Here is a 99513-nt window from a genome sequence, read left to right as displayed (position 1 = left end):
CAATTCGGACGCCTCCATGTGCAAGGTTTTTCGCGGGTAAGTCCCTGTTTTCCTTGCACTTGAATTCGACAAAAGAGGTCCTAAACCCTTGTGGCTGTCGGACTTTTGATTCGTTCAGCAAGCCCTAAATAGTTAATAATCGTTGATAAAATCACTTCTAGGTCTGGATTTGCAATCGGATCAATCATAGTTTCTGGCAGCTGAAGTAAATCATCATCGATTGCTTGAGGAGCTGAAATGTAATATGCCCCGTATGAATGTCCTATTACTCCACTCGCCCCAATTAGGTTAACGAATATGTAAAAGGGATCTTGCATGTTCAGCTGTTCATAATTCCTTATTTGATTAAGAATTGAATCTCTTAGTGAATTTTCAAAATGTGTAGTGCTAAAAAACTCTTTACGTGGCTCTTCATAGCTTTTACGATAATTAAACGACATATTTGACACTTGTTCTATAATAGCATTCCGAAATATTTGGGTATGCCCCCTATAACCATCGGTTCCTATAGATTGATAGTATAATCCATGGGCATTTATGCCCTGGTTATATCCTGATCCACCTAACACAGAAAGATTAATACTACTTCGCTGTTCGACTATAGGATAATTTGATTCAATATTAAAAGCAGAAGTCGGTAAGAAGTGAACTAGTACAAAGGGCGTCTCTTGTTTATATATGTTTAATGTTTTTTCTATACGTTGTACACGAAATCGATTGTATTGATCAAGAAAATGATCTCTAACATTCATCATTCTTCTAATATCAGATGTACCTGCAGGGACTTTAGCAGAGGCTGTACGTAACATAAACTTAAAATTCTTAACCATATGTGGCCCATTCCAGCTCCTTGGTACGCGTATATGGATAACGTGCCCTCCACCGGTCAAGGAAATATGTCTGTACAATATATTTGTAAGAGCTGGATCAGTATTAGTTTCTACCCATTGCTTATACTTTAAAATTTCTTGATCGGGGTTGATATCAATGCCGGTAACTTCAATCGGAGTTCCTTCCCTTTCCTTCACTCCAATAAATAGATCTCCTCCTTGTGTATTTGCAAATGCAGCCACCTCTTCAACTAGACTAATGTTATTTGAAATCGTTTCTTTAAATTCGAGCTGTATCCCTTCTGTAGTACCACTTTCAATTAATAATTTCAAATCGTCTTCGTTCACTTCATCGAAAGTTTTGTGAAAAGTTGACATTTTTTCTTTGCCCCTTCTGTTAAATTTTTTAATTTTGTCCCTCATGCTTCTTCTTGATCTGAGTTATTTCAAGGAATTCTTGAAGTTTTGCTGGGAAGATCTCCTCTCCAAAATGAGAGGTCTTTTTAAGTGTGTTCCAAATTCCAACACTGCTTTTGTCATTAGAGTCATAGCCTATAACTGACTCTAGTTTTGGAATGTTAAAATGTATTTTCGCAGGAGATGTTTCCGAAATTAATCTCCAATTTGTTGTTATCATTGAACGTTTGGTTTTAGCATTCATTGCTTCACCTTTGGAATTAAAAACAATGATTTCTTCTAATCCATCGTTATATAGATGGCTTTTTTGCAACTCATCGATTGATGTAAAGGTGAGTTTTGAGACAAAATCTTGTTCAAAGTCGAAATCATTAATCACAAAATAATCAATTCCAAAATGTTTGCAGAGCTTGATTAAAATTGAAGCAGTAATTTTACCATGATGTGGAACTATTGCGATATTATTAAAATTCAAATATGTAGCAGCATACTTATCATCAGCAGTGATATCCAATACATTTCTTCTGATAATTTCTTTATACGTCATCAGGTCGTTAGGACCTTCTACTAGTAGCACTTTTTTACTGAATATTATTTTATTAAGATTTGGCTCAATTAGCTTAATATAATTGTTGTAGTCTTTTATTTCAGAAAGTGCTTCTTCGTCTGAATCTTCAAAAATTTCTTTATCATGTTTGTTGTATTTTAGAACAGTTTGCTTGGTTATTTCATCAAATTCAAAACGAATCAAGCCTCGGGTATCAAAGATATCCAACATTTTATCAGAATGTGTTGTATAAATTACTTGATGTCCCTTTTCCGCTAATCCACAAAGGACGGTTTTGTAGAAATATTCTTGGTGATTTTCATGTAAAAAGCTCTCAGGTTCTTCAAATAAAAACAGGCACTTGTCGGTTCCGTTGCTCTCTGCTATTGCTTGAATTACTGCCATAACAAACATAGAAATGTAACCATCACCGAAATGGTCGATTGGCACCAGATTATCCATGTCTCCGTTAAGACCCACTTTAAACATCATCTCTAAAAATATATCTTCATAATCAGGTAATCCAAATTCAATGTGGCACTGATTCTGCCTTAAATTTGTTGAATAATTAATTTGTATTTTTCCAAGAAATTCATTTAATTTAGAGTCTGCAAGAACTTTATCAGTCGCGCTTTTTACTTCTCCTTTAAAAACATCTTTTTTTCCAACCATAATATTATCTGTATCCACTATGCTTCTGATATGCTTTGCTAGAAAAGAAGACAGGTTTCCCCAACTCGTTTTCTTTGTCGATATTTCTTTTTTTATTTCATGGAAGTTTATGTAGAATATTTTAAAATACTTTGCTGCACCGAAAGCGCTAGAGCTCCTGCTACTTTGATTGTAGTCATCATAGGAACTAATTTTTGTGCTCTCTATTTCATGGCCATCGAGTTTGATTTCTAAAAAATGATATCCAGTGAGATTTGCAGTCCCCCATTCAACTTTAGGCTCGCTACTACTGCTTACTTTAGTTACAATTTTAGGTATATTGCTAAATTTCCTTTTGTGAAAGTCGTTAATTGTAAAGGTGTCTTTAGTCACATACTTTTCTGTTATTCCGTACAAAATTGAATTTAGAAAATTCGTCTTACCTGCATTATTGTACCCGACTATTGCTACTGGTTTTTTAAAATCGCTATTAGGAAAATGAACTGTTACTGCTTGGCCAAATGACCTGTAATTTTGGACTTGTATGCCCTCTATACGAATATGGCTCATTGTATGCACCTCTAGTTATTTTGGTGAATGTACCAATCAATTTACGAAGAAACAAATTCAGGCAGTTATTATTGAACACCATTTTTTAAAATACCAATCCCAAATCTAAATTATCTCATTCATTTTATTAAACCCACATATTAGTCATTTCCGTAATCGGGTTCATAATCAGGCTCAATAGTAATTGTTTTCTCAAACGTATGATCTATGCCGGCGGCCGTTACCTCGTCTAAACTATTTAGTTTCAAATCGCAAACTCTACACTTTAATGACGTGATTTCATATTGATTATCCTGGTATGTTATCCACGGCTCTTCCTCGTCGATATACTCTGGTCCTTCAACTAAAATTTCTCCGTATATTACAGCGTGGCCGCCGCAAGAAGGGCATGTAGTGGTTTCCTGATCATCATCTGATAATACAGGGATCACTTTCAATACATCACGAGGAACAGGACCTTCGTATTTTATCCTCACTTCTGTACGATGTCTCTGAATTCGAGCTTCAATTATCGCCTTCAAACTGACGGACCGAGCTTGAATAATCTCTTCTGTCGCTCTTGCCTCTCTTGGTCCGAGCAGATCACGTAACGATTTGTTTTGAAACTCAAGAAGCATTTTACATACATCCCAAAACTTTGGCAACCAGTGGTCCATACTCATTCCTACGAAAGGAAGTGCTCCCGAGTGCAATTCCTCGTTTCTGTGATTTGCTAGAGTCATGCAAAATTTCTTTGTATCAGCATCAAAACGGGGGACATTTACTAAGTTTTGAAGGCGTTCAAATACTGTTTTTGCTGTAATTGTCTTAAAATCTGTACTCTGAGACTCGTTAATAGCAACCAAGAATCCGTGTGGAGTGTTGGGATCAACAATCAATGACGGGTGCTTATATGCTAATGCAGCCTTCCCTAAGAGTTCCAAAAAAAGAGATGCCCAGAGTTGAAACTCAGCGAAATCCCCTTCGTCACGTTTGTTAATTGCTTTTCCTATGTATAATTTAGATTTGTTCCATAAGGATTCGTAATCTATCATAATGGCCTCCGTATTTCTTATTGTACTGTAACTCTTTCTATAACCCGAACTGCTTTGGCGCTCGAATTAGCTACTCCTCGTCCATGCAAACAACGCCAATTATCTATGATCAATATATCGCCTTGAGACCAGTTTATTGTATCCAATGTAACTTTGGAGATCGATTCATTAAGCTCGTTTATTGTAACAGTTGATTCCTTATTCGTTGCGAGCATACAGCTTGTATCGAACCTGATCCAGTTCTTTCTGTGAGTATTGCTATATCCACGTAGGGTAGCCAAGAAACTATGCCGACTATTTATAATGGTGAATAAACATCTATCTAAACGCTCTTCAAGATCTTGAGAAAACTTAATTTTCTCAAGATCTATTAAAGTTGTTGACTGAACTTCACCCTCAATTTGCTTTGCATACAATAAAATATATCTTGCTGGAACTTTTTTATAAGCAGTATCAGTATGTAATGGAAAATGACCTGTCCCATATAATGCGCTCAATGAATTTGGTCTTGCCTTCTTCGTATCTACAGGAATTAGTGTATCAACTAGGGTACCAGTTGCCCTCGATGGAATTGGTTCACCCAAGGTGTTTGCTAGTTTTAGTAGATTATCATGTTTCAGTGACTTCTCTCCCCTTAAGAAAATCCATCCGGTATCACGCAATTTGTTTAAGTCAATATCCATACCATACGCTCCATATTTAGAAATTAGGAAACCTTAAGATGGCTTGAAATTAGCTGCTGTAGTTCGAGCTTATTCATAACTTCCCTACGAACAGATTATCCAAAACCAGTTTTGAATGGGCACACCAAATGGGGCTTGTTTTGATCATGGTCCTTAAGCCACCAATGGAACTCTAGTTCCTTTTCATTGTCACGAGGTAGTTTGATCAGAAAAAACGGGACGTTTTCGTAACGAAATGGAACATTATCAAACTCCAAACCAAGTGATTCCGTATTCTTAGCGATTTCTAACCAGCTGTAAAAATGATTGAGAGCAAAATGAGCAAATACTCTGTTGATAATCCAAATTGTTGCTGTCAGATGTTTATACTTCCAATAGGGCTTGCCGTATTCCCACTTGGTGATAATATCCCCTAATGCCGAGTCGTCTTGTTTCGAGATGAACTCCATTTCATATTTGCTTCGTTCTCTTGAAGGCCGATATTTATTGTCAACCTGTCGCGTATGTGTATGTCCTTCAATAAATTTTTTCCAATTTACATATGCAAACGCATAAGGGCATTTGGTATCAAACAGTTCTAACTTTCTAACACACGCGATATGATCCCGAAGGATTATAGCTCTCAAGTGTTTAGCAATCGCGTAGAAAGTGCTTCTATTGCTCTGATAAATGAGTTCGTTTATTTTTTCAATAAATCCGAGGTATCTCTCGTCGCTGCCGGACTCTCGAATGGATTCGAATTCTTTATAATAATTTCCATAAATCATGATTTTTGACGGCGACTTAACCACATAATGTTTTTCGGGTTGAATTGATTTATAACTTGGATCGACTGCCTGCAAAATAAAATTCATACCACCTTGTAAATTGCGAAACGAAATTTCACTGGACAAAATGATATCATTAAAATTGATCTTTTGTTTATAGTACATGGATATCCAATTCGTCACTTCGGTTGATTTGATTACGAGTTTGGATTCCCATAACTCTGAATAATTACAAGTACTGCTTAAATATTGATGGCCGCAGGAACATTGAAACGGTGCAGTTAACGTGTCATCACCGAGACGATACGGATAAGATTTATCGCATATTGGACAGCGATCCGACAACGGTTCTCCATGGATAGGACATTCATGAATTAACGAGAATTGGTTTAATATGCTGTGAAAGCCGTTCTTCATGCACGTAAAGCAGAATGTCAGCTGTTTGCGAAAAAAATCTTGATAAGGACGATGTCTCGGAACAAATGTCATCAGGTTCATAAACTCTTGATTTCTAGCTTTTACGTCTAATTTCAAGATGTTTGTAATACTTTCATTGTTTAATCGGGGCATATCAATGAGATTGCAATTCTGTTGACTGTAACTTATGGATCTTCTACTTAATACTTCCTCATTACCGAATTGGAACAGAATATCTTTCGCAGTAACGCAATTTGCGTACTTAAATTTTTCGAAAATTCCCCAAGGTGATTCGTACTCTGAGATCCAGTCCGGGTTCCAAGTGAATTGCCTCTGTATTACTTTATACTCAGGAAAAACACATTTAAGTTTTCTCATACCACTTCGTGGTATGTCTCGGCTTCAATGTAACCAGAGCTAGTAATCGAGGATTTCCATTGCTCATTGTTCAGCCAGTGAAGATCCTCCCCATTTGCTCCAAAATGACGAAGTGCATTTTCAACTGTTAGCGTTAAATATTGCATTGGTATTTCGGTTGCTCTTGTAAGTCCGTGTTCCTTGCGAAGATTCGTAAATATGCTAAATAGATCCTTTGCACAATTCTCAAGACGACATCCATGATGATCAAACCCATCTGGAAAAAAGTAACGGGTAAAGGACCATCCGCTATCTTCAGGATATTCTGAAATATTGTCGTAACCGGACAAACAAACTGCCATATCATCGGCATCGACTATTCCTTTAAAATTGTATTCGTGAACCATAAATCTTCCGATTATCTGAGCTTTCTTGGCTTGAATAAATGCGCTGCGTTGATGAATAAGTTCCTCCTGTCCAACCAAGATAACTGTCATGCTAATGCCGGCACTATCAAGTTCGTTGTAAATATCCATCAACCATCCATATTGAATTTCAAAAAGACGTTGAGCGTCATCGATGAACAAAATAATTCGTTTTTGAGCTGAGCGTTCAGCCTTTTCTACAAAGTATCGATATAGTCGGTCTCTTTTTAAATTGGCTTTTCCGTTAAAGGGCAAAGCGTGCCCCACATCATTCAATAGATCTTCAAAGAAGCTACTCTCACTCGGTTGTTTGTATTGTCGACATTTCATAGTAAATATCGGGAGATGATTACCGAATTCATTCGGAAGTTCGTATGAAAGATACGTAATGGCTCTTGATTTCCCGAGTCTCGGTCTGCCGTAAATCATCCCTCCGGGTGAACGATTTGTGATCCATTGGGCAACGGTATCATACATACGAATAATTTCGTTCGTCGGCAGCAGGTATCTTCCGGTCTCAATGGGGTGAGTACCTTGAGCCACATACGGTCTTGGCGGTGACAAGGCAGAACTTTTTTCGATGGGACTAGGTTGATTCACCATGGCTCTCCCTCCGCTAATAAGTAATGGTCTTAAACCGTTTTCGATCTAAATTCATACTCTTTTTAGTGGATGCTTCTATTAATGGAACAACATTTTCGCTCTGAGTATCATCAGGAAGAACCTCTTTGGAGACCAATTTTTCTTTCTCCTTTTTTTTACTTCGTTGAAGTGCGGCTAACCGATTACGATCCGATCGACTCGTTTTAGCCTGTTCTTGCAAATATCTGTGATAGCATTCAATTGGATCATCGTAATTGGTGAAATGTAGTATTTTCAACTTTCTTAATTTGTTTATCTGTTTTCTAACTTGAAGTGAATGCGGCGTAATACCCCATTTTCCATTGGCCGTAAGTGCGCCAAACTCACTGCCATCTGGCAAAAATACTCTAATTACTCGGAGATCGTCGATATTCACCAGTAGATCTAATTGGGTGCCAATAAGTTCAGGACTTCGTGATAATACTTCGTTACGATATTCAGTCCCCTCGTAATAAATAAAAGGGCGCTTTCCTTGGCTGATGTTTCCTTGAACAACTCTGTTTGCGGTGAGAGAAAGAAAAGCGATTTCCTGTCTTTTTTCCTCAGTCATAACTCGTGGAAGCAAACCTCTGTTTAAACGCTGTTCTAAACATTGCAGCGGTGTCAAAAGATTTATCCCTTCATGTTTCGTTCCGTTGTAGTTGGATATAAGTACATCTGTCAGTTCTTCTATGTGCTCAGCGGTAATCCGATATTTTACTGCTTTTTTCTCCGGATCTTGTCGTCGTGGATCTCTAGGGTTGCTGCCGGTTGTGTTTACTAGACGATGGAACCCATTTTCTTCTAACGTTTCGAAAAACCTTTCAATTATTCCTCTTCTCATTGGCAATGCCACAGAACCAGCATTAACCGAGCAGCCAATGGTTCGTTTAAGTCGATCTCTGACTTGATTCGCTAAATTAGATTTTCCATTATCCAGATGAAATTCATCCCACAAAGCCCATTCCATTTCTGGAAACAGCCTTGATGCAAAGCCGCCATTCGGATGATAAGTTAATCCTGGGATTGTTAATTGAAGCGTTTCCTTGGGCATGACAGCTTTTTTAATGCAATGCAGTACATCGCTAGCGGAATACTCCTTATTAAAGCTAAGATAGTGACCCAAGATGATTCTTGTCGCAACATCAATGATGCAGAGTAACCAAAGGCGATCCATTACTTCCACAATTTCGTCGCCTTCTGGCGTATGGAACACAATGGCAATTGAACAATCTATTCGATGTCCGTCAAATTGAACACGTTCTAAAGGTCTAACTGGTGAATGAGCATTCGGAGCGCCTATTCCTGTATGTCTTGCTTTTTGACTTGCACTCTCACCGTAGCGTTTAGCGGCTTCGCCAAAGTGCCATTGTTCAAGCATATCAACATAACGATATAACGATCGTTTTCCTAAATCTCCACTTATAAATGGATATTCGCTGGATGTGATACCTGCCTTAGTACAGGCTTCCAAGAGTTTAACATGAAGATCTTTTACACTAATTTTAGGCGATCGTACTTCTCGTTTTGTATTTCTACCCAAATACAAATTGTCAATGGTTTCTTTAACGGTAGGGTACTGCTTTAATAGTAATGTAAAAGCGCCTGTCATTTTGGAAAGCTCGTCCTGCGTTGATAGTATAGGTAGAGACTTGCGTTCATATTGTTTTAATCGTTTCCGGGGAATAAGTGCTCTATAACCCCAGATTCTACCTTGATCATCGTAAGAAAGGCATCTCTTCACAAATGCCAATATATCTTTCCTGTCAATGAGTGTATCGGCGCTAATTTCATGGAGTGGACGCTCATTCTTCATATACATGTCGATGGCCTTTTTTCTCGCAAAAAAAGTCTCTTTATCATTAGAATCCAATTTATCTTCATGAACAATCGGCCAGATTGATGTATCTAAATGTGCCGGATCAATTTTCTCATTCTCAATCCATTTTTTTTTAGGCATTGCTCCACACCTCTGTTTTTGAATCTAATGGTTTGTGAGTGATTGTAGAGTCAATCATTCCCCGATAAATCAGCTGATACACAGTTTCCCGTATCCGTTGACGACTAAGATCCGGAAGCGCTTGTTCTATTTCTTCTATCGTGGTTTTGGAGGTCTTGCCTAGAACTTTCATGATTTGATATTGGACTGTTTCCACAAGAACAGGGCGTTGTTGAATGTAAGGGATAATAGTTTTCATATTATTCAAATAAATCAAGTTGGATCGGATGTCTTTATCGGTTCGAATGAGATGATTGACCCCATTTTCTTGGCACCATTTTGCTTGAGCATTCGTTTGTTTATAAGATCTTGATGAAAATCTTTTGTCGTTAAGGTCAAGTTCAGAAGCATACTTCACTTCCAAGAAGCACTCCGTTCCGTTCATTCGCTGAATCCACATGTCAAAAATGGATTCTACTAATTCTCCTTGCCATTCGACTTGTATTCGCTTGGGTTGTTCACAAAAAGCAACAATGTCCGAATCAGCTTCAACGAGAATCCAATGATCGTATTCCAGATCGCTAAAAAACCTCACATCGCGGTTCATTTTGACGCTAAATGCTTCCCAATAATTATTACCGTATCGAGTGCTGCGCTTCATGGGGATTGGTGTGTACACGCTTTCACCTCATTTTTCATAAATCGTTCATTGCCGCCGCTGATCAGCGGTAAGAAAACTCCTTATTTGAGGGAAGTATTGTGACAAACTCTTAATTCAGGGGTGTATTTGTGTCATTTTCTCTTGACACAAATATACCCCCAATTCACAGATAAGTCCAGGAAATTCTGGAAGTGAATTGGGGGTTGTTTTGTGTCATTGGACACCAATCAAGCGGTTTATATTTTCTTATTTAACTTATCACTTCTAACTTTTTAAAGATTACAAACGAATGCTTGTATGGCTCCAATATTACTCATTAAAGTTTCAGTATCTTATATCAATTGATTGGTCTGAGAACCACTATGGCTATCCAGTCTACAGTTATGATTTTGTTCAAAATAAATCTTTTTTAAATGCTAATGTTAATCCTTCTATAGTAACCTGCTGCCTGCCTCAATGAGTCTTTATAGGATACACTTCAAAACATCATTACCCCTCTCACCTTTCATTGATGTAGATTACACAGTATTTTGTACATATGTCTATTAGTGGCTGAAGTCCTTTTGTTACACCTGCATTTTTATTTAGTGTCATACACCTCATAAGCTCTCTTCTGTAAGTTGTCATGATGACATTCAGTTGGTGATCAAAGACGACGATTGAGCAGCTGAATTCTTGAAAAACCTTCCAATTACCCATTGAAGGGTTGTTTGGCATGCACAGATATTAGTATAGCATCATCTCTCCCTGCCCCTATTTAAAAATGTTGACAAGATATTAGCAGGTTTAGTTAAGCAAAAGGCTGCCGGTCATCGCAATAAAAATAGCGCCTCCGATTGTCGGCGCTAAATAATAGAACTTCAGTTAAGGGAGGTATGCCGTCCACAAAAATAGAAATGTTCTTTCCTTCGGCAAAAAACGGGTGCGGTAGCTGATATTATTCCGTCCATATTTCCAGTTCGAATTACTTCGTCCAAGTCGATTTCCTTGGAGCTCTCAGAGAGTATTTAAATATTTATGAAGATTCTCGGAGAGCAAACTATACGCAACTACTTTCTTTTTATACTGCTTTACTACATCAATGTTTCTGTTATTAATGAACGCGTATAATTTAACATCGTTTTTACCCATTTTAGTATCTATCATTAATGGAATCCCCTTGTTCTCCGGATTTAAATATAATTGCTCGGTTCCAGGCCATATATAATGTTTTTTCATAAATACAGCTTCATTAAACAAATCAATAATTTGGATTTTTTCATCCCCTTCGAGATTCCTTCCCCCATAGGAAACAGCGACATTCGTCCCGTTAATTTTGGTATGTAATTGGAACTTGCTTAAAATCCAATTCACAGTACCGGTAGGAAGACATGTAGCTAGTATTTTGAATAAACTGAAGAGAATCGTTAACACGATGAAAAACCAGGTCAACTTCGTCATCACCTTTTCAAATGTAATGTATATATCAAGTTCATAGTTTTAATCATACTTCTACTTACTCTATTTTAAACCATCCAATCCAGACTATTTTGAACCACCCATTCGGGTTTTCGTGCCTCTTATTCCCTAAAGACCGATTGGATGTTTCTTTCATACTTTCGTTTATCTAAATAAATGAGCTCGAAAAAATCCGGGGATGATTTCCCGCGGATTTCTTCGAGCGGCTACTCGTTAAAACCAGATATGAAGCTTATAGCAGCTTATCCACCGGCTTACTTAATTAAATGTTTCCATTTCGATAACTCTTTTTTTTGCAAGATCACCAAAGTAAGCTGCCATCTTCATCAAACGAAAGAGCATGGGGGTCGCCAGTTAATTCGATGTGAGGCTCGTTCTTGAGCTCTTCATAAATGGCCTCGCTCACCCATAGCTCTTCGATATGCAGCGTGTTGCGTATGAGCATCATGCGAAGCTTCGCGGGATCAGTAACGCGCAGCATGTTCAAAGCACCATCCATCAAAGCACGATCATCGCTAAACGTCATGGGAATAGCCGCGCGAATAACAAACCCGCTAGTTGCGCAGTTTAGATACATCGCCGTTTTATCGATATCTTTCACTAAGGCTTCGGTAGTCAAATCTGCAAGACCTATACCGGTTGCATTCCCGTGAGAAGGCTCGGATAAACGCAGCACCCCTATATATATAAAATAAGGCTTCTCCGGCTCCGGTATCCCCTGAATGCGCAATCGTCCGATAATATTCGTATCCATCCCTGTACCGCTGAAGTTTTTCCCCATTTCTCCGATAATCAGCATGTCTGCTTGATCTACCGGAAGACGCGGCATCAAGCTCTTGGCCTGTTCCAAAAGAGCCTTCTCCCTCTCAAAAATGCGGTCATCGGGTAATCCTTCAATAATAGCGGTTTGCTCCTTCGCATTTTCTATGATCCCAATGCCGCCGATGACGGGTGCGTGCTTCAGTACACTGCCGCCGATCAATGGAATCATATCAGCCAAATGCCCCGCACCGAAGCTGTGGAACATATCCGCTCCTTTAGCCCGTCCCATCCCCACGGTCATCATTTTTAACAGACCGCTTTCGTAATCGCCATGGAAGGAGGTGTGCGGTTTGATCCGATTGACTACGACGATCCCGTCCGCATGGAACGCTTCTTTTGCACAATGTACCGGAACGCGGCGGCCGAAAGCTTCAAATTCATGAATGACTTCGACCTCACTGGAGCAGGAAACAGGACAGCCAAGCGCAGCCTCGGACATGCCCATGCTATTCAATATATCCCTTTGTCCTTCACTTTCCCCGCGTCCATGAGTGCCCATCGCCGAAAATACAAAGGGGTTGTATCCCCTAACCTGCAAAGCTTTTACAATGTTCCGCAAGATCTCTGTATAATTGGCAATCCCGCGACTTCCCGCCGTAATGGCGATCGACGCCCCAGGCTTTAAATTCCTGGAACGGCCACCTGTTAGCAGGTTGTCTACCGCTTGTTCGATATTCCATGCTATATCCTCTACTGCCGGAGTTTGTGAATGTACCTTGATCGGATAGATTGGAATAGAGCTCGCTTTAATAGACATGTCTTTATCCTCCCAAATGTCATTGTTCAATCCATCATCCGACTTGATAAGCCGATGCTACATTTCGAAATCATCCGCAAGGGCACCCTTTTTGTTTTTCATCCCTGCATAGATGCTGATTGCAAAAATAAGGATGGAGATGACTAACAATGTTCCGGAAATCGGTCTCGTAAAAAGTGCGAAGAAGCTGCCTTTATATATCGTTAGAGACTGCATCAAAGCGCCTTCCATGAGTTTCCCCAGCACAAACGTTAAGACAATCGGTGCCAGCGGAATATCCGCCTTCTTCAAAATGTAGCCGAGCAGTCCAAAAGCAAGCATAATACCAACGTCAAACATGTTATTATTTACACTGTAAGCCCCCACAACGGCTACCGCCAAAATAATCGGGAACAGCAATTTATAGGGAACCATCGTAATTTTGGCCCATAAGCCCGCCATCGGCAAATTCATGATCAACAGCATAAAGTTTCCGATAAACATACTGGCGATAACCGCCCATACGAAATCGGGGTTTTTCTGAAAGAGCTGGGGTCCCGGCGTCAAACCGTGCATAATAAAGGCGCCTAACAACACCGCAATGACGGGGGAGCTGGGAATGCCTAGCGTAAACAACGGAATTAAAGCTCCCCCGCAATAGGCGTTATTTGCAGTTTCCGGTCCGGCAACACCTTCTATAGCGCCCTTACCGAAACGGGACGGATCCTTCGCCAGCTTCTTTTCCATCGAATAGGACATGATCGACGGTATAACGGAATTCGTGCCCGGCAGCAGCCCGGTGACGAAGCCAAGGCCGGTTCCTCTGAAAATAGCGTTCATCGTAGGCTTCCATTCTTCGCGTCGCGGCAACAGTCCCTTGACCTTCGGCGGCTTCTCCGCTTTTAACTTGTTTTCCGCATTCAGCAAAATTTCGGATATTCCAAACAGCCCCATCGCCAAAGGAACAAAATCAATACCGTTCATTAATTCCATTTGCCCATAAGAGAACCGTACAACGCCCGTTACCGGATCCAAACCGATTAGAGCGAGATTTAAACCGATGAGTGCAGCGATGATACCGCGGACAAGCGATTTGCCCATCAAGCCTATCACCATGGTCATTCCTAGAACCATTAATGCAAAAAACTCCGGCGGACCGAATTTCAGCGCGAGTCTGGCAATCGGCGGTCCGATGAAGGCCAGCCCGATAATCGACAAGGTTCCGCCGATAAAAGAACCTATACCTGCAACCCCTAATGCGGTTCCCGCTCTTCCCTGCTGAGCCAAGGGATGTCCGTCAAGACATGTTACGACGGAGGCGGCTTCTCCAGGCGTATTGATCAATACCGACGTTATCGTTCCTCCGTACATTGCCCCGTAATAAATGCCGGAGAGCATAATGATAGCTGGTATGGGTTCCATCCCGAAGGTCAGAGGAAGAAGCACGGCGGTCCCCGTTGTAGGCCCTAATCCGGGCAATACCCCTACAATCATCCCAACGGTTACGCCGATTAAACAATACAGCAAATTACTCAAAGTGAAAGCCGTTACAAATCCGGACAGCAAGTATTCCATCTGTGTTTCTCCCCTCTATTATCCGATTGAAAGCTCAGGCAGCGGTACATGTAATAGGGATTGAAAGATGTAAAATATCGCCATCGTCACAACGATTGAAATCCCTAAAGCCCAATACCATTTGTATTCCGTGAAAAATAATATCAAGAGCATGATTATGCTCGCGATGATGTATCCGGTGAAAGGGACGAGGAGAAGGAAGATCACCAAAGCGGCAACGATGGAGGCGAATTTTTTGAACCCCGCCCCTTTTGGGAACATCTGCGATAGGGTCATGCCTGCTTTTCGAACGGAGTCAATCATATACAACATCGAAAAAACCATCAGCAAGCCGCTTAACCAGAGAGGAAATAGGCCGGGCCCAGGACCATAGCTGCCGTAATAATCATACGTTAACGATTGCCCAAAAATGGATCCGGAAAAAATCAGGATCATCAATCCGACCCAAACTCCTGCATTTCTCATACTCAACACATCCTTTATATACCGGATAACGGGTAAAGAGATTACCTGAAGGAACCGGCCGGCCGGATCGGCCGGCCAGCAGAGTCATTACCAGCCCATCAAGTCTTTTAGATCGATGACGCCCTTCTCATCCTTTTTCAACAGATCAGCATAATCCTGCCCGGCCTTATAATCTACTTGAAGTCCGCTTTCACCCTGCTTTTTGATTTGTTCCTCATTTTTGATGGCTTTCTCCAGGGCCGCGCTTAGAACTTTCAATTTCTCTGAATCCACCCCCTTAGGAGCGGCAATCCCCCGGGCGGACCCGGAAGTAATCCCTGCATAACCGCTCTCGATTACGGTCGGAATGTCAGGCAGGAATGGAGAGCGCTGTTCCCCCATGACAGCCACAATCTTAATTTCGCCGTTTTTGTGCAGCGTGGCCAATTCACCTACGTTGGCAAACAAGACATCGACGTGACCGCCCATAACCGCCGTTTGGCTCTCCGCAGCCCCGCCGTTATGTACCGCTGTGAATTTAGTGCCAAACGCCTTGTTAAATTTTAATGAAGCAAAATGGTCATCACTTCCTACGCCGGTGGATGTGGCTGTTAAGTCATTCGCTTTCGCATATTCAACCAATGACTTGATATCCGTAAAACGCTTTTCGTCTTTATTAATAGCAATAGCACCCGGGTCCGTTATATGATTGGCAATCGGGGTAAAGCTGTCCAAATTTTCTTTACGCTTCTGCTTCGGGTCCAAATATCCGGTCATCAGGTTAGGTGTGTTGATATACCCGATGGTATAACCGTCCGGCTTGGCATTGGCTAGCTCCGTCCAGCCGATCCAGCCGCCGCCGCCAGGCTTATTAATGACGTTGATCGGTACGCCAAGCTCTTTTTCCACATAAGGCATTAACATCCGTGCCCCCACGTCCGTCCCGCCTCCTGCCGCATAGGAAATAATAAGGTTGATTGGTTTCGCAGGGAATTTCTCCTTCGTTTCGGCAGCCGGCGTATTCGGTGCAGGCGATGAGCCAGGATGGGCTGCGGGCTTGCCTCCTCCTCCACAGGCTGTGAGCGCCAGCAAACCAACTAGAGAAACAAACAAAGCGGCTTTCGTTTTCATCTTGTAAACCTCCTAATATTTGATTAGCTTCATTATTTCAACCCGCTTAAACTACGGCACTCTTGTGATGCAGAACTGCTCATCATGGCCAAGAATCTCAGCCTTAACCATTTTACCGGATGCCACTTCAAGAATTTCCCGATAAATTTCTTCGCCCATCTCCTGCAGCGTTTTGTTATGCAGCAGCACTTCGCCGGCATTCACATCGATATTTTCTCTCATTTTTGCATACGTTTTCGGATTGCCGGTAATTTTGATCACCGGAACGCCCGGAAATCCTGTCGGTGTTCCTCTCCCCGTAGGAAAAAGGATCATCTGCGCTCCGGCGGCAGCCTGTCCTGTGGACACTTCTCCGTCTTGACCAGGCGAATCCATGAGCAGCAGACCTTTCGTCGTGGGCGTTTCAGCATACTTTATCGTCCCGCTGAACGCCGCATTACCGGATTTTTTCATGCTTCCGAGCGATTTCTCAACCACGCTGGACAAGCCGCCGTCATAATTGCCCGTTGAAATGAGGTGCGTCCGCTTCGCGTTGCTCGATTCACGCACTTGGCGTTCGAGCGTCGCTTCCGTTTTGGCAATGATGTCGTAAATCTCTTGAGCCACCTGCTTGTTTATCGCTCTTCGCGCCAATATATGTTCTGTGCCCAGCAGCTCGGTAATTTCCGCGAGTATAGATGACCCTCCCTTAGAAACCAACATGTCGGAGGCAATGCCAAGGGCAGGATTTGCGATTAAACCGGAAGTCATATCCGAGCCGCCGCAGTTTAGCCCAATCGTCAAATGACTGACGTCCGCTTCTTCCCTTTGCTGCCTGGAAGCGATTTGCTGCATTTCTTTAGCGTATTTCACCCCTTGTTGTATGGCCGCCAACGAATCTCCTTCCTTTTGAATCACTACCGTTTCCAGCATCTTTTGGGCAGGCGCAATGCCTTCCGCCAGCTCATAAGGCGAGAAGCGCTCACAACCTAAACCAACGACTACGACACCGGCAAAGTTCGGATTTTTTCCGATTTGGATTAAGGTTCTTGCCGTTACTTCCAAATCTTCGCCAACCTGACTGCACCCGACCGGATGTCGGAAGAAGACGCTTCCCGGCACTTGGGCAGCAATTCTTTCCGCTACTTTAGAGGAACAAAATACGGAAGGAATGACCGCGATCAGATTGCGAACCCCAACCGATCCATTCTTTCTCCAGTACCCCATAAACCTATCGTCCATGCTTCATCCCTCTTTCGCAGTACATATTGTGGTTGTGAATCCAGCCCCCTTTTTCGATCGCCGTTTTCATCTTCCCGATTTCTTCACCATATTTTAAAACGCTTTCATCATTTCCGATGGGCTGCATAGCTAACTTATGCCCAAACCCTATATCTTCTATCACCGTGATCGCCTCTATCTTTTCCCCTATTCTCACTTGACATAAATCGCCCTTCATTAAATCTGTTAATGCAACCGCGACATTATCTTTGGAATCGATGACTAGTGCTGGCTTTACATCTGAACCGTTGTTTAAGTCTTCCATGTTCACGTGTTCACTCCTATCTGATTATGATGGTCGGACCATCGGTTAAATGACAACCCATGGGCTTCGACCGATAGCCTCTTTTATAACTACTGCATTTATATTGCAATTCGCGGAAGTATATTCTATATAAATAGGAATGTTGTACTGACAGGAGTTATGATTGGATTGGATTAATGTGGACAATCGAAAGCAGATGCTTCACCTTTCGGATGAAGAATTGGAACGAAGGAAAGGATTGGAAACCGCCTGTGCCATGCCAAAAGCCCTGCCTTCATCACTAAAGGCAAGGCTTTACATTAAATTGTTGATTGTTGTGTCGGAGGGTTTTACAGGTGCATCACATAAGCAGGATCCCCTTCTTTATTTCGCTTTTAAATCCTTGACAGGATTGACTAAGGGTTCAAAGCCGTCAATATGACACTCTACCACATCCCCGTCCCGAATGACGACAGCGCCAGGAGTTCCCGTAGAAATGATGTCGCCGGGCAGCAGCTTCATGACCTTCGAGTGGAATGAAACAAGGTACCATGGCCGGAATGTCATGTTGGAGACGATATTTTTCCGATGGATGCCGCCATTGATTACAGTGGATACGTTCAAGTCAAGAACTTCATCCACTTCCTCCGGGGTTACAAGCTGCGGACCGAAGCTAAAGAAGGTATCAAAGCTTTTGGAGCGTGTCAGATATCTTGGGTTGACGGCCAAAATATCTTCCGCCGTCATATCGATAATCGTCGTGAAGCCGGCTATCACGCCGGGAGCCTCCTCTTCCGACACATCTTTGCATTCTTTACCGATAATAATCCCCAGTTCCGATTCTGCCGTTGTTCGATTGGATTGATGAGGGATCTCGATCGTATCATAAGGCCCAATAATTGTCGTATCCGGCTTCATAAAGCTGGCGGGCTCCGTGCTAGGAGCCTTCTCGTGAAGGTCTGCTGCATGCTCCACATAATTGAGACCGATCCCCCAGATTTTTCGCGGATGCCGATAAAGCGGGCCATATTCCACTTGATCCAAAGGGATCCGTTCACGGCTCATGGCTTCTAAGTCCTTGTCCCCTCCGCTTTGATACCACGATTTCATTTCCTCTAGCTGTCCTGATCGAATGATCTCAAACAGCTGCGTTGACCAATTTTTGTTGATTCTGTGATTCAGTGTCTCTACCAAAACTACACCGCTAGGATTTACGACAGCGGCAACCTCAGAACCGTTATACTTTATTGTAGCCAGACGCATGATGTACCCTCTCCTTTGTTATGTATTTCGTTATGGTTGAATACTTCTTGCGCTTTCCACTTGATTGACCACAAAACGCGGAGTGCCTTCCTCTTCTACACGCTTAATATTTTGGAATGCGAGATGAAGAACTTTATTTAAAGTATCTCTTGTTCCTGCACCGATATGGGGGCTGGCAATCACATTGTCTAAAGTTAACAGCGGATTCGCAGGATCGGTAGGCTCCGATTCCCAAGCATCGATACCGGCTCCGGCGATCCATCCCTCCTTCAAAGCTTGATACAGTTCCTCCTCTTTAACGATTCCTCCCCGAGCCATGTTAAGGAGGATGGATGACGGTTTCATCAAACGGAGCTCCTTAGTACCGATGAATCCCCTTGTTTCGGGAAGCAATGGAATATGCAAGCTAACAATGTCCGATTTTTGTAAGACCTCCTCCAAAGGATAGAAGGCTGCGCACAATTGATTTTCCACTTCCTCTGGAGCTCGATACTTGTCATAATAAATAATTTCGGTGCCGAACGCTTTTGAACGCTTCGCGGCTTCTCGCCCGATATTGCCGAAGCCGATAAAACCATGGGTTTTGCCCTCCATTTCATAGGATGAAGGCCGCAGCTCCCACATCAGCCATTGCCCGTTTTTCGTGGATTGGTTCACCTGTATTATTTTCCGGTACAATGCAAGCGCTAACAAAATGGTCAGTTCGGCAACGCCCGTCGCGTTACCGCCTGGTGTATTGCATACCGGGAGCTGATATCTCCTGGCCGCCTCCAAATCAATATTGTCCACTCCGATTCCCGTTTTCTGAATAAAGCGGGCTCTTGTGGCCTTAGTAAATATCGTCTCGTCGAGTTTTTTGGTTGCGACTAATAAATAATCGGCTGCCGCGAGCTTTTCCTCCCGCTCCTGCACATTCATCTCTTCCCAATACCATAAATCAAACCCTTCCGGTTTGTGTTCATTTAATAGCTGCTTAAATTCCTCAAACACCTTGTCAAAATAAATAATGTTCTTATTAGACATATAACCTCTCCTCAAATTAGTATAAAAGATAACAACGTACAACTAATAATATTTTAAGATGTTCAGATTAATATAATATGATTCTTCTGATTACAATATATTCAATTGCAATGAATTGATAACTTTTATGAAAAAAGATAACGTGAGATGGAGAGAATAAGCATGAATGCAATGCCGAGACCTAGCTTTGTCAACCATTGGTCATGGCGGTCAAACTAACGTTTCCTATTCGTTTAGCATCGGATCTTTTTGTGCGTGATCTAAAAAATCGAAATTACAGTTATTGATTTCCTCCATTCGGCTTGCTAGGTAGGTTTATTTTGATTTCTTTATTAACTTGATTTTCAGCCCAAGTCACACTCACCGATGAATGAGTAATGAATGAATCAAGCTCTGCTTCTGTCGTAAACGTGTACGTAAAGTAATATTCAAACGATTTATCTTTATCTAAAGTACCGTTAGTAACCCCGCCAAAACTTCTTGAATTCTTGTGTAATGTAGGCGCAGGTTCATTGAATCTAATTTTAATTGATTCTGCTGACTGGTTTCCTTTATTTACTGTCTCGACGAAAACTCGAACCATAATTGGCGTTTCTAATGGGTGAAGCGGTTTATCAATTTCGTTTATCATTTGTTTATCTTTTACGATATCATAATTAACCGTAGTCCATAAATTTACACCTTGACTAATTTTATCTTTGAAATCACTAAATAAATGATTATGGTCTTCGTTACTACAACCAGCTAAGAATAATAAGACAAAGACAATTACTACGCCCTTTTTCAATCGCCAACCTCCATTATGTAAAATATTAAAATATTACCCATATGCGCAAAGATACCATAGTTAATTACAAGTTTACCACATTAAGGTGATGTATTTAAATTCCAAATACAAGTAACTTTTTGTATTACAATAACAGTCGTAAATAATACTCATCTGAAAAGCTGAAGGTAGGCCGCCATGTCGTCAATTGTCCATTGAGGAACTAGAATGTCCCCTACGACAGCAGAACAAGTAAACCCCTCAAACCATCCCTGCTGAATTTCTTCCTTTGAGCTGATTCTATAACCCCTCTAACAAGGCAGAGCAAGTCTGGTGTGAGGTTTGCTATGCAGACCGTAAGGGGACCAACGGGGAGACGGCGAATCATTCCAGTATTGTGATTTTTTCGACTATTAAAAAACAAAATTTAATATTCCCTTTTTGAACAGAAAAAGCCGGCCATTTTGGCCGGCTTCTATGAAAAAACATTCATCCCGTATGGGGTTATAATCAAATTAAAACTTCGATATTTATGATACGGTTCAGCGTGCGACCTGTAACTCCAAGTGTTCACTTAGACCAAGCGTCCGCGCGGTTGAATTATGAATTTCTTGAATAAGTTCCGGATTTTTCACTAATGAAACGCCATAAGAAGGAATCATTTCCTTTATTTTCGGTTCCCACGTTTTCATATGCTGCGGGAAACATTTTTTTATTAACTCGAGCATAACGGAAACGGCGGTAGAAGCACCCGGAGACGCGCCGAGCAATGCTGCTATCGAACCATCAGCGGCGCTAACAACCTCCGTACCAAATTGAAGCGTACCTTTGCCCCCAGCTTCAGTATCCTTGATAACTTGTACACGTTGGCCCGCTACTATTAAATCCCAGTCCTCGCTTTTGGCGTTCGGGATAAACTCACGTAACTCTTCCATGCGCTTTTCTTTCGATAACATAACTTGCTGGATCAGGTATTTTGTCAAAGGCATGTTTTTTGCCCCTGCCGACAGCATCGTTACGAGATTATCCGGTTTTACGGAAGTAACCAAATCAAACATTGAACCGGTTTTTAAAAACTTTGGTGAAAAGCCGGCAAACGGTCCAAACAACAACGATTTTTTATTGTCGATAAATCGTGTGTCAAGATGCGGAACAGACATCGGAGGAGCGCCAACCTTAGCTTTGCCGTATACTTTGGCATGATGCTGCGCTACAACCTCCGGATTATTACACACCATAAATATTCCGCTTACCGGGAATCCTCCAATATGTTTTCCTTCAGGAATACCGGATTTTTGCAGTAAATGCAGGCTTCCTCCCCCGCCGCCGATAAAGACGAATTTGGCCGTATGGCGTTTGACAGTACCGCTGTCGAGGTTCCGCACTTTCAATTCCCATAAGCCGTCGCTAGTACGGCTAATATCAGTAACACTTTGTTTGTAGTTTATAGCGACATTTTTTCTGTCTAAATGCTCAAACAACATACGCGTTAAAGCGCCAAAGTTAACATCGGTGCCAGAGTCGATTTTTGTTGCCGCTATAGGTTCATTCAATGCGCGGTCTTGCATAATAAGCGGAATCCATTCCATCAGTTTTTCCGGATCATCGGAAAATTCCATCCCTTGGAATAGGGGATTAATGGACAGTGCTTCAAAACGTTTCTTTAAGAACGTTACATTTTGTTCCCCTTGTACTAAACTCAAATGAGGCAATGGCATGATAAAGTCCTGTGGATTACGTATCAGCTTGCTTTTTACAAGATAGGACCAAAACTGCATTGAATCCTGAAATTGTTCATTAATTTTAATAGCTTTACTAATATCTACAGATCCATCCGGTTTTTCAACCGTGTAGTTAAGCTCGCACAGTGCCGCATGCCCCGTACCCGCATTGTTCCATTCATTAGAGCTTTCCTCTCCTGCGTTTGGGAGCTTCTCAAATACTGTAATTTTCCAGTCCGGTACTAACTCTTTCAGAAGTGTCCCCAAAGTCGCACTCATGATTCCGGCACCAATTAAGATAACGTCTGTTTTAGTTTCTCCGTTGCTCATTTTAACCGTCCTTATACCTTAAGATTTGCAGAAAGATGTAGGCGCTCCTGATGAGGGCTATAACCCAGGACGCAGCCTAGTCACATGCCTTTTCTGTATCAATTTAAACCCTATATTAAAATATTTATATACTATTATATGATAGTTATAAGCTATACGACAAGAAGTGCAGCGAAGAAGTCTTGCCAGATATTTCTTATAGCTTATAAATCAGCTTTCACATTAGCCATTTTCGATCGTTGTACCTAAAGCTTGATATCCGTTTAAACTCACTTCCGGACAAATTCCGGACAGAACACATGAAAAAATGAGGCCATATACTCCCCCACCTCCACAAAAAAATGGACATTTCCGTCTTTATAAAAAGGATGTCCACACTTGATATATGAAAATACAGTAGAAACATAGACCAGTTAACAAAACTAATTTACTCATATTATATCGCATTTTGTACATATGTATATACCTCAATTAAAACCCTCTAAAGAGATTCATAAAAAAATCAATTTTTCACGTTCGAGAATTAATTCTTGGTATCATTGTCGACGGCCTGCTTCGAAGGTATTAAGCTCAAAGCACCTTTCATTCGATATCCGAAGCTCTCATGATCATCCCCCAGCTTATACGCTTAGGTGGATCAAGAAAGGAATTTGGCCCCTTCCCGTACGATATCCTCTATTGTGTATGCATCGAGGACGCTTTGGAATTGCTCCTCAGCCTTGGAAATTAACAAGGACAGGAATTGCTCCGACCCTGTTGACGGTACACTCCAAAACGGCGTAGCTTGCCCTTTGCCAAGCGCGCGATAAACCTCTCCGACCCGTATAGCGCCCGCAGGCTTGGCCAGACGATATCCTCCCTCGCGGCCACCGTAGGTCGACACGATATCCGATTTCGAAAGCCCGGCTAGAATTTTTCGTACATATGTAGGCTCGGCGCCCAACGCATTGGCGATATGTTGGCTTTTCATAAGCGTAGATGACTTGGATAACAGCACAAGCGCCCGAAGCGACACATGAAACCAGGTCGGGCCCAAATCCCCCGACTGAATCAACAGCTGCATAAGTTCCTCCCTTGATTGAATCCGAGTAAGTAAGTTTTATATAAATATATCACTAATTTGCAATTGACAGCTACCAAAGTCCATGCTACTTTTTAATTGTGATTATTTTTTCACAATAAAAACGGAAGCGCTATCAACATTCAGGGAGGTTAAATCAATGGACTTTTTAAGCAGAGTAACTCCGGAACTCAAACAGGTTTTGACACTACTCCCTGCACTCGACCTGCGCGACTTGGCGAGTGCACGACAATTTTTATCCGTTTTACCCCCCGCGGAGCTCCCGGAGCATATACGTGTGACAACACGTACGATACACGGCGGCGGTGCTCAAGATATGTTGATAAAAATATATGAACCAGCCAATCGAGATCAATCCCCATTGCCGGCATTATTATGGATTCATGGAGGCGGGTACGTGCTTGGACATCCCGATACAGATGATGCGTTATGCGCGAGCTTCGTACAGGCAGCCCAATGCGTCGTCGTCTCCGCCGATTATCGTCTTGCACCGGAGCACCCTTACCCTGCAGCGCTTGAAGATTGCTATTGTGCATTAGTATGGATGAAGGACACGCAGGAAGAGCTCAATATTGATGTATCCAGACTTGCGGTCGCCGGTGCCAGTGCAGGCGGCGGCTTAACCGCAGCGTTGTCATTGTTGGCCCGAGACCGTGGAGGTCCTGCCATCGCATTCCAGATGCCGCTGTATCCAATGATCGACGACCGGAATTTCACCGCTTCAACCCACGAAATTACGGATAAACAAGCCGTATGGAACCGCAGCAACAATCTGCTCGGTTGGGGCATGTATTTGGGAGATCATGCCAACGGCGTCATCTCTCCCTACGCGGCGCCTGCGCGTGCTGAGAACCTGGCCGGGCTCCCGTCGACTTACACATGCATCGGCCAGCTGGATACTTTCCGTGATGAAACGATCGACTATGTGGCGCGTTTAGCGCAAGCCGGCGTGCCGGTTGAATTCCATTTGTATCCGGGATGCTTCCATGGCTTCGAAGGCTTCGTTCCGAACGCGGAAATCAGCCAGCGCTGCAGAAATGGATATATTCAAGCGCTTGCCAGAGCATTAAATCCTAACCCGGTACATGTCTAACCTCATCTTGCAAAATATACTGAAACCCTGAGCATACGAAGTGAAACAAACATAGTATTTTCACATTCATCACAATTTTGTATTCTTTAGAGTGTTTTGACAAAGCCCCACGCTTACACTAATCTGCCTGCTCTCAAAGCAAATGGGAACTTTATCATTCATTTTCCACACTACGCTACAGTACCTGCTTACACAAATAAGAAAAAAGGGTTGCCCATTTATAATTGAAGGGCAGCCCCGCTTTCTGCGCATCTAAACTATCGCACCCTGTTCGTAGAGCTTCCTCCAATTTCTTTCATCCATTTCGTAAAAAGATATTAATTCCAGGCCCTCGCCCGTAGGAGTCAACCATATCCGCAACAGCGACATCAATGTTAGGTACATGCTCGGCTAGCCTATGGCACAAATACAAGTACCACTCCGTTCCATAAGTCAAATACACCCTGGTTTGGCACCCGTCATTTCTAAGCCGTCTCAACAATTCAGGTTTGGTCCCGTACAGCATTTCAGTCTCAACGAAGGAATGGTCCAAGTACCTCTTGAAATCGCTTCGCGTAAAATATTCTCGTCATGGGAAGCAATGGACACGGGATGCTTTACTTTGACACAATGCCTACCATCTCCAAGTAACGTTCGTCGAGCATATTCAAATGTGAATCATAACGATTTGCACTTCACGAAACGCTAGCTTAAATTACTCAGTAGAACGTTGGAGCAGCTGCCGCGGCAGGCTGCTCCACTCTTATTTACCCGTAAAGTGAAGTTTTTCTATGAAAAAATGAAGACATTTCCTCCTCCATGACCATAAGAAAAGGACATTTCCGTCATAGAAAACGGAATTTTTAAAGCCCACCCAAAATGCTAGGGAGCTTGACGTCATTTCAAGCTCATTTATACGTCAAGATGCGAAATTGAGTGGTATGATTCAAAAAGGTGAGTTTAATCGACGTACCCTCCTTCGGGTTATAACCCGTTATCGGGTAAATAGAGATATTGGTTTCCTTACCGCTCGATTTAGGACCACGATTCGAGGCAACGGATTGAAAGTGGGGGCTCGCCTTACGTACGATCCAATGGGCATACCAGACCTTATCGGGATGATTCGTTGCTTTTCTATTCCACTGGCAATGATTCTTGCTTGTCTTCTGCCAGAACAAATACCTTCCATTTTTTATATCCCACTGCTTGTTGGGGTTCCTGAAGCGAATTCCCACGCAGTCCCCCGGATAAACAGTGTTTGGCTTGCGCGTTGTTCCTGCAGCCGGTTGCGAGCACGGATTGCCTGGCGGAGGAACAGGTCTATCCAGCTTCTTGAATGGTGTTATGTTAATGCTTTCCAGCCGTGAGATCGGTATGAACAAATATTCAAGAAAAATAGAGTTCCTGTCATTGCGGTTGCGAATGTTCCAGTGTCTGATCAAGACGCCGGCCAACGACTTCAAATTCGATGTGTTTAAAGATCTAGAAACATGAACCCGGGTATTTCCTAATTTGGTTACTGCCCCTACCAATCTTCCATTATGAACACAGTGACACCTGCCTGAATAGGTCTGGCATTGGTCTGCTTTGCACTGACCCATGGGCGGTCTATACAAGATACCAATGCATGAGCCCTGACGAATAGTCGCCAATGATACTCCTCCTTAAACATAAGCTGTTAGTCACTACACTTTATGTAAATATATAGAGGATGGTTTGGGTGATTGTCCCATGACCCATATAAACCATGCTCACGACATAAATATTCCTAAATGAGCTCTCGGAACCAATGGCTGAATAGATTTCTTTTGAAGCGTTAAAACGATCTTCTAACACTTCAAAAAGGGCGAGACAGATTGCTGTGTCTTGTTTAAGGACGTGCTGTTCAAAACGAGCAAGCAGTTGGCCAAGTTTGCTCATCCCGATACTCACACTGGCGGATTTAATATCATGAGCGATCTGCTTCATTCGTTTATAATCGGCAGCCTCGATGGCTTCCTTCAGGAAGCGTATCTTATCGGGCGTATCTTGTTGATACATATCGATCAGCTCGCGATCCTGATCTTCCCATGGCGTAGCTACGATGTCCTCGATGGTTTTCCGGTTCAGCAAGCCGTTGTCGGATTCTCCTCCTTGATCTTTACCCACTGTTGCGGGAGTGGGCTTAGGAAGCCACTTACCCAAGGTTAACGGCATTACTTAACAGGTTGATCAGAATTTGTCCGAGCCGGATCGGATCACCGTAGTATTTCTGGGCGAGCTGCGGATCAATATAGCAAATCATCCTGTCATGCTGTGTGTCTGCTCGGCTTCTAAGCATCCCCATCACACGATCGACGGTTTCCTTCAGCCGAAACCGAACCCGGTTTAGCTTCATTTCATCAGCTTCTATTTTGGACAGATCAAGAATATCATTAATGACGTTAAGCAACAGATTACCAGAATCCATGATGACAGCTAACGATTTCTGCTGGGAATCGTTCAAGCTAGAGTGAGCCAGCAGCTCTGCAGTGGCGATAATTCCGTGCATCGGAGTTTGGATTTCATGGCTCATCGTAGCTAGGAATAAGCTTATAGTTTCGATCGGCACTCCGAAAGTGATAATTTACAAAGAAAAATCCCGCGGCAAGCGCGGGTTCAATGAGAGATTTACCACATTTAAAAATGTTCCGTTGTAATGTAAAATGATGGTTATGGGAGGGCTTACAATGGAACTAAGACATTTACGTTACTTTGTTACGGTTGCCGAAGAACTGCATTTTGGCCGGGCGGCATCCCGATTAAATATTGCACAACCGCCTCTTAGCCAACAAATCCGGCAATTGGAAGAGGAGTTGGGATTTCCATTGTTATTTCGTAGCAAGCAGCGGGTAGAGCTAACTGAAGCGGGGAAAATATTTTTGGAAGAGTGTCGGATCACATTGGCTCATATAGAAAAATCTATACATGCTGCCGAGCGTGCACATCAAGGAGCAACCGGCAGACTGGAAATCGGATTCGTGGGTTCGACTACCTATCAAATTGCCCCCATAGTGCAAAACTTTCGGGTGCACTTCCCTTCCGTCAATCTCATCCTGCATCAAATGAAAACAGCCAGCCAAACCCAAGCTTTGCATGATGGGCGTCTCCATCTTGCTATCGTACGAACGCCGGTTCGGAGCCCTTTTTTAACTTCCAAAGTCATATTAAAAGAGAAATTCATCGCGGCTCTTCCGGAAACACATCCATTGGCCAGCCGGTCAAGTTTACGGATGCATGATCTTGCGGATGAAAAATTTATTGTATCGGCGCGAAATAACGGTTCGATCTATCACGATGCTGTGATCAACCTTTGTTTTCAAGCAGGCTTTCAACCTCATATTACATTAGAAGCACCTGAAATCCTGACTATCGTTTCTTTTGTTTCGGAAGGAATGGGGGTTGCCTTGGTCCCCGCCTCTTTTCAGAGTCAGAAAAACATCGGGGTCGTTTATCGGGAGTTGGATCAAGTCCATGCCGTCTTGGAAATGTCTTTTGTATGGAGAAAGGATGAAAAATCGCAAGTGCTGCACCAATTTCTCAAGCTATTGGATTAGTCTCCCCATCCCCGAAAGCCTTCAGAAAAAAAATTCGGGGAGGAGATTAATGCTATATCTCAGTTGAAGGCAGAACCGTTTTTGCGATCTTTCCGTCCAGCTCTTCATAGTCACAATAACGGATAGTTTCATAAAGCTCTTTTCGGGTTTGCATATCATGCAGCGAATTGAATTGCGTTCCCGTTGTGCTAATTTCCGTAAAAACCCGTTCGTAGGCTTTAGCGGCCACTCTAAGCGAAGTAACGGGATAAATGACCATGTTAAACCCCCAAGCTTCAAATTGCTCTGCAGTAAAATAGGGTGTCTTACCGAATTCGGTCATGTTGGCCAGCAGCGGACCGTCCACCGAAGCCCGGAAACATCGGAATTCCTCTTCCGTTTCCAAAGCCTCCGGGAAAATGCCGTCCGCCCCGGCGGCGAGATATTGACGAGCCCGATCGATCGCTGCATCCATCCCCTCCACACCTTTTGCATCCGTGCGGGCAAGAACGAAAAGAGTCGGGCATATTTCTTTGATCGTCCGGATTTTTTGGACCATCTCCTGTGCGGATACCAGCTTCTTTCCATTCAGGTGGCCGCATTTTTTCGGCATTTCCTGATCCTCTATTTGAACCGCCGCTGCTTTGGCTTCCACCATTTCTTTCGCTGTTCGGGCCACGTTCAGCACTCCGCCGAAGCCCGTGTCGATATCCACTAGCAGTGGAACTCCGGCTGCGCGGACAAGTTCCCGGGCACGTTCAGCCACTTCATTGGAATAAATAATGCCCAAATCCGGCAGCCCCCGGCTTGCCGTATAAGCAGCTCCGGACAAATAAAGAGCTTTAAAACCGAACTGTTTGGCGATCCTAGCCGCCATTCCGTCGTGTGTACCTGGTATTTTTACGATCGGCCCCGAACTTACAAGTTTTCGGAACTCGCCGGCCAATGTTCTTTGATCCGGTTCTTCTTCAATAAGCCACGCCATAAGGACCTCCTGTCATATCACAAACAGATTCATAAACTGGTGAACCGGCATCTTTGCCAAACGTTCATAATCAAGCGACAGTTCCATGATTTCGGCTGTCCTTTTCCGCGGGAAACGGGTCAACAGATTCGCTTCAACCTTCTCCCAAACTTTCGGTAATCCCTCCGCGCGCCTTCTGCGATGTCCGATCGGATATTCGCATACGATCTTGTCCGTGTGAGTTCCATCCTTGAAATGGATTTGCACCGCGTTGGCGATGGAACGCTTTTCAGGATCAAGGTAGTCTTTACTGTACTTCTCATCCTCGATCACGACCATTTTATCTCTCAGTGCATCGATTCTCGGATCCGCCGCCGTTTCATCCTCATAATGCTCGGCCGTCAACGATCCGAACAATAAACCGATAGCGACCATATACTGCAGACAATGATCCCGATCCGCCGGATTGTTCAGCGGGCCTTTTTTGTCGATGATCCGAATCGCAGATTGATGGGTGGTCAGCGTTATTCGATCAATGTCGTTCATCCGTTCCTTCACCGATTCATGCAGAGCGAAGGCGCACTCCACGGCAGTCTGCGCGTGGAATTCGGCAGGAAACGATATTTTGAACAGCACATTTTCCATGACGAAAGAACCAAGCGGACGCGCGAGCACCAAGTCATTGCCGTTGAACAATACATCCTGGAATCCCCAATGCTTAGCCGAAAGCGCCGTCGCATAGCCCATTTCGTCGTTCAGTGCCATAAGAGCGTGACGTACGGCCCGGCTGGTCGCATCGCCGGCCGCCCAAGATTTGCGCGATCCGGTATTCGGGGCTTGGCGGTACGTTCTCAAGCTGCCGCCATCCAGCCACGCATTAGAAAGCGCATTCACAATCTGCTCTTTGGTTCCGCCCAACATACCCGCAGCAACGGCTGTCGACGCGATTTTGACGAACAGCACATGGTCCAGACCAACCCGGTTCAAGCTGTTCTCAAGCGCAAGCACTCCCTGAATTTCATGTGCTTTGATGGCGGCAGTCAGAATGTCCTTTACTGAAAGCGGCGCTTTGCCTTCCGATACCCTAATGCGGCTCAAGTAGTCCGCAACAGCAAGGATGCTGCCGAGATTGTCCGAAGGATGTCCCCATTCGGCTGCGAGCCACGTATCGTTATAATCCAGCCAACGGATCATACAGCCAATATTGAATGCTGCTTGAACGGGCTCGAGCTCAAAGCGGGTGCCAGGCACCCGAGCGCCGCCAGGCAAAAACGCACCTGGAACGATCGGGCCTAACAGCTTGACGCATTCGGGAAATCGAAGCGCGAGCAGCCCGGTGCCGATGGAGTCCAATAAAACATGCTGCGCAATACGGTAGGCTTCTTCGCTTTCAATCACGCCATTCAAAGCATAATCGGCAATGTCGATTAGCAGCTGATCCGGTTTCAAATTTGTTCTGGCAAAATATTCGACTGTGCTCATTTCGTTTCTCCTTTCTTTTTACGTTTTTTTTGAATTATGGCTCAGGATGTAAATTTCGCGGTCCGTTGTAGAGTACTCGCGGCCTGAAGAGCCGGTTATTTTCATGCTGCTCCATCACATGAGCGCAAATGCCTATGGTACGTGCGGCAAGAAAGACCGGAGTGAACAGATCGACGGGAATGCCGAGCAAATAATAAACCGGTGCGGCGTAATAATCCAGATTCGGATAAAGTCCTTTTTCCCGCTTCATAACCTCTTCCCCGATGACGCACATATCGTACAAATCCATCCGGTTATTCTCCTTGGCTATCACAGCCAGAGCTTCTTTCATAAGAACAGCCCGGGGATCGATCTTCTTCATGTAGACGCGGTGTCCGAAGCCCATGATCTTTTCTTTCTTTGTTAATTTGTCTAAAATCAGAGGTTCGATCGCTGCTTTTGTTTCAGCCTCTAGAAGCATCTTCATTACAGCTTCATTGGCCCCGCCGTGTAAAGTGCCTTTGAGTGAGGCGACCGCTCCGGTTAACGCTCCGTAAATATCGGATTGCGTGGAAGCAATGACTCTTGCGGCAAAGGTGGAGTTCGGCATTTCATGCTCACTGTAAACAATCAAAGACTGGTCAAAAATATGGCTCTCCAATTGTGAAGGCGCTTTACCAGTGATCATAAATAAGAAATTGCCGGTATACGACAACTCCTTTTGCGGCTCCACCAGCGCCTGCTTCGTCACGGCCCGATACCCGTTCGCTACAATTTGAGGAACTTTGGCCAGCAAACGAATCGCTTTTCGATAATTGGCCGCGTATGTCCTGTCTTCAAGTTCATCGTCGAAACTCGCGATGATGGAAATTCCCGTGCGCAGCACATCCATCAAATTCGCCTGCTTGGGAAGCAATTGCAGCATCGAAAGAACATCCCTGGGAATATCATATTCTGCCTTCAATTTCTCTTCCAACGAAGAGCGTTCGTCTGATGCCGGCAGATTACCGTCCAGCAATAGCCCGATGATATCCAAATAAGTTTTTCGTTTTGACAGGTCAATCAGGTCATAGCCTCGCAGTACGATTTCTTCATTCTCGACATCAAGATAAGATATGGCAGTCTCACTGGCAATCACGTTTTCGAGTCCGGGGTGATATGGGATAGTCATCGTATTCAAACTCCTTTCCGAATTAGGGTCCTAAAAAAATTGTATGGAATATTCCTCTGACCGTCCAATATCCAAATGGTTTCTGGTAATACGCCAAAAATATTATGGAATGGAAACATACAAAACATGAAGCAGCGGCACCTTATCACATGAATAGGATGTGACAAAGTACCGATTTAACACTTTATCGAACCACAACAAGCTGGATCGTAAAAAAAAGAGCCCGCGGCTCTTTTATTCGTTATAACGAACATCTAATCGTCCAAAATTCTTAAACCGACTGTCTTTCTTCCAAACAGCGAGGAGACCAAAGCGTCTTCAATTCTATGTAAAAAAGTCTGTCCGGTTCATCCGGAACAGACTTTTTGTAAGAAGAAATAACATTAAAAAAATTTTTTGGCGCTTTGATCCTCTTTAAGGATCTCAACCGCTTCTTTAAAACGCTGTGCATGCACGATTTCTCGTTCCCGTAAAAATTTAAGACCGTCATTCAAATCCGGATCGTCGCTTAAATCAATAATATGCTGGTAGGTGGCCCGTGCCTTCTCCTCTGCGGCAATATCTTCATATAAGTCGGCAATGGGATCGCCCTTTCCCGCAATATAAGCAGCTGTAAACGGCACTCCGGCCGCATTGTGGTAATACAAAGCGCTTCCGTGATTGACGTAGTGATCTTCCAGTCCCGCTTCCCGAATTTGATCCGGGGTAGCGTCTTTGGTGAGCTTGTAGACCATCGTGGCGATCATCTCCAAATGAGAGAACTCCTCCATCGAGATGTCTGTCAGGAGCCCGATCACTTTATCGGGAATGGTGTAACGCTGATTCATATATCGAAGCGCAGCCGCCAGCTCGCCGTCAGCACCCCCATATTGTTCTATCAAGTATTTAGCTAAACGAGGGTTGCATTGACTAACTTTAACCGGATACATCAGCTTTTTTTCATATACGAACATGAATAGCGCCTCCTTTGGAAGTTAACTATAACTGCCAAGGCCATGGCCCGGCATCCCAGCCTTTGGATTTGCCTTCTTTATAAGCTTCGTTCTTGCATAGGGAGCCGAATTCGGCCTCCACATTATTTTTGAGTTCCTCCCGCTTCATTGCGGTTTCGTTAAATTGCTTAAGCGCTTTATCATCATTGGGATGGGTATCCAGATAAAGCTTCAATTCGGTCATCACAAAGTCGATAGCCTGGAGATCCTCCAAAAGCTTCAGGGATTTAGCGGTCAATGTTGTCATTTCGATCCCCCCTTTTTCTTCATCGCCGATGGCGCCGGTGATTCATACGGTCCATAAAGCGCAGGCCATAAAGTTCCTTTGGCCAAAGCTTCTGCAGGCTCAAATTGCTCAAGCTCGAACTCTTGGAAACCCAAATACAGGTTCGGCGGTGTCTCATACGTTTTTTCTTCAATAGGTACACAAGGGTCTTGTTTACTGCTTGGCGGTTTATACGTCTTGCGATCCTTACTCATACTCTTCATCAGCCTCCTTCATTGGGTTACTTTTAAATACACTTAAATTAAAGAAATGAATCTTTAAGAATTCACACCTGTTTCTTAATTCCGATCTACCCCCATACCTAAAGCAACATAACAACAAAAAAACGTTCGGTTTTTTACCCGAACGTTTAGATCTATACATGGTCTTAAGTTTCCTGCGTTCTCGGATTATCTGCCGGAGCGGCATCAACAGCAAGCTGAAATGCATCAAGTATAGAAGCCGCTTCTTCCGGATCCTCAATACCTTCCAGGTATTGCTCCTCATCCTGTTGACCTATCACACGCATCAGAACGATAAGGTGCCTGTAGTACCGATACTTCCCCCGAAATGACTTAAATAGCTTCTGCATTCAAACACCTATTCATACAAACGATACACGGATTTTTCAGAATGGATGTACCGAATAGGAGGGCTCTAACTCGCCAAATATAACATGACAAGAAAGGAGACTAAATATGCAGATTGAAAAAACCGAGGTCTTCGATCCCGTAGTAACGGTTGGTGAGGATTAAATTAATTACGAATTAAATGAGAATTTACATGCCGCAAAATCCGGAAATTGAATCGCCTGATATCATTGAAATTGAACAAGGAACGCCCCATGCTTCCCTTAAAAAGGAAAAAAAGTACAAACTCCGATTGCTATACCGCTGCCGGAGTTTGTACCTTGTCTACAGCCTGCAGGGATAAGTGATGAAACGTAACTTCCGGCCTGCTGCCAACCCGTATATTTACCCCTGTCTGCCCCAATCCTTCACTGATATAAAACGGTTTGCCCCGATAATGCTGCAGCCCTTTGACCATATTCATGCGTACCAGGCGTCCCATTTTAACCAAATGGTAAGGCTTCGGCCAACAAATCTGCCCTCCATGAAAATGACCGGACAGCATATAATCAAAGTCGTATTTATCCATTGTTAATACAATATTGGGGTCATGCGTCAAAACCAACCGAAACCCTTCATCTACCTCTTGGTAGGCTTGAACTAAATCGCTTCTGTTCGTGCTGAAGTCATCGATTCCGATAATGTGGACGGGTCTGCCGTCTACGTACAGAAGATCATTTTCATTCTGCAAAATTTTGCATTCGTAATCTTCCAAAGCTTTCCGCAGCTTCGCGAAATTTTGATTTTTCAACACGTAATCATGATTACCGAAAACGGCATAAATTCCATACTTCGGTTTTATCTTGGATAAAACCTTTAAATATTCGGTCAGCTTTGGGATACTTTTAACTTTGTCCAAATAATCTCCGGTCAATGCAATCAGATCCGGCTGCTCTCCGGCTAGCAGATCCGTCAACCGGTCAGGAGATACCGAAATGTTCTCCATGTGCATGTCCGAAAGATGCAGAACTTTCAAAATGTCATGGCCAGAGACATTCAAGTTTTCCGGCAGACGGATATGAGTCATTTCCACCTTTGTCGTATTTATATGTGCTCTATATAATAAACGGATGATCACCGCTATGGTCATTAAGCCCAAAATGACATACCATACCATCATAAAACCCCCTTTTCTATATCTATCAGTATAGAAAATACGCCGGACAATGTCATCGGTAATTAATGGCCCTTTATTTCGGTTTAAGGAGACCAACACAAAAAAAAGCCTCTCCCCTTTGGGGAGGCCAATGAGAAAAAGGTTATGAAGAAAAGTCTATTCGGGAAATAGAATTGAAAAATAATTCTGATTTCCACAACTCAAGTATAACCTACTATATTTAGTATCGCAATGTTAAATTAAACCTATATATAGTCAATTCGGTTCCCGTAGTGTCCGCCAACATGATAAGAACCGCCATACAGACGGTTTGGGGACTAAGGTTCATCCATGTATTCTTCTTTGCTTGCAATTTCGATAATCCCATTTTTTAAATCATCAGCGGAATCGACTTGTGCAATACTCGGAATAGCGCAATGGTCTTTAGTCGACATGGTTTCATCAGACAAATCATGGTTAGTATTTTTCTTATTCGGCATAAGAGCCCTCCTTTGCTGAATCGAACACATTGCTTTGCGGAACGTTTGTGAGCTCCAGCTTTTGCTTCACCTGCTGCTCAACGTTCTCATACCACGCCTCGAACGAATCATCCAGCTGCTCTTCCCGATGATGATCCTCATTTACATCCGAATCGACTTCCGTTTGATTAACCGACAACCCATAGTCCTTTCGGGGATTCATTATGTCCTTCAGCTCCTCTAATTTTTGTAAAAGCATGTCCTTTGACATCAACAAATACGTTGGAGCATGCTTTTTCAAGTTTTTAAACGGCTGCCTCACCGATAGCAGGCAAATGGGCATCAAGCTCATCCACTTTAACCATCTATACCATGTACAGGATATTGGGAATGCTTCAAACCCTAAATTATCATAACCTCGATTTAACATTGTAATCCCGATGATCCCCTTGATATCTTGGAATTTAGGATGCTTTTTAACATACAGGGCAAGATCGGGTAACGATCTTTCAATAAATCGGTACAAAAACCTTGCCTTTTTGATATCAGTTTTTAAGGGAAGCATGTCTTTTAATAGAACAACATTATGTAAATGAATTTTTAGTAAGACATCGCCCTTTTGAATCATCGTTCCGTCAGTTAAAGTTAGCGCTCTTCCTTTGTAAAAAGTAAGCCTAACCCGAAATGCACTGTTTCTCTTATCCCCCCCGCCAATATATCTTAATCGGGTACATGCATAATATATGGGATCAATGATATCCCAAACCGTTAGGGCCATGGATTTTAGCCACATGTACTTTTCCCCTTTGAAAATGATGAATTGATGAAGTTATTTTTTCTTACCATGAGGAATTTCATCGATGGAAAATTCAGTTTACAGCTGCTGTATCGGAATCAAACAATGTAAGGATATAATCTTTCAAATCGACAAGACGCGGCGGTTCTTTCACGGGGAGCTCCGTTCCTGCCACGATCAGCGGAATCACGGAATCGTACTTGTGTAAGGAGCCATGACTGCCCCCGTTCAAATGCATCGGATAAAACCGGCTTTTGAATTCATATCGAGGTCTGGCATTGATTACAACCATGGGGATATCCTGTGAGAATAACGCCCCGTATAATCTGGACAATACATCCGGATAATCCCCGTACTCTATAACGCCCTGCTTATCCATTAGATCCAACACCATCCAATCTCCGGATATGCTCCATAAACAACCGTAACAATCTGTTATAGTCCCCCCTTTCTCATAATAAATTTCACGGCCTGATCCTCCTTCTCTGGCGCGAATCCCATTCCCCTCTTTCCAAGCAATGATATCAATCCTTGTTTCCACAGATAGCGTATGGATCATTTCCTCCTCTCTATCACGATGTAAAGGATAAACGTACGCCATCCGTTCATTATTTGCTACGATGACATCATGATCTTTCAATTTCTCACCGAGCTCCAATACTTTAAAGGGTTGCAGCAATTGATCCAAGTCAATATTAAATTCCCGTTCTTTGCCGATTCGGGTTTGTCCATGATCACTGATGATAATAAACACATTTCGTTTTAAGGCCTCCTCCCAGGAACCATAAGCATATAGCAATTCCTGAATTTTCCGATCAACACGGATGAGGGCCTCTTCCGCATGCGCGGGATTTTTCAAATGAACCTCATGATCGTTATCCGGCAAGTAAACCAGCATAAAATCCGGTTGGTTTTGTTCGTTTATCAACGACTTTACCGTCGCTATAGCATAACCATCATTAATTCCATATTTGTTTTTAGCTCTGTGCAGCTGAGGGGGGATTTTCTGATTCACACCGTTTTTGACGAATGCTCCCATGGTCAAAAAATCAGGGCCCGAAATTTCACCATGTACTTTACCTCGCGTTGCCAGGTCAATCAAGTAAGGGAGCTGCAGCTGATGTTTATTGGCACCCCTGTGAACAATCGCATTAATGGAGGCTGAGGTCAGTCCTCTATTGGCCAAATCTTCAAAAAGCGTCGTCACCTTCTTGCTAAGGTGCTCTTCATTTAATGAACGAAGCACATTTTTCACGCAGTTGGAAAGTCCCAGCTTCTGAATGCATTTCCATCCGTTAATATAATTGATAATAGCTTGTTTATCAGGGTCGTACCAAACAAGCCCCGGTACACGATGAAGATCAGGGTAAACTCCAGTGACAAGAGAGCTGTCTACGGAAGCGGTCATTGTAGGAAAAACAGTGACGCAATGGTTCCAATACCTTCCGCGATCCTTTAAAAATTGAAGCGCCGGTACCGTCTTATGCCGAATACAGTCCTCAAGGATATTCGGCATCAATGAATCAACAAGCAGAACAACCACTTTTTTCACGGAACATCTTACCCTTCATGTTTTTCTTATAACCATTAATCAGTATTTCTCATGAAATATGAAGTTATAAAAAATTATTTATCAATCCAGTTTAAAGATCTATAAGTAAACCGGCTGTTAGAGGCAAATGATCCGAAGCCATAGCATGCTTTCGGAAGACTTCTGCCCTTGTAATTTGAAAGTGCCTGCTTATAAAAATATAATCCAATTGGATGGCGGGTCGAATGGATGGGAAGGTATAACATGGGAATTCGGAGTGAAGCCTGCAAGCATCATGGAGAGCCGTGGTTATTTTTTTCCATGCTTTAGAGCCGGACCGCATATTCATATCTCCCATTAGAATAACCGGCTGTTTTTCATCCGTGACGGTTCTGACGACAAAGTCAACCTGCTGACGATGCGCGATGGGGTTAAGACTTAAATGAGTCACATACAGCTTTATAGGCTGTCCATTGATTTGCACAAAGGCTTCCAATAAAACGCGGGCTTCCCTTAAACCTGACCGAGCCTTTCCAAGGACATGCTTTTGTTGAGATATAACGGGATATCGGGACAATAAAGCATTGCCATAATGTCCGGTGTGAAGACTGCCTTTGGCTGATAATGTTAACGACGCAGCGAAGCTTGCATTCATATGCAGCCGGTCGGCTAGCCAGGATAGCTGATCCGTAAATCCGCTTCTCTTGGAATAACACCGATCCACCTCATTTAAACCGATAAGATCGGCCTCGCTTGCCTCAATCACTTCAGCAATTCGGTTCAGGTTTACCTTTCCATCCCTTCCTTTCCCATGATGCATATTGAACGTCATCACCTTTATCTCCATCAGTCGATCTCCCTCACGAATATAGATACAACCACGTATGTCAAAAGCCAATATGTAGAATCCTATTCTATGTATTATCCCCCGTTTTCATTTCACATATTGCTGCTGCACAAGGGAGGAAATAGTGGATGATGAAAATAATGGTTATGCCCTTTCTTTCTATTTCTTCGGGCCATCACCAGGTTGCCGAAGCTTTAATCGATCATATTCAAGGAGTAATGCCTTCTACCACCTGTAAGAAAGTGGATCTTCTTCGTTACAGCTATGGAATGGTGGAATCTGCCGTTTCACAAATTTATATACAATGGATTCATTCATTTCCAAACCTCTACGATTGGATATACAGAATGTCAGTATACCAACCGATACAGCAATCACGTCGTTATCGCAGCTACGAGTGGCTTTTTCAGTATTTTGCCGAGAAGCTCCTTCACGAAGAACAGCCTCATATCATCCTTTGCACCCATGCTTTACCGTCTTATATTCTTAATCGTTTGAAGGCTTTACACGGGATCTCTGTAACGGTTATTAATGTATATACCGATTTTTTCATTAATAATCTGTGGGGAAGCAGCGAAATTGATTACCATTTCGTTCCGGACGAATTCCTGAAACAATCCCTCTTACAAAAAGGTGTACCTAGTGAAAGAATTTTTGTAACGGGTATACCGATTCATCCGAAAATCACTGAAGCTAAAGAAAAAACGAAATCCTCTTCGCCATTGACCGTATTGATCTCCGGCGGCAGTCTTGGCGCAGGCCTCATTTCCTCTCTTGTTCGCCAAATTAAAAAAACAGGACATATTCATTACAAAGTATTATGCGGAAAAAATAAGCACTTACACAGAGAGCTGATGAATTTAAAGCATCCTCGTATCACTCCTCTACCCTATATAAAATCAAGAGAAGAAATGGATGAGCTGTATAATCACATGGATGCCATTATAACCAAACCGGGCGGTGTAACGATCAGCGAATGTCTGTTTAAAAGAATACCTATTTTTGTTTATCATGCGCTGCCGGGACAAGAGCAAATCAATCTGCAGCACTTAAAGCGGCAGGGGCTTGTTTTTCAAGCTGATCATTGGATGCGTAATGCGAATATGGAAGAACATTTATGGAGTATACTGAGCTCCCGGGAAACATGTGATGGATTGCGCCGAAATGTAGATCATTATTACGATGCTATAACGAATAAAAATATTTCTCTGCTATTGCAAAACTTATGCCAGCTTCATTAGGAAATTTAGCTGATCCATAACGATTAAAAAAAGACTCCACCCGCTTTTTATGAGGGTTGGAGTCTTTGCTGAAGTGTTAATTATCCCGTTATATTTCCTGTATTTTTTGCCGCAACGAAAACCGGTTGGCAAATCCGCGTGTGCCATAGACCGTATTGGCCGCCGTACAGGCCACAACGTGACCGCTTGTTTTTAACGGCTTACTGAACATTTCCCGGCCCGAACCTTTACGAAGATGTTCCAACGTAAAGCCCTTTTTCGATAATGCTTCGTCAAACTCTTTTTGTGCGGCCTGCTTGGCCTTAAAGAGCATCATTTGTACTCTGCTATATACATTTATGGCCCCATCCCCTGTCGTTTCAATCGGGAGGAAGATAGCATCGGGATATTTCTCGGTGATCAAGGATTGGACCCCGTCGGAAACTCCCGAGGACGGCATGCATCCGAATGGTTTAACAGACAGCGTCATGTTGACTTTTTTCTTCACCACGTTAAGGATCAACTTCCCTACTTCCATATGCCCCTCTCCGCCGCGCAAATGATTGTTGTAGTGGGTATGGGCAACCTGCGCAATCTCATCCATGTCGGGCAAATGATAATCATACAAGCCGATGGTTTTGGCATACATTTGAAACAACGCCCGGATGGTACGATCGGCCGCCCCCAGCATCAGCAGACGAAGGTAAGGATTCTTTCCTTTTAAGCCTTTTGGTCCTGAATCCGCTTGTTTCAGCTCCATTCGCTTCAAGGTATCATAGCGCCCTCCCCAAATGAGGTAAAGAATCCAGGCCGTAACCGATTGTACTTCGACTTCCGCCCCTTCATTCTCCAAAAACCGTTGCAACTGATAGTTGCCGTCTCCTTCTGTGGTCATGGCCCAAAATTCGCCGATGATGCTTACCTTGGGTTTCACCAGCGTTCGATCTACTTCAACGGACTGAAGTACCTTCCGGCATTTGATCAGCGCCGGCATCAGCATTTTCCTTCGGCTTAAGGCATCGTATAAATACTCCTTGCAGCGGGCCATTGCGATATCCGTCGAACCGGCTTGCACCTCATAGGGACGGATACGGTAAGACAAGGCGTTTAAAATGTCGCCCAGGAGAACAGCTTTTAAAAAGCTGACGAAAAACGAAGAGTCCAATTTAAGCGCGGACTCGCCTCCCGTAGCCTGCTTCAAGCCGTCTGTCTGCTGGAACAAAAGCACCCGGAATCCGTCAAATCCGGCATCCCGCAGAGCTTTCCGGTATACCGTCACATACGTTCCAAAGCGGCAGGGACCGCATGAGCCGCTGGTTACGAAAAGATAGTTCTTGATAATTTCTTCCTTTGATTTTCCTTCCACATCCCGAAGATGGTGCAGATATTTGATTAAATTGCCTACGGTGAAGTAAGTCGGGTTACACTGCCCCCGGTTGCCGAATTCTTTGCCGAATCGAAGCGATTCGGTATCGGGACAGTCCATATGCTGCACCCGGTATCCAAGCCCTTTGAGCGCTCCCTCTACCAGATAATCGTGGGCCATGGTAAGCCCTCCAAAAAGAAGTGTAGTGGAGGCCCTGTCTTTGGCTAAAAACTGACGGGGTACGGGATCAAACCATTGATGCTTTTGATCCTGATGCAAGCCTAATGCTTTTTCCTGTTCCAATCTAAACAAGTTTAGCTCGTCCTCAAGCGATCGTTCATTTGCGGTTTGTTCTTTGTTTTTGACAATAGACATTGGTATGTTTACTCCTTGTCTTAATTTAATTATTGAATTTATTATTTTTCTGTTTGTGAACAGTTGAGCCTATCACCCAACCTGCTCATTTTGCTGCCGTAATAATTCAGATCGTTTTTGTTCTAAGAGCTGCTGCAAATCCGTTTTCTTTTGGGCCAAATCCTGCAGCCGCTCTTCATGAAGCCCCAGACTATGGGCATACGTTTTGACCCGTATTTTAATCGAACCGCTTGGTTTATTGGCATCGATATCATGCAATGCCGAATAAGGGGTACCTGCGGTCGAAATAATCGAGTCAATCAGCCCATAAGTGGGAGCGTCATGTCCGCATTTGAAGCTGGACAGATCCAATACGGCCACATTAGGATGACGAGCGGCAAATTTAGCTGCCCAGACCTTCTGCACACTGTTGGAGCTAAAATTTTCAGGCCATACGTCCGTTACCTCAAGCGCATAATTCACTCGCCCGCTCTTCAGATCTTCACTGAAAAACCTGTTCAGCCAAGCCTCGTCTTTCGGGATGGATCGCATGGATAGAATGGGATAACCCAGAACCTGAAAATCCTCCAAAATACTGTGATTAAGGCCCGGATCCGAATGATAGGGACGTCCGATCATCAGTATGGCGATGCGGTTTTCCTGTTCCACCTGCTCAAGGATCGATCGTCCCCTTTGCTGCATTTCGGCATCAAAAAGCTCCATGGCCTTCCAACCCTGCTCCACAGCAAAGTCGCTTTCATCCTCCGTCATTTGAAGCAGGTCTCTCAATGCCTCATAGAGCTGCTTCTTCAGCAGATTATGCTCCGTGAAATTTACCGCCGGATCCAAATAAACAACTCCTTTGGTCTCAAAGAAGTTGATTTCCTTAGTAAAAGCCGCCTTGATGACATTGGGAGCACCTGCTACAATCGGGCAGCTGGTTGAATCCATCACATTTTGCAGGTGGGTCGGGACATGGGTAATGCATGGGAAGAAGATGTATTCGAGCGGTTTTCGCTCATGATGCTTAAACAATAAATTATGGATATGCGCCTGAGCCACCTTGGACGGATAACAAGGGTCAATGGAGCCGTACTTTCCTCCCTCCTGCCACATCTCTTCACTCGTATAGTCGCTAAAGACAATGTTGTTTTTTTCGATGCCCAGCGTCTCGAAATACGTGCGCCAAAAAGGAGCCGTAGACCATATATTAAGCACACGCGGAATGCCGATCCGAATGTTGTTCCGTCGCTCCAAAGCTTCCATAGGAGATCTTTCAAAGGCACGATGTTTAGGCGTTTTTCGGATCCCGCTCATCCCGAGCCAGCTGCGCTTTAACTGAACGTCTTCTATAAGCGTATCTCTATTTGGCATAGGTTCCGGATCATAGAAGTGCTGGTACATGCGCTGCGCTTCATACTCAACCAGATTGGGATAGTGCTTTTTGAGCTCCTGCCGATGCTTGGTCAGCTGGATAACAGCTTCCTTGTCTTCCACCGTTCCTTTTTCGCAGCTAAAACCGGAGATATAACGGGCCGTTTGTCCGTCTGCCGTTTGAGAGTCGATAAAGGTCCGGCTGCAGTGATTGGGACAAAAATTGCAGCGTGTGGATTCGTCATTACGGGTTACGTATTGCAGGTTAATGGCTGCGTCGAGCCCTAAAAATGTGGAATAGCCGCGTCGCTTGACCACCCGTAAGGTTTCCATGGCGGCGCCGATCGCGCCCGCTTCTCCCGGATGGGGATGAACGTAAACCTCGGCATCCGGCACCCGTTGTTTAATGTAATCGACCTGCGCCTTTACGGCTGCCAGGTTATATTGCGTTCCCCCCTGCAGGACAAACTTGCGTCCCAATTCAGCCATGCGGGGAATCTGTACCACATACTGCCATACGTTTTTCGGCAATACCAACGCGAGTCCGGCGAGCAATTCCTCCTTGGAATACCCCTCCTTCTGGAAATTCACCCGGTCCGCATCCAAAAATACCGCACAGCCATAGGAATATTTTGGAGTGAGGTCGGCCTTGAAGGCTGTTTCCGCATACTCCTGTATCGGAATGCCAAACTGATCCGCCATCGCTTGCAGCAGCATCCCGTTTCCGGCGGAGCATTGATTAGAAAGTCTGAAATTGCGGATATCTCCGTTTTTCAAAAAAAGTGCTTTGATATCCTGTCCGCCGATATCGCAGATGACATCGATATCGCCAAATTGGTGAACGGCACTCATCATATGCGCAACGGTCTCTACGACATTGACATCCGCCTTTAATGTTTTCTCCAAAACATCCGCTGCATACCCCGTGGAGCCAAAACCGATAATCTCTAACTGGGCACCCTGCTCTTTCACCTTATCACGGATTCTTTGCAGCATTTCCTTGGTATCCTCGATCGGATTGCCCTTGGAAAGCTGATATTCTTTAAGCAGGATCGTTCCGTTTTCATCCACCAAAACCGATTTGGAGGAAGTGGAGCCGCCATCAAGTCCGATCACCGCTCTGATGGTCTGTCCGGGTGTAAAGGCCGCAGGCGTAAATCGTGGAATACTGTAGCTGCGGCGAAACTCATCAAATTCATTTTCGCTTGCAACTAAAGGCGGACCTGTATTCTCTCCCAGCTTGGCTTTCCGGCCATGAGCAATAAATTCTTTTAGCCCCTCTAACCCCGTATAAGCACCCACACCCGCCGGCTCATGCATACCGTACATGACGGCACCATAAGCTGCATAGTACTGGGAATTATCAGGCACAAAAATTAGTTCAGTAAGGGGGATGTCTTTAGGGTAATCGTAGCCTCTTTCCTGCCAGGTCTGAGGGATACGCTGCCGCCAGCATTCCTGCAGGAAAGGCAAGTAGGTATTCGGACCGCCGAGCAAAAGAACACGGTGCCTTAGAGTGTTGCCCCGGGTCAGAACGGAAAGGTTCTGCATTACAATCGCATCTGCAAGGGAGCACATAATTTCAGCGGAGGGGATTCCGCTTTTCACCAGATTTACAATATCCGTTTCGGCAAATACACCGCACTTAGCGGCCACATGGTGCAGTTTACTGTCATCAAAGTGCAATTGGCCCACTTCTTCCATTGCCATTCCTACTTTAATCATGCACTTGTCAATGGTCGCCCCGGTGCCGGAGGCACACTTGTCATTCATAGAGGTTAGCGCCTGTTTGCTTCCTGTTTCCTCGTTTTCCTTAAAATAATGATTTTGGCATCTTGTCCGCCAAGCTCAATCACGCTTCCGACATCAGGGTGAAGGTGTTCCACCGCCATCGTAACAGCGTTCACTTCCTGGACAAACTTTGCTCCAATGTGCCCGGCAATGGGACCGCTGCCCGAGCCTGTCGTAAATACGCGAATGTTTTCTTGTTTCATGTCCGGAAATTCATTCCCAATAGCAACCAGCAATTCAAGAACCTTCTCAGCTTGCTTCGTATGGTGACGTTGATAATCCGACCAAAGGATTTCTTTACTTGTTGGATCCACTACGGTGGCTTTGACCGTCGTTGAACCGACATCAATACCAATAATTAATGACTCTTGGTTAGGAGACAACATAGATTAACTCCTTATCAGTATGTTTATTTTCATATCATGGAAAAAAAATAGGCATTCTATACTTATGTGCTTAAATTTTTTCAAGTAAGCCAGGCCACCATACGGAGTAAGGCGTTTATAATGAGATGATGCGAATTGCATACGTCTTAGGATGTAGCTTATGAATAAACAGGGAAATCACAGGGAATTTTATTTTGCTGCAAGGGATGAAATCAGCAGGCCAACGGCTAAGTTACGACTATTCACGATCTGTTGATTCAAAAAGAAAGGAGGGGATTCTTTTATGACTCAGGAGAGAAATGACTCTGCTAATGAAAATAATGCAAATATTGTAAAAAATGCTGTACAAACGGCAACAAACTATGTACAGAATGCATTAGAAAATGCAACTGAAGCTGCAGGCGGCTTGGTCAATCAAACCCAAAACGCGGCGCAGAATTTAGTAAATCAAGTTGTGAATAATAAAGACAACAAGAAACAGTAAACAGGAATTCCTCAAGCCATATGAATAGGTAAAGGGCTAGAGTCCCCCTAGCCCTTACTTCAATCTGTTCGTACAGCATATATAAAAGACGACTCCTTACTGGCTGCAGTTTATGATTTATCAGTTGTTTCATCGCAATTTAGAAAAGGTACTGGAACAAATAAAACCTGATCTAGTGATTTGCCTGCATCCATTCATCAGTTCTTCATTATCCCGATTAAAAAAAAACGGATATCCTGTTAGCTTGTGTACTGTTATCACTGATTTTCATGCACACCGGGTTTGGGCGCAGCCCGAAGTGGATCTCTATATGGTATCGGATGATGAGCTGCCCGGACAATTAGTCCATTTTGGAATTCCAAACCATCGGATTGCTGTTACGGGAATTCCAATTAAATCTAATTTCTGGATAAAAACCAGCAAGGTGGAAGCAAGGGCTAAATTAAATATGAAGAATATGCCCACTGTTATGATCATGGGAGGGGGGCTCGGATTAGGAGGGATCAAGGAGCTTGCTGAATCGTTAATAAAATGGAAAGATCACGTCCAAATCATCATTTGTACTGGATATAATCAATCGCTCAGGCATTCTCTAGAGCGCAATAAACACTTACAGCATCCCCATATCGTCATCATGGGCTTTGTTGATATCATTGATCAGCTACTGGATGCTGCGGACTTACTTATTACAAAACCTGGGGGATTAACTTGCTTCGAAGCATTGAGTAAAGGCATACCCATGCTTATATATCAACCGATTCCCGGTCAAGAGGAATACAACTGCAGCTACCTGGTTCAACGCAATTTAGCAATCAAAATCCATAACCGGCAAGAAGTAGATGTGTGGATCAAAAAATTGCTTTTTTATCCTGAAGAATTCGAAATTTTGCACGAAAATATCAAACAATTCCAACAAAAGATCAACCCGCTTGCCGGAGCACAAGCCGTATTATCCCTTCTCGCTCGACAATGAGGTCATAACTAACCAATACATCGGAGAGGCAATAAATGTATACAAGCACCAATGGAGGATTGTATTATACTCGCACGCGGGAGATGAAATTGTATTATCGGTTTTGGGAACCCGTACACCCTAAAGGACTGATGCTTTTCGTTCATGGAACGGGGGAACATTCCGGACAATATTCTAATATAGGTATGCAATGTTTGCATCGGCATATTGCATTTATTGCTCCTGATCTTCGCGGATTCGGAAAATCGGAGGGCAAACGAGGGTATATTCGACAGTTTACAGACTATCTGGATGACTTGGATGAATTGGTCATCCAATTACAAATCCAGTTTTCGGGAATGCCGATTTTTTTAGTCGGCCACAGCTTGGGCGGTTTGGTAGCCATCCGATATGCTCAGCAGTTTTGCAATAAAGTAACTGGAGTCATCTTGTCTTCTCCGGCACTGGGGATTCGCCTGAAACTTCCCTATTTACTTCAAAAATTAATAGAATTGGTTTCTTTATTGGCCCCCGCTTTGCCGGTTGAACTTGTAAAGTGGAATGAATCATTGCGAAAGCTGAAATGGTTGCAATCGCGTTTGCCCGACTGGACTTCCGAATTGCTCAAAGATCCTCTAGCTACGATTCAGTATACACCTCGCTGGTTCACCGAACTGCTGCATAACGGAACCAAGGCTTTGTCGGAAGTAAATCAATTTCAATCCCCTATCTTGTGCTTGTATGATCGTTATGACCCTATTATCAATGCTGATCTCATTGAGCAATTTGTTGGAAGCATCGCCTCTGTAGATAAGGACTGCTTCGTATCTGTTAAAGGAACTCATCAGTTTCTGCATGACGGAGAAGTATTGAAGCAAGTTTTTCAATGGCTATTTACCCGTATATGAGCTCGGGATTCACAAATTGATGGCTCATAAAACTTTCACAGGGGTGGTTCCATTGCATTCGTTAAGATTTCAATTTACCATTCCCCGATATATATTTGGCAAAACGATAGAACAAGCTATTTCCTTCACTTCTTTGGAATTCCGCTTTTTTATAAAAAAATACCCCATGCAACTATGGTGCATGGAGCAAGGAAGGTAAACAAAAGAAAGCTGCGACGATTTACCTTATTCATACAGCTTGAATAATGTTACCTATGTTAAATATAGGTATTAAAATCCCTTAGTTAGGCAGCTGCCGTGTACACAATAGTTTTCTTCCCATACATTATTTTTGTAACAGGTTGTTAATAAACGATTAATTTATTCAAATTCATCCGAATGTAACATTTAATAATTATTTGGATAAACAACGGTTGATATTTGTTTAACAAGTATCAGCCGTTGTAATACATATGCGTGTATCCCTACTGTAATGAGAACGAGTACAAATGATTCATAAGGCTTTGCATTTTCGGTGATATAGGGAAATTTACTTCGAATATCATATCCAGATTCTCTTCCGGTTATCTATTCCAATGTCCACCGCGAACTCTTTGAGATTCGGATACATCTTACTTGCATTACTGACGGTATCGATGACCATCTTGTTTAATCTACGCCAGACCCATGATTATTAATCAATATTTACTTTTACTCCCAATAAGTTCCTTCCCCAAAAAACTCCATACATACCTTATTTATCGATTGCAGGTTTTCAATAAATCCTTTGATGTCACAGGTATGGAAAGTGTCTTTGAGCTGACGATTCTCTTCAGTCATCGAATAAACATGGATTTCCATGCAACCGTCCCATCTGGCATTTACATCAAATTTGCCGTCTTCGCTTTCCAGTTCAAGCGCAACGGTACCTCCATCTTCTCTTTTATGTTCAGTCTTGATTATCCACATACAAATTCTCCCTTCTTACAACACATCCATGTTTATGACTTGATAAATATAAATCCCGAACCACTAAACATAGTGGAACGGGATTTATATTATCTCAGACCAATGGAAACAAAGTGATACAAGATGCTTTAAAATCCTTTATATTGCGGTTCTTGTTGTTCAATTTGCTGAATTCGAGGACTAATTTGGTCAATGATCGTTTGCGTCTGCTGAGCGGCATTGGTAAATAAATTTTTTGCTTGTTGATTTTGAGTACCCAAAGCAAAGGTTTCAAAGCTTGCTTGAGCATTTTTCAATGAAGCAACGGTAGTTTTTAATTGAGAAGCAACGGTCATTTTGTTCACTCTCCATTTGTAAAATAAACTACTTTTCTAATATGGCATTGTGGATAAAAATAATGAGTGGAAATTATAGGGCTGCAATCGGTAATCTGATCTCTGACTGCAGCAGCATAAAAATTTTTTCAGTTCACTGCGAGAAAGAGCAAATAAAAAGATGATATATGCAGTAGGAATTAAAATTCCGTTCAGGACGGAAAAACCAATTGTACTTCTGTGAAAATGAAAGGAGAATCCCCAAAGCTTGGCTGTTGCCAAGTAAATCATTGCCACAATCGTCATGGTAAGAGTGGTAATAAAATCAACTTCAATCGGATGTCCTGTTGAGAGTGCCTGACGATCAATAATACCGTTCAGTCCCCATATAAAGGTAACTACAAAAATAATCAAATATAGCATGTGCTCATCCTCACACCCGTATATCATTATTTCTTGTCCCATTCATTTAAGTTTATTTTTCTTGACTTTGAACCATGAAATAAAAAACACAAGTTTGAACAACTTCTTAGTTGAACATGACTTGTGTTTATTTCATCCATACCCAGGCTATACTTTTCTCATATTGGGATTTTACTTGACCAACCCCTGTGTTCTTTCAAACCAAAAATGATGCAGTTTATCGTGTAAATCCTCATTCCGCAATGCCAAGGATAACGTAGCTTTGATATACCCCCATTTGTCCCCGATATCATGGCGGTCTCCTTCCAGAAGACGCGCGTGCATGCCCTGCTGCAGGCACAGACGCTTGAGGGCATCCGTCAATTGAATTTCACCGCCTCGTCCCGGTCCTGTCTCCTCCAAAATATCAAAAATTTCCGGATGAACGATGTACCTTCCGACGATGGCCAAATTCGAAGGCGCTTTATCCGCGTCGGGCTTCTCGACCAAGTCCTCCAGCTCATAAATATGCCGATCAATCGGCAAGCCAGCAATGACTCCATACTTGGATACTTCTTCCGGCAAAACGGGCTGTACTCCCACTACGGTCTTCCCATGAGTCTCAAACTGCTCCATCATCTGCCGAAGTGCGGGTTTGGAGGGATTATCAATAATATCGTCACCGAGAAGAATCGCAAAGGGCTCATTGCCAACAAAATAACGGGAGCATAAAACGGCATGACCGAGTCCGCGCTGTTCTTTTTGCCTAATGAAATGGATATCCGCCAATTTGGCAATTTCCAGCACTTCTTCGTACTGACTCCATTTCCCTTGTTCTTTAAGAAAATACTCCAACTCCACATTGTGATCGAAATGGTCTTCAATCGCACGTTTGTTTCGGCCTGTCACGATCAGAATATCCTGAATCCCGGAAGCAATGGCCTCTTCAACGATGTATTGAATTGCAGGCTTGTTAATTAAAGGCAGCATTTCTTTGGGCTGGGATTTGGTCGCAGGCAAGAAACGGGTACCGAAGCCTGCAGCCGGAATAATCGCCTTACGTATTTTTTGCATCTGATAAGCTCCCTCCAACGTCATGAAAACTCAATTTGGCAGATACGCGGTCATCCAGCGTATAGCTGTGCCATACGGCAGACGACCCCGTATAGCTTGACCTACAACGTCACAACAACATGGCGGACATTCCCGTCATCACATAATTCAACGTAAAAGCCGTCTTTATCTTCCTGTTCCATCCGTACTTCTTGTCCGTCTATTTGTAAAGCCGTCACTCCATTGGACTTACCCTGCGGATTGTTGACCTTAATGAGATACTGCGTCCCGCCAAAACGGTACTGCACGGAAAATTGCGGCCATTCACAAGGAATGCACGGGCTGATATACAGCCGTTTCCCGCGTCTGCGAAGTCCGAGGATCCATTCAATACCGGCCTGATACATCCAGCTTGCAGCTCCGGTATACCAAGTCCAGCCGGCGTGTCCTTTGTGAGGTTCGGCCGTATATACGTCTGCCGCCATCACATAGGGCTCGCCGGCATACCTTCGTACTTCGTTTGGCGTACGCGTGTGATTTAGCGGGTTTAACAGGTGAAACAGCTCAAACGCCTTGTCTCCGTTTCCAAGCTTGCACCAAGCGATAATGCTCCATATGACACCATGTGTATACTGCGCTCCGTTCTCGCGAATTCCGGGCGGATAGCCCTGAATGTAACCGGGACTCGGATCCGTACGGTCAAAAGGCGGTATCAGAAGATGAGCGACGGAAAGGTCCCGATCCACAAGCTCACGATCAAATGACTGCATGGCCTGCAGAGCCTTGTTTTCCGGGGCCGCTCCGGAGATGACCGACCATGACTGAGCGATAGCGTCAATTCGGCATTCCTGATTGTGAATCGAACCGAGCCATTGTCCGGCGTCGGTAAAGGCACGCCGGTACCACCGGCCATCCCAGGCATGCTCATCGAGTGAGTGAACGAGCCGGTTCCTTACGTCCTGATACCGGCTTGCCCGCTCCGTATCGCCCCGCTCCCGGCACAAATCCGTAAACCGGCCCAGAATTTCATAAAGAAACCACCCAAGCCATACACTCTCGCCGCGGCCTTTGGCACCGACAAGGTTCATGCCGTCGTTCCAATCTCCGATTCCGATCAATGGCAATCCATGCTCGCCAAAGCGCTGCAGCGCCTTATCAATGGCACGCAAGCAGTGCTCCATTATGGATCCGCTTTGTTCAGAAACCAGGGTCGGCTCGTATCGTTCATGCTCCCCTTCTCGTAATAGCTCACTTCGAAGAAACGGTACAACCTCATCCAATATACCGTCATCACCCGTATGCTCAAGGTATCGTGAGGTCGCATACGGCAGCCACAGTAAATCATCGGAGAAAAATGTGCGAATCCCGCGCTCCGTTTCTTCATGCCACCAGTGCTGTACATCCCCCTCTATATACTGATGGGCGGCGTGCAGCAAAATTTGTGCCCGCGTGAGGTCAGGACGGGTATGCAGGAGCGATAACGAGTCCTGCAGCTGATCACGAAAGCCGTATGCGCCTCCCGCCTGATAAAAGGCGGACCTGGCCCACATTCTGCAGCTCAGCGTTTGATAAAGCAGCCACCCGTTCAATAGGACATCCATCTCAGGGCACGGTGTAGAAACCGAGATCTGGTCCAGCACACCATCCCAGAAATCTCCTACTTGCGCTAAAGCCTGTTCACTGATGCGGGGTTGACCGTAGGCTTGCGCCAGCTTCACGGCAGCTTCGCGCGAATGATCGCAGCCGAGTAAAATATAGACTGTTCGTTCGGCTCCAGGATCCAGCGTTAGCTTTGACTGCACTGCGCCGCAGGTATCATAAAGAGGACCCGTTGCTCCCGACAGGCGCTCACGGCTGAGCGAAGCGGGATGGTCATAAGTACCGTTGCGTCCGAGAAATTCATTGCGGTCGGCCGTCCAAGACACATCCGTCGGCTCTACGGCAGCCGTCCGGTGCTCTCCCGTTTCCATGCTCAAGGAATTCTCTGACGTTTCAGGCGGCAAATACAGACCCAAAAACGCTGTCGCATCACGGAAGGACTCCTGATATGCATTGCGTGCCAGAAGCATTCGAGCCGATTCGTCCCATTCCGTAACGATAAAGGAGGTGGTCGATTGGCGCCTCACTCCCAGCACCCATTCCGCGTAATAGGTGACGGAAAGGCGTCTTTGCTTGGAGGTCCTGTTTTGCAGCCGCAATTGGATTACCTTCACAGGATCATGCAGCGGAACAAAAACGGTCATTTCCTGCCTGATTCCCGATCTCTCGTGATGAAACCTCGTAAATCCCCGGCCGTGTGAAACCGTATAGGATGGTCCCTCGTGTGTTGTTGATGGAGCAGCAGACCATATCTCACCGCTCTCATCGTCACGCAAATAACAGATTTCACCGGGCGGATCGAGTACGGGGTCATTTGACCACGGTGTCAGCTTGCACTCGCGGCTGTTGCGCCACCAGGTATAACCCGTGCCGCGCTCGGAAACAAGACAGCCGAAGCGGGGATTGGCAATAACATTGATCCATGGCGCAGGCAAATGATTGCCGTTTTTGAGTACGATCCGATACTCCCGGCCGCCGCTCGAAAATCCTCCCCAGCCGTTAAAGAACATCAATTGGCCTGCGTCCTCCGCCGGAGTACTGCTGAACCTGTTTAACGGCGCTGTCGCAACGAGAGGATCCGGCAGGTCTTTATTCAGCCGCGGGAGCCTGATTTGCGTTTTCAGACTCGGACCGCCCGCACGCAGGATTACACGGGCTGAGGCGAGAAGCAATGTTTTATCCTCGTCGGACAGCTGATTGGCTTGAATGATAAAGACGCCTTCATGGCCTGCGCCATGCCGGTCGACTCCATGCTCTACCGCACTGCGCAGCGCATCCTGCAAATCCTGCTGGTATCCCCCTGCCGATTCGTTCAGAATGACCATGTCGAATAGCAGCCCCAAGCGGCGTAAATATTCATGTCCTGCCAGCAGCTTGGCAATAAATTTCATATTGTCCCGATTCTCAATCCTTACAAGGATGATCGGTCGATCCCCGGACACGCCGTACGCCCAGAGGCCGGGCTGTCCTTTTACATTTGCTGCGATGCTGTCCTTTCGTTCCTCTTTCAGCGGCGGAGTATACAGTACTTGACCCGCAAAAGTCTGAATGGCTGCCGCCTCCGAGGCGGAAATGTGCAGATGCCTGAGCTCGATTTGGCTTCGATTCCACGCCAGCTGAAATGCTCGTTGCGCCGGTTGGCTTCCTGCAAACCGTCGAATGATGCTGACAGCTTCTTCCTTAGAATCGGCCATGCTTGTCACAGCGAACAATTGGATCTGTTCACCGGGTCCGATGCTGATCTGCCGCCTCATGATAAAGGCAGGATCCGCTACAGAGCCCACGTTCCCGCGAAGGCGGGAACGGATCCCCTGCGGCCGGGAGAGGGTATGTCCGCGGCCGATAAAGCAGCCACGGTCGGTCTCATATTCCACCGGGCCGAGCGATCGTCCTTCTGTGATAAGTGAATGCGCCGCCCAAAACGGTTTTTCGCTTTCTTGACGAGGCCTTCTTCGGGCAAGAAGACATTCCGCATCGCCCGCATATTCCGTTTCAATAAACAATTTACTGAAGGCAGGATGCGCATCATCGGCTATTGGAGGTGCCAACGCCAGTTCCATAAACGTTGTAACCTCCATGATCTTGGTCTCATTGCCCGTGTTGGAAAGCGTCAAACGGCGGATTTCCGCGTTCCATTCGGATGATACACAGATTTCAAGGCTGGTCTGGACGTCACCGTCCACACGCATGAAAGAAGCCCGGTCAAGCGAGAACTGAATGCGCTGCTCGGAAGAGGGAACGCGGCAAGGTTGAAATGCCGGAGACCACACCGCATCACGGCTAACGTCACGGATATAGATATGGCTCCCCCAATCGTCCAATACCGGATCCTCCCGCCAGCGCGAGACAGCCAGACCTTCATATCGGCTGAAGCCGCCGCCGCTGCTTGTCACCACGGTCGTATAGGCTCCGTTCGAAAGGACACACACCTCCGGACTCCGCGTATCCGCGGAGAGGTATTCCCGAACCTCGCCTTGGGTAGACGGTTTTGGTTCAGGTACATGCTCTCCCGCCATTGCAGGGTGTTTAATGATTTTGGGTCTTGTCGGAATCCTCTCCTGCAGCAGCAGCTCCGCCGCCTGCACGCGCTTGTCGCGGTGAAAGCGGTCGATCATTTTATCCGGCAGCAGGATATTCACCAGGGTAATCAAGCTCATGCCCTGATGATGGGCCATAAAACTACGGATCACCATGTACGTCTGATTTTTCGGCATCCGTTCGGATGTGAAATCGATCGCTTCATAGTAGCCATATTTGCCCCGGGCGCCCATTTTCTCCATTTGGCGTAAATTTTCAAGCCCTTGACGCTTCACAAAGGGCAAAGCCATAATGGCGGCATACGGCGCCACGACCAAATCTTGTTCCAGACCGCGTTTGAAGCCAAGACCGGGAACGCCAAATGCCTGATATTGATAATTCATCTGATAATCAAACGCGTAATAACCGGATTCGGAGATGCCGAATGGCACACCCCGTCTATGGGCGTATTCGATTTGCCGCCCGACTACGGCACGATAGGTGCTCTCCCAAACCGTGTTCCGATAGGTACGCATCATGAGCCATGGCATTAGATATTCAAACATGGTTCCTGACCAGGAAAGCAATGCGGCACGTTTGCCGGCTTTGGTCATCGTCCGTCCGAGAGCACGCCAGTGCGCTACGGACACTTGGCCGAGAGCGATGGCAATAAAGCTGGCCTGCCTTGCCTCCGACGCTAGGAGGTCATACAAGATGTCATCACGCTCCTGCAGCGCGGCATGGTACCCCAATGTGAAAAGCTTGGCTTTGTGGTTGTACAATGGACGAAAGTCCGTTTGGTCAATTAAAACCGCTAGGCGGGCGGCCAGATTTTGCCCTCGAGACAGCCAAGTGTTGCCGGCAGTCTCGTCACTCGTATCGTGTTCTTCCTTCCCGCCATCACTCTGAATTCCCGCTTGCACCGCTCCCCGAATCAAGTCCTTTCCTTCACTCTGCCATGTCGGCACCAGCTCCTCGGCAAATGCCACATGCAGCGATTCTTCCATCTTGTCCCGGTCCTCCGCAAACGACTCCTTAGCCCCGCTTTGTTCAAAGTCTCTCTTAAGCCACTCGGCTATTCCTTCTTTGACCGTGATTAAACAGCCGACAAAGTTGCCGGAATCCACCGTTGAAACATACAGAGGAGGCAAAGGCGTCAAGGTCGTCGTGTCATACCAGTTATAAAGATGGCCGTTCCATTTATCCATGCGCTCCACCGTATCGATCGTCCGCTCCAAGCGTTGAATCAAACCAGGCGTATCGATAAATCCCAAATCCCGTGCCGCAAGGACGCAGGTCAGAAAAAGCCCGATATTCGTGGGCGAGGTTCGATGTGCAATTCCGTTGGGCGGCTCCAGTTGAACGTTATCGGGCGGAAGCCAATGGTCTTTAGAGGTAACAAAATCCTCGAAGAAGCTCCAAACCTGCTGTGCAAGCGTCCGCAGCTCATCCTCTTCACCCGGCTCAAGCGTCCGCTCAGCCTGTTGTATGGGCTGATCCAGCCAACGAATCGCAAGCGGAGCTAATAACCATAAAACGCAGAGCGCTAAGCCTGTCCACCTGATCACGGCAGCACCGCTCGCCGCCGCTGCCAGAGCAAAGACAAAAACCAATAAGTACCCTGGGGACATGCACAGCAGCGCAGCATTCCGTCCCCCTTGGCTGCGCCGTTCAATTTCCGCAGAGCTGACCCATTCAAGCAAACGGCGTTTGGAAACGAATAGCCGGTACAAGGTTCTTCCGATGGCGTCGAGCAGCAGAACGGTTTGAAAAGGCAGGGTTAGCGCGGTAACCAAAACATGAAAACCGGTGGAAAGCAAGCTTCGGGGCCTCCGAATGGTTTGCGGAAGCGTCACTAGCTGACGGATCAGCGGCAAAAACAAGGTAGCGAAACCGAAAATAAACCAGCGTGCGGGTGATCCGGGAAGTACGGTCATGCCTAACAGCAGCAGAACAAACAACGCCGGCGGAAATAAACTGCGGCGCAGGTTATCTATCATTTGCCAGCGGGTAAGAGCTGATAAATCGATCGGCAAGCTCTTGCCCCTCCGGTCGGACATGCGGGCAAACAGCCATAGCAGCAATTGCCAATCGCCGCGCACCCAGCGGTGCAGCCTCCTCTGATAAGCGCTGAAGACAGCTGGTTGGTCATCAACCAATTCAATGTCCGACAGCAGTCCGGTGCGTAAAAACCCGCCTTCCAGCAAATCGTGGCTGAGCACCCGGTTTTCGGGAATACGTTCGCATAGAATCTGTGCGAATGTATCCACATCGAATATCCCCTTGCCCGTAAAAATTCCCTGTCCCAATCCATCCTGATAGGGATCCGAAACCGCAAACGCATAAGGATCGATTCCCGGTTCACCCGACCATAGATAGGCCAGCCTCGAACGTAAGGACGCTTCGTGGCTGATGCCAATACGCGGCTGCAGTACCCCGTAGCCCTCAACAACCCGTGTTCGTGAACGGTTAAGCCTCGGTCGGTTGTATGGCATATGCAGGGTACCGATCATCCGCTGGGCGCTGCCTATCGGAAGCTGTGTATCCGCATCGAGCGTAATGATATAACGGATATTCGGAAGAACCGATGAATCGCCGACAACGACATCGTAGGTCGTATCCCTCTTTCCTTTGAGCAGCTCGACAAACTCCACCAGTTTCCCCCGCTTACGCTCCCATCCCATCCATACTCCCTCGGACGGGTTCCACAACCTGCGGCGCTGAAAAAGATGAAACGTAGTATTCCCGCCCGTTTGAGAGTACGTCCGGTTTAACCTTTCTATACTAGTGCGAGCTTCTTCAATAATGGCGGCATCCTGCGGAAGGCACTCCGCGTCGGCGTCGGCAAAATCACCCAGTAAAGCGAAATGAATATTCGTATCGCGGTTCGCCAGATAATGAAGCTCCAGCCGATCCGCCATCTCCTGCACTTGTTCAACAGCTGACCAGATGACGGGAATGACGACCATCGCCGCCGCTTCGGCAGGTACTTCGTGCGAGAAATCGTAGCGCTGCAGCGGCTGCGGACGCCTTGCACACTCGATAAGCCGGTGTAATGCAGTGACGGCCCACTCGCTTACGGGTATTATCAGCACGAGGAATAGGACCGCCCATTCGGCGGACGTATAGCTGGCACCTCTACCGATCCACACAGCAAATCCGATAAGAGCAAGGATGAAAATGCCTATGAGCAGGGTGAAATACAGCCCATCCGCTCGCTGGGGCACTCCAATAAGCGGCAAACGCCGGGGACTGCTGCATTGTTTTAGTGCAAGCTGAAGCTCTTTAATGCCATTTGGCTCAAGCAGGTAATAAGCTATATACGCATGACGTGGCATTACAGCCGGTATTGAGGTGCTTTCTGCTGCTCCATTCTCCTCGGCAGAATTTGAGAAGGCCTGTCCTTGTTCCGAGCACGTCTGGTTATACTCCTTCTCAGCCAATTCAACGACCTGTTTGGCAAGAAGATTTTCAGGTACATGAAAGCGGCGGGCCAGCTGCTCCACGCGTACCCGCAGGGAATCGCGGCTGGCATCGTCGAGCAAAGGATAAACACCCGATTTTTCTTGCCGCATCGTTTGCTCGACCAGACAAATTTGCTCAAACGCATCACGCCAGTCCCAGCGGGTGATGGTTCTCAAGCTGTTGATGGTGCTGCCTGTTGTCATTTGATATGCGGCCTGAAGCTGATATTCGTACGAAACGATTCGATCAAGGCTCTCAGGACCGTTTTCCAATTTGCACTTCAGCCATTCACGAACGGCCTCCGAATCGTCTGCCCATTCGCGCAAATGAGTGACCAGATGGACGATCATCGCACCCGAGAGAGGGACATCTTGCCCTGCTTCTTCGATAGCTGATCTAAGCGCCTCGGGATTGACCCTCGACGGCTCGATTCGCTTCAGCAGTCTTTCAACTTGAAAACACACCTCCTGCCGTTCGCGAATCCGTTTCATGATATTTGCCAAGTGCCGGATTAGGGCAATGCGAATCATAAGCGGGATCGACCATACCTCGGCAATCGTCAGAACGGATACTTCCTGATAAGAAAGGATGTAGGAAACAAAAGAGTCCTCATCCAAATTTCCGTCCGTCTGGTTCAGATAATCGGCACAAATGGACAGGATCCGCGGCTCGCCGGTATTGCGCAGATGCGGCAAACGCCGCAAAAAAGGGCCGGTTAGCTGATGCTTAACGACTAACCCCTGCTCTTCAATAAACTCCGCGTGGTCGAGGAACCATTCCTCCGCCGGCTGCGAACAGCTTGATGGACGTCCCTGCAGAGAGTTTATGAAGCCCCGCAAATTCCCGATATCCGCAGCAAAATTCCGCCACAGATGCTGCGACGTCCGCCGCCTGATATAGGGGTCATGGGTCAGCGCAAGTTCATGAGCTTTTTGACGGAGCTGTTCAGAATGTAGATTCATAGATCCTCCCAAAGAAAGTCATATGTTAAAAATGGTAAATAAGTCATTTCTTCAAGAACCTTTTGACTCTGCAATGCTTAAATCTATAACAGTTAAAACATGCCCATTTTGGCTGTAAATTATCAGTTTCAATTCAAAAGAAGGTGTAAATCAGCTGATGTTCATTCATAAATCCAGGCAAAAATAAACCTCCGAACCACATACTATCATGCGGATTTGGAGGCTTTGACATTCCCTATCTTTGGGTCAGCAGTTGTAGCACAAATGCTTTTAAATCAACCATACGTGAATATTGCGGTTTTTGCTCGGTACCGCATATGATCAGGGGAATAAGCGATTCCGTTTGGTGAAGAGAGCCGTGGCCTCCTCCGCCCTTATGCGTCGGCGAGCTTCTGTCCGCTAATTCATAACCGGGTTTTGCGGTAACAACCGCAAATTCTCCGGGATGGGAGTTCAAAGCTCCGGATAGCCGCCGCAAGGCGTCGGGATACTGCCCATATTCCAATGTATTATTCGAAGCATTGACCTTTAAATCCAATACCCCGGCATCCTGCTCGACCGTCCATTTTTGATGATAAGGATCGCTCAGCTTTCCATTTGCTCTAAATCTCACCTCCTTGGACGTATGGCCTTGAACCGCATAAATCCATTCGTTTTCTTTCCATGCTATAATATCCATTCGCGGATCGTCTTTTAATACGTTGACGATTTCTCTTAATGACCGGATGGCTTTAAGTTTATAAACATACGCCATCGTTTCATTAACGGCAAGGACGATATCCGTATCTTGCGATATGCTTTCTCCGGGACGCAGAACATGATCACCCCGGAAAAAGGCAGGCAGGTCAATCACCGGATGGCTTTGGGCAGGCAGAATTTGACTGACTCCGCTATCGCCGGCGATGATAATAATCGCTTTTCGCAAGGCTTCTTCCGGTGAACCGAAGGCCTGCAGCAAGGTTTGAAGCTGGGCATCCACTGCCTTGATTCCATGAAGTGCCGGTGGACCATTCTTATGAATTTCTCTATCCACATCAGGCAAATAAACGTACAAAAAATCGGGTAATTGATTCGCTTCTATCAAATATTTGGCGGTTTCAATGGAATATGAGTTATTTAACCCCCACCTTCGGGTCATTCCGTCAGGAAGTGGTATAACGCCTTCCAACGGATTGGATAAAGAGCCTAAGGCAAAAAAATCCGGTCCCTTTACTTTTATTTTCTTTGGCAATGACGCGGGGATCTGAATCATGGGAGGAATCATAAGCGTATGGCCGGTTGATCCCCGATAAATCAATCCATTAATGGAACCGGATTTTAGACCATATTTTTCCATTTCTTCATAAATGGTCGTCTGCTGACGGTTCAAGTGACTGCTATTCAAGTTCATTAGCGCATCGGCCAACACCGGATGGACCCCATGCTTGAAAACCTCCATAGGTCCAGTACCATAATTGATCACTTTCTTTTGGCCGGACGAAAACCAGGTAAGCCCCGGCACATGATGCTGATCCGGATAAGCTCCCGTCATAAGGGAACTATCGATGGTTACGGACATGGTAGGAAAAGAGCTGACCACATTCCTATCATATTGTCCATGTTCAATCAGAAATTGAAACGCGGGAAGCACCCGTTGTTCCATGCCTTGATCAATCGCTTGCGACATTAATGAATCGATCATTAGAAATATGACTTTCTTGCGATTTTCGCCTTGTAAGGATTTGACTTGCATTAAATCCTTTTCTGCAGAAGCGGATTCCTGCCGCTGGCATCCAAGGATTACAATGAATGTCAAAATCATCAGTAGGCACCTGGCCAATGTTTTTACCATATGGAGCTCACCTGTCTGTTTTGTATTGTTATTCAAATAAAAAATACGGCTGAAGAATTTGTTTCAACGTGAAAGTGATTCATTAGGTATGTTTAGCGATAGTTTGTATTTTCATCCACTCCGTTCCAAGAGACAAGACAAGGATTGATGATAAAACACAAGGTCATTAAAAAAATCCTAAAGCTCCGATTCCTATCGGCCGCTTCAGGATTTCCGCCTGTTTCCAATATTTTTTACATAATAAGGAATTTCTACTTGGTCACACAACGGTCAAATTCTCTTGATGAATGACTCTTTAGGGCCATTTTAACTGCCATTCTCTCACTTTATACTTTCTCTATAAACCTATTTAACCACAATGGAGGGAATAAACATGAGTAAATGGATGATGACTTTGCTCTGCGCAGTCGCCTGTGTTCTAGGTGTAGGCGTGCTTTTCTTCGAAGTAAACAGTCATCAGAACGAAATCAAGCATGAAGCTGCACCCCCGACTTTGCCTGATACTCCTCTGGATGTACAAAAAGCCGAAGCCGTTTACAAACAGTCCTGCATCGCTTGCCACGGAAACGCTTTGGAAGGTCAAATGGGGCCTAATCTTCAGAAAGTAGGGTCTAAGCTTACGGACCAACAGCTCTACAAATTAATTCAAAATGGTAAAGATCGCATGCCGTCCTTTAAAACCACCTTGAAGGATGAAGAAATCGTCAATCTTGCAAAATGGTTAGCAGAGAAAAAATGATTTCTTACATTTCCTTTGGTTATGCCCCGGATAGGTTCATCCTGTTCCTGTTGACCATCACCGCCATAATCGCGGCGACGCCAATAAGAGAACATACGGCAAACATGCCCGAATAGGATAACCATTCCACAATAACGCCCATAACAAGTCCTCCGAGCGAAAATCCTAAATCATAGGATGACATGAACAAACCAAGCAGAATGTGGCGAGTCTTGACCGGCAGTACAAAGGACAGGTAGGTTGTCAAGGTCGGATAAAGGATCGCAACCGCCAGCCCATTCAATACGGCAGATATATATACCATAGGTCCCATCTCATGCATCAAAGACAACATGAGTGTTCCCAACGCTGCGGACAATAACAATCCTGCAATCAAACCAGGATGCCATTGTCCGTCAGACGGGATTTTTTTTCGCAATGTAAAGCGACATAGCACCACAACACCCGCCTGAATCATGAGATACAGACCCGCGTTTCCATACCCGCTTGAAACCATGTACAACGGCAAGAACGTCGAAATGGCTCCGAAAATGCAGGAGGCAAACAGCATCACTAGAGTACAAATGAGAAGTCGGCGACTGCGTCCAATTTCCGAAACTGCTTTTACCATATCCATTAATGTAAATGAGGTATCCTTCAGAGGTGAATTCGGAAGAGGTACGGAAAATCCGACCAACCAGGTCACCGCAGCCAAAAAGATCATAACTGCTGCAAAAAGCCAGGTTTGATCTTGTTCCCAGACGTATAAAGCTGCCGCCGGCCCGAATAATTGGGGAAGCATCGTGGACAGCGAATAAAGAGACAGTCCTTGCGCACGGTCCTCAGCCCGTAGCTTTTCGACAATCCCCATTTGTACCGCCATCGAGAAAAATGCGGTCACAGCTCCTTGTAAAGCACGAATCCATATTAAATTATCCGTTCCGGATGTGATATATAGGACAAGACAGCAAACATGGCCTAACATCAACCAATGCATCACTTTGATTGCGCCATGCCTGGCAACCATTTGACCCGCCCACGGTCGCAGAAACGTACAGACCAGCATGTAGGCCCCCATCATCAAACCGATTTCGGCTTTTCTCATCCCATCCGCTTCGCTTCGGAGCGGAAGAATGACGGTAAGAACGCTGCCTGCCGAATAAAATAGAAAAACAAGTATATATAAACGAATAAAACCGCCCGTTAGCGGCCGCTCAATATTCAACGCGTGACGTACTCCTTTCCATATGTACCGTTTGCCAATCGTCCCGCTGGTCCAGCAATATCGAGAATCCCTGACGCTGCCAAAATGTTACTGCGCCCGGCAAGAAATGATGGGTGTGCAAATATAATTTGGAGTACCCTGCCTTCTTAGAAAAATTCGCCGCTTCCCTGAAGAGATAAGAGCCGATACCCATTCTTCTTGCTGTCGGACAGACATAGCAACGGACAATTTCTGCAACGCGTTCTTGGCGATAGTTTCCTCGAATTGCTTCAATCCGATCGTCATAGCGTTGTACGCCGATGGATCCTACAACACGATCATTCTCGTCGGCTGCTACGAAAAACGAAGCACCCTCAGGCTCCATATCATACCTTTCAAATTCCGAAATATCCATCGTCAGCTGATGCTCTTGGAGCATAGGAAATACTTCCCTGCGAATGTCGGCCATAAATGCAATGGCAGCCGGAATTTGTTCTTTCTTTATTCGGCCCAATGTAATTGAAGCGCCTATGTTCATCTCTTTTTCTCCTTCATACCACATTTTCATTTGAGCCTCGACCATTTATCCATCTAAAAACCGGCTAATGCGTATACGTTACTAGTAATCGAGTATAGGGATGACGGTCTTCGCTGTGAATCTCATTTTTTGAAAAAAGGTCAACAACTTGTCCCTTCTTCATCACCATGATTCGATCGCTCATTTGGTGTACAGCTGCAATATCATGGGAAATAAACAAATAAGACATCCCAAGTTCCTCTTGTAATTGTTTCAGCAATCGCAAAATTTGTGCTTGTACTGTGACATCCAGGCTGGAGGTCGGTTCGTCGCAAACAAGCAGCTTCGGACGAAGGCTGATGCCCCGTGCGATCGCGACACGCTGCCTTTGACCGCCGCTCAATTCGTGCGGATAACGTTCAAGATGCTCGGGAAGCAGGCCGACCATCTCGAACAACCGGGCGGCGCATTGGCGCCGGGAGTGTCTTACATCCGCTAGAAACGGCGGTACAATATCCGGATAATTGTCGAGCGGCTCGATCACCGAACGCCAGACCGGTAAACGGTCGTTGAGTGATGCTGTCGGTTCTTGAAATACAACTTGAATATGCTGTCTCAAAGGGCGCAAGGCGCGATCACTAAGTCCGTTGATCGAGACGCCGTTCAACCGGATTTCGCCGCTGTCCGGCTGCTCTAACGCAAGCAGCAGCCGTGCGACGGTACTTTTTCCGCTTCCGCTTTCACCCACGAGACCTAGACACTCCCCCGACTCAATGTGAAACGAAACATCTTGCACTGCTTGAACGCTGCGCTTCGAATCATTGTAATGTTTAATAAGCCCGTCTACGGTTAACAATGCATCCAATCCAGTGTGCCTCCTTGCTTGTAAGCTTACTCAAGTCTACAGCCTTCACTGCCGGTAAACCTGAGCTCCTAGCAGGCGTGGACATGCATCCAGCAGCATTTGCGTATACGGGTGCTTTGCTTGATCGCGGATCTGAGCCGAATCCCCCAATTCCACGATCCGCCCTTCCTTCATGACGGCAACCCGGTCCGCCCTCTTCAATACCTGCCTCAAATCATGGGAAATGAGCAGTACGGCACAGCCCGTTTGCCGCTGCAGCTCTGCCATGAGATTCAAAACCATTTCTCCCGTCAGCACATCGAGCGCCGTAGTCGGTTCATCGGCGACCAGCAGTGCCGGCTCCAGCATAAGCGCCGCAATAAGTGCTACTCTCTGCCGTTGGCCGCCGCTTAGCTGAAACGGATAGCTTGCGTATACGCGCTCCACCGGGAGAGAGGCTCTGGCAAGCCAGGTTAGCGCCATTTCCTTGGCCTCCTGCCGGGACATGCTGCGATGAGTACGGATCAACTCGACCAGTTGGTTGCCGATTTTAAAGAACGGTGTGAAGCTTCCCTGATAATCCTGGAACACCCAACTGATGTGTTTGCCCCTTAACTGCTTCCTTTTCTTGTCCGGGAACGCCAGCAGATCTTCTCCACGAAATTGTATCGTCCCGTTTGCGATTCGCAGAGCGTTTGGCAGCATCCCCGCTACGGCACTGGCTGTGACGCTCTTCCCGCTGCCGCTCTCACCGACGAGCGCAAGCATTTCTCCCTTACCTATTGAAAACGAGACCTCTTCCACGAGAGGACGGCTCTGCTTGTCTTTCTTTACACAGATGTTTAATTGATCAACCTTCAACACCTGCTCCAGTTTGCTTGGCACATAAGGAGGATATTCGACTGAATGCTCCCTGAGAATCGACTCGGTTAGCTCGGGTTCTATTAAAATCTTAGACATACGGAGCCGCTTCCTCCCTTCATCTTGTTATCTGCTGCGAACATCCAACCGGTCACGCAGGCCGTCTCCGATCAAATTGCAGGCCACAACGACAAGCAATATCGCTACTCCCGGATAAATCATCAAAGTGGGGGCCGTCTGAAAATAAGGGCGGCCGTCATTCAGCATGGCCCCCCACTCCGGAACGGGCGGCTGGGCTCCCAGTCCAAGATACGACATCATGGAAATCATCATAATAATTTTACCGATATCCAACGCAACAAGTACAAGAATCGGCGAGACGATTTGCCGCAGCAAATGCCGCCTCAATACGGCCCAGACGCCACTGCCGGCAACACGTGCAGCCAGAATGTATTCTTTATTGCGTTCGGAAAGAACGATTCCCCGGGCTACACGGGCATAATGGATCCACTTCACCCATACGATCGCAATCATCAGATGAAACAGGCTCGATCCAAGAAAGCCGGCAATGGCAATCGCAACGACGAACTCGGGCAATGCTCCTGCAGTATCGAGAATCCGCATCAACAAACTGTCTAGACGACCTCCGACATAACCGGATACGAGTCCGAGGGGGATACCGATTAACGCGATAGTCGCAATGACGAGAAATGATATCCCTAGCGTTGATTTCGCCCCCTCTACAAGCCTGGAAAAGATGCAGCGCCCCATATGATCGGTACCTAGCGGATATTTCCAGCTAGACGATTGAAGCCGTTCGGACATCTGCACAGTCAAAGGATCATTGTGAACGATCCACGGGCCTATAAGCACAAGCAAAAGAACGATGGAAAGCAGCCCGACGCCTAGCGATAATAACGGGCTCTGCCAAAGAATTGACCGTTTGGATCCCTGTACTTCAGTTAGTTGCGTTTGTCCTGTTACAGCTTCATTCACTGCAGTTCCCCCTTTCCATAACGTATACGGGGATCCAGCATACTATAGCTCAAGTCAACCAGAAGATTCGCCGCAACGACGAACACACCCGTTAGCAGTACATACCCTTGAATGACCGGGTAATCCCGCTGATAAACCGCATCTACCGCCAAGCTTCCAAGACCTGGCCAAGAAAAAAGAATTTCAACAACAACAGCTCCCGCGAGCAAATTGCCCAAGCTCATGCCGAACACGGTCACAACCGGCAATAACGCTGCGCGAAGAGCATGCTTCATCATGATGCGCCACTCGCCTATACCGCGCGCCCTGGCCGCACGAATGTATTCCTGAGACAAACTGTCAAGCAATCCGCTTCTAAGCAGCCTTGAGTACACCGCAGCCATTGAAAAACCCAATGTAACGGATGGTAAAATGAGATGCCGGAAATCTCCTGTCCCCATTGTCGGCAGCCACTGCAGCTTGGATGAGAAAAAGTAAATGAGAAGCAGCCCTAACCAGAAGTTGGGAATTGAGGCGCCAAGCAAGGCCGTCATCCGGCTGAGATGATCCGGAAACCGCCCGGGATATTTGGCTGCAAGCAGACCAAGCGGCAGAGCCAGAATCAGCATGACGACAAGCCCCCCGGCAGTCAATTGCAGCGTTGCGGGCAGCCGCTCCATCATCAGAGCCATCACGGATTTATTGTTCAAATAAGAGGTTCCCAGATCCAGCCGAAGCAAGCCCCAGAGCCATTCGGCGTACTGTGCAGGTATCGGACGGTTCAATCCTAATTGATCTCGAAGCGTTTGTTCGTCAGCATGTGTAATTGCGATTTCATCGATTTTTAGAATCGTTTGCACCGGATCACCCGGCGCCAGCTTCATGAGAACGAATGTCATAAGAGTAAGAAAAAACAGAACAAACAGGAGCTGGATGATACGTCTTCCGACGAAAGAAAGCATCGCCTTATTTCACATCCATTTTATTCGTAACCTTATAATATTCCTCAGGGCCAGGCTTCCAGCCGACAATTCGTTTATTTACCCCAACGATGAGATTCGGATATACCGCATAAGCATGCGGAACCTCCTCTTTAATAATCTTTAACGCTTCTTTCGTCAGCACCACACGCTGTGCGATATCGCTTGTCGTATTCAATGGGCTCAGAAGGTTATCGAGACCTTCGATGCTTATCCCCGCCATGTTCAAAGAACCGCCCTGGGTTAAGGCCGAATTAAGAAAGTACCCGCCGTCACCCCTCGGAGCTGACAATATGCTGTACGTTGTCAAATCCCAATTTTTATTTTCATGTAAATACGCATCGGCTTTTTCAACGGTTGTGACTTTCACGGTAATACCCGCCTTTGCCGCATCGGACTGGAACAGCTGTGCGATCAACGGCAGCTCAGGCCGTCCCTTATACGTAATCAATTCCAGCGTCAGCGGCTGGCCTCCTTTGTAGAGCTTGCCGTCCGTGCCGGCTTCGTAGCCCGCTGCTTCAAGGAGCATCTTCGCTTGAGCTATGTTTAATGGTTCGACTTTATCATCGCTGCCAAAGGGCAAGATTGTATTAAAAGGGCCGTTAGCGGCGGTTCCATTTCCCAACATAATATCTTTGACGATGCTTTCGCGATCCAGCAGCAGATCAAGGGCTTTTCTCACTCTGACATCCGTCATCACCGGCTTTTGCTGATTAAATATCAACAGGTGAACTCGGAGCCCGGGGATCGATTCAATGCCTAACTCTTTGTCCTGTTGAAGGGCGGCAATCGTTTCGGCCGGCAGTTGATAGGCAATGTCGGCTTCATGCGATTGCAGCGCAAGCGCACGTACGTTAGCGTCCTCGTTGAACTTGAAGGACACCTCATTTAGCTTGGCTTTCCCATCCCAATACGCATCGTTTCGTTCAAGTAAGATTTCGACATTTGGCGTAAATCGCTTCACGGAGAAGGGGCCGGTTCCGACTGGGGCGAGATTGAACGCCTCAGCTCCTGCTTTCTTCTTGGCTTCCGCATTAATGATCGCAATGTAAGGATTCACCAGCTCCGAGGGAAGTGCGGGATACGGCTCAGAGGTCACGATCGTGAGCTCCTGTCCGACCGCTTGCATGGATGCGATCTTCAACGAAACGGCTAAGGATTTACTCGTCGCCAATCCCTCTTCAATCGATGCCTTTACAGCTTCTGCATCGAGCTTCATCCCATCGTGGAAGGTAATTCCGTCCCGAATGGTAAATACCCATGTCTTGGCGTCTTTCGTTTCCCATTTGCTCGCCAGCCAAGGTTGGATTTGCATACGTTCATCCAAGCGGGTCAGTGTCTCCACAATGCCTGCGCGTAACGGTTCCCAGCTGATGAATGGGTCAAGCGTATCGGTTTTGAAGTTGCGTACAATGGTGACTTTCTTGAAATCATCCTTGTTGTTTGCCGATTGTTCACCGGTCATTTGATTGCCGCTTTGGGGATGCTGTCCATTTGAACTGCAAGCGGATAAGAATACTCCGATCATAAGTATCAATATAAATAGTGAAATCCGTTTCTTTCCAACCGATAGATTTTTGGACATCATTCCATACTTCCTTTCAATAGAAAAAAATGATTCAAATCGATGCATGACAAAGGATGTCTTACAAGTAAACCTGAAGAAAACCATACATTCCTTACATTCTCAAAAACTTTGTTTCAGTATGTAATTTTTACGCTTTTATACTATTGTATATACCTATGATTGCTCTTGCTTATTCCGAACACACTTACAATAAATGTCGATTGAAGTGCCCCCCTCTTCTTTTGTCATCCCTAAAGACGGAAAGCATAAAATTTTCACCACCATTTCTATCTATATCCTAAGCGAAAAACGGCTTCATTTTAAATGGCTACTTTGGGCTATCTTCGGATGCAAATGTGAATGATTGTTGACACGCTGAATAAAGACTTGAAGCCCGCAAATAAAAAAGGCCTCTAAACGGGATAGCTCATAAAAAATCCCAATTTTGAGGCAGTTACTTTGTTTTATTTTTGAAATTCCAGATCCAGTGACGGCTCGGTTCCATCCGTTCGGGCAAGGATCGTATATCCCTGATAATCCATCATGATGCCCGACGGCGGGGCTTGAACGATTTGACCATTCACCATGAAGAGTCCTCTGAACACGCCGCCGCGCGGGAGGATCAGCACGGACATTTTGGGAGGCGCGTCCATATGGATTTTATATACCACACCGTAGTTCCCCAGATTAGCTTCTTCCTCCCGGACGTAAGTCCCTACGGGCTCGTAATATACCTTGTGCTCAAACTCATCCAAGTAAGGCTCGTTTTTGACAAGAATATTGCGCGAATACGTATCGCTGAGATTGCCAAGGCTGTCTTTTACCGTGAGAGAAACCTTGTACAGTCCCGGTGTGAAAATGGCATGCGCATTGCCGATCCATTGATATTAGTCAACTGTGTACCCTTTGGATCATAGCTGAGATTGCTGTAATGAAAAGGTTCTCCGATCCAGCCGGTCTCCCCGAAGCTCTGCATCGGTACCCCATGGGCGGCTTTCACCGTTCTCATAGATTTTTTGCTCGGTAAGCGAGTACTCATAGATACGCCTTCGGCGACGTGATTTGGCCGCCTGTTTCTCTCCATCCCACTGCACGGGAATTCTGAACCAAGCGGTGAGCTCCGCAGCAGGCAGGTAATACCTTCATCCTGTTCCAGCATTGGGACTTGAGTTTGCGTCTTAGTCCCGTTAATATAGATCGCCGGATTGGCGGGATAAAGGATCTAATGGCTGTCCCCGGAGCGGCAGCGGTCTGTCCGCTTACAGCCGCGATAGCGAAAACTGCGGTAAATGCCATCAGTAATTGACGTAATGATTGCATCAGCGTATGATATCCTTTCTAAATTTACTTCGCTTCTTTTAAAGGATAGAATATCCATTCGACCGGTGACGTGCTTCCAGGGGCGGCCAGCCATTCGATATGCGAAGCGGTCTCTCTTCCCTCCGCTCGATAGATAACGTAGGCTCCGTCGTGATCCGTCAAGCCGCCTTGAGGCAAAGCTAACAATTGGCCATTTTTCACATATAGCCGTACAAATACTTGAATTTCAACAGCAGCTGGCCTATCGGATCACGTCCGACTGACACGCGCAGAACGTTCTCCTTGCCGGCCGCATCGCTTACGGCGTTCATCCGAAACGTGTCGAAACCGAAGCTGCCGCCGGATACGAAATGCTCGATCTCGGGCGCCGATCTGACAAAAGCATCAATCCAGGCTTGATAGTCCTGCTCTGAATGCTGTCCGGGAAGCTGAATATAAAACACCGAGCCGATCCATTGCCGACCGTCCAATTCATATTGTGGTGAAGGCTCCACCGAACGGTAAAAAGCCGTCACCTTTCCTTCCCGCATCATGTGCTTCAAAAAGGCATTCATCCAATAGGCATTGCGGTTTAATCTGGACAAGCGGGCCGTTAAACGCTTAAGGTCAGGCGCAGGCAGCAGACGGACGGTAATCGGATCGGCACCCGCGTCCAGGAGCGACAACAAAGCAACCCACTTCTCCCGGTTCTCTTCGCAGCTTAACCTCCTGCCCACGGCAACCATATATCCCACATTAGCCAATTCAAGTCCGTACTGCATGTATTTGATCCCGCTTTCCACGCTGATGAGCACAACATGAGGCGGCAAGCTGCCGGCATACCTCTCGAACAACGGGTTTGCCACACACGTCAGCGTCCGGTCCACAATAACATAAAGCGGCTGGCTCTGTTTGTGACGTGACAGCCCTTGAAATAGTCTCGAAAGATCCATTGCGGGCCTGACCGGCCAGCACATGCCGGGATCCACAAGCAAACAGCCGATAGGCTTGTTCTCCTCCACTTCCTTGTAGATTCCCTCCGGATCCAGCTCCAGCGGATCATGCATAAGCGTATTGACCAAGTCGACCCCCTCGCAGTAGAAGCCTTTTTGATAATAAAAAGGCAGAGTTTCCTGTGTGAAGCTCTTATAGGCGACCAGCGCAAGCTCCATCGCCTTCATTCCCGATGTCGTCAGAAATCCTACACGTTGCTTTCGAATCTCCTCAGACATGGGATAAAAGGCAGCCAGTGAAGTCTCCTCGTATTCCTTCACCGTCTCGCTGCCGTAGCTGCGCGTATAGGTGCCTTGTTCTTCCTGGGTAAAACCGGCCTCCTCGGGGACATCCGAAGAAAGATGTTTAAGCCTTATGCACGGAGACTGCCAATCGCTTCCCGCCAAGATCGCACCGAGCTGCTTGTAAAGGGTTCGAATGTCATACTTCACGGCAAGGTAAGCGTTCAAATCGCACGATTCCGACTTTCTTTCGTATTCGTCCACCTGCTTTTGCAATACTTCCGCCTGACGCTCAAATGCTGCCCCCAGCTCCTGCTCGAACCGTCCCTGCGGAAATTCATTCCGGTAAAGCTCCAATACCTTCCGGATTTCCGATAGCAGCCAGCGAAGCTCCGACAAATCTTCTTTCCGATCTTCCAATTCCAATTGCAGCAAAGTTAAATCCGGTTCGGCTTGCTTATGATTCAAAAAGCTGTTCCAGTCAAAATGTTCTGGAATCATCTCGATTGTTGTATCGCTTTTCATCCCGCTAAACACCCCACCCGAAGCATACTTGGATGACATTACTTTACCCGTATTCCGTCCTAATCAAGCAGCCTGCCGCTCCATTTCCGCGCGCAGTCGTTTCGGTTCCTAAGAATTGGGCACTTTTATCCTTCTCTCGGATGGGTCATTCTGCATATGGGTGTATATACTGTATTAAATAAAGAGCCCCGATAAAGGAGAGATTAACTTTGCAAACAGTACAGGGAGCGACGGTTAGCTTGCCGATACCGTCAAGATGGGGGATTAGCGCCGATATAGCTGGAAGACCGATCGTTTGGGGTGATCTGATCATTAACTCTTTTAGCGATAACCAGATCGTCGGAACGATTCGGTTTCGGGATGTACCTATCCCGATTCAAGGAGCTTGGGATGAAAGCGGCGGACAAATCACATTTGATTCCCCTTATGCCACATACTCCGGCCAGTTATCCCTTTATGATGATCCTTCCATAGGGATTCGACATTTCATTTTAAATGGACGTCTTACAAGAAAGCCGCCCTCTTTACAAGCAGGTGAGTCTGGAACCTGGCTTGCAACAACGGATATAAGTCTAAGTGCATTTCCTTCTGAAGGAAAGACTAAGCCTTCCAAACCAAGCGGTCTGCCTCCCGTCGGAGTATTCGTAACTACCAATTTACTATATGGCGTCCCCAGCAGATTTTAAATTCAGATCTCATGTACAGAGATAATAGTTTACATATAATACATTATGTTAACTATTATAAAAGATTTTCTCTCCCTTTAACTTCTATGATTTTTTTAAGGACAATATTAAATCAAATTAATATGATTAACAGTTCACTCTATTAACTAATCCCCAGCGTGGTTATTTGCTATCATCATACTTTATGAAAGAGCCAACAGCTTATTTTCATGACAAACTGCTGATATGAAGGGACTAACCGTTTATAAAAAGAGACTAAATGAACTCTGGAGGTACGTATTGATTTGAAGATCAGAACAAAATAAAAAAGCGGATGATTATCTCAAGCTCGATAATCATCCGCTTCGTTTGAACAAAATGATCGGCGGCGGCCGTTCATATGTCCTTTTTTACGGTTCGATTTCATGGTTCATTTCTTCCTTATTCCGATTCATTTCCTTATTGATTTGTTTGTAGTCCTTGTCCAGTTCTTCGCCAATTCCTTTAAGCAGATGAAGCCCTGCGGTAATCGTTCGCTGGACATCCGGATCGCGAAGTGATTTCATCATACTGAATACGCCGGTCTTCCCCTCATCGGGGACCATAGATTCGTCTATCCCCCGGCTGAAGGCATTAAGAAACCGCTGCACTTTATGGGGGTCGAGCGTACTTATAAATTGCATGACGGTGACTACATTTTTAAGCACAACGGGCAGCCCTGCAATTTTGATAAAATCAAAAGCATGGGAATATACTCCGTCCCGATTTTTCAAAATACCCTGCATCATGTTGAGATAGCCGGCCTTATGCATTTCATTAATAATGTCCAAAAAAACGAGGAGACCGTCCTGGCTCGAGGCTGCGCCTGCCATAAGCTTTTCGGCGGCTTCCGTTTGTACCTCCTCTTCCGTGGGGGTATGCCGACTAATTTTCGTTATGGGACTTGCCATTCTAATCGCCCCTTCTCTCCGTCATCTCGGCTACCGGTATGAAACCGGGCCTGCTCCATTTTTCTTCAACCTTTACCCCTATCTGGGGATTACGAACCGCAAAACGTGAATTCACTTTCGGCAAAGGAGATGCTCCGCTTTCCTCCAACACTTCCATATAGACAGAGGTTTCTTTGTAATTGGGCGTATTGGTGATGTAATCATGATGACTGCTTGTGAGAAAATTAACCGCTTCTTCGGTATCGGATGTATTCATCGGAAGATAAAGCTCCTTTCCTTTGACACGATCCGTAACCAGCACCCTCAATTTGACGGCTCCATAAGGGGAAATCAATCGGACAAGGGCTCCATCCTGAAGGCCTCGCTCTTCAGCCAGCTCCGGTGATACTTCCAGCCACGGATCCGGTACTTTATGCTTCAATCCTTCCACCCGATAAGTCATATTGCCTTCATGAAAATGCTCCAGCAATCGCCCGTTATTCACATGAAGATCGAATTCTTTATCGAAGGCTAATGGCGGAGTCCAATCCACCGGAATTAAATTCGCCTTTCCGTCCGGAAATGGAAACCGTTCCTGATACAGCAGCGGCGTGCTCGTCCCATCCGGTTCTACAGGCCACACTTGACTATTCCAGCCTTCCAGCCGTTCATAGCTCACGCCTGCAAACATGGGCGAAAGACTTGCCGCCTCCGCCATGATTTCCGAAGGATGCTTATAACTCCATTTCGCCCCCATCGCATTGGCCACATCTTGGATAATCTCCCAATCGGGCTTGGACTCTCCAAGCGGCTCAAACACCTTATGAAACCACTGAATACGTCGTTCCGTATTCGTAAAGGTCCCATCCTTCTCCAAGCTTGGCGAGGCCGGCAGAATCACATCGGCATATTGCGCCGTCTTCGAGAAAAAGACATCCTGGACAATGAAAAAATCCAGCTTGCTGAAGGCTTCGTGAACTTGGTTGGCATTGGCGTCCACTAGAGCCATATCTTCGCCGAATAAATACATCGCTTTGATTTCGCCTTTATGAATGCCATCAACCATCTGGTGGTTATCATAACCGTCTTCGGTGGGAAGAGTCACTCCCCATGCCTTCTCATAGCGTTGACGTACCTGATCATCCTTTATGGATTCATAACCGGGCAAAAGTGTAGGCACCGTACCGAAATCGCAGGCTCCCTGAACATTGTTATGTCCCCTAAGCGGATAAGCGCCTGTAGCTGCGCGGCCGAAATTACCGGTAATCAGAAGCAGATTGCATATGGCCGTACTTGTGTCTGTTCCTCCAATATGTTGGGTAACGCCCATCGCCCACAGGATACAAGTTGTTTTGGCTTCATGAATCATGGTAGCGACACGGATCAGCGTCTTTTGATCAATGCCTGTTTTTTCCTCGGCATAGTCCAAAGTAAAGCCTTCAAGGGATTGGACATACTGCTCGTACCCATTCACTCGATCGTTCAAAAATTCGCGATCCTCCCAGCCCTGATCAATGATATATTTGGTTACGGCCGAAAGCCAAATTAAATCCGTGCTGTGATTAGGATGCAAATAGACATCAGCCCGTTCGGCCATCTCGTTTTTTCGCAAATCCGCAACAATGAGCTTTTGACCGTGAAGCTTTTGCGCGCGTTTAATCCTTGTTGCCAAAACCGGGTGGGATTCCGCCGTGTTAGCTCCTACAATGATCACCAATTCTGCGTTTTGAATATCCTCGATCGTCCCGGAATCACCTCCGTAACCAACTGTTCTCATTAGCGCATGGGAGGCCGGAGTTTGGCAGTAGCGCGCGCAATTATCCACATTGTTGCTGTTCATCACCGTACGGACGAACTTCTGGAATAAATAATTTTCTTCATTACTGCATTTGGAAGAGGCAATATAGCCTATGGATTGAGGTCCGTGCTCCGCTTTGATTTGACCGAGGCGCTGCGCAATGAACTCAAGCGCATAGTCCCAATCGGTTTCAACAAACTGATCTCCCTTACGAATAAGCGGTTTGGTCAAGCGCTCCTCGCTGTTAACAAAGTCCCAGCCCCATTTTCCTTTTACACAAGTTGAAACCCCGTTTACAGGCGCCTCTTCCGTGGGTTCAATCTTAAGAATCTTCCGGTCTTTCGTCCACACTTCAAAGCTGCAGCCAACGCCACAATAGGTACATACGGTCTTGGTTTTGTTAATGCGGGATTCGCGCATCGTCGCTTCGATTTCAGACAGCTTAAAAATTTCCCGGTAACCCGGTTCAATCTCTTTGGTGAGGTCAATCATCGGCTGTAGGACACCGGCAAAGGATCCCGTTAAATAACCGGCTTCCCCCAACATGGATTTCTCCATCAATGCATTGCAGGGACATACGGTAACGCAGTGTCCGCAGGATACGCAAGAAGACTGATCGATCGGAACATCGTTATCCCAAATGACGCGGGGATGCTCCCGGCTCCAATCGATGGAAAGCGTCTCATTGACCTGCAAATCCTGGCAGGCTTCAACGCATTGGCCGCACAGAATACACTGATCCGGGTCATATCGGTACATGGGATGGGAATTGTCTATCTCGTAAGGCTTCGGCTTGAATTCATATTTTTGATGCTCAAGCTCAAGGTACTCCGTCGTATTATGCACTTTACAATTTCCGTTATTGTTATCGCATACCGTGCAGTATAATTGATGATTTTCGAGAATACGAGACATGGCTTCCATTTGAGCTTCCTTTACCAGCTTGGAATCCGTCTTCACTTTCATATGAGGCTCCACTTTCGTCGCGCAGGCGCGAAGCAGACGACCGTTTACTTCAACCAGACAGGTATCGCAGGTTTGGATGGGACCAAGCTGCTCGTGATAGCAAATATCGGGTATATAAATCTCACCGGCTGCCTGAAGGATGGTTTGATCCGGCTTAGCCTCCCGTAACTCGTTATTCATATGAAAAAAGATTAGTTCTTTACTCATTTTCCCTGCTCACCTCATCTTATCTTGAGTATGAAATGGCCATGATTCAATTGGCCATCATTATTCTGTAAACTACTTAGAAGCTTTTTGAATCAGCCGCAGGCTAGACATCTGATCAATACACAAAAAAAAAAGCTATCCCCACATCTGTCATTTGTCGGGATAGCTTGTGAAACGCTCAGTTTACTGTTCAGTCCTCATTGCATGACATTCGGCTGCATATTTGCCGATATTTGCGCTTGCTGCATTTGCTGCATCGTTAAATGGATCGCCTGCTGCATTTGCTGTAGCTCTCGAAGCTGTGCCTCAGCTTGGGTCTGTACCTGGTTTTGGGCGTAATGAAGACGCTCCATTACATATTGAAGCTGTTGGACGATTTGCTGCAGCTGCTGGGCAAAGCTGCTTACCCCTGCCTGGGTCAGCATTCGATGAATGTTTGAATCAAACGAAGGGGTTTGCGGCATCACAGTTCTGGAAGAATAATCCTGCGGATGCATATTCGGTTCCTGGAGACGGACCGGCATTTGCTGAAATCCCGAAGTTAATGGTTGATGCTGCTGCATAAAAACATCCTCCCTGTAGCTATTGATTTTATTCAATTAAATTATCCCAGTCGGATTATTTTTATGCAGCGATACCATATCCTAAGCATCAATGGTCATTGCAGTCTCTATGCCGATGTATGCATTAACGTCCTAACTCAATTTTCACGTTTCATCAAATACCATATATGGTTAATAATACCTGTTGTTGAGTGGAAGGGAGGTTATCCCATGAATGCATTGAGCAGGTTAAGTAATGAAAGCCTCAAAGCAGCTTATTTACAGGCAAGGAATTTGTCGCTCGAAGCTGGTTTTATCAGTCTCTTACTAAGTGAAATTAAAAAAAGAAATTTAAAAATTGAATAGAAAGTGAAACAGCATAGAGAGCCTTACAACATTCTTGCTTTTGAAAAATCGGTTTTATTTAGGGGATTCATCAATGTCTCCTCTATATCACAGCGAGCTCTGGAATCAACTCTAGAAGCTCGTTTTTCTTTAGGTAGCATGGTTATGGCCATATCCAACCCTTGAATCTGCTCCGTATCCCGGCAACTCTGCTCAATTACGTCTAAGCTTACAGCCGGTAAATGAGGGTATTTATACCCATCATCAAACAACTTGCCGAGCCGCCTGGATTACTTTTTGTTTTCACTAAACGCCTAACTCCGAATAGGCTATCATGAGATGAATTCGCGATGCTGTACATTATCCAAGATGCTGTGCGATTTCCAGAGGCTTTGGCTAAAGCGGGTCATACCGTTACTCCAATTATAATATGTATCCAAGACGTATTGGCACAGCCACTGTCGCCTTACAGGGAATAGACTATGGATTTTCAGATCAAGAGGGATTTATATTGATGTTTCACAAACTTTATATTTATACCTAATAATAGATGGAAAATTTTTCATAAATCTGCCGTCCCCGCTCGTATATGTTATCGAACATTCGAACTTCGTTAGAAAGATAAAAAGCCCCAAAAATTGGTGCTTAATTAAAGTTGATCGTTTCCCGTTTGTTTAATGAGTGCTTAACTAAACTTTGTACAAAATGTTTTATTGTTCCGATAATATTGACCAAACAAGGAAATGATTAACAAGCACATCAGAGAGACTGGCTTAAATCAGAATATAGCTGTTGACAGGGATAAATTTATTTAATACTATTAAATTATAACTTAACTTCTTACATTCCTGTTAAAGGGGAGTAGCTGATAAACAAAGTCGTCATTACGAGATAAAAGTCTCCGGCTTTGTTGGCAACGTTGTTGTTAGCGAGACCTTTACCCGCTTGCTGGGTAAAGGTCTCTTATTATTTTGTGTGAAGAGGAGAGCAATATTCGTGATCGAATCCAAAACATCAAGGCTTAATGAATCGCTGCTGGACATACTCAGCACACGGAACAAGGTTATTGCAAACAATATTGCTAATGTGGATACTCCTCACTATAAGTCCAAATCCGTTGTTTTTCATGAAGAGTTCCGACGCAAGCTCGATTCGGAAAACGGCAAAAGATTGGCGATGAAACGGACTCATGAACAACATTTGGAGGTTCCGGGTGCTCCCTCCGTTCCGTTCCGAATAGTTGAAACGGGGCAAACCGTTATGAACAATAACAATAATAATGTTGATATAGATTTCGAGATGTCCGAACTTGCCAAAAACCAGCTTTTTTACAATGTTACCATTGATCGTGTAAGCGGGCATTACTCTAAAATGAAGAAACTTATGCAGGATCTTCGTTGAGAATACCCTCTGCAGCTTCCTGCCCCACTATGGGAAATCGATAGTTCAAAAACCGATTCATAGTAAGAATCCTCAGTAATTGCCTCTTAGAGGTACTAATTTACCATGTGGTTATTCCCACTTCCACTTGATTAAGCTTTTTGAAGATTTCTGTCCGTTGCTTCAATAAGAAACCAACAACAAAGAAAAGTAAAAAACCAGTACCAGGATTAGGGTACTGGTTTTCGAGCTTTTCACGGATTATCGCGCAAAGATATGTTTACCGATTTTCAACACCTGCGGCCGCGTCCAAATCCAAGCGCTGGTTGCCGTGTCGGGATTAAAGTAATAGAGCGAATTCTTCGACGGATCCCACCCGCGAACCGCGTCGAAGGCAGCCAAATAGGCGCTGCGGTCCGGGGTTAACCCATATTGTCCGTCATCTACAGCAGTAAAGGCTCTCGGCTGGAACACAACACCTTGAATCGTATTCGGAAATAAACTTGACTGAATCCGGTTCATGACAACAGCTCCTACAGCCACCTTGCCCATGTATGGTTCACCGCGCGCTTCACTGTGGATCACACGGGCCATGACGTCCATCTCAGCTTGATTTAAGCTATATTTTTTAAGCACAGCCCATGTGCGGTTGCCGACAATGCCGTCCGCTGACAGACCGTAATTTGTTTGAAAGCTGCGCACGGCGTCCGCCGTGTGTGCCCCGTATTTTCCGTCAAGAGGCTGTTTGTAGTATCCCAGCACCTTAAGTCGGTACTGCACATCCCATACATCCCCATTGGAACTGCCCATCGTGAGCGTCGGTGCAGCATTTGCCTGATCCGCATGCACCGCAAATGAAATAAGGATAAGGAATGAGAAAAGGATGGCCATCGTAAATTTTTTCAATGTATGATCGTCTCCTTTCATCCTTTTCCATTGTAACGGGGGATCGGGAAAGGGGACAACCCGCAATAATTGGCATTAATCTGGTAATAAATAACGTAAGAGGTTTACCAGATTTGCCCAGCACCATTAGATTATAATCTCCATCCGAAATGTCACGATGTATTGCTGCCCGGGTTTTCTCCTTCTCTTTGCAGGCAAGAGTAATGTGATGTTCTGCGGCTTATTTTAATTCTTTATCGCTCACCATGTCATTTTTCGTCGGTAAGCAGATCTGAATGAGAGTCCCTTTGTTTTTCCTGCTATTGATCGTGATTTTACCCCCATGTTCTTTAATGATCTTATAACTAATGGTTAACCCTAAACCCGTTCCCTTTTCCTTTGTGGTATAGAATGGATTCCCAAGGTTATTGAGTATGCTTTTGGGGATTCCCGTTCCTTCATCTTTGATTTTAATATCTATGGAATGGAGCGTCTCATGGCCGATAGAGATGTATATTTTTCCGCCCTGCGGCATGGCTTCGATCGAATTTTTCAATATATTGATAAATACTTGCTTGATCTGATTCTCATCGCAATAAATATGAGGAAGATTATTGAGACTATTTGTTATGATTTGCACGTTGTTCATGACCGCTTCTGTGAAAATTAATGAAACGACATGATCCATGATCTTTACGATATCCTTCCAGTTATAATGAATGGCCTGCGGCTTGGCTAATACCATAAATTCATTCACAATAAAGTTAATGCGTTCAAGCTCTGACTTGATGATTTGCAGGTAGTTCTTGTTTATTTCTTTTTCGTTCATTAATTGAATGAATCCCATAATGGATGTGAGAGGATTTCTGATCTCGTGGGCGATTCCTGCAGCCATCTGACCTACGACCTTTAACTTTTCGGATTGAATGGACAGCTCTTCGGATTCTTTGGCTTTCGTTATATCCCTAATGATCGCAGAATAGGCCGCCGTTTCCAGGTTTGCATCGTTTAAAAGCGAAACCGTCACACATAAATACAGCCTTTCCTCATTTCTGCGATGAATTAAAAACTCATTGACGGAATGATCGTGATGATGATTTAAGAAAATATTTTTTAATATGCTTTTTTCATTTTTATTTCTAGTCAAAATGGAAATATTTTTACCTATCGCATCTTCTCTGTAGATACCAAACAGCTCTATAAAGGATTGATTCACTTTCATTATTTTTCCTTTGATATCATAAATGACAATGGCATCATAAGAATTTAAAAATAAGGATTCCAATTGTTCCTTGGTTGCCTGCAGCTCCGATTCATGCTTGATTCGCTTACTAATGTCTCTCATGACAAGCTGAATCGCTTGCTTCCCGTTATAACGGACTTGTGTGCCGTTGATCTCAAGATAAACCGGGCTTCCGTCCAGCTTCATTTTTTTGGCCCGAAATTGAATGACCTTTTGCGTATTTTTTTTAATGCCGTTTAGGTACTGTTGAAGCTCCTCATAGCATTCTTTAGAAATAAATTCTTGCATATGATGGCCAATAATAAATTTAGGATCTCGTGCCCCTAATAATTTAGCCCCTGCCGGATTAATATAGGCATAGTGATTATTTTGGATCATGGCAATCGCATCAGGTGAATGCTCTACAATATTTCTGTACCTTTCTTCACTCTCCTTCAATGCTCTCGATTTTTGATGATGCTCCAGCTCTATCGATGCTCTGGAAGCAAAAACCTGAAGGATTTTGATCGCAATCTCGGCTTCTTTTAATTCCTTCGTGTCCATGATGACTAATAAACCGATTACTTGATCTTGAGAGTCGATTAAAGGTGTACCTAGGTAGCTTTCAACTGATAAATCTTTCAGTTCTTGATCTAATGGGAAATTTTGCTGGACATTGGATGGAAAACAACAGAGCTGTTTATGTATGACATGATCACAAGGGGTATTCTCGATCCGATACTCAAACTTTGGAGTAATGATACCATCCACACACATCGCAAGAGTTTCTACTCTTCCACTCTCAATGTATTCTCCAATAAAAGCGTAGCGGACGTCCAATACTTTACTTAATTCTTCAACAAAGCTGGCAAAAAAAGAACTCCCTTTTTTTTCGAAGACATCCAATTCTATTTGATAGAATACCTCTTTAAGGCGCTGAATTTCTACATTTCCTAGATCATGGATGAATACGCGATCATGATTCAACAAAATTCCCTCCTGCTCTTTGAAGCTATACTTCCTCTCCAGTATATCTTTACCATTTTAATATTTTTTTTGTATAAATGTAAATCGATAACCAACGACACACCGGCCGTAAAAAAGAAACAAGCTGACACCGGTAATTCCGAGGCCAGCTTGTTTCCCATTCGCTTTTATTTCAATGTCTAAATGATATCGTCCTTAAGCTTGTTCGACAGCACTTTGGTCCATATAGAAGATTTCCCAAAGATGACCGTCTATATCCTGGAAGCTCCATACATACATAAAGCCTTGATCCATCGGTTCATTTGAAGCTTTTCCTCCGGCTTCCAGCGCTTTATTGACGATCTCATTTACTTGTTCCTTACTGTCAGCAGTTAAGGCAGCGATCACCTCGGTTGTTTTGGCTGTATCCGCCAATTCTTTTTTGGTAAACGTTTTAAAAAAATCTTCCACTAACAGCATAACAAATATATTCTCTCCGACAATCATACATGCTGCCTTTTCATTGGTAAATTGGGCGTTAAATGCAAAGCCTATTTTAGTAAAAAAGTCGATGGATTGCGTCAGATCTTTAACCGGTAAATTAACAAAAATTTGCTTTGCCGTTACTGCCATAACCTATCACCTCAAAGTTAAAATGTTTTTTTGTGTTAATATTCCAGATATTGGTTGTTATGTCCTTTACCAGGTCGTCGGAAAACGGTTCGGATTGCGCCCTCCGAACTAAGTTACTGCTTAAATTATAGCAGTGAACGGAAGCAGAAATTTCTTATAGATTGCTATTTTTTCAAAGTGTGTACAAGGAATTGACAAAGGGTACCTAAATGGGTTAGCCGAAAAGGAGCGCCGCTAAACAAAAACGGACGCGTCTCACTCTAACTCTTTCATTTAGACGCTGTACGAAAGTCCCTAAAAATTAACAATGACCGACTTAAGGATACGTTAAGGTGAGCGTTTCATAATGAGCTTTGACCAAACATTAATTTTAAGAAGATGGTGATAGAAAATGGCTAAGAAAGCGAAGATGATTACATTGGCCGTTGCCGGACTTCTACTTGTTGGCGGTGCTGTGACGTACTATATTGAAAAACCTTCAGCCGCGTCGGCAGCCCAGAATATTCGGTTCACGACGGTCCAACGCGGGGATGTATCCCAAACGGTTTCTGGAGCCGGAACACTTGCACCTGCAAATCAAGTCAGCTTCTCCTCTCCGAGTAGCGGTGTTAAAATCACGGCGATTGACGTGAGAGTGGGAGATAAAGTGAAATCAGGGCAAGTCCTGGCAACCTTCGACACTACATCCGCTCAAATTCAATTAGAAAGTGCGAAAGCCAATCTTGCTTCTGCACAAACCAAATTATCGCAAGTAAAGCAAGGCGCGTCTCATGTCCAAATCACAGTACAAAGCTCAAACGTGGAAAAAGCAAAGGCAAATCTAAATGATGCCATTTCAAATTATGACGTTATGGCTAATGACCCGAATTCTACAGCTTCGAAAAAAGCTCAAGCCAAATCCTCCATGGATCAGGCACAAGCGGCATATGATTCTGCTGTAGAACAATTAAACAGCCTTAAGGCAGGACCTGACGCCTCAAGTGTTCAGTCGGCCCAAGCTGCCGTTAGTCAGGCCCAATTGCAGGAGTCCCAGGCTCAAGAAGCCCTTGATTCCTATACGATTAAAGCTCCTTTTGATGGCATTGTGGCTGCTGTAAATGGTCAAGTCGGCACTTCCTTAGGAAATAATACTTCACTGCTTACTCTGGATGATGCAAGCTCAACAACGCTGACCGCAGTATTGCAGGTCAGTCAGATAGATATTACTAGGATTCAATCCGGAATGACGGCCGAAGTGACAACCACTGCATTACAAAAAAAAACTTTTAAAGGAACGGTTACAACGGTGGCTCCTGACTCTACAACAAACAATGGACTTACTACGTATGCCGTCGGGCTGAATGTAGAAAACCCGGACGGGCTGCTGCGAAGCGGAATGAGCATTAACGTCACGATTTCTGTCGGAACGCACAAAAATGTGCTTTATATTCCTTCTATGGCTTTAAGACAAATGGGAGATACCGCAGGAGTATATGTTCAAGCATCTGCCGCAAGCGACTCCTCTTCTCAGACGAGTGCTGCTTCGTCCAAAGATGAAGGAACGGGAACGGATTCCAGCTCTACTGGAAACAAAAGAGGAAGGCAAGATAGTTCATCCAGCAGTCTCAATGGTTTACAATTTGTACCTATACAAACCGGATATATTACAGGCTCTAAAGTTGAAGTGGTTTCAGGACTGACTGAAGGCGAGCAAATCGCCATGGTCACACCGACACCATCCTCCGGCAATAACCAAAGAACCGGCAATAGCAGCGGTCTGTTAGGCATTGGCGTGGGCGGCGGTGGTTTTGGTGGAGCCGGTTTTGGCGGCGGCGGTGGAAGCCGCGGCGGCGAAAGAGGAGGAAATTAACCATGAAGCCTCTTATACAGCTTACAAATCTTAAAAAAATCTATCAAGTCGGCGGTCAAACGATCCATGCCCTTCGGGACGTGAATCTAACCATCTATGAAGGTGAATTCATCGCCATTATGGGCCCTTCCGGATCCGGCAAATCCACTATGATGAATGTTCTCGGTTGTCTGGATAAACCGACATTCGGTGAGTATCATCTTGATGATCTCGAAATCATGAAAGCAAACGACATTGAGCTTGCCCGGATCCGGAACGAAAAAATCGGGTTTGTGTTCCAAAGCTTTCATCTTCTTGCAAGAACTTCCGCTGTGGAGAACGTAGAATTGCCGATGCTGTATGCGGGCGTTTCGTCTAAAGAAAGAAGAAAACGCGCCATCGCCTCTCTTTCGAGTGTAGGTCTTGCAGAACGCCTTCATAATAAGCCGAATGAACTTTCCGGAGGACAGCAGCAGCGTGTTTCCATTGCCCGTGCCCTTGTTAACGATCCTGTTATCTTACTTGCGGACGAGCCTACAGGAGCATTGGATACAAAAACAACCCATGAAATTATGAGCATTTTTCAGCGTTTAAATGATGCCGGCAAAACCGTTATTTTGGTTACGCACGAGCCTGATGTTGCTGAATATGCCAAGCGTATAGTCCGGTTTCGCGACGGCGTGATTGAACAAGACGGATATATTAAACAAAAACGAATTTCGGAATATGTGGAGGTAGAGTAATGTGAACTTTTTTGAAAGCATTCGTATTTCTCTGCGAAGCATAAGAGCCAATAAGATGCGTTCATTCCTTACGATGCTTGGCATCATCATAGGAGTTTGCTCTGTTATTATGATGGTTGCGATCAGCCAAGGGGCTACCTCATCCGTCACCAATCAAATTCAAAATCTGGGAAGCAATTTGCTTATCATTTCGCCGGGACAGGTTGTTCAAGGAAATGTGAGAATGGGCGCAGGCTCAAGAGATACGCTTACATTACAAGACGTGGACGCACTAAAAAATGTAAGCTCCGTCCAAGGCGTTGCTCCTGATACAACAAAAAATGCTACCGTGACCTATGGAAATACAAGCTATTCGTCGACGATTGAGGGTACCAGTACCGATTTCATTACTGTTCGCAGCAGACAAATGCAGCAAGGACGCTTCTTTACAGATCCGGAAATGAATGCGGATGTGAATGTAGCTGTTTTAGGAACCAACGTGGTCTCTAACCTGTTCGGTTATCCGAACGCCAATGTCGTTGGGGAAACCATCAACATCAATGGTATTCCTTTTACTGTGATCGGCGTGCTTCAGTCTCAAGGCTCTTCTGCTTCGACAAATAACGACGACCGCATCATTATTCCAATAACAACGGGCATCGATCGTATCTTCGGCTCGGCTTCGGTAAGAAATATCTATGTCTCCGCCGCTTCGGCGGATCAAATGAGCCAAGCCCAATTCGATGTGGAAATGGCTCTTCGTGCTTCTCATAATGTAATGACCGGAGATTCCGATGATTTCCAGGTTACCAATCAAAGTGACGTGTTATCCGCAGCACAAGGTATCACAAGCATCATGACAACGCTTCTTGCAGGAACAGCTGCCATTTCCTTGCTCGTGGGAGGAATCGGGATCATGAATATCATGCTTATTTCCGTTACTGAACGGACTCGTGAAATCGGGATCCGTAAAGCAATAGGTGCTGCCCGTAGTACAATTATGTCCCAATTTTTAATTGAGTCTGTTGTATTAAGTGTATCCGGCGGTATCATTGGAATCCTGCTAGGTGTATTAGGCTCAAAAGCTCTTACTCAGATTACTAATATTTCAACGGTTATTCAATTATCGCCAATCGGATACTCCTTTATATTTTCTCTCCTCGTTGGAGTTGTATTCGGAGTATATCCGGCTCGTAAAGCATCCCGATTGCATCCCATTGATGCGCTGCGTTACGAATAGGAAAGGATGGACGAACAATGAGAAAATCAAAAAAATATGCAGGTGCCGTATTGACGGCGGCAGTCTTGCTTACCGGTGTAGTTGGTTGTGGAGCTTCTTCCGATACCGGCAATACTCAGAATACCGCTTCTGCAAATCATAGTACCGAGAGCGGGAATGGAAACGCCCATCGCGAACCTGGCCAGCGCGGCGGCGGCATGTATAACAATCAAGCGTTGTTAAGCTTGTTAAACATGGACCAACAAACGCTGCAAAATGACTTGAAAGACGGAAAAACACTTGTGGATATTGGAAAAGAAAAAGGCGTAGCAGAAGACCAAATTGTAAATGTCTTGGTCCAACAGCGCATCGATGCCGCAAAAAAACAGGGCAAAACCGATGTCGAAATCAATCAGAGCAAAGCACAATGGACTGACCAGGCAAAAAAACAAGCGGAAAACAAAATGAATTTTAACCGCGGCAAAAATGAAAATGGTCCAAACAACCAGCAATAGCGATAGAGGGTATCGTTTTTAAAATCCACTAGAATATCTTCTTCCGTCTTCCAGTTCATTGGCAGAAAAAGTTGATCCATGTTATCTTGAAATATACAAAAGAAGCCCTCCCTTAATGGTTGCTCGTCACTTCCATTTTATTAAGGCCTGGCTTCTTTTTATTTAGAATTCAGTTCGAACGAATAAAAAGTTTTCTTCAAGACCATGTACATATACCAAAAACGAGAACACATAGGAGTATTAATCCATATGACACTCTTCTATTATATCGCCTCCGATAAAGAACTGCCGACCGGTTCATTCGGAATGAAGAAAACGATCATGAAGCTAAAGGATGCCCTTAAACTATACCCTGCACGAAAAGATCATACGGCGCTCGGCATGTCCCATCTATATGATAAAGACACTGAAGTTTATGAGACGGAACAAGATGCTGCCGGAATATACGTGACTGGACCGTTACAATACCAAGAAACATCTCAGGTTTTTAAACATCCCCTCGTCTATCAAGTAGATCACGACGGTGGCTCATTTTGTATCAATCATCAATTACGGGAGCTTTCACCTGTCTCCTACCTTACAGGAAAAAAATGCTTGAACGAGCTTTTCTCCTATCTGGACCGCAATCTGAAATCAGGTGAACAAGTAGAGCTTTACGCCTGTTGGGCCCATGGTTTAAACAGATTTATGGAGCCGCGGAACAGCAGATTGGACCTCGTTCTGGATTTGAAGTCATTTAAGCTGGGAGAAGAATTCGAGTGGCAGGAGAGACAGTATATCATAGTAAAAAAATAAACCTCCTGTCTTATAAAGCAGCAGCTTCAGCCCCAATCGACATATCCTTTCGCGGAAAAAAACAGTCAGGCCTGCCCTTCCGGATCGGCCTGACATGAGTAAGCTGTATCCTCTATTTTTTCAACACCAGCATCCGCATCAGCATAACGGTAAATTCAGCACGAGTGATCAACTCGTCTGGTTTAAAGCTTCCATCAGCATAGCCTGATACGATTCCGTTTGCTGCAGACTCTTTAATCATAGCTTCCGCCCAGTGTCCCTTCACATCATTGAAATGTACGTCCGGAGTCAGCGGCTTTTCCGGTTTTTCTTGAGGGGAAGCTGCTTTAGCCACACTGAAAACGGCAAATTTCGTAAAATGACGTACCGCCGCGGCAAAATGATTATTTTCTGCTTGACCTTCCACTTCAATCCATTCGCCATTCGTTTCGTCGTAGTAGAAGAGACCTGCCCGCCTATCCATTCCCAATAGGTTCGCCTGATATTTAAAGCGAAGCGTAACCGGCTCTTTAAAGCTGCCTTCAAAGCTTTTCAACAACTCGAAAACGGGACTGAGAAGTATCATGGAATCAGGTACAATGCCTTCGGGCGGTGTGATTTTCTGAATGGTTAGCACAAAATTACCCGTAGTCAGATTAGCAGGCAATTCAATGTGAACTTCATCGCCATAGCTTGCCGTACAAGATTGCCCTCCGCTGCATGTGGTAGTCATTGTCTGCGAAGTGTCCGGTGAAGTCTCCGAAGAACCGCCCCCGCCGGAGCCACCGGAACCGCCAGATGAATTTTCCATCCATACCTCCACCGAGATTACGGTCCGATAGCCTTGGAACAGTGCGGTAATAGACGCACTGCCCGCAGTTACCCCCGTAACGAGCCCATCTGCCCGAACGGTTGCTATATCGGCATTAGAGGAACGGAATGTCACGGGTTCAACCACCGTGATGCGGCTGCCGTCTGAATAGAGGGCTTGAATTACCGTAGTATGAGTCATGCCCACCTTTAACCGATAAGAGGCTGGGTCCGCCTCAATTCCCGTCAGCAGGATCGCTTCTTCAGCTACCGTCACGTTCATCATCGCCGTCTTGCCCGATGGATTCGTCACGCCTATCGGCGGAGACAACGTTCCGGTAAAGATGTATGTACCGGGGCGGTTCCCATTGTACGGCGGGTTCCCTCCGTCCCACGTTATTCCCGACTGCACCGTGCTTCCGTCGCTCAGCGTGACCCCCGTCTCTGCCGGCAAACCCAGTCCCGCAAGCGGTGTTCCATAGACGACCGTAATGACCGGCTGCGAGCTTACTGACGATATGGAGGGATTAACCGTGAAACAAAAGCTGGCCGTCTCTCCCGCTTCATAGCCGCTCCCCGCTTTGTACCTCACCAGTACATCAACATTCCCGGTAAACAGAGGCTCATTTATCGGATCATAGGTCACATAGCTGACACCGCTGTCAATAGCAGAAGCCATGTAGCGCCAGAACTTCCCGCCGGCATTATCACCGGAATCCAGAGAAACCCAAGCGGCATCCAAGCTCCGGTGCGCAATCCACTCGCTGACAAGCGTAGTCTTTCCGAAGCCAGCCGGGGCGCAGATGATCGTCAGCTTTCCATTCTGACCTTTATCCAACCGTTCTATTAAACGAACACGCTGAACGACCTCTGCAGTATGTCGTGGAATATTCAGCTTCGAATGAAGCAGGGGTTCAGTCAAGTCAGCGGCATAGCCAAGTCTCTTGCTCATTATTTTTCCTCCGTCCAACCCCATATAACCAACCTTATTCGTGAAGGGAGAACTATTGACTAACAAATGACAGTTCAGCATGAAGTAAATAAGGCCCTTGTTAAAACGGCTTCCCCTTATTTCTACTTATTGGTTGATAATCGTTTGTGAGTCTGCATCACTTTTGTTTAATACATTGTCTTCCAACACCGCAAATTTGTCGCCATATTCTTTGATAATATGATTTTCCCCCCAGGCACATAGGGAATCCAATATCGATTTAAGACTCCATCCGTATTCGCTGAGCTCATATTCCACTTTAGGCGGAACTTGATTATAGCTGATCCGGTTCACGATTCCATCTGCTTCCAATTCTCTTAGCTGTTGGGTTAACATTTTTTGAGTAATTGCCGGCATCAGCCGCTTCAGATCGCTTGTCCGTTTTTTTCCATTCATTAAATGGCACAGGATGACACATTTCCATTTGCCGCCGATGACCTCAAGGGTAGCTTCAACGGAGATGTTGTATTTTTTTGTCGCCATCGTTTTTCTGCCTCCCGTGAAGTATAGGAACTTTTTAGTACCTATAGCACTTTGAAGTACGTACTATTCATTTTCGTTCAATGAATACATAATAACATTACCCGGCCGGTGATTACTAGATAGGAGTGGAACCAATGTCTCTGGAGAAAAAACGAAGTGCTTTGGCGCTTCTAGCCTTGGCTATAAGCGCATTCGCGATAGGAACCACCGAATTTATAAGTGTGGGGCTGCTCCCCCTCATCGCTGAGGATTTAAACATATCGGTTAGCCTAACGGGATTAACCGTTACGTTGTACGCATTAGGTGTTACTTTTGGAGCTCCGGTATTAACCTCATTAACTTCCAGCATACCCAGAAAAAAGCTGCTGATAGCGATCATGCTTGTTTTTATTGCAGGCAACAGCCTAGCCGCTTTCTCCAACGGCATAGTCATGCTGCTCACAGCCCGTGTAATTTCCGCGCTCTCACACGGTGTATTCATGTCCATCGGTTCGACCATTGCGGCCGATCTCGTACCTGAGAACCGCAGAGCCAGCGCAATAGCGACCATGTTCTCCGGGCTGACCATCGCCACCGTTACCGGTGTGCCTCTCGGTACCTTTATCGGCCAGCAGCTGGGCTGGCGCGCGGCCTTTATCTCGATCGTCGTCATTGGGATTCTTGCTTTCATCGCCAACTTGATTCTAGTCCCCTCCAATTTGCAGAAGGGCAACAAAACACCGGTTCGCGATCAAATAAAACTCGTCACCAACGGACGATTGGTGCTTGCATTTATAATTACCGCTCTAGGGTATGGGGGTACTTTTGTGGTCTTCACTTATTTATCCCCGCTGCTGCATGACATCACCGGATTTCAGGAAACGACAGTCGCGTTCATTCTGCTTCTGTACGGAATTGCCATCGCCATCGGAAACGTCATCGGGGGAAAAGCGGCAAACCGCAATCCGCTTTCGGCATTGCTGTATATGTTTGCTTTACAAGCTATTGTACTCTTTATCCTTACGTTCACCGCTCCGTATAAGGCTGCGGGATTAATCACCATCTTCGGTATGGGATTGCTGGCTTTTATGAACGTACCCGGACTTCAAATTTATGTTGTCACGCTGGCAGAGCGCTTCGCGCCTAAAGCCGTAGATGTCGCTTCTGCCGTTAATATTGCCGCATTTAATGCAGGCATTGCCATTGGAGCATATTTAGGCGGTATCATTACGGATACCATCGGTCTTATTCATACGGCTTGGATCGGTGCAATCATGGTAATGGCAGCCGTGGCCCTCACCGTCTGGAGCATTGTACTGGAAAGAAAACAGAAGACGGCTGCTAAAGCAGAACCGGCTTATCAATAAATTGACTTGCATGAAAACCAGCCGCAAATAAAATATTTCAATTGGAGCAATAATCATGACTCAAGATTTACAACGCAAAATTGCATGAAACAATGGGGTTCAAATGCCTTGGTTTACGATAATGAAAGCAGTGTCAACTGGGCGTGGAATATTTGGATCTTCACCTCATTCACTGGCCTGTGGCGGGCGCTTGGAAAGCGTTGGAGATGCGATCGGGGTCAGCAACTTCCAAATTCATCATATGCAGGTACTATGGAAAGATGCTGAATTCAAACCCATGGTGAACCAGGTTGAATTCCACCCGTTCCTGACACAAAAAGAGCTGCTCTGCTTCACAAAAGAGCACCACATTCAACTGGAGGCTTGGTCGCCGTTAATGTAAGGACAGCTGCCGGATCATCCGGTCCTCAATGGATCAAAACGATGCGTTAAACCAAAACCGCCGTGTCGGCCCGGATCCGGATAACTTCGATTTCTGAATGCAGCCGAGCAAGCGCCGTCCTTTCCATCGTGGATAGAACGGCGTTTTTTTATGGCTAACTAGCGAATCACCTGGGCATAATTCCATAAAATCCGAACCACAAACCTATTCAATCATGTAACCTATGTTACAGTCATTTATCGGTGGCTGGTTTGAGCTGCCCGCTTGATATAATTATTCATCAACAATGGAAGAGAAATCAGGATCGGAGGATCATCTTGACGTGGAGGATAGAGCGTAACCAGCTGGTATGGGACGCTGGCATAAGGTTCGACGATGATAGGCTCCTTCGATCGGGTGCGTAAGGTGGAATGCGGAAGCAGAAAATCCATAGCCTGCATCCCCCAAGAAACCGATGTGGCCATAAGGTAATAGGTGCCCGGCTTGACACCGGTAAAACAAAAATCACCCAAAGAAAAAAGCAGCGTTCCGTATAAGGGAAGCCCTTCGGGTATCGGTTTGGCAAACAAGCCGATCAGAATAACCCCTTCGAAAGGGATCTCGGCTTGGACGGACCCGGCAATTCTGCCGTATGGAGTTGAAACAGGCTGTAACCTATGCAAATGCCTGATCTTCTTCAAAGAACGGAAGGAATGATCCGCTTGCTGAGCTGAATTCCGAAAATCGGACGGCGTTAAGCCCACACGTTCGGTAAATCGGGTGGTAAAGGTTCCAAGACTCTGTTGTCCGATTTCCAATGCGACATCACGAATAGTCCAATTCGTATGCAATAACAAGTCTTTTGCCTTCTGCAAACGTAAGGACGAAACATAATATTGGGGTGAAATTCCGATTCTTTCTTTAAAAATACGTGTAAAATGATACGGACTATAGGCTGCATGATTGGCCAATTGGGCAAGCGAAAGCGGTTCATAAATATGGCGGTGAATAAATGCGATAACCTCATCTATTTCCGCATACCGGTCAGTCATCAATCCTTCACCTTCCTTTTTTACTTCTTCCCCTCACGATGTCCGTCCTCAGATGTATTTTTCACAACCATCATATCAAACATATGTTCCGATGTAAATTATTTCCTGACATGCATGATCTCCCGCATTGAGTTATATGCCTCTTACAGCTTATAATAGGACGAGAAAAAGTTTAAAAGAAAAGGTGTAATGAATGAGCATATTAAACGTAGAAAGACTAAGCCACGGATTTGGAGATCGCGCGATCTTCAACGATGTCTCCTTCCGCCTGCTTAAAGGCGAGCACATCGGACTCATCGGAGCCAACGGCGAAGGAAAGTCCACCTTCATGAACATTATTACGGGCAAGCTTCAGCCCGATGACGGCAAGATCGAATGGTCCAAGCGGATGCGTGTCGGATACCTCGATCAGCATGCGGTGCTCAGCAAGGGTATGACGATCCGCGATGTCCTGAAGGGAGCCTTCCAATACCTGTTCGATATGGAGCAAGAGATGAACGACATGTATGCCAAAATGGGCGATGTCAGTCCGGAAGAGCTTGAGCGGCTGCTTGAGGATGTCGGAACGATTCAAGATACATTGACCAATCAGGATTTTTACATGATCGACGCCAAGATCGAAGAAACCGCCCGCGGACTGGGACTTACGGACATTGGGCTTGATAAGGATGTCAACGAACTCAGCGGCGGACAGCGGACAAAGGTCCTGCTGGCGAAGCTGCTGCTCGAAAAGCCGGACATCCTGCTCCTTGACGAGCCGACGAACTATCTCGACGAAGTGCATATCGACTGGTTAAAGCGCTATCTGCAGGAGTATGAGAATGCATTCATATTGATTTCTCACGATATTCCGTTCCTCAATAGCGTCATCAACCTGATCTATCATATGGAAAATCAAGAGTTAAACCGCTATGTCGGCGATTATGATCATTTCCAGCAGGTTTACGAAATGAAAAAGCAACAGCTGGAATCCGCCTATAAGCGTCAACAGCAGGAAATTGCCGATTTGAAAGACTTTGTCGCCCGGAATAAAGCGAGTGTCGCAACGCGCAATATGGCCATGTCCAGACAAAAGAAGCTTGACAAGATGGAAGTGATCGAGCTGGCAAAGGAAAAGCCGAAGCCGCAGTTCAACTTCAAAGAGGCGAGAACGTCCGGAAAGCTGATTTTCGAAACTTCCGAGCTTGTCATTGGTTATGACAGTCCTTTGTCCAAACCGCTTAACCTTCGGATGGAACGCGGCCAGAAAATCGCGCTTGTCGGTGCGAACGGAATCGGGAAAACGACACTGCTAAGAAGTATCTTAGGAGAGATCCAGGCATTGTCCGGCACCGTTCAGCTCGGAGATAACCTGAGCATCGGCTACTTCGAGCAGGAAATGAAGGAAGCCAATTACAACACGTGCATCGAGGAAGTATGGAACGAATTTCCTTCCTTCACACAGTTCGAGGTACGTGCTGCGCTGGCCAAATGCGGACTCACGACAAAGCATATCGAGAGCAAGGTTGCCGTGCTTAGCGGCGGAGAGAAGGCCAAGGTACGGCTCTGCAAGCTGATCAACAACGAAACGAACCTGCTCGTGCTCGATGAGCCGACCAATCACTTGGATGTGGACGCCAAGGACGAGCTTAAGCGCGCCCTCAAGGCTTACAAAGGCAGCATTCTCATGATTTCCCACGAGCCTGAATTTTATCGCGATATTGCTACAGAGATTTGGAATTGCGAATCCTGGACAACGAAGGTGTTTTAATCGAGCTGTCCCAAAGCTTCTCCATGTGAAAAAGCAGTTCTAACCTCAGATGAGGTATGAACTGCTTTTTTTCTTGCTGCGCAGGCTCATTGCAATCTGTTTACAAGCGGACAAGCATGCTTTGATTCAAGTCGGCAAGGGTATTGCTGCCGGAAAGCGCCATGGATACATCCAGTTCACCTAACAGGGTGTCCAATACACTGGCAACGCCATCTTCCCCGGCAACAGCCAAGCCCAGCATGAATGGACGTCCGATCATCACCGCATTGGACCCTAAGGCTATCGCCTTTATAATGTCCGAGCCCGTACGAATGCCGCTATCCATCAGGATAGGAATCCGGCCATTTACCACATTGGCAATGCGGGGCAGCGCGTCCAACGTTGAGATCGCCCCATCAAGCTGGCGTCCGCCGTGATTGGATACTACGATGCCGTCTACACCATGCTCCAACGCAAGCTTCGCATCTTCCGGATGAAGGATGCCTTTTACCAAAATCGGCAGACGGGTATGCTCACGGAGAAACGCAATATCGTTCCAATTCAATCCCGGATGATAAATATTCCGAATGATTTCTTCGACAGCATGCTCCGGGGTAACCTCCGGTAAACGCGAGCAAAACACGGGGTCCTGGATATAATTGGCCAGCCCCTTCCCTTCCCTAAGCGGAGAATATCCGTTGCGTAAATCCCGGCGTTTCCATCCCTGCATGATTGTGTCTACGGTCAGTACAATTGCTGAATACCCTGCCGCTTCGGCCCGTCTTACCATACTTGCGGACACTTCGCGGTCATTGGACCAGTAAAGCTGGAACCAACGGATAGCGTCTCCCATCGCTTGCGCGATCTCCTCCAGCGAATAAGAGGAAACCGTGCTTACCACAAGAGGCACTCCTGCCGCCACAGCCGCTCTGGCCGTCGCAAGCTCGCCGTCCGGGTGAGCAATCGCTTGCATGCCGACAGGAGCCAATAAAACCGGGGTACGCAGCTGCTGATCAAAAAGCGTGATTTGCGTTGAGCGATGGGATACGTCCCGCAGCATTCGCGGTATAATCGCCCATCGGGAAAACGCGTTCCTGTTGGCGGCCAGCGTCTCCTCCGCTCCAGCTCCGCCAACGATATAATCAAACGGTCCATCAGGCACAATTTCCTTGGCCTTAAGTACCCAATCTTCTATGGAGACAGGGAGTGCTTTCGTATTTTTGTTCACTCTTGTAAACAGAAAAGCTTCTTTATTGTCCTTTACCGCGGTCATAATCCTTACTTCCCTTCTCTTCATTGGCAAACCTTGCTTCCATGCTTCTTCCGCTACTATTCTACAAATGAAGCCAAGATTCCTGCATAGACTCGTCATTTGGCATGAGCTTCAGGTATGGAACTATCCTGAGCATGTCAATGGCATCCCGCCGGCACAAAAAAACAGAGCTGCCGCTCTGTTTCAAATGGCCGAATATCAACATATGGGTCAGTCTTTAGTGTACCGATACCCTCTTGCTTTCCGACTCCCTTTCCGGCGCAACGGCTCGTTTAAGAAAAAACGAAACGACCCAAGCGACGGCGACCATTCCGAAGGCCAGCAAAAATGCGCTTTTCATACCGGAAATCATGCCCAGGATTTGCAGCGTACCCTCATCTTTTATACCTGATGCATGCTCCATAAAGCGTTTGGAGCCGTTGGACATGACGGTGATAAGCAATGCCGTGCCCACAGCGCCGGCCACCTGCTGAAGCGTGCTGATAACAGCCGTACCATGCGGATACAGCGGCGGCGGAAGCTCGTTTAAAGCGTTGGTCATCACCGGCATCATTAACATCGAGATCCCCAGCATCAGCAGAGTATTTAATATCATAATCGTACTGTAGGAAGTAGCAGTGGTGAAAAAAGCGAATTGCCACAGCGTATTGGCCATCAGCCCTAATCCGATAACCGCGAGCCATTTGGCTCCGAATCGATCAAATAACCGGCCCGTAATCGGCGACATAATCCCCATAACTATTCCTCCCGGCAGCATGACGAGGCCTGCCTCCAGCGGACTGTAGCCTAACGCATTCTGCAGAAAAATCGGCAGCAGCATCATAGCCGAGAACATCGCCATCATGACGATGATCATAATCAGCGTCGACATCCTGAAAATAGGGTATTTAAATGTTCTTAAATCCAACAGCGGCTGTGACAGCGTCAATTGCCTCCATGTAAACAGAGCTAAAGAAACGACGCCGATGACAATGGGAATAAGCACTTTATTGTCCGACCAACCGCCATGTTCTTCACCGGCACTGCTGAAGCCGTACACGATCCCGCCGAATCCTAAAGTGGAAAGAAAAAGCGAAACCAGGTCAATCTTCGGATGAGATGTTTCCGTCACATTTTTAAGCTTCAAAAAAGCAAAAATAATCACAAACAGCGCGACCGGCAAAACGCTGTAAAAGAGTACCCTCCAGCTGAAATGCTCGACAATAATACCGGATAAAGCGGGTCCGACCGCAGGAGCAAATGTGATTACAATGCCAATCGTTCCCATGGCCGAGCCTCTTTTTTCCATCGGTACAATGGCAAAGACGACATTGGTTAACAGAGGGAAGAGCAATCCGGTTCCCGCGGCTTGAAGCACCCTCCCGAAGAAAAGCACGGTAAAGCCGGGTGCAACAGCAGCTACGAATGTACCCGCAGTAAACAAGCCCATAGCCGAAAGAAATAAACTCCTTGTCGTGAATCGTTGAATTAAAAAAGCGGTGACAGGGATGAGTGTGCCAATTACCAACAGATACCCGGTTGTCAACCATTGCGCGGTGCTTGGCAAGATCCCGATATCTCCCATAATTTTGGACAAAGCTACGTTTAGGAGCGTTTCATTCAATATGGCTACAAACACACCAAGAATCATCACCATAACCACTAAAAAGTTGCCTTTACTCCCAAATGTCCCTTCGCAATGACCTGACTCGTTTTGATTCTCCACTTTCTATCTCCTCTCATTTACAATGCATCCCCCCTATTCTACCATACAGCATGAGTTCATATTTCTTGCCGATTGCTATGTTGTAGACCTGATCATGCGCATTATTCCCCTTGTGAGGACAAACCCAATCTGAGCATTCCCGGTTTGTTCTTGGCCTCACCAAATCACATTTAACCTTCCCGGAAGCAGTTGAATGTCGCCGGGCGTCTGCATCCCCCTTTCACCGTCACAGTCTATCTCCTGTACCGGTTCACAAGCAATGGTCAAACGATCCGTTTGAAAATAGTGCAGGCCTTCCATATCCGGCGCTGCCCCGGTTAACTTGGTGCCGACTAATGCAGCGATTGAGCGAATGTTAAGCGCCTCGACGATCAGCACGTCCAAGACCCCATTGTCGACCCGGCTATCCGGGAAAAATGCGCGTATTCCTCCTGTAAAGGGGCCATTACTGGCCAAAAGCATAACCGCATCATTGTCATATTCAAATGCATCGCTTCGCACGCGCAGACGGAAGCTTTCAGGGGCGGCTGTAATTTGCTTAAGAGCACTGAGATAGTACGAAAGCCTGCCGACGCCCTTTTTCAAATCGGGATTTATAGATGCTGACGTTTTAGTGATAACGCCAATTCCCCAAAAATTCAAAAAATAGTGTCCGTCCGCCTTCCCGACATCGACCGGCCGAATAGGATGAGTTGCCAGCTGCTTAGCGGCCTCAACTGGCTCCAATTGCATACCCAATGCGCGTGCAAAGTCATTACACGTACCTCCTGGCAGGATCCCGAAAGCGGGTCGATTCTCTTCCAATTCCGCAAGAGCTCCACCAATCTCATGGACCGTACCGTCTCCCCCGGATGCGATGACGACATCAACCGAAGCTGCAGACGAGTTTATCCAGTTCGCGCCATCGCCTTCTTTTTCCGTCCAGATGATCTCTAAGGAATCAAACCGATTACGAAGTATGGATTTAATTTGCGGCAGCTGATCTTTAAAGCTTGCCGTGCTTCCTGCATTCGGGTTGGCGATGATGACCGCTTTATTCATAAAACACTCCCCCTTAGTTAACAAATTCATATTGTCAACCATTTACCCAAACCTTTGCTTTTATTAACAGATGATTTTATCTTTTGGCGGGTAATCATTAGAAACGAGTAGATAGGGGCGACTAGCCCTTGACCTCTCACACACCGTACATGCGGGTCCGCATACGGCGGTTCCTAAAGGTTAACGAATTTCTAGATACTGAAATTCGTTAGACTACGTATCCCTTAATCTTTCCTGTAGGAAAGGTTGAGGGCATTATTTATGTTTCGGGACATTTCCCAGTAACCGCGGCGTGAATTGGCCATCATTCTCGCTGCCCAATCCGGAACGCCTAGGGCTCTCAGGTTTCTCAATCTGGTGCGTGGCCGTTTCCACTGCTTTTACGTACACACACGGAGTCTGCGGCGGATCCATTCATCGAGTCTCACGCAGTGAGTCTTTGCGGATGCTTGGCGAAAGTATCCAATCCAGCCGATCAGGATGGTTCAGTGCTTTTGCCTCAAGCTTCCTTCAGATTCAGCCTCGCGGCTGACACCCTTGCTCTTGGCTAACGGTAGGCGTTCGCCAGCCCCCGTTCGGGACTATCACCCTAGAGATGACGTCCATGCGTGGCGCACATAAATTAAAAAAGCAGGCCGCGCCTGCTTTTTTGGTTGACAATGATGATGTAACAGCCATAGAATTCTTAACTTATCAAAAAGCCGATCTTCCCAAACTGCCCGGCACTTTCCATCCGTTGAAACGCTAGCTCAAATTGTTCGAGCGGATACATATGATCCAGAACCGGCTTTATTTGATGTTTTGTAATAAACCCGATCATATCCCGATATTCCTCGGCGCTTCCCATTGTCGTTCCGATAAGCTTATATTGACCATAGAAAAAATCCCTAAGATTCAATTGGATGACATCCCCTGCCGAAGCTCCGAAAGTAACCATCGTTCCTCCCGTGCGCAGCTGTTGAAGAGACTTAGTAAAGGTAGCCGCGCCAACACTTTCAATAACGAGATCGACCTTTTCTCCGTTCAGCGCTTTTTGCCAATCCTCGTTACTGTCCATTGCTTTGTCGGCTCCGAGCTCCAGCGCTCTCATGCATTTGTCTTTAGAACGGGATGTCACATACACGGTTGCTCCTGCTTTTTTTGCAAATGGCAATAAAAATGTGGCTACACCGCTTCCGATTCCAGGGATCAGCAGCTTCATCCCCGGACGTATTTGAGCTTGCGTAAACAATGCCCGATAAGCTGTCAGGGCAGCCAACGATAGCACCCCTGCTTCTTCCCACGTTAAATACGAGGGCTTACGTACAACATTATCTGCCGGCACGATAACCTGCTGCGCGAATGTACCGTTGTCGGGATGACCGAGAATTTGAAATCCCGGAGGTGGGGCATCACTTTTTTCCTTCCAGCCAAGACCGGGGTTAATGATCACTTCATCCCCCGCTTGAACATGGGATACCCCCGCGCCAACGGCATCGATGATTCCAGCGCCGTCAGAGCCGATAATTAAAGGGGGGTCGGTCGGTTTATGACGATCCAGCACAAATAGATCCCGATGGTTTAGCCCTGCCGTTTTGAGTTTTACTCTAACCTCTCCTGCAATGGGATGTAATTGAGCCACCTCGCCAAAGGTAAGTCCCGCAAAGCCGGTTTTTTCCGAGTGTACGATAGCTTTCATCCAATCCCTCCTATGGTTTATAACTATTCTTAAAATTCATGCTTCTTCGCTATAGTTCGTTGCTGAGGTCTGCTTAATAGGTTGATTGTCAATACTGCTGAGTAAGAACATTACTAGGGCGGGATGAACAATGTGGACCTCCGCAAGCAGTAAGGATAATCTGATTT

The 99513-nt window shown here is 45.6% G+C and carries 82 protein-coding genes and 4 pseudogenes; 18 read left to right on the top strand and 68 right to left on the bottom strand.

The window, feature by feature from the left end; all coding sequences use genetic code 11:
* Positions 1-80: 80 nt before the first annotated feature.
* The 20 genes from ACZYR9_RS18780 to ACZYR9_RS18685 all read right to left on the bottom strand — a co-directional run bounded on the left by ACZYR9_RS18780 (position 81) and on the right by ACZYR9_RS18685 (position 23755).
* Positions 81-1208, bottom strand: a complete 1128-nt coding sequence (locus ACZYR9_RS18780) for an AlbA family DNA-binding domain-containing protein (RefSeq protein ID WP_488979989.1) — start codon at positions 1206-1208, stop codon at positions 81-83.
* A gap of 28 nt (positions 1209-1236) precedes the next feature.
* Positions 1237-3015, bottom strand: a complete 1779-nt coding sequence (locus ACZYR9_RS18775; protein ID WP_488979988.1) for an ATP-dependent nuclease — start codon at positions 3013-3015, stop codon at positions 1237-1239.
* Positions 3016-3155: 140 nt separating this feature from the next.
* A complete protein-coding gene (locus tag ACZYR9_RS18770) occupies positions 3156-4049 on the bottom strand; it encodes a hypothetical protein (protein WP_488979987.1) in 894 nt (297 codons plus the stop codon).
* Between the two features lie 17 nt (positions 4050-4066).
* Positions 4067-4732, bottom strand: coding sequence for a TauD/TfdA dioxygenase family protein (locus ACZYR9_RS18765; protein WP_488979986.1), 666 nt, complete (start codon positions 4730-4732; stop codon positions 4067-4069).
* Between the two features lie 95 nt (positions 4733-4827).
* Positions 4828-5586, bottom strand: a complete 759-nt coding sequence (locus ACZYR9_RS18760; protein ID WP_488979985.1) for a hypothetical protein — start codon at positions 5584-5586, stop codon at positions 4828-4830.
* 704 nt (positions 5587-6290) lie between these two features.
* Positions 6291-7301 carry an ATP-binding protein gene (locus tag ACZYR9_RS18755; protein WP_488979984.1) on the bottom strand — a complete coding sequence of 337 codons (1011 nt, stop codon included), beginning with the start codon at positions 7299-7301 and terminating at the stop codon, positions 6291-6293.
* Between the two features lie 13 nt (positions 7302-7314).
* Complete coding sequence (locus tag ACZYR9_RS18750) at positions 7315-9279, bottom strand: hypothetical protein (protein ID WP_488979983.1); 1965 nt, start codon at positions 9277-9279, stop codon at positions 7315-7317.
* The gene (locus ACZYR9_RS18745) at positions 9272-9937 is read right to left on the bottom strand and encodes a TnsA endonuclease N-terminal domain-containing protein (protein WP_488979982.1); all 666 of its coding nucleotides are present in this window, start codon (positions 9935-9937) and stop codon (positions 9272-9274) included. Before ACZYR9_RS18745 ends, ACZYR9_RS18750 begins: the two co-directional genes overlap by 8 nt.
* A 978-nt stretch (positions 9938-10915) precedes the next feature.
* Positions 10916-11350: a YfmQ family protein gene (locus ACZYR9_RS18740; RefSeq protein WP_488979981.1), complete on the bottom strand. Its 435-nt coding sequence runs from the start codon at positions 11348-11350 to the stop codon at positions 10916-10918.
* Positions 11351-11678: 328 nt separating this feature from the next.
* Positions 11679-12956 carry a nickel pincer cofactor-dependent isomerase, group 22 gene (locus ACZYR9_RS18735; protein ID WP_488979980.1) on the bottom strand — a complete coding sequence of 426 codons (1278 nt, stop codon included), beginning with the start codon at positions 12954-12956 and terminating at the stop codon, positions 11679-11681.
* 57 nt (positions 12957-13013) lie between these two features.
* Positions 13014-14510, bottom strand: a complete 1497-nt coding sequence (locus tag ACZYR9_RS18730) for a tripartite tricarboxylate transporter permease (protein WP_488979979.1) — start codon at positions 14508-14510, stop codon at positions 13014-13016.
* An 18-nt stretch (positions 14511-14528) separates the two neighbouring features.
* Positions 14529-14975, bottom strand: a complete 447-nt coding sequence (locus ACZYR9_RS18725) for a tripartite tricarboxylate transporter TctB family protein (protein ID WP_488979978.1) — start codon at positions 14973-14975, stop codon at positions 14529-14531.
* 87 nt (positions 14976-15062) lie between these two features.
* Complete coding sequence (locus ACZYR9_RS18720) at positions 15063-16085, bottom strand: tripartite tricarboxylate transporter substrate binding protein (protein ID WP_488979977.1); 1023 nt, start codon at positions 16083-16085, stop codon at positions 15063-15065.
* Between the two features lie 51 nt (positions 16086-16136).
* Positions 16137-17306 (bottom strand): UxaA family hydrolase, encoded by a 1170-nt coding sequence (locus ACZYR9_RS18715; RefSeq protein ID WP_488979976.1) that lies wholly within the window; start codon positions 17304-17306, stop codon positions 16137-16139.
* Complete coding sequence (locus ACZYR9_RS18710; protein WP_488979993.1) at positions 17296-17610, bottom strand: UxaA family hydrolase; 315 nt, start codon at positions 17608-17610, stop codon at positions 17296-17298. The genes ACZYR9_RS18715 and ACZYR9_RS18710 overlap by 11 nt, the downstream gene beginning before the upstream one ends.
* A 363-nt stretch (positions 17611-17973) precedes the next feature.
* Positions 17974-18852 (bottom strand): fumarylacetoacetate hydrolase family protein, encoded by an 879-nt coding sequence (locus tag ACZYR9_RS18705; RefSeq protein WP_488979975.1) that lies wholly within the window; start codon positions 18850-18852, stop codon positions 17974-17976.
* 30 nt (positions 18853-18882) lie between these two features.
* Positions 18883-19875 carry a 2-hydroxyacid dehydrogenase gene (locus tag ACZYR9_RS18700; protein WP_488979974.1) on the bottom strand — a complete coding sequence of 331 codons (993 nt, stop codon included), beginning with the start codon at positions 19873-19875 and terminating at the stop codon, positions 18883-18885.
* A gap of 280 nt (positions 19876-20155) precedes the next feature.
* Positions 20156-20662: a hypothetical protein gene (locus ACZYR9_RS18695; protein WP_488979973.1), complete on the bottom strand. Its 507-nt coding sequence runs from the start codon at positions 20660-20662 to the stop codon at positions 20156-20158.
* A gap of 521 nt (positions 20663-21183) precedes the next feature.
* On the bottom strand, positions 21184-22692 hold the full coding sequence (locus ACZYR9_RS18690) for a malate:quinone oxidoreductase (RefSeq protein WP_488979972.1): 1509 nt from the start codon (positions 22690-22692) through the stop codon (positions 21184-21186).
* Between the two features lie 637 nt (positions 22693-23329).
* Positions 23330-23755, bottom strand: a complete 426-nt coding sequence (locus tag ACZYR9_RS18685; RefSeq protein WP_488979971.1) for an Rrf2 family transcriptional regulator — start codon at positions 23753-23755, stop codon at positions 23330-23332.
* A gap of 157 nt (positions 23756-23912) precedes the next feature.
* On the opposite strand from ACZYR9_RS18685, the gene ACZYR9_RS18680 reads away from it, so the two are divergent.
* Positions 23913-24866, top strand: coding sequence for an alpha/beta hydrolase (locus ACZYR9_RS18680; RefSeq protein WP_488979970.1), 954 nt, complete (start codon positions 23913-23915; stop codon positions 24864-24866).
* A 1671-nt stretch (positions 24867-26537) separates the two neighbouring features.
* On the opposite strand, the gene ACZYR9_RS18675 is transcribed toward ACZYR9_RS18680, so the two are convergent.
* Positions 26538-26957: an Hpt domain-containing protein gene (locus ACZYR9_RS18675; protein WP_488979969.1), complete on the bottom strand. Its 420-nt coding sequence runs from the start codon at positions 26955-26957 to the stop codon at positions 26538-26540.
* A gap of 64 nt (positions 26958-27021) precedes the next feature.
* Positions 27022-27435 (bottom strand): histidine kinase dimerization/phospho-acceptor domain-containing protein, encoded by a 414-nt coding sequence (locus tag ACZYR9_RS18670; protein WP_488979968.1) that lies wholly within the window; start codon positions 27433-27435, stop codon positions 27022-27024.
* 118 nt (positions 27436-27553) lie between these two features.
* On the opposite strand from ACZYR9_RS18670, the gene ACZYR9_RS18665 reads away from it, so the two are divergent.
* Complete coding sequence (locus tag ACZYR9_RS18665; RefSeq protein ID WP_488979967.1) at positions 27554-28420, top strand: LysR substrate-binding domain-containing protein; 867 nt, start codon at positions 27554-27556, stop codon at positions 28418-28420.
* 52 nt (positions 28421-28472) lie between these two features.
* On the opposite strand, the gene prpB is transcribed toward ACZYR9_RS18665, so the two are convergent.
* From prpB to ACZYR9_RS18600, 13 genes and pseudogenes are all read right to left on the bottom strand, one after another.
* Positions 28473-29384 (bottom strand): methylisocitrate lyase, encoded by a 912-nt coding sequence (gene prpB / locus ACZYR9_RS18660; protein ID WP_488979966.1) that lies wholly within the window; start codon positions 29382-29384, stop codon positions 28473-28475.
* Positions 29385-29396: 12 nt separating this feature from the next.
* Positions 29397-30845: a bifunctional 2-methylcitrate dehydratase/aconitate hydratase gene (locus ACZYR9_RS18655; protein ID WP_488979965.1), complete on the bottom strand. Its 1449-nt coding sequence runs from the start codon at positions 30843-30845 to the stop codon at positions 29397-29399.
* A 34-nt stretch (positions 30846-30879) separates the two neighbouring features.
* Entirely contained in the window at positions 30880-31995 is a 1116-nt protein-coding gene (gene mmgD, locus ACZYR9_RS18650; protein ID WP_488979964.1) for a citrate synthase, read from the bottom strand.
* Positions 31996-32378: 383 nt separating this feature from the next.
* A complete protein-coding gene (locus ACZYR9_RS18645) occupies positions 32379-32948 on the bottom strand; it encodes a manganese catalase family protein (protein ID WP_488979963.1) in 570 nt (189 codons plus the stop codon).
* Between the two features lie 25 nt (positions 32949-32973).
* Positions 32974-33234: a spore coat protein CotJB gene (locus ACZYR9_RS18640; protein ID WP_488979962.1), complete on the bottom strand. Its 261-nt coding sequence runs from the start codon at positions 33232-33234 to the stop codon at positions 32974-32976.
* Positions 33231-33467 (bottom strand): spore coat associated protein CotJA, encoded by a 237-nt coding sequence (locus ACZYR9_RS18635; protein WP_488979961.1) that lies wholly within the window; start codon positions 33465-33467, stop codon positions 33231-33233. Before ACZYR9_RS18635 ends, ACZYR9_RS18640 begins: the two co-directional genes overlap by 4 nt.
* Before the next feature lie 173 nt (positions 33468-33640).
* Positions 33641-33844 carry a hypothetical protein gene (locus ACZYR9_RS18630; protein ID WP_488979960.1) on the bottom strand — a complete coding sequence of 68 codons (204 nt, stop codon included), beginning with the start codon at positions 33842-33844 and terminating at the stop codon, positions 33641-33643.
* A 293-nt stretch (positions 33845-34137) separates the two neighbouring features.
* Positions 34138-34998, bottom strand: coding sequence for a metallophosphoesterase (locus tag ACZYR9_RS18625; RefSeq protein ID WP_488979992.1), 861 nt, complete (start codon positions 34996-34998; stop codon positions 34138-34140).
* 317 nt (positions 34999-35315) lie between these two features.
* The gene (locus ACZYR9_RS18620) at positions 35316-35477 is read right to left on the bottom strand and encodes a hypothetical protein (RefSeq protein WP_488979959.1); all 162 of its coding nucleotides are present in this window, start codon (positions 35475-35477) and stop codon (positions 35316-35318) included.
* Positions 35467-35679 carry a hypothetical protein gene (locus ACZYR9_RS18615; protein ID WP_488979991.1) on the bottom strand — a complete coding sequence of 71 codons (213 nt, stop codon included), beginning with the start codon at positions 35677-35679 and terminating at the stop codon, positions 35467-35469. Before ACZYR9_RS18615 ends, ACZYR9_RS18620 begins: the two co-directional genes overlap by 11 nt.
* A gap of 33 nt (positions 35680-35712) precedes the next feature.
* Positions 35713-36234, bottom strand: a pseudogene (locus ACZYR9_RS18610) (YkoP family protein); the annotation flags it as partial.
* Positions 36235-36325: 91 nt separating this feature from the next.
* On the bottom strand, positions 36326-37804 hold the full coding sequence (locus ACZYR9_RS18605; protein WP_488979958.1) for an alkaline phosphatase family protein: 1479 nt from the start codon (positions 37802-37804) through the stop codon (positions 36326-36328).
* A gap of 91 nt (positions 37805-37895) precedes the next feature.
* Positions 37896-38630: an endonuclease/exonuclease/phosphatase family protein gene (locus tag ACZYR9_RS18600; RefSeq protein ID WP_488979957.1), complete on the bottom strand. Its 735-nt coding sequence runs from the start codon at positions 38628-38630 to the stop codon at positions 37896-37898.
* A 128-nt stretch (positions 38631-38758) separates the two neighbouring features.
* Here ACZYR9_RS18600 and ACZYR9_RS18595 point away from each other — a divergent pair, with 128 nt between their 5' ends.
* A complete protein-coding gene (locus ACZYR9_RS18595) occupies positions 38759-39871 on the top strand; it encodes an MGDG synthase family glycosyltransferase (protein WP_488979956.1) in 1113 nt (370 codons plus the stop codon).
* 88 nt (positions 39872-39959) lie between these two features.
* Here ACZYR9_RS18595 and ACZYR9_RS18590 read toward each other — a convergent pair whose 3' ends face one another.
* Both ACZYR9_RS18590 and ACZYR9_RS18585 read right to left on the bottom strand, forming a co-directional pair.
* A complete protein-coding gene (locus ACZYR9_RS18590) occupies positions 39960-41591 on the bottom strand; it encodes a 2-hydroxyglutaryl-CoA dehydratase (protein ID WP_488979955.1) in 1632 nt (543 codons plus the stop codon).
* A gap of 72 nt (positions 41592-41663) precedes the next feature.
* Positions 41664-45121 (bottom strand): annotated as a pseudogene (locus ACZYR9_RS18585) (BadF/BadG/BcrA/BcrD ATPase family protein).
* Positions 45122-45404: 283 nt separating this feature from the next.
* On the opposite strand from ACZYR9_RS18585, the gene ACZYR9_RS18580 reads away from it, so the two are divergent.
* The 3 genes from ACZYR9_RS18580 (at position 45405) to ACZYR9_RS18570 (ending at position 47465) form a co-directional block, all read left to right on the top strand.
* Positions 45405-45605, top strand: a complete 201-nt coding sequence (locus ACZYR9_RS18580) for a hypothetical protein (RefSeq protein WP_488979954.1) — start codon at positions 45405-45407, stop codon at positions 45603-45605.
* Positions 45606-45717: 112 nt separating this feature from the next.
* A complete protein-coding gene (locus ACZYR9_RS18575; protein ID WP_488979953.1) occupies positions 45718-46578 on the top strand; it encodes an MGDG synthase family glycosyltransferase in 861 nt (286 codons plus the stop codon).
* Between the two features lie 35 nt (positions 46579-46613).
* Entirely contained in the window at positions 46614-47465 is an 852-nt protein-coding gene (locus ACZYR9_RS18570; protein WP_488979952.1) for an alpha/beta fold hydrolase, read from the top strand.
* A gap of 690 nt (positions 47466-48155) precedes the next feature.
* Here the strand turns inward: ACZYR9_RS18570 and ACZYR9_RS18565 are convergent.
* The 6 genes from ACZYR9_RS18565 to ACZYR9_RS18540 form a co-directional block, all read right to left on the bottom strand.
* Positions 48156-48413: a hypothetical protein gene (locus ACZYR9_RS18565; RefSeq protein ID WP_488979951.1), complete on the bottom strand. Its 258-nt coding sequence runs from the start codon at positions 48411-48413 to the stop codon at positions 48156-48158.
* Positions 48414-48541: 128 nt separating this feature from the next.
* Entirely contained in the window at positions 48542-48748 is a 207-nt protein-coding gene (locus tag ACZYR9_RS18560; RefSeq protein WP_488979950.1) for a DUF1657 domain-containing protein, read from the bottom strand.
* Between the two features lie 36 nt (positions 48749-48784).
* A complete protein-coding gene (locus ACZYR9_RS18555) occupies positions 48785-49150 on the bottom strand; it encodes a hypothetical protein (protein WP_488979949.1) in 366 nt (121 codons plus the stop codon).
* Between the two features lie 171 nt (positions 49151-49321).
* On the bottom strand, positions 49322-50203 hold the full coding sequence (galU, locus tag ACZYR9_RS18550; RefSeq protein WP_488979948.1) for a UTP--glucose-1-phosphate uridylyltransferase GalU: 882 nt from the start codon (positions 50201-50203) through the stop codon (positions 49322-49324).
* A 101-nt stretch (positions 50204-50304) separates the two neighbouring features.
* On the bottom strand, positions 50305-58725 hold the full coding sequence (locus ACZYR9_RS18545) for a glycoside hydrolase family 94 protein (protein WP_488979947.1): 8421 nt from the start codon (positions 58723-58725) through the stop codon (positions 50305-50307).
* A 235-nt stretch (positions 58726-58960) separates the two neighbouring features.
* Complete coding sequence (locus ACZYR9_RS18540) at positions 58961-60556, bottom strand: alkaline phosphatase family protein (RefSeq protein WP_488979946.1); 1596 nt, start codon at positions 60554-60556, stop codon at positions 58961-58963.
* A 373-nt stretch (positions 60557-60929) separates the two neighbouring features.
* Here ACZYR9_RS18540 and ACZYR9_RS18535 point away from each other — a divergent pair, with 373 nt between their 5' ends.
* Positions 60930-61295 carry a c-type cytochrome gene (locus tag ACZYR9_RS18535; protein WP_488979945.1) on the top strand — a complete coding sequence of 122 codons (366 nt, stop codon included), beginning with the start codon at positions 60930-60932 and terminating at the stop codon, positions 61293-61295.
* Between the two features lie 19 nt (positions 61296-61314).
* Here the strand turns inward: ACZYR9_RS18535 and cntE are convergent, their stop codons facing one another.
* The 10 genes from cntE to ACZYR9_RS18485 form a co-directional block, all read right to left on the bottom strand.
* Positions 61315-62499 (bottom strand): staphylopine family metallophore export MFS transporter CntE, encoded by a 1185-nt coding sequence (gene cntE, locus ACZYR9_RS18530; protein ID WP_488979944.1) that lies wholly within the window; start codon positions 62497-62499, stop codon positions 61315-61317.
* Positions 62489-63016 (bottom strand): GNAT family N-acetyltransferase, encoded by a 528-nt coding sequence (locus tag ACZYR9_RS18525; protein WP_488979943.1) that lies wholly within the window; start codon positions 63014-63016, stop codon positions 62489-62491. The genes cntE and ACZYR9_RS18525 overlap by 11 nt, the downstream gene beginning before the upstream one ends.
* 64 nt (positions 63017-63080) lie before the next feature.
* Positions 63081-63860 (bottom strand): ATP-binding cassette domain-containing protein, encoded by a 780-nt coding sequence (locus ACZYR9_RS18520; RefSeq protein ID WP_488979942.1) that lies wholly within the window; start codon positions 63858-63860, stop codon positions 63081-63083.
* 45 nt (positions 63861-63905) lie between these two features.
* Positions 63906-64799, bottom strand: a complete 894-nt coding sequence (locus ACZYR9_RS18515; protein WP_488979941.1) for an ABC transporter ATP-binding protein — start codon at positions 64797-64799, stop codon at positions 63906-63908.
* A gap of 27 nt (positions 64800-64826) precedes the next feature.
* A complete protein-coding gene (nikC, locus tag ACZYR9_RS18510; protein ID WP_488979940.1) occupies positions 64827-65696 on the bottom strand; it encodes a nickel transporter permease in 870 nt (289 codons plus the stop codon).
* Positions 65693-66637: a nickel ABC transporter permease gene (gene nikB / locus ACZYR9_RS18505; protein ID WP_488979939.1), complete on the bottom strand. Its 945-nt coding sequence runs from the start codon at positions 66635-66637 to the stop codon at positions 65693-65695. Before nikB ends, nikC begins: the two co-directional genes overlap by 4 nt.
* Before the next feature lie 4 nt (positions 66638-66641).
* On the bottom strand, positions 66642-68243 hold the full coding sequence (gene nikA / locus ACZYR9_RS18500; protein ID WP_488979938.1) for a nickel ABC transporter substrate-binding protein: 1602 nt from the start codon (positions 68241-68243) through the stop codon (positions 66642-66644).
* Between the two features lie 443 nt (positions 68244-68686).
* On the bottom strand, positions 68687-68977 hold the full coding sequence (locus tag ACZYR9_RS18495; RefSeq protein WP_488979937.1) for a hypothetical protein: 291 nt from the start codon (positions 68975-68977) through the stop codon (positions 68687-68689).
* 156 nt (positions 68978-69133) lie between these two features.
* The gene (locus tag ACZYR9_RS18490) at positions 69134-69316 is read right to left on the bottom strand and encodes a hypothetical protein (RefSeq protein WP_488979936.1); all 183 of its coding nucleotides are present in this window, start codon (positions 69314-69316) and stop codon (positions 69134-69136) included.
* 423 nt (positions 69317-69739) lie between these two features.
* On the bottom strand, positions 69740-71281 hold the full coding sequence (locus ACZYR9_RS18485) for a hypothetical protein (RefSeq protein WP_488979935.1): 1542 nt from the start codon (positions 71279-71281) through the stop codon (positions 69740-69742).
* Positions 71282-71490: 209 nt separating this feature from the next.
* On the opposite strand from ACZYR9_RS18485, the gene ACZYR9_RS18480 reads away from it, so the two are divergent.
* Positions 71491-71967 (top strand): hypothetical protein, encoded by a 477-nt coding sequence (locus tag ACZYR9_RS18480; RefSeq protein WP_488979934.1) that lies wholly within the window; start codon positions 71491-71493, stop codon positions 71965-71967.
* A 389-nt stretch (positions 71968-72356) separates the two neighbouring features.
* On the opposite strand, the gene ACZYR9_RS18475 is transcribed toward ACZYR9_RS18480, so the two are convergent.
* From ACZYR9_RS18475 to ACZYR9_RS18465, 3 genes are all read right to left on the bottom strand, one after another.
* Complete coding sequence (locus ACZYR9_RS18475) at positions 72357-72896, bottom strand: helical membrane plugin domain-containing protein (RefSeq protein WP_488979933.1); 540 nt, start codon at positions 72894-72896, stop codon at positions 72357-72359.
* 1 nt (position 72897) lies between these two features.
* Positions 72898-75846 (bottom strand): formate dehydrogenase subunit alpha, encoded by a 2949-nt coding sequence (gene fdhF / locus ACZYR9_RS18470; RefSeq protein WP_488979932.1) that lies wholly within the window; start codon positions 75844-75846, stop codon positions 72898-72900.
* Between the two features lie 197 nt (positions 75847-76043).
* The gene (locus tag ACZYR9_RS18465) at positions 76044-76409 is read right to left on the bottom strand and encodes a hypothetical protein (protein WP_488979931.1); all 366 of its coding nucleotides are present in this window, start codon (positions 76407-76409) and stop codon (positions 76044-76046) included.
* A gap of 210 nt (positions 76410-76619) precedes the next feature.
* On the opposite strand from ACZYR9_RS18465, the gene sda reads away from it, so the two are divergent.
* Positions 76620-76754, top strand: a complete 135-nt coding sequence (gene sda, locus ACZYR9_RS18460; RefSeq protein ID WP_488979930.1) for a sporulation histidine kinase inhibitor Sda — start codon at positions 76620-76622, stop codon at positions 76752-76754.
* A 23-nt stretch (positions 76755-76777) separates the two neighbouring features.
* Here sda and ACZYR9_RS18455 read toward each other — a convergent pair whose 3' ends face one another.
* Positions 76778-77005, bottom strand: coding sequence for a hypothetical protein (locus ACZYR9_RS18455; RefSeq protein WP_488979929.1), 228 nt, complete (start codon positions 77003-77005; stop codon positions 76778-76780).
* A 724-nt stretch (positions 77006-77729) separates the two neighbouring features.
* Here ACZYR9_RS18455 and flgB point away from each other — a divergent pair.
* Positions 77730-78134 (top strand): flagellar basal body rod protein FlgB, encoded by a 405-nt coding sequence (flgB, locus tag ACZYR9_RS18450; protein WP_488979928.1) that lies wholly within the window; start codon positions 77730-77732, stop codon positions 78132-78134.
* A 240-nt stretch (positions 78135-78374) separates the two neighbouring features.
* Here the strand turns inward: flgB and sleB are convergent, their stop codons facing one another.
* The 3 genes from sleB to ACZYR9_RS18435 form a co-directional block, all read right to left on the bottom strand.
* Positions 78375-79004 carry a spore cortex-lytic enzyme gene (gene sleB / locus ACZYR9_RS18445; RefSeq protein ID WP_488979990.1) on the bottom strand — a complete coding sequence of 210 codons (630 nt, stop codon included), beginning with the start codon at positions 79002-79004 and terminating at the stop codon, positions 78375-78377.
* A 235-nt stretch (positions 79005-79239) separates the two neighbouring features.
* Positions 79240-81207, bottom strand: coding sequence for a PAS domain S-box protein (locus ACZYR9_RS18440; protein ID WP_488979927.1), 1968 nt, complete (start codon positions 81205-81207; stop codon positions 79240-79242).
* 195 nt (positions 81208-81402) lie between these two features.
* Positions 81403-81819, bottom strand: a complete 417-nt coding sequence (locus tag ACZYR9_RS18435) for a VOC family protein (RefSeq protein WP_488979926.1) — start codon at positions 81817-81819, stop codon at positions 81403-81405.
* Between the two features lie 391 nt (positions 81820-82210).
* On the opposite strand from ACZYR9_RS18435, the gene ACZYR9_RS18430 reads away from it, so the two are divergent.
* The 5 genes from ACZYR9_RS18430 (at position 82211) to ACZYR9_RS18410 (ending at position 86898) form a co-directional block, all read left to right on the top strand.
* Positions 82211-83668 carry an efflux RND transporter periplasmic adaptor subunit gene (locus ACZYR9_RS18430; RefSeq protein ID WP_488979925.1) on the top strand — a complete coding sequence of 486 codons (1458 nt, stop codon included), beginning with the start codon at positions 82211-82213 and terminating at the stop codon, positions 83666-83668.
* Positions 83669-83670: 2 nt separating this feature from the next.
* Positions 83671-84390, top strand: coding sequence for an ABC transporter ATP-binding protein (locus tag ACZYR9_RS18425; RefSeq protein WP_488979924.1), 720 nt, complete (start codon positions 83671-83673; stop codon positions 84388-84390).
* Position 84391: 1 nt separating this feature from the next.
* Positions 84392-85609: an ABC transporter permease gene (locus ACZYR9_RS18420; protein WP_488979923.1), complete on the top strand. Its 1218-nt coding sequence runs from the start codon at positions 84392-84394 to the stop codon at positions 85607-85609.
* Positions 85610-85626: 17 nt separating this feature from the next.
* Complete coding sequence (locus tag ACZYR9_RS18415; RefSeq protein ID WP_488979922.1) at positions 85627-86103, top strand: hypothetical protein; 477 nt, start codon at positions 85627-85629, stop codon at positions 86101-86103.
* A gap of 249 nt (positions 86104-86352) precedes the next feature.
* A complete protein-coding gene (locus tag ACZYR9_RS18410; RefSeq protein WP_488979921.1) occupies positions 86353-86898 on the top strand; it encodes a hypothetical protein in 546 nt (181 codons plus the stop codon).
* Between the two features lie 112 nt (positions 86899-87010).
* On the opposite strand, the gene ACZYR9_RS18405 is transcribed toward ACZYR9_RS18410, so the two are convergent.
* Both ACZYR9_RS18405 and ACZYR9_RS18400 read right to left on the bottom strand, forming a co-directional pair.
* The gene (locus ACZYR9_RS18405) at positions 87011-88639 is read right to left on the bottom strand and encodes an S-layer homology domain-containing protein (protein ID WP_488979920.1); all 1629 of its coding nucleotides are present in this window, start codon (positions 88637-88639) and stop codon (positions 87011-87013) included.
* Between the two features lie 126 nt (positions 88640-88765).
* Complete coding sequence (locus tag ACZYR9_RS18400; protein ID WP_488979919.1) at positions 88766-89161, bottom strand: winged helix-turn-helix transcriptional regulator; 396 nt, start codon at positions 89159-89161, stop codon at positions 88766-88768.
* A gap of 134 nt (positions 89162-89295) precedes the next feature.
* Here ACZYR9_RS18400 and ACZYR9_RS18395 point away from each other — a divergent pair, with 134 nt between their 5' ends.
* A complete protein-coding gene (locus ACZYR9_RS18395; RefSeq protein ID WP_488979918.1) occupies positions 89296-90507 on the top strand; it encodes an MFS transporter in 1212 nt (403 codons plus the stop codon).
* A 134-nt stretch (positions 90508-90641) separates the two neighbouring features.
* Positions 90642-90986 (top strand): annotated as a pseudogene (locus ACZYR9_RS18390) (aldo/keto reductase); the annotation flags it as partial.
* A gap of 139 nt (positions 90987-91125) precedes the next feature.
* Here ACZYR9_RS18390 and ACZYR9_RS18385 read toward each other — a convergent pair.
* Complete coding sequence (locus tag ACZYR9_RS18385; RefSeq protein WP_488979917.1) at positions 91126-91920, bottom strand: AraC family transcriptional regulator; 795 nt, start codon at positions 91918-91920, stop codon at positions 91126-91128.
* 193 nt (positions 91921-92113) lie between these two features.
* Between ACZYR9_RS18385 and ACZYR9_RS18380 the strand changes: the two genes are divergently transcribed.
* Positions 92114-93670, top strand: coding sequence for an ABC-F family ATP-binding cassette domain-containing protein (locus ACZYR9_RS18380; protein WP_488979916.1), 1557 nt, complete (start codon positions 92114-92116; stop codon positions 93668-93670).
* Positions 93671-93770: 100 nt separating this feature from the next.
* On the opposite strand, the gene ACZYR9_RS18375 is transcribed toward ACZYR9_RS18380, so the two are convergent.
* The 5 genes and pseudogenes from ACZYR9_RS18375 to ACZYR9_RS18355 form a co-directional block, all read right to left on the bottom strand.
* Positions 93771-94922, bottom strand: coding sequence for an alpha-hydroxy-acid oxidizing protein (locus tag ACZYR9_RS18375; protein WP_488979915.1), 1152 nt, complete (start codon positions 94920-94922; stop codon positions 93771-93773).
* A 217-nt stretch (positions 94923-95139) separates the two neighbouring features.
* Positions 95140-96627: a DHA2 family efflux MFS transporter permease subunit gene (locus ACZYR9_RS18370; protein WP_488979914.1), complete on the bottom strand. Its 1488-nt coding sequence runs from the start codon at positions 96625-96627 to the stop codon at positions 95140-95142.
* 156 nt (positions 96628-96783) lie between these two features.
* Positions 96784-97668, bottom strand: a complete 885-nt coding sequence (locus tag ACZYR9_RS18365) for a diacylglycerol/lipid kinase family protein (RefSeq protein WP_488979913.1) — start codon at positions 97666-97668, stop codon at positions 96784-96786.
* Between the two features lie 224 nt (positions 97669-97892).
* A pseudogene (locus ACZYR9_RS18360) lies at positions 97893-98147 on the bottom strand (group II intron maturase-specific domain-containing protein); the annotation flags it as partial.
* Positions 98148-98353: 206 nt separating this feature from the next.
* The gene (locus tag ACZYR9_RS18355; RefSeq protein ID WP_488979912.1) at positions 98354-99346 is read right to left on the bottom strand and encodes a zinc-binding dehydrogenase; all 993 of its coding nucleotides are present in this window, start codon (positions 99344-99346) and stop codon (positions 98354-98356) included.
* Positions 99347-99513 lie beyond the last annotated feature (167 nt).

Source organism: Paenibacillus sp. F024 (assembly GCF_057814255.1).
The sequence above is the reverse complement of the archived record's forward strand: the minus strand, read 5'-3'. Positions and strand labels throughout refer to the sequence as shown.

Bases quoted from the DNA above. Each gene is read 5' to 3' on its own strand.
- ACZYR9_RS18615 (WP_488979991.1), bottom strand. From the start codon at position 35,679: ATGAATCCCCGAAAGGACTATGGGTTGTCGGTTAATCAAACGGAAGTC.
- nikA (WP_488979938.1), bottom strand. From the start codon at position 68,243: ATGATGTCCAAAAATCTATCGGTTGGAAAGAAACGGATTTCACTATTT.
- ACZYR9_RS18425 (WP_488979924.1), top strand. From the start codon at position 83,671: ATGAAGCCTCTTATACAGCTTACAAATCTTAAAAAAATCTATCAAGTC.
- ACZYR9_RS18710 (WP_488979993.1), bottom strand. From the start codon at position 17,610: ATGGAAGACTTAAACAACGGTTCAGATGTAAAGCCAGCACTAGTCATC.
- prpB (WP_488979966.1), bottom strand. From the start codon at position 29,384: ATGGCGTGGCTTATTGAAGAAGAACCGGATCAAAGAACATTGGCCGGC.
- ACZYR9_RS18385 (WP_488979917.1), bottom strand. From the start codon at position 91,920: ATGACTGACCGGTATGCGGAAATAGATGAGGTTATCGCATTTATTCAC.
- galU (WP_488979948.1), bottom strand. From the start codon at position 50,203: ATGCAAAAAATACGTAAGGCGATTATTCCGGCTGCAGGCTTCGGTACC.
- ACZYR9_RS18595 (WP_488979956.1), top strand. From the start codon at position 38,759: ATGATGAAAATAATGGTTATGCCCTTTCTTTCTATTTCTTCGGGCCAT.
- ACZYR9_RS18580 (WP_488979954.1), top strand. From the start codon at position 45,405: ATGACTCAGGAGAGAAATGACTCTGCTAATGAAAATAATGCAAATATT.
- ACZYR9_RS18575 (WP_488979953.1), top strand. From the start codon at position 45,718: ATGATTTATCAGTTGTTTCATCGCAATTTAGAAAAGGTACTGGAACAA.
- ACZYR9_RS18680 (WP_488979970.1), top strand. From the start codon at position 23,913: ATGGACTTTTTAAGCAGAGTAACTCCGGAACTCAAACAGGTTTTGACA.
- ACZYR9_RS18570 (WP_488979952.1), top strand. From the start codon at position 46,614: ATGTATACAAGCACCAATGGAGGATTGTATTATACTCGCACGCGGGAG.
- ACZYR9_RS18540 (WP_488979946.1), bottom strand. From the start codon at position 60,556: ATGGTAAAAACATTGGCCAGGTGCCTACTGATGATTTTGACATTCATT.
- ACZYR9_RS18560 (WP_488979950.1), bottom strand. From the start codon at position 48,748: ATGACCGTTGCTTCTCAATTAAAAACTACCGTTGCTTCATTGAAAAAT.
- ACZYR9_RS18355 (WP_488979912.1), bottom strand. From the start codon at position 99,346: ATGAAAGCTATCGTACACTCGGAAAAAACCGGCTTTGCGGGACTTACC.
- ACZYR9_RS18635 (WP_488979961.1), bottom strand. From the start codon at position 33,467: ATGAGTAAGGATCGCAAGACGTATAAACCGCCAAGCAGTAAACAAGAC.
- ACZYR9_RS18735 (WP_488979980.1), bottom strand. From the start codon at position 12,956: ATGTCTATTAAAGCGAGCTCTATTCCAATCTATCCGATCAAGGTACAT.
- ACZYR9_RS18555 (WP_488979949.1), bottom strand. From the start codon at position 49,150: ATGCTATATTTGATTATTTTTGTAGTTACCTTTATATGGGGACTGAAC.
- ACZYR9_RS18600 (WP_488979957.1), bottom strand. From the start codon at position 38,630: ATGGAGATAAAGGTGATGACGTTCAATATGCATCATGGGAAAGGAAGG.
- ACZYR9_RS18515 (WP_488979941.1), bottom strand. From the start codon at position 64,799: ATGTCTAAGATTTTAATAGAACCCGAGCTAACCGAGTCGATTCTCAGG.
- ACZYR9_RS18405 (WP_488979920.1), bottom strand. From the start codon at position 88,639: ATGAGCAAGAGACTTGGCTATGCCGCTGACTTGACTGAACCCCTGCTT.
- ACZYR9_RS18535 (WP_488979945.1), top strand. From the start codon at position 60,930: ATGAGTAAATGGATGATGACTTTGCTCTGCGCAGTCGCCTGTGTTCTA.
- nikB (WP_488979939.1), bottom strand. From the start codon at position 66,637: ATGCTTTCTTTCGTCGGAAGACGTATCATCCAGCTCCTGTTTGTTCTG.
- ACZYR9_RS18565 (WP_488979951.1), bottom strand. From the start codon at position 48,413: ATGTGGATAATCAAGACTGAACATAAAAGAGAAGATGGAGGTACCGTT.
- ACZYR9_RS18415 (WP_488979922.1), top strand. From the start codon at position 85,627: ATGAGAAAATCAAAAAAATATGCAGGTGCCGTATTGACGGCGGCAGTC.
- ACZYR9_RS18770 (WP_488979987.1), bottom strand. From the start codon at position 4,049: ATGATAGATTACGAATCCTTATGGAACAAATCTAAATTATACATAGGA.
- ACZYR9_RS18475 (WP_488979933.1), bottom strand. From the start codon at position 72,896: ATGGCAAGTCCCATAACGAAAATTAGTCGGCATACCCCCACGGAAGAG.
- ACZYR9_RS18410 (WP_488979921.1), top strand. From the start codon at position 86,353: ATGACACTCTTCTATTATATCGCCTCCGATAAAGAACTGCCGACCGGT.
- ACZYR9_RS18760 (WP_488979985.1), bottom strand. From the start codon at position 5,586: ATGAATTTTATTTTGCAGGCAGTCGATCCAAGTTATAAATCAATTCAA.
- ACZYR9_RS18645 (WP_488979963.1), bottom strand. From the start codon at position 32,948: ATGTTCGTATATGAAAAAAAGCTGATGTATCCGGTTAAAGTTAGTCAA.
- ACZYR9_RS18430 (WP_488979925.1), top strand. From the start codon at position 82,211: ATGGCTAAGAAAGCGAAGATGATTACATTGGCCGTTGCCGGACTTCTA.
- ACZYR9_RS18375 (WP_488979915.1), bottom strand. From the start codon at position 94,922: ATGACCGCGGTAAAGGACAATAAAGAAGCTTTTCTGTTTACAAGAGTG.
- ACZYR9_RS18725 (WP_488979978.1), bottom strand. From the start codon at position 14,975: ATGAGAAATGCAGGAGTTTGGGTCGGATTGATGATCCTGATTTTTTCC.
- fdhF (WP_488979932.1), bottom strand. From the start codon at position 75,846: ATGAGTAAAGAACTAATCTTTTTTCATATGAATAACGAGTTACGGGAG.
- ACZYR9_RS18780 (WP_488979989.1), bottom strand. From the start codon at position 1,208: ATGTCAACTTTTCACAAAACTTTCGATGAAGTGAACGAAGACGATTTG.
- ACZYR9_RS18365 (WP_488979913.1), bottom strand. From the start codon at position 97,668: ATGAATAAAGCGGTCATCATCGCCAACCCGAATGCAGGAAGCACGGCA.
- ACZYR9_RS18590 (WP_488979955.1), bottom strand. From the start codon at position 41,591: ATGTCTATTGTCAAAAACAAAGAACAAACCGCAAATGAACGATCGCTT.
- ACZYR9_RS18690 (WP_488979972.1), bottom strand. From the start codon at position 22,692: ATGAGCAACGGAGAAACTAAAACAGACGTTATCTTAATTGGTGCCGGA.
- ACZYR9_RS18765 (WP_488979986.1), bottom strand. From the start codon at position 4,732: ATGGATATTGACTTAAACAAATTGCGTGATACCGGATGGATTTTCTTA.
- ACZYR9_RS18400 (WP_488979919.1), bottom strand. From the start codon at position 89,161: ATGGCGACAAAAAAATACAACATCTCCGTTGAAGCTACCCTTGAGGTC.
- mmgD (WP_488979964.1), bottom strand. From the start codon at position 31,995: ATGACTATCCCATATCACCCCGGACTCGAAAACGTGATTGCCAGTGAG.
- ACZYR9_RS18705 (WP_488979975.1), bottom strand. From the start codon at position 18,852: ATGCGTCTGGCTACAATAAAGTATAACGGTTCTGAGGTTGCCGCTGTC.
- ACZYR9_RS18485 (WP_488979935.1), bottom strand. From the start codon at position 71,281: ATGAAAAGCGATACAACAATCGAGATGATTCCAGAACATTTTGACTGG.
- sleB (WP_488979990.1), bottom strand. From the start codon at position 79,004: ATGGCCATCCTTTTCTCATTCCTTATCCTTATTTCATTTGCGGTGCAT.
- ACZYR9_RS18545 (WP_488979947.1), bottom strand. From the start codon at position 58,725: ATGAATCTACATTCTGAACAGCTCCGTCAAAAAGCTCATGAACTTGCG.
- ACZYR9_RS18755 (WP_488979984.1), bottom strand. From the start codon at position 7,301: ATGGTGAATCAACCTAGTCCCATCGAAAAAAGTTCTGCCTTGTCACCG.
- ACZYR9_RS18380 (WP_488979916.1), top strand. From the start codon at position 92,114: ATGAGCATATTAAACGTAGAAAGACTAAGCCACGGATTTGGAGATCGC.
- ACZYR9_RS18630 (WP_488979960.1), bottom strand. From the start codon at position 33,844: ATGCAGAAGCTATTTAAGTCATTTCGGGGGAAGTATCGGTACTACAGG.
- ACZYR9_RS18715 (WP_488979976.1), bottom strand. From the start codon at position 17,306: ATGGACGATAGGTTTATGGGGTACTGGAGAAAGAATGGATCGGTTGGG.
- ACZYR9_RS18750 (WP_488979983.1), bottom strand. From the start codon at position 9,279: ATGCCTAAAAAAAAATGGATTGAGAATGAGAAAATTGATCCGGCACAT.
- ACZYR9_RS18665 (WP_488979967.1), top strand. From the start codon at position 27,554: ATGGAACTAAGACATTTACGTTACTTTGTTACGGTTGCCGAAGAACTG.
- ACZYR9_RS18700 (WP_488979974.1), bottom strand. From the start codon at position 19,875: ATGTCTAATAAGAACATTATTTATTTTGACAAGGTGTTTGAGGAATTT.
- sda (WP_488979930.1), top strand. From the start codon at position 76,620: ATGAATGCATTGAGCAGGTTAAGTAATGAAAGCCTCAAAGCAGCTTAT.
- ACZYR9_RS18625 (WP_488979992.1), bottom strand. From the start codon at position 34,998: ATGGTATGGTATGTCATTTTGGGCTTAATGACCATAGCGGTGATCATC.
- ACZYR9_RS18655 (WP_488979965.1), bottom strand. From the start codon at position 30,845: ATGAGCACAGTCGAATATTTTGCCAGAACAAATTTGAAACCGGATCAG.
- ACZYR9_RS18620 (WP_488979959.1), bottom strand. From the start codon at position 35,477: ATGCCGAATAAGAAAAATACTAACCATGATTTGTCTGATGAAACCATG.
- ACZYR9_RS18465 (WP_488979931.1), bottom strand. From the start codon at position 76,409: ATGCAGCAGCATCAACCATTAACTTCGGGATTTCAGCAAATGCCGGTC.
- ACZYR9_RS18685 (WP_488979971.1), bottom strand. From the start codon at position 23,755: ATGCAGCTGTTGATTCAGTCGGGGGATTTGGGCCCGACCTGGTTTCAT.
- ACZYR9_RS18395 (WP_488979918.1), top strand. From the start codon at position 89,296: ATGTCTCTGGAGAAAAAACGAAGTGCTTTGGCGCTTCTAGCCTTGGCT.
- ACZYR9_RS18640 (WP_488979962.1), bottom strand. From the start codon at position 33,234: ATGACAACATTGACCGCTAAATCCCTGAAGCTTTTGGAGGATCTCCAG.
- ACZYR9_RS18525 (WP_488979943.1), bottom strand. From the start codon at position 63,016: ATGAACATAGGCGCTTCAATTACATTGGGCCGAATAAAGAAAGAACAA.
- ACZYR9_RS18730 (WP_488979979.1), bottom strand. From the start codon at position 14,510: ATGGAATACTTGCTGTCCGGATTTGTAACGGCTTTCACTTTGAGTAAT.
- ACZYR9_RS18435 (WP_488979926.1), bottom strand. From the start codon at position 81,819: ATGGCAGTAACGGCAAAGCAAATTTTTGTTAATTTACCGGTTAAAGAT.
- ACZYR9_RS18720 (WP_488979977.1), bottom strand. From the start codon at position 16,085: ATGAAAACGAAAGCCGCTTTGTTTGTTTCTCTAGTTGGTTTGCTGGCG.
- ACZYR9_RS18775 (WP_488979988.1), bottom strand. From the start codon at position 3,015: ATGAGCCATATTCGTATAGAGGGCATACAAGTCCAAAATTACAGGTCA.